This is a genomic window from Rhodococcus sp. S3, from assembly GCF_058211795.1.
In genome coordinates, this window is sequence record NZ_CM177074.1 from 4,016,810 (window position 1) to 4,131,117 (window position 114,308).

The 114,308-nt window shown below is 68.1% G+C and carries 104 protein-coding genes, 2 pseudogenes and 3 riboswitches (2 of these 109 running past the window's edge); of the genes and pseudogenes, 45 read left to right on the forward strand and 61 right to left on the reverse strand.

The features are described from left to right. Window positions 1–526, reverse strand: partial view of a wax ester/triacylglycerol synthase domain-containing protein gene (locus tag AC0LPE_RS18640; protein WP_088897010.1) — the 5' end (the start) only. 809 nt of this gene lie to the left of the window's left edge; only the first 526 of its 1,335 coding nucleotides appear in the window; its start codon is at window positions 524–526; its stop codon lies off the left edge, out of view. Here AC0LPE_RS18640 and AC0LPE_RS18645 point away from each other — a divergent pair. Beyond that, a complete protein-coding gene (locus AC0LPE_RS18645; protein ID WP_088897009.1) occupies window positions 525–2,543 on the forward strand; it encodes a prolyl oligopeptidase family serine peptidase in 2,019 nt (672 codons plus the stop codon). The genes AC0LPE_RS18640 and AC0LPE_RS18645 overlap by 2 nt on opposite strands. A 52-nt stretch (window positions 2,544–2,595) precedes the next feature. On the opposite strand, the gene AC0LPE_RS18650 is transcribed toward AC0LPE_RS18645, so the two are convergent. After that, on the reverse strand, window positions 2,596–3,600 hold the full coding sequence (locus tag AC0LPE_RS18650) for a LacI family DNA-binding transcriptional regulator (RefSeq protein WP_490604949.1): 1,005 nt from the start codon (window positions 3,598–3,600) through the stop codon (window positions 2,596–2,598). A gap of 100 nt (window positions 3,601–3,700) precedes the next feature. Between AC0LPE_RS18650 and AC0LPE_RS18655 the strand changes: the two genes are divergently transcribed. Genes AC0LPE_RS18655 through AC0LPE_RS18670 form a run of 4 tightly spaced genes read left to right on the forward strand, consistent with a single transcriptional unit; the run spans window position 3,701 to window position 8,242 of the window. Continuing rightward, a complete protein-coding gene (locus AC0LPE_RS18655) occupies window positions 3,701–5,059 on the forward strand; it encodes an MFS transporter (RefSeq protein WP_490604950.1) in 1,359 nt (452 codons plus the stop codon). Next, window positions 5,056–5,550 (forward strand): type II 3-dehydroquinate dehydratase, encoded by a 495-nt coding sequence (gene aroQ, locus AC0LPE_RS18660; RefSeq protein WP_490604951.1) that lies wholly within the window; start codon window positions 5,056–5,058, stop codon window positions 5,548–5,550. Before AC0LPE_RS18655 ends, aroQ begins: the two co-directional genes overlap by 4 nt. After that, window positions 5,547–6,413, forward strand: coding sequence for a shikimate dehydrogenase (locus AC0LPE_RS18665; protein WP_088897005.1), 867 nt, complete (start codon window positions 5,547–5,549; stop codon window positions 6,411–6,413). Before aroQ ends, AC0LPE_RS18665 begins: the two co-directional genes overlap by 4 nt. Beyond that, complete coding sequence (locus AC0LPE_RS18670; RefSeq protein WP_490604952.1) at window positions 6,413–8,242, forward strand: bifunctional sugar phosphate isomerase/epimerase/4-hydroxyphenylpyruvate dioxygenase family protein; 1,830 nt, start codon at window positions 6,413–6,415, stop codon at window positions 8,240–8,242. The genes AC0LPE_RS18665 and AC0LPE_RS18670 overlap by 1 nt, the downstream gene beginning before the upstream one ends. Here AC0LPE_RS18670 and AC0LPE_RS18675 read toward each other — a convergent pair. Then, window positions 8,228–9,085, reverse strand: a complete 858-nt coding sequence (locus tag AC0LPE_RS18675) for an alpha/beta hydrolase family protein (RefSeq protein WP_490604953.1) — start codon at window positions 9,083–9,085, stop codon at window positions 8,228–8,230. The genes AC0LPE_RS18670 and AC0LPE_RS18675 overlap by 15 nt on opposite strands. A 171-nt stretch (window positions 9,086–9,256) precedes the next feature. Between AC0LPE_RS18675 and AC0LPE_RS18680 the strand changes: the two genes are divergently transcribed. Continuing rightward, window positions 9,257–9,598 carry a hypothetical protein gene (locus AC0LPE_RS18680; RefSeq protein WP_088897003.1) on the forward strand — a complete coding sequence of 114 codons (342 nt, stop codon included), beginning with the start codon at window positions 9,257–9,259 and terminating at the stop codon, window positions 9,596–9,598. Window positions 9,599–9,611: 13 nt separating this feature from the next. On the opposite strand, the gene AC0LPE_RS18685 is transcribed toward AC0LPE_RS18680, so the two are convergent. Beyond that, window positions 9,612–10,460, reverse strand: a complete 849-nt coding sequence (locus AC0LPE_RS18685; protein WP_490604954.1) for an NADPH-dependent oxidoreductase — start codon at window positions 10,458–10,460, stop codon at window positions 9,612–9,614. A 197-nt stretch (window positions 10,461–10,657) separates the two neighbouring features. Between AC0LPE_RS18685 and AC0LPE_RS18690 the strand changes: the two genes are divergently transcribed. Continuing rightward, a complete protein-coding gene (locus AC0LPE_RS18690) occupies window positions 10,658–10,861 on the forward strand; it encodes a PspC domain-containing protein (protein WP_088897002.1) in 204 nt (67 codons plus the stop codon). Window positions 10,862–11,462: 601 nt separating this feature from the next. Here AC0LPE_RS18690 and AC0LPE_RS18695 read toward each other — a convergent pair. The 5 genes from AC0LPE_RS18695 to htpG form a co-directional block, all read right to left on the reverse strand. After that, window positions 11,463–12,482 carry an alpha/beta hydrolase gene (locus AC0LPE_RS18695; protein ID WP_490604955.1) on the reverse strand — a complete coding sequence of 340 codons (1,020 nt, stop codon included), beginning with the start codon at window positions 12,480–12,482 and terminating at the stop codon, window positions 11,463–11,465. A gap of 232 nt (window positions 12,483–12,714) precedes the next feature. After that, on the reverse strand, window positions 12,715–14,340 hold the full coding sequence (groL, locus tag AC0LPE_RS18700) for a chaperonin GroEL (RefSeq protein WP_016932760.1): 1,626 nt from the start codon (window positions 14,338–14,340) through the stop codon (window positions 12,715–12,717). Between the two features lie 280 nt (window positions 14,341–14,620). Next, the gene (locus tag AC0LPE_RS18705; RefSeq protein WP_490604956.1) at window positions 14,621–15,145 is read right to left on the reverse strand and encodes a DUF6764 family protein; all 525 of its coding nucleotides are present in this window, start codon (window positions 15,143–15,145) and stop codon (window positions 14,621–14,623) included. 141 nt (window positions 15,146–15,286) lie between these two features. Beyond that, window positions 15,287–16,063, reverse strand: a complete 777-nt coding sequence (locus tag AC0LPE_RS18710; RefSeq protein WP_088897001.1) for an HAD-IIA family hydrolase — start codon at window positions 16,061–16,063, stop codon at window positions 15,287–15,289. Between the two features lie 44 nt (window positions 16,064–16,107). After that, window positions 16,108–18,033, reverse strand: coding sequence for a molecular chaperone HtpG (gene htpG / locus AC0LPE_RS18715; protein WP_490604957.1), 1,926 nt, complete (start codon window positions 18,031–18,033; stop codon window positions 16,108–16,110). Between the two features lie 122 nt (window positions 18,034–18,155). Between htpG and AC0LPE_RS18720 the strand changes: the two genes are divergently transcribed. Further along, window positions 18,156–19,406 carry an NAD(P)/FAD-dependent oxidoreductase gene (locus tag AC0LPE_RS18720; RefSeq protein WP_145693232.1) on the forward strand — a complete coding sequence of 417 codons (1,251 nt, stop codon included), beginning with the start codon at window positions 18,156–18,158 and terminating at the stop codon, window positions 19,404–19,406. On the opposite strand, the gene AC0LPE_RS18725 is transcribed toward AC0LPE_RS18720, so the two are convergent. Next, window positions 19,381–19,929, reverse strand: a complete 549-nt coding sequence (locus AC0LPE_RS18725; RefSeq protein ID WP_016691621.1) for a PadR family transcriptional regulator — start codon at window positions 19,927–19,929, stop codon at window positions 19,381–19,383. The two genes, AC0LPE_RS18720 and AC0LPE_RS18725, sit on opposite strands and share 26 nt — an antisense overlap. A gap of 108 nt (window positions 19,930–20,037) precedes the next feature. Here AC0LPE_RS18725 and AC0LPE_RS18730 point away from each other — a divergent pair, with 108 nt between their 5' ends. Then, the gene (locus tag AC0LPE_RS18730) at window positions 20,038–20,631 is read left to right on the forward strand and encodes a DUF1707 SHOCT-like domain-containing protein (RefSeq protein WP_145693231.1); all 594 of its coding nucleotides are present in this window, start codon (window positions 20,038–20,040) and stop codon (window positions 20,629–20,631) included. Here the strand turns inward: AC0LPE_RS18730 and AC0LPE_RS18735 are convergent. Continuing rightward, a complete protein-coding gene (locus AC0LPE_RS18735; RefSeq protein WP_120283604.1) occupies window positions 20,573–21,373 on the reverse strand; it encodes an SDR family NAD(P)-dependent oxidoreductase in 801 nt (266 codons plus the stop codon). The genes AC0LPE_RS18730 and AC0LPE_RS18735 overlap by 59 nt on opposite strands. Before the next feature lie 71 nt (window positions 21,374–21,444). Continuing rightward, the gene (locus AC0LPE_RS18740) at window positions 21,445–21,948 is read right to left on the reverse strand and encodes a pyridoxamine 5'-phosphate oxidase family protein (protein WP_490604958.1); all 504 of its coding nucleotides are present in this window, start codon (window positions 21,946–21,948) and stop codon (window positions 21,445–21,447) included. A 172-nt stretch (window positions 21,949–22,120) separates the two neighbouring features. Between AC0LPE_RS18740 and AC0LPE_RS18745 the strand changes: the two genes are divergently transcribed. The 12 genes and pseudogenes from AC0LPE_RS18745 (at window position 22,121) to mnhG (ending at window position 37,887) form a co-directional block, all read left to right on the forward strand. Continuing rightward, window positions 22,121–25,615, forward strand: a complete 3,495-nt coding sequence (locus AC0LPE_RS18745) for a TM0106 family RecB-like putative nuclease (protein ID WP_490604959.1) — start codon at window positions 22,121–22,123, stop codon at window positions 25,613–25,615. 109 nt (window positions 25,616–25,724) lie between these two features. Next, complete coding sequence (locus AC0LPE_RS18750) at window positions 25,725–26,189, forward strand: SRPBCC family protein (protein ID WP_085469694.1); 465 nt, start codon at window positions 25,725–25,727, stop codon at window positions 26,187–26,189. A 116-nt stretch (window positions 26,190–26,305) separates the two neighbouring features. Next, on the forward strand, window positions 26,306–27,028 hold the full coding sequence (locus tag AC0LPE_RS18755; protein WP_024101805.1) for a phosphatidylserine decarboxylase: 723 nt from the start codon (window positions 26,306–26,308) through the stop codon (window positions 27,026–27,028). Further along, a complete protein-coding gene (locus tag AC0LPE_RS18760; protein ID WP_490604960.1) occupies window positions 27,025–27,939 on the forward strand; it encodes a CDP-alcohol phosphatidyltransferase family protein in 915 nt (304 codons plus the stop codon). Before AC0LPE_RS18755 ends, AC0LPE_RS18760 begins: the two co-directional genes overlap by 4 nt. A gap of 46 nt (window positions 27,940–27,985) precedes the next feature. Continuing rightward, complete coding sequence (locus AC0LPE_RS18765) at window positions 27,986–30,202, forward strand: AAA family ATPase (RefSeq protein ID WP_230790986.1); 2,217 nt, start codon at window positions 27,986–27,988, stop codon at window positions 30,200–30,202. 1 nt (window position 30,203) lies between these two features. Further along, a complete protein-coding gene (locus AC0LPE_RS18770; protein ID WP_490604961.1) occupies window positions 30,204–31,397 on the forward strand; it encodes a hypothetical protein in 1,194 nt (397 codons plus the stop codon). Between the two features lie 201 nt (window positions 31,398–31,598). Beyond that, the gene (locus AC0LPE_RS18775; protein ID WP_490604962.1) at window positions 31,599–34,436 is read left to right on the forward strand and encodes a Na+/H+ antiporter subunit A; all 2,838 of its coding nucleotides are present in this window, start codon (window positions 31,599–31,601) and stop codon (window positions 34,434–34,436) included. After that, a pseudogene (locus tag AC0LPE_RS18780) lies at window positions 34,433–34,975 on the forward strand (Na(+)/H(+) antiporter subunit C); the annotation flags it as partial. The gene AC0LPE_RS18775 and the pseudogene AC0LPE_RS18780, both read left to right, overlap by 4 nt. A 191-nt stretch (window positions 34,976–35,166) precedes the next feature. Continuing rightward, complete coding sequence (locus AC0LPE_RS18785; protein WP_490604963.1) at window positions 35,167–36,756, forward strand: Na+/H+ antiporter subunit D; 1,590 nt, start codon at window positions 35,167–35,169, stop codon at window positions 36,754–36,756. Further along, complete coding sequence (locus tag AC0LPE_RS18790) at window positions 36,756–37,304, forward strand: Na+/H+ antiporter subunit E (protein ID WP_120280152.1); 549 nt, start codon at window positions 36,756–36,758, stop codon at window positions 37,302–37,304. The genes AC0LPE_RS18785 and AC0LPE_RS18790 overlap by 1 nt, the downstream gene beginning before the upstream one ends. Continuing rightward, window positions 37,301–37,561 carry a monovalent cation/H+ antiporter complex subunit F gene (locus AC0LPE_RS18795; protein WP_060650582.1) on the forward strand — a complete coding sequence of 87 codons (261 nt, stop codon included), beginning with the start codon at window positions 37,301–37,303 and terminating at the stop codon, window positions 37,559–37,561. The genes AC0LPE_RS18790 and AC0LPE_RS18795 overlap by 4 nt, the downstream gene beginning before the upstream one ends. Next, window positions 37,558–37,887 carry a monovalent cation/H(+) antiporter subunit G gene (gene mnhG, locus AC0LPE_RS18800; RefSeq protein WP_160876683.1) on the forward strand — a complete coding sequence of 110 codons (330 nt, stop codon included), beginning with the start codon at window positions 37,558–37,560 and terminating at the stop codon, window positions 37,885–37,887. The genes AC0LPE_RS18795 and mnhG overlap by 4 nt, the downstream gene beginning before the upstream one ends. Before the next feature lie 40 nt (window positions 37,888–37,927). On the opposite strand, the gene AC0LPE_RS18805 is transcribed toward mnhG, so the two are convergent. The 4 genes from AC0LPE_RS18805 to napA form a co-directional block, all read right to left on the reverse strand. Next, on the reverse strand, window positions 37,928–39,049 hold the full coding sequence (locus AC0LPE_RS18805) for a glutamate--cysteine ligase (protein WP_490604964.1): 1,122 nt from the start codon (window positions 39,047–39,049) through the stop codon (window positions 37,928–37,930). 118 nt (window positions 39,050–39,167) lie between these two features. Continuing rightward, window positions 39,168–39,818: a superoxide dismutase family protein gene (locus AC0LPE_RS18810; RefSeq protein WP_490604965.1), complete on the reverse strand. Its 651-nt coding sequence runs from the start codon at window positions 39,816–39,818 to the stop codon at window positions 39,168–39,170. A gap of 91 nt (window positions 39,819–39,909) precedes the next feature. Further along, window positions 39,910–40,539 carry a LytR C-terminal domain-containing protein gene (locus AC0LPE_RS18815; protein WP_241387617.1) on the reverse strand — a complete coding sequence of 210 codons (630 nt, stop codon included), beginning with the start codon at window positions 40,537–40,539 and terminating at the stop codon, window positions 39,910–39,912. A 78-nt stretch (window positions 40,540–40,617) separates the two neighbouring features. Further along, a complete protein-coding gene (gene napA, locus AC0LPE_RS18820) occupies window positions 40,618–40,968 on the reverse strand; it encodes a nucleoid-associated protein NapA (RefSeq protein ID WP_016691601.1) in 351 nt (116 codons plus the stop codon). 132 nt (window positions 40,969–41,100) lie between these two features. Here napA and AC0LPE_RS18825 point away from each other — a divergent pair, with 132 nt between their 5' ends. From AC0LPE_RS18825 to AC0LPE_RS18835, 3 genes are read left to right on the forward strand one after another with little or no spacing between them, the layout of a single operon-like run. Continuing rightward, on the forward strand, window positions 41,101–41,700 hold the full coding sequence (locus AC0LPE_RS18825) for a peptide deformylase (RefSeq protein ID WP_120280157.1): 600 nt from the start codon (window positions 41,101–41,103) through the stop codon (window positions 41,698–41,700). A 22-nt stretch (window positions 41,701–41,722) separates the two neighbouring features. Further along, complete coding sequence (locus tag AC0LPE_RS18830) at window positions 41,723–42,688, forward strand: N-acetylglutamate synthase, CG3035 family (protein ID WP_490604966.1); 966 nt, start codon at window positions 41,723–41,725, stop codon at window positions 42,686–42,688. 18 nt (window positions 42,689–42,706) lie between these two features. Beyond that, window positions 42,707–43,510 carry an exodeoxyribonuclease III gene (locus AC0LPE_RS18835; protein ID WP_490604967.1) on the forward strand — a complete coding sequence of 268 codons (804 nt, stop codon included), beginning with the start codon at window positions 42,707–42,709 and terminating at the stop codon, window positions 43,508–43,510. 36 nt (window positions 43,511–43,546) lie between these two features. Here AC0LPE_RS18835 and AC0LPE_RS18840 read toward each other — a convergent pair whose 3' ends face one another. Beyond that, window positions 43,547–43,945 carry a GNAT family N-acetyltransferase gene (locus AC0LPE_RS18840; RefSeq protein ID WP_490604968.1) on the reverse strand — a complete coding sequence of 133 codons (399 nt, stop codon included), beginning with the start codon at window positions 43,943–43,945 and terminating at the stop codon, window positions 43,547–43,549. A 158-nt stretch (window positions 43,946–44,103) separates the two neighbouring features. Here AC0LPE_RS18840 and thiD point away from each other — a divergent pair, with 158 nt between their 5' ends. Continuing rightward, the gene (thiD, locus tag AC0LPE_RS18845; protein WP_120280161.1) at window positions 44,104–44,949 is read left to right on the forward strand and encodes a bifunctional hydroxymethylpyrimidine kinase/phosphomethylpyrimidine kinase; all 846 of its coding nucleotides are present in this window, start codon (window positions 44,104–44,106) and stop codon (window positions 44,947–44,949) included. 12 nt (window positions 44,950–44,961) lie between these two features. Here thiD and AC0LPE_RS18850 read toward each other — a convergent pair whose 3' ends face one another. The 7 genes from AC0LPE_RS18850 to thiO all read right to left on the reverse strand — a co-directional run bounded on the left by AC0LPE_RS18850 (window position 44,962) and on the right by thiO (window position 50,989). Next, a complete protein-coding gene (locus AC0LPE_RS18850; protein WP_237451318.1) occupies window positions 44,962–46,434 on the reverse strand; it encodes a M20/M25/M40 family metallo-hydrolase in 1,473 nt (490 codons plus the stop codon). Between the two features lie 92 nt (window positions 46,435–46,526). Beyond that, window positions 46,527–47,306, reverse strand: a complete 780-nt coding sequence (locus AC0LPE_RS18855; protein WP_490604969.1) for an ABC transporter permease — start codon at window positions 47,304–47,306, stop codon at window positions 46,527–46,529. Continuing rightward, window positions 47,306–48,235, reverse strand: coding sequence for an ABC transporter ATP-binding protein (locus tag AC0LPE_RS18860; protein WP_159417677.1), 930 nt, complete (start codon window positions 48,233–48,235; stop codon window positions 47,306–47,308). Before AC0LPE_RS18860 ends, AC0LPE_RS18855 begins: the two co-directional genes overlap by 1 nt. A gap of 68 nt (window positions 48,236–48,303) precedes the next feature. Continuing rightward, the gene (locus AC0LPE_RS18865) at window positions 48,304–48,846 is read right to left on the reverse strand and encodes a hypothetical protein (protein WP_237451317.1); all 543 of its coding nucleotides are present in this window, start codon (window positions 48,844–48,846) and stop codon (window positions 48,304–48,306) included. A 91-nt stretch (window positions 48,847–48,937) separates the two neighbouring features. After that, entirely contained in the window at window positions 48,938–49,723 is a 786-nt protein-coding gene (locus tag AC0LPE_RS18870) for a thiazole synthase (RefSeq protein ID WP_006553655.1), read from the reverse strand. After that, window positions 49,716–49,928, reverse strand: a complete 213-nt coding sequence (gene thiS, locus AC0LPE_RS18875; RefSeq protein ID WP_006553656.1) for a sulfur carrier protein ThiS — start codon at window positions 49,926–49,928, stop codon at window positions 49,716–49,718. The genes AC0LPE_RS18870 and thiS overlap by 8 nt, the downstream gene beginning before the upstream one ends. Next, window positions 49,925–50,989 (reverse strand): glycine oxidase ThiO, encoded by a 1,065-nt coding sequence (gene thiO / locus AC0LPE_RS18880; RefSeq protein WP_202400209.1) that lies wholly within the window; start codon window positions 50,987–50,989, stop codon window positions 49,925–49,927. Before thiO ends, thiS begins: the two co-directional genes overlap by 4 nt. After that, a riboswitch (TPP riboswitch) is annotated at window positions 50,986–51,098 on the reverse strand. It overlaps the preceding gene by 4 nt. 26 nt (window positions 51,099–51,124) lie before the next feature. Between thiO and thiE the strand changes: the two genes are divergently transcribed. From thiE to AC0LPE_RS18895, 3 genes are all read left to right on the forward strand, one after another. Continuing rightward, window positions 51,125–51,814: a thiamine phosphate synthase gene (gene thiE / locus AC0LPE_RS18885; protein WP_016691589.1), complete on the forward strand. Its 690-nt coding sequence runs from the start codon at window positions 51,125–51,127 to the stop codon at window positions 51,812–51,814. Between the two features lie 82 nt (window positions 51,815–51,896). Next, complete coding sequence (locus AC0LPE_RS18890; RefSeq protein ID WP_490604970.1) at window positions 51,897–52,412, forward strand: HEPN domain-containing protein; 516 nt, start codon at window positions 51,897–51,899, stop codon at window positions 52,410–52,412. A gap of 2 nt (window positions 52,413–52,414) precedes the next feature. After that, window positions 52,415–54,034: an ATP-binding protein gene (locus AC0LPE_RS18895; protein ID WP_490604971.1), complete on the forward strand. Its 1,620-nt coding sequence runs from the start codon at window positions 52,415–52,417 to the stop codon at window positions 54,032–54,034. 30 nt (window positions 54,035–54,064) lie between these two features. Here AC0LPE_RS18895 and AC0LPE_RS18900 read toward each other — a convergent pair whose 3' ends face one another. Beyond that, window positions 54,065–54,952, reverse strand: a complete 888-nt coding sequence (locus tag AC0LPE_RS18900) for an NUDIX hydrolase (RefSeq protein WP_490604972.1) — start codon at window positions 54,950–54,952, stop codon at window positions 54,065–54,067. Between the two features lie 137 nt (window positions 54,953–55,089). Here AC0LPE_RS18900 and AC0LPE_RS18905 point away from each other — a divergent pair, with 137 nt between their 5' ends. From AC0LPE_RS18905 to AC0LPE_RS18915, 3 genes are read left to right on the forward strand one after another with little or no spacing between them, the layout of a single operon-like run. After that, the gene (locus AC0LPE_RS18905; RefSeq protein ID WP_120280165.1) at window positions 55,090–56,442 is read left to right on the forward strand and encodes a GlnX family signal transduction membrane protein; all 1,353 of its coding nucleotides are present in this window, start codon (window positions 55,090–55,092) and stop codon (window positions 56,440–56,442) included. After that, window positions 56,439–57,401 (forward strand): glutamate ABC transporter substrate-binding protein, encoded by a 963-nt coding sequence (locus AC0LPE_RS18910; protein WP_490604973.1) that lies wholly within the window; start codon window positions 56,439–56,441, stop codon window positions 57,399–57,401. The genes AC0LPE_RS18905 and AC0LPE_RS18910 overlap by 4 nt, the downstream gene beginning before the upstream one ends. A gap of 5 nt (window positions 57,402–57,406) precedes the next feature. Beyond that, window positions 57,407–59,842, forward strand: a complete 2,436-nt coding sequence (locus AC0LPE_RS18915) for a serine/threonine-protein kinase (protein WP_490604974.1) — start codon at window positions 57,407–57,409, stop codon at window positions 59,840–59,842. A gap of 35 nt (window positions 59,843–59,877) precedes the next feature. On the opposite strand, the gene AC0LPE_RS18920 is transcribed toward AC0LPE_RS18915, so the two are convergent. The 4 genes from AC0LPE_RS18920 to fgd form a co-directional block, all read right to left on the reverse strand. Beyond that, window positions 59,878–61,092 (reverse strand): acetate kinase, encoded by a 1,215-nt coding sequence (locus AC0LPE_RS18920; protein ID WP_490604975.1) that lies wholly within the window; start codon window positions 61,090–61,092, stop codon window positions 59,878–59,880. Continuing rightward, window positions 61,089–63,173, reverse strand: coding sequence for a phosphate acetyltransferase (gene pta, locus AC0LPE_RS18925; protein ID WP_490604976.1), 2,085 nt, complete (start codon window positions 63,171–63,173; stop codon window positions 61,089–61,091). The genes AC0LPE_RS18920 and pta overlap by 4 nt, the downstream gene beginning before the upstream one ends. Before the next feature lie 96 nt (window positions 63,174–63,269). Then, entirely contained in the window at window positions 63,270–64,424 is a 1,155-nt protein-coding gene (locus tag AC0LPE_RS18930) for an MFS transporter (RefSeq protein WP_490604977.1), read from the reverse strand. A gap of 256 nt (window positions 64,425–64,680) precedes the next feature. Continuing rightward, window positions 64,681–65,694, reverse strand: a complete 1,014-nt coding sequence (gene fgd, locus AC0LPE_RS18935; protein WP_490604978.1) for a glucose-6-phosphate dehydrogenase (coenzyme-F420) — start codon at window positions 65,692–65,694, stop codon at window positions 64,681–64,683. A gap of 197 nt (window positions 65,695–65,891) precedes the next feature. Between fgd and AC0LPE_RS18940 the strand changes: the two genes are divergently transcribed. Then, window positions 65,892–66,746, forward strand: coding sequence for an endonuclease domain-containing protein (locus tag AC0LPE_RS18940; protein WP_490606369.1), 855 nt, complete (start codon window positions 65,892–65,894; stop codon window positions 66,744–66,746). Between the two features lie 68 nt (window positions 66,747–66,814). Here the strand turns inward: AC0LPE_RS18940 and AC0LPE_RS18945 are convergent, their stop codons facing one another. The 14 genes from AC0LPE_RS18945 to AC0LPE_RS19010 all read right to left on the reverse strand — a co-directional run bounded on the left by AC0LPE_RS18945 (window position 66,815) and on the right by AC0LPE_RS19010 (window position 81,978). Further along, window positions 66,815–67,954, reverse strand: coding sequence for an LLM class flavin-dependent oxidoreductase (locus AC0LPE_RS18945; RefSeq protein ID WP_490604979.1), 1,140 nt, complete (start codon window positions 67,952–67,954; stop codon window positions 66,815–66,817). After that, window positions 67,951–68,721 carry a DUF1684 domain-containing protein gene (locus AC0LPE_RS18950; RefSeq protein WP_490604980.1) on the reverse strand — a complete coding sequence of 257 codons (771 nt, stop codon included), beginning with the start codon at window positions 68,719–68,721 and terminating at the stop codon, window positions 67,951–67,953. Before AC0LPE_RS18950 ends, AC0LPE_RS18945 begins: the two co-directional genes overlap by 4 nt. Further along, complete coding sequence (locus tag AC0LPE_RS18955; RefSeq protein WP_490604981.1) at window positions 68,718–70,088, reverse strand: NtaA/DmoA family FMN-dependent monooxygenase; 1,371 nt, start codon at window positions 70,086–70,088, stop codon at window positions 68,718–68,720. The genes AC0LPE_RS18950 and AC0LPE_RS18955 overlap by 4 nt, the downstream gene beginning before the upstream one ends. Before the next feature lie 13 nt (window positions 70,089–70,101). Beyond that, window positions 70,102–71,193: an LLM class flavin-dependent oxidoreductase gene (locus AC0LPE_RS18960; RefSeq protein ID WP_490604982.1), complete on the reverse strand. Its 1,092-nt coding sequence runs from the start codon at window positions 71,191–71,193 to the stop codon at window positions 70,102–70,104. After that, window positions 71,183–72,778: a dipeptide ABC transporter ATP-binding protein gene (locus tag AC0LPE_RS18965; protein WP_490604983.1), complete on the reverse strand. Its 1,596-nt coding sequence runs from the start codon at window positions 72,776–72,778 to the stop codon at window positions 71,183–71,185. The genes AC0LPE_RS18960 and AC0LPE_RS18965 overlap by 11 nt, the downstream gene beginning before the upstream one ends. Then, on the reverse strand, window positions 72,775–73,668 hold the full coding sequence (locus AC0LPE_RS18970; protein ID WP_490604984.1) for an ABC transporter permease: 894 nt from the start codon (window positions 73,666–73,668) through the stop codon (window positions 72,775–72,777). The genes AC0LPE_RS18965 and AC0LPE_RS18970 overlap by 4 nt, the downstream gene beginning before the upstream one ends. Then, on the reverse strand, window positions 73,661–74,674 hold the full coding sequence (locus tag AC0LPE_RS18975; protein WP_160876757.1) for an ABC transporter permease subunit: 1,014 nt from the start codon (window positions 74,672–74,674) through the stop codon (window positions 73,661–73,663). The genes AC0LPE_RS18970 and AC0LPE_RS18975 overlap by 8 nt, the downstream gene beginning before the upstream one ends. Window positions 74,675–74,677: 3 nt before the next feature. Then, window positions 74,678–76,306, reverse strand: a complete 1,629-nt coding sequence (locus tag AC0LPE_RS18980; protein ID WP_160876759.1) for an ABC transporter substrate-binding protein — start codon at window positions 76,304–76,306, stop codon at window positions 74,678–74,680. A 210-nt stretch (window positions 76,307–76,516) separates the two neighbouring features. Next, window positions 76,517–77,563 (reverse strand): LLM class flavin-dependent oxidoreductase, encoded by a 1,047-nt coding sequence (locus AC0LPE_RS18985; protein ID WP_490604985.1) that lies wholly within the window; start codon window positions 77,561–77,563, stop codon window positions 76,517–76,519. Next, a complete protein-coding gene (locus AC0LPE_RS18990) occupies window positions 77,560–78,066 on the reverse strand; it encodes a GNAT family N-acetyltransferase (RefSeq protein ID WP_490604986.1) in 507 nt (168 codons plus the stop codon). Before AC0LPE_RS18990 ends, AC0LPE_RS18985 begins: the two co-directional genes overlap by 4 nt. After that, complete coding sequence (locus tag AC0LPE_RS18995; RefSeq protein WP_423658589.1) at window positions 78,063–79,196, reverse strand: FAD-dependent oxidoreductase; 1,134 nt, start codon at window positions 79,194–79,196, stop codon at window positions 78,063–78,065. The genes AC0LPE_RS18990 and AC0LPE_RS18995 overlap by 4 nt, the downstream gene beginning before the upstream one ends. A 23-nt stretch (window positions 79,197–79,219) precedes the next feature. Then, window positions 79,220–80,191, reverse strand: a complete 972-nt coding sequence (locus AC0LPE_RS19000) for a transporter substrate-binding domain-containing protein (protein ID WP_160876767.1) — start codon at window positions 80,189–80,191, stop codon at window positions 79,220–79,222. Between the two features lie 36 nt (window positions 80,192–80,227). Continuing rightward, on the reverse strand, window positions 80,228–81,010 hold the full coding sequence (locus tag AC0LPE_RS19005; RefSeq protein WP_160876769.1) for an ATP-binding cassette domain-containing protein: 783 nt from the start codon (window positions 81,008–81,010) through the stop codon (window positions 80,228–80,230). After that, the gene (locus AC0LPE_RS19010; protein WP_419957102.1) at window positions 81,007–81,978 is read right to left on the reverse strand and encodes an amino acid ABC transporter permease; all 972 of its coding nucleotides are present in this window, start codon (window positions 81,976–81,978) and stop codon (window positions 81,007–81,009) included. Before AC0LPE_RS19010 ends, AC0LPE_RS19005 begins: the two co-directional genes overlap by 4 nt. A 229-nt stretch (window positions 81,979–82,207) precedes the next feature. After that, a riboswitch (SAM riboswitch) is annotated at window positions 82,208–82,300 on the reverse strand. 150 nt (window positions 82,301–82,450) lie between these two features. Between AC0LPE_RS19010 and AC0LPE_RS19015 the strand changes: the two genes are divergently transcribed. Further along, the gene (locus AC0LPE_RS19015; protein ID WP_272269070.1) at window positions 82,451–83,224 is read left to right on the forward strand and encodes a sulfite exporter TauE/SafE family protein; all 774 of its coding nucleotides are present in this window, start codon (window positions 82,451–82,453) and stop codon (window positions 83,222–83,224) included. An 874-nt stretch (window positions 83,225–84,098) separates the two neighbouring features. Here the strand turns inward: AC0LPE_RS19015 and AC0LPE_RS19020 are convergent. The 10 genes from AC0LPE_RS19020 to AC0LPE_RS19065 all read right to left on the reverse strand — a co-directional run bounded on the left by AC0LPE_RS19020 (window position 84,099) and on the right by AC0LPE_RS19065 (window position 94,534). Continuing rightward, window positions 84,099–86,294 (reverse strand): hypothetical protein, encoded by a 2,196-nt coding sequence (locus tag AC0LPE_RS19020; protein WP_490604987.1) that lies wholly within the window; start codon window positions 86,292–86,294, stop codon window positions 84,099–84,101. Beyond that, on the reverse strand, window positions 86,291–86,857 hold the full coding sequence (locus AC0LPE_RS19025) for a signal peptidase I (RefSeq protein ID WP_253250163.1): 567 nt from the start codon (window positions 86,855–86,857) through the stop codon (window positions 86,291–86,293). Before AC0LPE_RS19025 ends, AC0LPE_RS19020 begins: the two co-directional genes overlap by 4 nt. An 87-nt stretch (window positions 86,858–86,944) precedes the next feature. Continuing rightward, complete coding sequence (locus tag AC0LPE_RS19030) at window positions 86,945–87,598, reverse strand: SipW-dependent-type signal peptide-containing protein (protein ID WP_088899384.1); 654 nt, start codon at window positions 87,596–87,598, stop codon at window positions 86,945–86,947. Between the two features lie 420 nt (window positions 87,599–88,018). Further along, on the reverse strand, window positions 88,019–89,365 hold the full coding sequence (gene cobU, locus AC0LPE_RS19035; RefSeq protein WP_490604988.1) for a bifunctional adenosylcobinamide kinase/adenosylcobinamide-phosphate guanylyltransferase: 1,347 nt from the start codon (window positions 89,363–89,365) through the stop codon (window positions 88,019–88,021). Next, complete coding sequence (locus AC0LPE_RS19040) at window positions 89,365–90,177, reverse strand: ABC transporter ATP-binding protein (RefSeq protein WP_145692382.1); 813 nt, start codon at window positions 90,175–90,177, stop codon at window positions 89,365–89,367. Before AC0LPE_RS19040 ends, cobU begins: the two co-directional genes overlap by 1 nt. Next, on the reverse strand, window positions 90,174–91,136 hold the full coding sequence (locus AC0LPE_RS19045) for a FecCD family ABC transporter permease (RefSeq protein WP_230823337.1): 963 nt from the start codon (window positions 91,134–91,136) through the stop codon (window positions 90,174–90,176). Before AC0LPE_RS19045 ends, AC0LPE_RS19040 begins: the two co-directional genes overlap by 4 nt. Before the next feature lie 107 nt (window positions 91,137–91,243). Continuing rightward, window positions 91,244–92,149, reverse strand: a complete 906-nt coding sequence (locus tag AC0LPE_RS19050; protein ID WP_490604989.1) for an ABC transporter substrate-binding protein — start codon at window positions 92,147–92,149, stop codon at window positions 91,244–91,246. 85 nt (window positions 92,150–92,234) lie between these two features. After that, window positions 92,235–92,378: riboswitch (cobalamin riboswitch) on the reverse strand. Window positions 92,379–92,386: 8 nt separating this feature from the next. Continuing rightward, window positions 92,387–93,610 carry an O-succinylhomoserine sulfhydrylase gene (locus AC0LPE_RS19055; protein WP_088899401.1) on the reverse strand — a complete coding sequence of 408 codons (1,224 nt, stop codon included), beginning with the start codon at window positions 93,608–93,610 and terminating at the stop codon, window positions 92,387–92,389. Next, window positions 93,607–94,017 (reverse strand): rhodanese-like domain-containing protein, encoded by a 411-nt coding sequence (locus tag AC0LPE_RS19060; protein ID WP_172415055.1) that lies wholly within the window; start codon window positions 94,015–94,017, stop codon window positions 93,607–93,609. Before AC0LPE_RS19060 ends, AC0LPE_RS19055 begins: the two co-directional genes overlap by 4 nt. Before the next feature lie 70 nt (window positions 94,018–94,087). Continuing rightward, window positions 94,088–94,534 (reverse strand): Rv0361 family membrane protein, encoded by a 447-nt coding sequence (locus tag AC0LPE_RS19065; RefSeq protein WP_006552930.1) that lies wholly within the window; start codon window positions 94,532–94,534, stop codon window positions 94,088–94,090. Between the two features lie 292 nt (window positions 94,535–94,826). Here AC0LPE_RS19065 and AC0LPE_RS19070 point away from each other — a divergent pair, with 292 nt between their 5' ends. Next, complete coding sequence (locus tag AC0LPE_RS19070) at window positions 94,827–96,224, forward strand: FAD-dependent oxidoreductase (RefSeq protein ID WP_230823263.1); 1,398 nt, start codon at window positions 94,827–94,829, stop codon at window positions 96,222–96,224. Window positions 96,225–96,331: 107 nt separating this feature from the next. Here the strand turns inward: AC0LPE_RS19070 and AC0LPE_RS19075 are convergent, their stop codons facing one another. After that, window positions 96,332–96,814 (reverse strand): DUF456 domain-containing protein, encoded by a 483-nt coding sequence (locus AC0LPE_RS19075; RefSeq protein ID WP_230823265.1) that lies wholly within the window; start codon window positions 96,812–96,814, stop codon window positions 96,332–96,334. A 107-nt stretch (window positions 96,815–96,921) separates the two neighbouring features. Here AC0LPE_RS19075 and AC0LPE_RS19080 point away from each other — a divergent pair, with 107 nt between their 5' ends. Continuing rightward, on the forward strand, window positions 96,922–99,708 hold the full coding sequence (locus tag AC0LPE_RS19080; RefSeq protein WP_490604990.1) for a vitamin B12-dependent ribonucleotide reductase: 2,787 nt from the start codon (window positions 96,922–96,924) through the stop codon (window positions 99,706–99,708). Window positions 99,709–99,731: 23 nt separating this feature from the next. Continuing rightward, on the forward strand, window positions 99,732–100,160 hold the full coding sequence (locus AC0LPE_RS19085; RefSeq protein ID WP_145692380.1) for a hypothetical protein: 429 nt from the start codon (window positions 99,732–99,734) through the stop codon (window positions 100,158–100,160). A 7-nt stretch (window positions 100,161–100,167) separates the two neighbouring features. Here AC0LPE_RS19085 and AC0LPE_RS19090 read toward each other — a convergent pair whose 3' ends face one another. Then, window positions 100,168–100,548 (reverse strand): VOC family protein, encoded by a 381-nt coding sequence (locus tag AC0LPE_RS19090; protein ID WP_088899375.1) that lies wholly within the window; start codon window positions 100,546–100,548, stop codon window positions 100,168–100,170. A gap of 92 nt (window positions 100,549–100,640) precedes the next feature. Between AC0LPE_RS19090 and AC0LPE_RS19095 the strand changes: the two genes are divergently transcribed. The 3 genes from AC0LPE_RS19095 (at window position 100,641) to AC0LPE_RS19105 (ending at window position 103,269) form a co-directional block, all read left to right on the forward strand. Then, entirely contained in the window at window positions 100,641–101,018 is a 378-nt protein-coding gene (locus AC0LPE_RS19095; RefSeq protein ID WP_016691542.1) for a nuclear transport factor 2 family protein, read from the forward strand. Between the two features lie 91 nt (window positions 101,019–101,109). Further along, window positions 101,110–102,207 (forward strand): CoA transferase, encoded by a 1,098-nt coding sequence (locus AC0LPE_RS19100; protein ID WP_160876781.1) that lies wholly within the window; start codon window positions 101,110–101,112, stop codon window positions 102,205–102,207. A gap of 114 nt (window positions 102,208–102,321) precedes the next feature. Beyond that, window positions 102,322–103,269, forward strand: coding sequence for an alpha/beta fold hydrolase (locus tag AC0LPE_RS19105; RefSeq protein WP_423658571.1), 948 nt, complete (start codon window positions 102,322–102,324; stop codon window positions 103,267–103,269). A 9-nt stretch (window positions 103,270–103,278) separates the two neighbouring features. Here AC0LPE_RS19105 and yczR read toward each other — a convergent pair whose 3' ends face one another. Further along, window positions 103,279–104,730: a MocR-like transcription factor YczR gene (gene yczR, locus AC0LPE_RS19110; RefSeq protein WP_490604991.1), complete on the reverse strand. Its 1,452-nt coding sequence runs from the start codon at window positions 104,728–104,730 to the stop codon at window positions 103,279–103,281. A 48-nt stretch (window positions 104,731–104,778) separates the two neighbouring features. Then, window positions 104,779–106,068 (reverse strand): adenylosuccinate synthase, encoded by a 1,290-nt coding sequence (locus tag AC0LPE_RS19115; protein WP_006552940.1) that lies wholly within the window; start codon window positions 106,066–106,068, stop codon window positions 104,779–104,781. A 253-nt stretch (window positions 106,069–106,321) separates the two neighbouring features. On the opposite strand from AC0LPE_RS19115, the gene AC0LPE_RS19120 reads away from it, so the two are divergent. Further along, the gene (locus AC0LPE_RS19120; RefSeq protein ID WP_490606370.1) at window positions 106,322–106,975 is read left to right on the forward strand and encodes a hypothetical protein; all 654 of its coding nucleotides are present in this window, start codon (window positions 106,322–106,324) and stop codon (window positions 106,973–106,975) included. Between the two features lie 9 nt (window positions 106,976–106,984). Here AC0LPE_RS19120 and AC0LPE_RS19125 read toward each other — a convergent pair whose 3' ends face one another. After that, window positions 106,985–107,563 (reverse strand): TerD family protein, encoded by a 579-nt coding sequence (locus AC0LPE_RS19125; RefSeq protein WP_016691538.1) that lies wholly within the window; start codon window positions 107,561–107,563, stop codon window positions 106,985–106,987. Between the two features lie 189 nt (window positions 107,564–107,752). Between AC0LPE_RS19125 and AC0LPE_RS19130 the strand changes: the two genes are divergently transcribed. From AC0LPE_RS19130 to AC0LPE_RS19150, 5 genes and pseudogenes are all read left to right on the forward strand, one after another. Then, window positions 107,753–108,823: a glycosyltransferase family protein gene (locus AC0LPE_RS19130; protein WP_490606371.1), complete on the forward strand. Its 1,071-nt coding sequence runs from the start codon at window positions 107,753–107,755 to the stop codon at window positions 108,821–108,823. Beyond that, window positions 108,820–109,672, forward strand: a pseudogene (locus AC0LPE_RS19135) (glycosyltransferase). Before AC0LPE_RS19130 ends, AC0LPE_RS19135 begins: the two are co-directional and overlap by 4 nt. Then, on the forward strand, window positions 109,669–110,661 hold the full coding sequence (locus AC0LPE_RS19140) for a glycosyltransferase (protein ID WP_490604992.1): 993 nt from the start codon (window positions 109,669–109,671) through the stop codon (window positions 110,659–110,661). The pseudogene AC0LPE_RS19135 and the gene AC0LPE_RS19140 overlap by 4 nt, the downstream one beginning before the upstream one ends. Beyond that, the gene (locus tag AC0LPE_RS19145) at window positions 110,658–111,485 is read left to right on the forward strand and encodes a glycosyltransferase family 2 protein (protein WP_490604993.1); all 828 of its coding nucleotides are present in this window, start codon (window positions 110,658–110,660) and stop codon (window positions 111,483–111,485) included. The genes AC0LPE_RS19140 and AC0LPE_RS19145 overlap by 4 nt, the downstream gene beginning before the upstream one ends. Before the next feature lie 9 nt (window positions 111,486–111,494). After that, window positions 111,495–112,124: a (2Fe-2S)-binding protein gene (locus tag AC0LPE_RS19150; protein ID WP_490604994.1), complete on the forward strand. Its 630-nt coding sequence runs from the start codon at window positions 111,495–111,497 to the stop codon at window positions 112,122–112,124. Between the two features lie 72 nt (window positions 112,125–112,196). On the opposite strand, the gene AC0LPE_RS19155 is transcribed toward AC0LPE_RS19150, so the two are convergent. The 3 genes in view from AC0LPE_RS19155 to AC0LPE_RS19165 are tightly spaced (each overlapping or abutting the next) and all read right to left on the reverse strand, a layout consistent with a single transcriptional unit that may run on beyond the window. Then, the gene (locus AC0LPE_RS19155; protein WP_490604995.1) at window positions 112,197–112,967 is read right to left on the reverse strand and encodes an ABC transporter ATP-binding protein; all 771 of its coding nucleotides are present in this window, start codon (window positions 112,965–112,967) and stop codon (window positions 112,197–112,199) included. Next, complete coding sequence (locus AC0LPE_RS19160) at window positions 112,964–114,016, reverse strand: FecCD family ABC transporter permease (protein ID WP_490604996.1); 1,053 nt, start codon at window positions 114,014–114,016, stop codon at window positions 112,964–112,966. Before AC0LPE_RS19160 ends, AC0LPE_RS19155 begins: the two co-directional genes overlap by 4 nt. Further along, on the reverse strand, window positions 114,016–114,308 hold the 3' end of the coding sequence (locus AC0LPE_RS19165) for an ABC transporter substrate-binding protein (protein WP_051032963.1). The gene runs 715 nt beyond the window's last position; only the last 293 of its 1,008 coding nucleotides appear in the window; its start codon lies beyond the right edge, outside the window — the gene reads right to left on this strand; the stop codon is at window positions 114,016–114,018. Before AC0LPE_RS19165 ends, AC0LPE_RS19160 begins: the two co-directional genes overlap by 1 nt.

Genomic DNA, 114,308 nt, shown 5'->3' on the forward strand with positions numbered 1-114,308 from the left:
TGGGTGTCGCGGTGCCCGCCAGCAGGTCGCGGGCGAGCGCGGAGGTGCGCACCCCGTCGGCGAAGGCGTGCGACATCTGCAGGACGACGACGAGCGCGGGACCGTCCCCGCGCGGAGCACCGGTGACCTGTGGGAAGACGTGCAGTCGCCACGGCGAGACGGTGACGTCGACGCGAGTCGCGACGAGCCCGGACAGTGTGTCGAGCAGGTCGTCGTAGCTATCGGATACGTGGACGACGAACGGATCCTCGGTAGGGGCGTGTGCCGACCAGTAGGGATAGTCGAGACCCGCGGGGACCTCGACCATCCGCACCTGCAACTCCCCCATCACCGCCGCCCGCGACCGCAGCTCGTCGAGCACATCGGCGACGGGAGCCACGGGGGCGTCGAAACAGTAGAGGGCGAACAGGTCGCCCGGGATGCGGTCGCCGAGCCATTCCCGGCGCGCGTCCGACGGATGCATCTGCACGAGGTCACAGTCTGCCTGCCGCCCCCGGCACGTGCGGGGCGGGTATGAATGGATCATGAGCGACGACACGACCGATCCGTACCTGTGGCTCGAGGACGTCACCGGCGAGGAACAACTCGGCTGGGTGCGTGCCCGGAACGACCGAACGGTCGAGGAGTACACCCGCACCGAGAGCTTCACCGACCTCGAGTCCCGCATCCGCGAGATCCTCGACACCGACGCCCGCATCCCCTATGCGCGTCGGCGCGGCGAGTACCTCTACAACTACTGGCGGGACGCCGAGCACGTACGCGGCCTGTGGCGTCGCACGACGATGGAGCAGTACCTGCGCGACGAACCCGAATGGGACGTCCTCGTCGACCTCGACGCCGTCGCCGAGGAGGAGGGCGAGAACTGGGTGTGGTCGGGTGCCCAGGTGTTGCGGCCCGATCAGACGCGCGCGCTCATCAGCCTGTCGCGCGGTGGTGCCGACGCGAGCGTGATCCGCGAGTTCGATCTCGTCGAGCGACGGTTCGTCTCGGGCCCGGACAGTTTCGAACTGCCCGAGGCGAAGACGGACATCGGGTGGATCGACGCCGACACCGTCTACGTGGGAAGCGATTTCGGCGACGGATCGCTCACCGACTCGGGTTATCCGCGACTCGCGAAGAAATGGCGGCGCGGCACCCCGATCGAGGAGGCCGAGACGGTCTTCGAAGGTGAGCGCACCGATGTCGCCGTCTCCGCCTGGTACGACAACACCCCCGGCTACGAACGCAGCTTCGTCGACCGCGCGATCGACTTCTACCGGGCGCAGCGTTTCGAACTCACCGCGGACGGCGAACTCGTCGAACTGGATGTTCCCGACGACGCACGGGTGAGCGTCTACCGCGACCATCTGCTCGTGCGCACCCGCTCCGAATGGCTCGGCCATCCCGCCGGCACCCTGCTGGCCGCGAACTATCCGGCCTTCCTCGCCGGGTCGCGCGAGGTGACGGTGCTGTTCGGCCCCGACGAGCACACCTCGCTCGAACAGTACGCGTGGACGCAGAACCACCTGCTCGTCGTCACGTTGCAGGACGTGCAGACACGCGTGCGGGTGCTCACGCCGGGTGAGGACGGCTGGTCGGACGAGGAGCTGCCCGGCGTCCCCGATGCCACGTCGACCTCGATCATCGACGTCGATCCGCTCAACAGCGACGACTTCTTCCTCAACTCCAGCGGTTTCACCATCCCAGCGACCCTGCTGTCGGGGACGGTCGGCGGCCCGGTGGAGGCGATCAAGCAGGCCCCGTCGTTCTTCGACGCCGAGGGCATCACCGTCGAACAGTTCTTCGCGACCTCCGACGACGGCACGCAGGTGCCCTATTTCGTGGTCGGCCGCAACACCGAAACCCCTTCGCCCACACTGCTGTACGGATACGGCGGGTTCGAGAACTCGATGGTGCCCGCCTACAGCGGCGGAGTCGGGCGGGCGTGGCTCGAGAAGGGCTACACCTACGTCATCGCCAACATCCGCGGCGGCGGCGAGTACGGACCCACCTGGCACACGCAGGCGCTGAAGGAGAACCGGCACAAGGTCTTCGAGGACTTCGCCGCGGTCGCGAAGGATCTCGTCGCGCGCGGGATCACGACGGCCGAGCAGCTCGGCACCCAGGGCGGCAGCAACGGCGGTCTGCTCATGGGCGTGATGCTCACCCGCTATCCCGAACTGTTCGGGGCGATCGTGTGCCAGGTGCCGCTGCTCGACATGAAGCGCTACCACCTGCTGCTCGCCGGCGCGTCGTGGATGGCCGAGTACGGCGACCCCGACAACCCCGCGGAGTGGGAGTTCCTGTCGAAGTACTCGCCCTACCAGAACACCGACCCGGACGCCGACTACCCGCCGATCCTCGTCACCACGTCGACGCGCGACGACCGGGTGCATCCCGGCCATGCACGGAAGATGGTGGCGCGGCTCGAGGAGCAGGGTCACGAAGTCCGGTACTACGAGAACATCGAGGGCGGCCACGGCGGCGCGGCCGACAACGCCCAGGCGGCGTTCAAGTCGGCGCTGACGTTCACCTTCCTGGCCGACAAGCTCGCGAACCGGTGAACTTCGGGGAGGCTGTGTGCGTTCTCGTCGAGAAAGACGCACACAACCTCCCTCATCTCGCCGGTCCGGTGGACTCGCGGACGACGAGCTGCGTCGGGAGCACGAGTTCGTCGGCCACCGCGACCCGCTCGTAGGCCTGCCGGGCGAGCATCTCGATGGCGCGCGCCCCGGCGTCCTCGGTGCGTTCGGCGAGCGTCGTGAGCGAAGGCTGGCACAGGTCGGAGCCGAAGATGTTGTCGAATCCGACCACGCTCACGTGTTCCGGCACGGACACCCCGCGTTCCCGCATCCGGCGCAGCACCCCGATGGCGAGCATGTCGTTGTGGCACACCACCGCGGTGGCACCGGCGGCCACGGCGGCGTCGGCCGCGGCGGCACCGCCACCGAGTGTCGGCGAGTAGGGACCGAAGCGACGTACCGCGATGTCGTGGGCCTGCGCCGCGACCTGCAGACCGGCCCAGCGCCGCGCTCCCGACCACGACTCGGGCGGACCGCCGAGGAACAGCAAGGAGCGGTGTCCGAGCGACGCGAGGTGGTCGACGATCTGCCGCGTGCCCGTCTCGTAATCGGCGACGACGCAGGATATTCCGCGGATCGCGCGATTCACGAGGGTTACGGCGTCGAGTTCCGCGACGCGGCGGAGCTCGTCGTCGGGCATGCGCGCGGCCGCCAGGACGAAGCCGTCGACGGCCGGCCCCAACCGCCGGATGATGTGCGCTTCGGTGGCCGCGCTCTCCTGCGTGTCGGCGAGGACGAGGGTCCGCCCGGAGGCGACGGCGGCGCGCTCGGCTCCTTTGATCACGCCGGAGAAGAAGGGGTTCGTGATGTCGGGGACGAGCAGCGCCAGGGTGTTGGTGCGTCCCGATTCGAGGGCGCGGGCCGCGGGGTTGGGGGCGTAGCCGAGCCGGTCGGCGACCTCGAGGATGTGGTCGCGGGTGGCGGCATTGACCCGGCCCGGGTTGGTGAAGGCGCGAGACACCGTGGACGCTGCGACCCCCGCCTCGCGGGCCACAACGGTGATGGTGGCGCGTTTCCGTGAACGCGGAGCAGCCGACATGCGGACAGTATGGCAAAAGATGGCAAACGATTGCCGTGTGCTGCGCCACACCCCTACCGTCCCTGTATCCGATACTGAAGACCCACCCCCGAGGCATCCGATGACTGAAAACACCACCGTGCAGCGCACGCCCCGCAAGGCGGCACTCGCCGCGTGGAGCGGCAGCGCACTGGAGTACTACGACCTGGCGATCTACGGCACCGCCGCCGCGCTCGTCTTCCCGAAGATCTTCTTCCCCGAGGGCAACCAGGCGGTTGCGACCGTCGCGTCGCTCGCCACCTTCGGCGTCGCCTACGTCGCGCGCCCGTTCGGGTCCATCCTGATGGGCCACATCGGCGACCGCTTCGGCCGCAAGCTGATCCTCGTCGGCACGCTGCTGCTGATGGGTGTCTCGACATTCCTCATCGGTTGCCTGCCGACCTACGGACAGATCGGCATGCTCGCGCCGATCCTGCTGGTCACCTTGAGACTCCTCCAGGGCCTGTCGGCCGCGGGTGAACAGGCCGGCGCGAACTCGATGTCGTTCGAACACGCCCCCGACGACAAGCGCGGTTTCTTCACCAGCTGGACGCTGAGCGGCACACAGGGCGGGCAGGTGCTCGCACCGCTGATGTTCCTGCCGGTGATCGCCCTGCTCTCCGAGGAGCAGTTGCAGTCGTGGGGCTGGCGCGTGCCGTTCTGGATCAGCGCCGTGATCGTGCTGATCGGCTTCCTCATCCGCCGCAGCCTCGACGAGACCCCCGAGTTCCACGCCGAGAAGGCGCACGACGAAGCACCCAAGGCACCGCTGGCCGTGCTCTTCCGCCACCACTGGACCGGCGTCCTGCGCGTCTTCTTCGCGGCCTTCATCGCCATGGTCAACACCGCATTCCAGGTGTTCGCCCTCAACTTCGCCACCGCCGACGAGTACGGCATCGGCATCAGCGACACCACGATGCTGTGGCTGGCGATCGTCGCCAACGTCATCGCCGTAGGCACCATCCCCATGTGGGCCCTGCTGTCCGACCGCATCGGCCGCAAGCCGGTCTTCGTCACCGGCCTGATCGGCAGCGCCGTCATGGTGACGGCCTTCCTGTGGTCGATCTCCCGGGGCGACGTGCCGCTCGTGCTCGTCACCGGCATCCTGCTCGCCGGCGTGGTCTACAGCATGCCGAACGCGGTGTGGCCCGCCACCTATGCCGAGTACTTCCCCACCAGCGTCCGCCTGTCGGGCATGGCGATCGGCACCCAGTTCGGCTTCGCGCTCGCCGGCTTCACCCCGGCCATCGCAGGTTCGCTCATGGACGGCAACGCCGACAACTGGTACCGCGTGGCCCTGTTCTGTGTCGGCGCCGTCGTCATCTCGTTGATCGCGGTGGCCACCGGACCGTCCGGAACCCACAAGGTCCCCACCCGTGAGATCGGCCTGCTCCCCCACGACCGCAACACCACGCCGGTCCCCGCCGGGGCCGCATCGTGAGTGCGCGTCCCATCATCGCCGTGCTCAACGGGCCCAATCTGAACCTGCTCGGCACGCGCGAACCCCGTCTCTACGGCACCGCAACACTGGCGGACATCGAGAAGTCGTGCCGCCGCACCGCCGGCGACCTGGGATTCGACGTCGACTTCCGGCAGACCAACCACGAGGGCGCCCTGATCGATTCGATCCACGACCTGCGCGAATCGGCGGCCGGCTTCGTCGTCAACGCCGCGGCCTACACGCACACCTCGGTGGCGCTGCACGACGCGCTGGCCACCGTCACGGCACCGATCGTGGAAGTGCACCTGACCAACGTCCACGCCCGCGAAGAGTTCCGGCACCGCTCCTACGTCGCTCCCGTCGCGAAGGCCGTCATCGCCGGCTGCGGCCCCGACGGATACGAGTTCGCCATCCGCCACCTGGCCGCGCTCGCGACCGACGCCGGCACCGGCACGGCAATCGACACCGATACGAAGGACAGTTCCCGATGACCTCCGCAGCGCCCGCACGTACGTCCTTCCTGCTGGGCCTGTTCGGCGCCGGGATCGGCGGATCGCTCACCCCGGCCATGCAGGAACGGGAGGGCTTCGCGTCGGGACTGAACCTGACCTACCGCCTCGTCGACGCCGAGCGTCTCGGCTACGGCGCCGAGAATCTGGCCGAGATGCTCGACTGGGCACAGCGTTTCGGTTTCGACGGGCTCAACATCACGCACCCCTTCAAGCAGGTCGTCATCCCCCTGCTCGACGAGTTGTCCGACGACGCCCACGATCTCGGCGCGGTCAATACGGTGGTGTTCCGGGACGGTCGTGCGATCGGCCGCAACACCGACTGGTCCGGCTGGGGACGCGCGTTCCGCCGCCGGCTGCCCGAGGCCGTCTCCGACCGCGCCGTGCTGGTCGGGGCCGGTGGTGCCGGTTCGGCCGTCGGGTACGCACTGCTCGAACAGGGCTCCGCGCACGTGTCCATCGTCGACGTCGATACCGAGAAGGCGCAGGCCTGCGCGACCCGCCTGGCCAAGCGGTTCGGCGACGACCGGGTCCGCGCGACCACCGATCTCGCCGGGGCGCTGGCCTCGGCGCAGGGTCTGGTCAACGCGACCCCCACGGGCATGACCGGCCACCCCGGGCTGCCCGTCCCCGCCGAACTCGTCCGCGAGGACCTGTGGGTCTCCGACGTCGTGTACTTCCCGCTCGAGACCGAGCTGATCCACCTCGCCCGCTCCCGCGGATGCCGCGTGGTGCCCGGTGGGGGCATGGCCGTCTTCCAGGCCGTGGGTGCCTTCGAGTACTTCACGGGCGTCGAACCCGACGCCGAACGAATGGTCCGACACTTCGAGGAGCTGACCAGCTGATGCGCCGCGGAATCGCCACCGTCTCGCTCTCCGGTGTTCTCGCCGACAAACTCGACGCGATCGCCGCTGCAGGATTCGACGGGATCGAGATCTTCGACAACGACCTGATCGCGTCGCCGCTCTCACCCGCCGAGGTGGCCCGGCGCTGCGCCGATCTCGGTCTGTCGATCGACCTGTTCCAGCCGATCCGCGACATCGAGGGCGTCGACCCACGGCGGTTCCCCGACGTCCTGCACCGCGTCCGCCGCAAGCTCGAGGTGATGAACGAGCTCGGCGCAACGACCTTTCTGGCGTGCTCGAACGCGCTGCCGACCGCGATCGACGACCCGGAGCTGTCCGCCGAACAGCTGCGCGCCGTCGGCGATCTCGCCGCCTCGCACGGGGTCACCTTCGCCTACGAGGCCCTCGCCTGGGGACGTCACGTCAACCGGGTCGGGCAGGCGTGGAATCTCGTCGAACGCGCCGACCACCCGGCCGTGACGCTGGCCGTGGACACCTTCCACATGCTCGCGCGCGGTGACGACGGACGCGCCCTGGCCGGCATCCCCGGCGAGCGCATCGGCTTCCTGCAGGTCGCCGACGCCCCGGTGCTCGACATGAACGTCCTCGAATGGAGCCGCCACTTCCGGTGCTTCCCGGGGCAGGGCATGCTCGACGTCTCCGGGGTGGTCGCGGCCGTGCTCGACGCCGGCTACGACGGTCCGCTCTCGCTCGAGGTCTTCAGCGACGTGGTGCGCGAAGCGGATCCGCATGTGACCGCGCGCGACGCGATGCGGTCGCTGCTGTTCCTCGAGGACCGGCTCGGTGCGCGGGTCACCGGCCCCGCACGCGAGAAGGTGACGGTCGCACCGCCGCTTCCGGCGCGGACCGACGCGGCGTTCGTCGAACTCGCCGACCCCGACCGCACCGACTACCCGGCGCTGCTCACCGGACTCGGATTCCACATCGCCGGCCGGCACCGCAGCAAGCCCGTCGTGTGGTGGCGCAACGGCGGTGCGAACGTCGTCCTCAACGAAGAGCCCGCGCCGGGCCCCGCCGCGACCGCGCTGGGTCTCGTCGCCCCCGACGTCGCCGCGGTAGCCGAGCGGGCCGCGAGTCTGCTGTGGCCTGCGGTCGACCGCACCCGCGGCGAGGGTGAAGCGGGTCTGCCGGGCATCACCTCCCCCTCCGGATTGCACGTCTTCGTCAGTGCCGAGCCCGGGGAGACCGACGACTGGCACAACGACTTCGTGGCGGGTGACGCCCCGGACACTCCCGCGGCGGACGAGGGATGGCTCGGTCTCGACCACGTCGATGTGACGGTCGCGGCGGACGACCTGAACCAGGAATTGTCGTTCTTCCGCACCTTGTTCGGACTGCGGCCGGAGGACCCGGAGGAGTACATCCAGCCGCAGGGCCGCCTGCGTATTCGCGCACTGCGCGCGGAGAAGGGTGACCTGCGGGTCGCGCTGAACGTCTCCGACACCGGTGCTGCGCCCCAACCGCACGGCGTGACCCAGTTGGCCTTCGCCACGGCCGATGTCGTCGACTCGGTACGGCATGCGCGTGCGCGCGGTGTGGAGTTCCTCCGACCGCCCACGAACTACTACGCCGATCTCGATGCGCGGTTCGCGCTCGACCCCGAGCTGCTCGCCGTCCTGCAGAGCAACGGCCTGCTCTACGACCGAAACGACGACGGAGGTGAATTCCTGCACGCCTACACGCTCCCGGTGCAGGGCGGATTCCAGGTCGAACTCCTCGAACGGCGTGGAGGCTACACCGGACACGGCTCCCCCAACGCCCACGTCCGGCTCGCGGCGGCCGCCCGCGCGGGCTCAGCGGTCACGTAACCACGCCACGATCGTCGCGACGGTGTCGTCGTTGTCGCGGATCCAGCCGTTGTGGCCCAGTGCCCGCGGATTGTGCCATCGGGTGATCTCGGTGGACGGCAGCTTCTCGAGCAGATGCTGCGCGGACGCGACGGGAGTGAGTTCGTCGCCTTCGATCGTGATCGACAGGACGGGGAGCGTGAGCCGCCCGATCCGTTCCTCGTAGTCGATGTCCGCACCGGTCGGTTCGAATCGGCCGGTGCGGGCCAGTCGCGCCCAGTCGGAGATCAGCGCGCGCGACTGCCGGCCGAACCCGGCGACGTCGATCCGGTCGCCGGGCCAGAATCCGGCGACCGCGGCGGTCAGCGACATCGCCGTCGATCCGAGCCACAGTCCCGGGCCGCGGACGCCCCCGTGATGCCGGTAGTAGGGCGTGCCCGACGCGACGAGGATCAGGCCGCCGAGCCGCCCGCGGATGCGCGCGGCGTAGAGCGCGCCGAGCTGCCCACCCATGGAGTGACCGAGCAGGTAGGGCGTCGAGTCGGGGAAGCGCTCCCGCACCACCTCGAAGACGGCGGGGAAATGCGTCGCGACGATCTCGTGATAGCCGTAGGTGCTGTCGGGTCCGGGCCTCGGACGGCTGTCGCCCTGGCCGGCCAGTTCACAGATCGCCGCGTCGAATCCGTGCTCGGTGATCGCCTGCGCGAACGGCTCGTAGTAACCGGCCGGGATACCGAGCCCCGGCACGATCACCACGACGGCGCGGGAAGCATCGCGGCGGGTCTCGTGTTCGTGGTCGGGTCCCGCGAAGAGGCGCACCGGGGTCGTGGTGCCCCCGGGAAGCTGGATCGGTACGGTCTCCACCGGCCCAGACTAGGCCGATCCGGACGCGGCGGGTGCCGGTTTGCCTGTGAGTCTCCCTGCCACCCCGAGCCCGGAATTCAGGGTCGGGATGGGGGTCGTGCCCGGATGTGCTCGGGCCCGGTCGCGGCGGACGATCGAAATGTCCGGTCCAGCATCCTTTCGGAGGAACCCATGCGTACCCTTGCCATCCGCTCCCGTCTCGCGACCGCCACCGTCCTGTCGCTCGGCACCGCCGCAGTACTTCTCGGAACAGGAACTGCCGCAGCACAACCCGCGCCCGGTGTCGTGGGCATGAGCGAGCAGGCCGCGGTCGGCGTGCTCACCGCGGAGGGTGTGCCGTTCTCGATCGTCAACCGGTCCGGTTCCGCCGGCGGCGACTGCACCGTGACCGCTCAGCGCGACCGGGGGTACCGGACCGAGGTCGAGTACGAATACGACAGCGACGACAACGAGTTCGACCGTGTCGAACGCCAGGTGTGGCGCGGGGTCGGCCTGACGGTCGTGTGCCGCTGACGCGTCCCTGCGGTCAGTCCAGACCGAAACCGCGCTCCCGCAGAGCTTCTCGCATCTGTTCCCTGCTCCCGAGCGCACCGGGCGACGCGAAGCGCCCGAGTACACGTTCGACCCAGCTCTCCGCCAGACCCTGATCGCGGTAGAAGCCGGCGATCTCCTCCTCGTACGCGGCGAGGCCGGCATCCCGCTCCTCGGTCGAGTACTGCTCGCGATGCAGCACCACATCCTGACCCAACCGCGGCTTGACCTCCGACTCCACCTCGGGATCGGGACGGCCCACCACCAGCCCGACCACAGCGAAACTGTGGTCGGGCAGAGCCAGTTCTGCGGCCACGTCACGCGGATGGTTGCGGATGGCCCCGATGTAGACGGTGCCGAGGCCGAGCGATTCCGCGGCGAGCACCGCGTTCTGTGCGGCGAGGGCGGCATCGACCACCCCGAGCAGCGCCGACTCCACGTAGTCGACGTTGACAAGGTCCTTGTCGTGCTGCTCGGCGACTCGCGCCGCACGGGCGAGGTCGGCCACCCATACGAGCAGCAGCGGAGCGTCACACACCGCCGGCTGGTTGCCGGCGAGCGTCGCGATCCGGGCGAGCCGGTCGCGGTCGGTGACGGCCACGACGCTCCACAACTGCAGGTTGCTCGAGCTCGCGGCGGACGAGGCCGCGGCCACGATCGCGCGCAGATCGTCCTCGGAGACGGCTTCGGGAAGGAACTTCCGCACGGAGCGATGCGCCAGCTGGAGATCGATGACGTCGTTCCACGCGCCGGAACCACCGTGTCCGGCCACCTGCTCGGCGGCCCGGGTGCCGTACCTGCGGCGCAATGCGGCGAGCTGTTCGTCGAGGACGACGTCGGTCATGACGGGAGATCTCCTTCTGATCGGCAGTACCGACGGTCGAGTCTGCCTCCTCGCACCCCGGTCGCCGAGCATTGTCCTCAGCATGATTCCAGCGGCGCCCGGGCCGGTTCACTCGACCGACCCCGAGACGAAGATCAGGGTGAAGATCCGGGCCGTTCCCCGATGTGCCGGGATCGTCTCGGCGACAGGATGAATGCATGAACTTCGAGAACCAGGCTCCCCGCCCCTTCACTCGCTCCTCATCCCAGCGCATGCTCGGTGGTGTGTGCGCCGGACTGGCCGAGTACTTCAACGTCGACCTCAACCTCGTGCGTGCAGGCGCAGTCCTCACAGCCTTCGTCACGGGTGGCACCGCCGTGTTGCTCTACCTCGCACTGTGGATGATCATCCCCGAGCACTGATCGGCCCCCGGCTGCAGAGAACACGCAACCCTCGGTGGACATCCACCGAGGGTTGCGTGCTTCGCTGCGGGTGGCAGCGGCGATTGCGAACTACTGCTGGACGCTGCCCAGCAGAGCACTGCCGGTATCGAGCAGAGTCTTCAGGAGCTCCGTGCCGCCGAGCAGGTCGAGGGCCGAGCCGATGAGTTCGATGACGTCCATGTGTATCTCCTTCGTCCGATCACATACCGGACGGGTCTCGTCCGATTGCTGTTCGCCTACCCGGAATTCCGATCGGAATTCCGTCGGGCTCGCATCAATTTTCAACACATTCGACGCGCCCGCGCGAGCCGAGAATACGCAAATCGGATGTGATGACATTCACACTCGCGGCGAAGGCTGTACGGGCTCACAAATGCCCAGTTCACGGCGTCAAGGAAAGAAAACGGAACGTCCGTACCCATTTATTTTCGTTTGAATTCGATATTTTCGTTCGACCCGATTCATCCTGTTCGGTGACCGTTTACGGCGAATCGACCGATCCGGCGAAGAAATATCGACCGAAAGAAGATGCCCGATTCGACCGCAATCGAATCGGGCATTTCCGGTGGATCCGGGACCGCTACAGTCCGACCGCCTGCGACAGAAGCTGCCACGAGTTGCGCAGATCGTCCTCCCAATAGTCCCAGGAGTGCGTACCCGCCGGCCGCAGGTCGATCTGGGCGGGGATGTCCAGTTCCTCGAGCCGCTGGGCCATCCGCTGCGTGCAGTGGTGGACCGCCGCCTCGATGCTGCCGCCGACGACCACCTGACCGACGAGCCCGATCGGGTCGTTGTTCACCGACCGCGACCCGAGCCGCTCGTACTGCCCGGGCAGACCCGAACCCGACGAGATGTACAGGTCGATACCGCGGAGCTTCTCGGCCTGGAGATAGGGATCGTTCTCGATCCAGGCCGGATCACCGACCGGGCCCCACATGTTCTCGGGGTCGCCGCCCTTGACGCGTACGACGGCCTGCACATAGGACTGCCCCAGCGGCGTGCTCGTCTCGGCGCATCCGCTGTAGGCCCCCACCGCCTCGTACAGCTCGGGAGCCGCGGTGGCGAGGCCGAGCACCGATGTCCCCGACATCGACAGGCCCGCAATGGCGTTGCGCCCCGAGGTCCCGAACTCGGTGTCGATGACCGGCGGGAGTTCGTGCGTCAGGAAGGTCGTCCACATGTTGCGGCCGAGCGCGGGATCGTCGTTGCGCCAGTCGGTGTAGTAGCTGTAGCCGCCGAGGAGAGGCGTGACGACGTTGACGTTCTTGTCCGAGAAGAAGTTCTCGACGTCGGTCTGCTTCTCCCAGGTGGCGATTCCCTGCCCGCCTCCCGAACCGTTGAGCAGGTAGAGGGTGGGGCGCGGTTCGCTCGTGTCGGCGGGCGTCCGGACCCGGAGGGGGATCACCTTGTCCATCGACGGCGAGTAGACGTTCGCGATGACGGTGCGGTCGCTCTCGCGCTCGACGGAGGTCAGCTCCCCCACCGGTCGCTGGTCGTCCGCCTCTGTCGGCTGCGCGAGAGCGCCCCCGGGGGCTGCGAGGACCATCGACGTTCCCACCGCCACCGTGAGCAGTACCCGCCGTAACCAGGACGACCGCATATTCTTCCATCCCCTCGTCGATCCGTCTGTGTGCGCACCTCGGACCGGTTGCGGATCGGTACGAACCTCCGGAACCGGATGAAGTGACACTTTCGTGACATTCATCGTCCGCACGGCCCGTTTCGTAACGAATATGTGATCGTTCCGTACCGGAGGTCGGAATCATCGGGGAACAGCACGAGGCCCGACCCCACCGGAGTGGGATCGGGCCTCGCGTGACTCTAAGGGCGGATCAGAAGTCCATGCCGCCCATGCCGCCGGTCGGGTCGCCCGCGGGAGCGGCGGCCTTCTCCGGCTTGTCGGCGACGACGGCCTCGGTCGTCAGGAACAGAGCCGCGATCGACGCAGCGTTCTGCAGCGCCGAGCGGGTGACCTTGACCGGGTCGTTGATGCCCGCTTCGAGCAGGTCCTCGTAGTCGCCGGTCGCAGCGTTGAGGCCGTGGCCGGCCTCGAGGTTGCGGACCTTCTCGGCGACGACGCCGGGCTCGAGGCCGGCGTTGAAGGCGATCTGCTTCAGCGGCGCCTCGAGAGCGACCTTGACGATGTTGGCACCCGTGGCCTCGTCGCCCTCGAGCTTGAGGTCGTCGAGAACCGGAGCGGCCTGCAGCAGGGCCACGCCACCACCGGCGACGATGCCCTCTTCGACGGCAGCCTTCGCGTTGCGGACGGCGTCCTCGATGCGGTGCTTGCGCTCCTTGAGCTCGACCTCGGTCGCGGCACCGGCCTTGATGACGGCGACGCCGCCGGCCAGCTTCGCGAGGCGCTCCTGCAGCTTCTCACGGTCGTAGTCCGAATCCGACGCCTCGATCTCGGCGCGGATCTGGTTGACGCGACCGGCGATGGCGTCGGGATCGCCCGCGCCCTCGACGATGGTGGTCTCGTCCTTGGTGACGACGACCTTGCGGGCCTGGCCGAGCAGCTCGATGCCGGCGGTCTCGAGGGAGAGGCCGACCTCTTCGCTGACGACCTCGCCACCGGTGAGGATGGCGATGTCGGCGAGCTGGGCCTTGCGGCGGTCGCCGAAGCCCGGAGCCTTGACGGCAACCGACTTGAAGGTGCCGCGGATCTTGTTGAGGACCAGGGTGGACAGAGCCTCACCCTCGACGTCCTCGGCGATGATCAGCAGCGGCTTGCCCGACTGGATGACCTTCTCGAGCAGCGGCAGCAGGTCCTTGACCGTGGAGATCTTGGAGCTGACGAGCAGGATGTAGGGATCCTCGAGCACGGCCTCCTGACGCTCTGCGTCGGTGGCGAAGTAGAGGGAGATGTAGCCCTTGTCGAAGCGCATGCCCTCGGTCAGCTCGAGCTGGAGGCCGAAGGTGTTGGACTCCTCGACGGTGATGACGCCTTCCTTGCCCACCTTGTCGATGGCCTCGGCGATGAGCTCACCGATCGCGGGGTCGCCGGCGGAGATGCCTGCGGTGGCGGCGATCTGCTCCTTGGTCTCGACCTCCTTGGCGGTGTCGAGCAGCTTGGCGGTGACGGCCTCGACGGCCTTCTCGATGCCGCGCTTCAGGCCGAGGGGGTTGGCGCCCGCAGCAACGTTGCGCAGACCCTCGCGGACGAGCGCCTGGGCGAGCACGGTAGCGGTGGTGGTGCCGTCACCCGCGACGTCGTCGGTCTTCTTGGCAACTTCCTTGACCAGCTCGGCGCCGATCTTCTCGTACGGATCCTCGAGCTCGATCTCCTTGGCGATGGACACACCATCGTTGGTGATCGTGGGGGCGCCCCACTTCTTCTCGAGAACGACGTTGCGACCCTTGGGGCCCAACGTCACCTTGACTGCGTCGGCGAGGCTGTTGAGGCCCCGCTCGAGGCCGCGACGGGCCTCTTCGTCGAACGCGATGATCTTGGCCATTGCGAAGTGATCCTCCGGGTATGGGGGTGACACCGGAGCGATCGCTCGTCGGATCGCTCCATGTACGCCTTCGGCCGGAAGCAGTGCCCGCGACGGACGACCAGGGGTGTCGAAAACCCGGTCTCACCCTACCGACCTGGCACTCACGTGTTGCGAGTGCTAAGTGCATTCTTAGCACTCGGGGGTGGCGAGTGCAAGATTACCGGCACCCGCCACCCCCGTCACGAAATCCGCGAAAGACCGACTACCCGGTCGTCCGGATCATCGATGCGGCGCTCACTCAGCGCGGCGTCGAACCGACCCCCACGGCGCACCACTGCCCCGTCGCGGTGTTGACCGCGAACGACTGGGCTCCGACGCACGTGACGCCGGTGGTGTCGGCCGTGGCGCCCGACCCGTAGCCGGCCACCGACAGGGTCGTCGCCGGACCCTGCGCCCACGAGTGGCTCAGTCCGCCGCCGAGCGCGTAGGCGAACGAACGGCCGCCGTCACGGGCTGCACTGAGCGCCGTGCCGAAGCCCGTCGCGTGGGCTTCGGCGGCACCGGCCGACTCGGCGACCGACACCGCGGTGCCGCTGTCGGCCGCATACGCGCGAGCGAAGGCGTCCTCGGCGGTGGCACCGCAGCTGGCGGTATCGGACACCAGGATGTCGTTGACAGAAGGAGGCGACACACAGGTCACCGGCGCCGCTGCGGCGGTACCCCCACCGAACAGCGCAGCCGAGGCCACACCGACGGCGACGAGCACACCGGCCCGGAACGAACGGCGCGCGGTGAGAACGGATCGGAAGGAACGAATGGACAAGAACGGGCTCCTCTGCACTGGAGTGCCTCTTCGCGAAAGGCTGCGTCTGCGCGAACTGGGGAACGAGCGCCCCGCGCGAACGGGGGGCCGGCGCCCCGGCGGTAGGGTACCGATCACATGCGTCTCACGCGAGACCACGTGTCACAGACTGTCGAGGAGCCCCGGGAGATCGGCGACGGAGTCGATGACGTGGTCGGGACGATCGACCGCCAGGTCCAGGACGGATTGCCGAAACTTTCCGGTACGCACCAGGATTCCCGTCATACCGAGGCGTTGCCCCGGGACGACCTCGCCAGCGATGTCGTCGCCGACGACCACCATCCGATCCGGTTCGACACCCATCCGCTCCGACGCGACGAGGAAGCCGCGCAGCGACGGCTTGCCCACCGCCACCACCGACCGGCCGGTGAGCTCCTCGAGTCCGGCCAGGTAGACCCCGGTGTCGATGCGCAACCCGTCGGCGGCCTGCCACGCGAGAGCCCGGTGCATCGCGACCACCGGGACGTCCTCGAGCATCAACTCGGCGACGCGGCTCATCGCCCGGTGCGTGAAGGCATCCCCCGCGCCGCCGAGGATCACCACTTCCGGGTCGTCCTCGTCCAGCACGAGACCGTCGAGATCCGCTGCGATGTCGCCCTCGTTGAGGACCCAGCAACGCAGGCCCGGATAGGTCTGCCGAACGTGGTCGACGGTGAGGGACACCGCGGTGACGATCTCGTCCGGCGAGACCTCCATCCCGAGATCGGTGAGCCGCTGCGCGATCTCGGCGCACGTCCGGGAGGTGGTGTTGGTGAGGAAGGCGCGACGGACGCCGTCGGCACGCAGTCGTGCCAGGACGTCCGCCGCGCCCGGGACGGGCTGCCACTCGGTGACGAGCACGCCCTCGATATCGAACAACACCCCGTCCACACGCGTCATGCATCGAGCCTATCCGCGTGCGTGCCCACGGCGACAGGCTCGGCTCACACGCTTCCGGCGAGACGTTCGGCGAGCAGGCGGGTGAACCGCGCCGGATCCTCCACCTCGCCACCCTCGGCGATCAGCGCCATGCCGTGGAGCAGCTCGGCGACGTCGGCGAGCGAGGCGTCGTCCGGACGCTGTTCCCGGGCCGTGCGCAGACCCGACACGAGCGGGTGATCGGGGTTGAGTTCGAGGATCCTCTTGACCCGCGGCACCGGCTGACCGGACGCCTTGTACATCCGCTCGAGCGCGGGCGACATGCTGAAGGTGTCGCCGACGATGCACGCCGGGGAGGACGTCAGGCGCGACGAGAGCCGCACGTCCTTGACCTGCTCGTCGAGGGTCTCCTTCATCCACGACAGCAGGTCGCCGAACTCCTTCTCCTTCTCCTCGCGTTCGGCTTCGGCGGCCTTCTTCTCGTCCTCGGTACCGAGGTCGACGTCGCCCTTGGCGATCGACTGGAAGCGCTTGCCCTCGAACTCCGGAACGGAGGTCACCCACATCTCGTCGACGGGGTCGGTCAGGAGCAGCACCTCGATGCCCTTGTCGCGGAACGCCTCCATGTGCGGGGAGCTCTCGAGCAGCTGGCGCGACTCGCCGGTCAGATAGTAGATCGCGTCCTGGCCGTCCTTCATACGCTCGACGTAACCGGCGAGCGTGGTCTGCTCCTCCTCGCTCGCCGTCGAGTCGAACGACGAGATCGCCAGCAGCGTGTCGCGGTTGTCGGTGTCGGAGATCAGGCCTTCCTTGACGACCCGGCCGAACTCGCGCCAGAACTTCGTGTACTTCTCGGGTTCCTTCGCGGCCATGTCCTTGACGGTCGCGAGGACCTTCTTCGTCAGGCGGCGACGGATGGCCCGGATCTGCCGGTCCTGCTGCAGAATCTCACGAGAGACGTTGAGCGACAGGTCCTGTGCGTCGACCACACCCTTGACGAAACGCAGGTACTCGGGAACGAGATCCTCGCAGTCGTCCATGATGAACACGCGCTTGACGTACAGCTGCACGCCGGTGCGCCGTTCGCGGGCGAACAGGTCGAACGGCGCGTGCTCCGGGATGAACAGCAGCGCCTGGTATTCGAAGGTGCCCTCGGCCTTGAGCGGGATGATCTCGAGCGGCTCGTCCCAGGCATGCGCGATGTGCTTGTAGAAGTCCTTGTACTCCTCCTCGGAGACCTCGTCCTTCGAGCGCGCCCACAACGCCTTCTGCGAGTTGAGGGTCTTGGTCTCGAAGGTCACCTCGTCGGCGCCGTCCTCCGACTTCGTGGTGCGCGAGACCTCCATGCGGATCGGCCACGCGATGAAATCCGAGTACTTCTTGACGATCTCCTCGAGCTTCCACTGCGAGGTGTAGTCGAACAGGTGGTCCTCGGCGTCCTCGGGCTTGAGGTGCAGGATCACCGAGGTGCCCTGGGGCGCGTCGTCCACCTCGGCGATCGTGTAGGTGGATTCGCCGCTGGACTCCCAGCGCGTACCGGTCTTCTCCCCGGCCTTGCGGGTGACCAGGGTGACCTTGTCGGCGACCATGAACGACGAGTAGAAGCCGATGCCGAACTGGCCGATCAACTCCTCGGATGCGGCGGCATCCTTGGCCTCGCGCAGCTTCTGGCGGAGTTCGCCCGTACCGGACTTCGCGAGGGTGCCGATGAGGTCGACGACCTCGTCGCGGTTCATGCCGATGCCGTTGTCGCGCACGGTCAGGGTGCGCGCGTCCTTGTCCACCTCGAGCTCGATGTGCAGGTCGGAGGTGTCGACGTCGAGATCCTTGTTTCGGAACGACTCCAGCCGGAGTTTGTCCAGGGCGTCCGACGCGTTGGAGATCAACTCGCGCAGGAAGGTGTCCTTGTTCGAGTAGATCGAGTGGATCATCAGATCCAGCAACTGCCGCGTCTCGGCCTGGAATTCACGCTGTTCGACGTTCGTACTCATTCCGGGTTCCCTTTCCACAAGCAGAACTTCCCCGGAAATAGTAAGCCGCCCGCGAACCCGGCCCGTTCGCGCTTCCGGGTCCATGATGGAGGTGCAGGCTTCGTCGTTCACAGGAGGTTGCGATGACGGTTCGTCGGACGGTGGTCGTCGGTGCGGGCATCGTGGGTCTGTCCACCGCGTGGTTCCTGCAGGAACGCGGTATCGAGGTCACGGTGCTCGATCGGGTCGGCGTGGCGGGCGACGCGTCGTGGGGCAACGCCGGATGGCTCGCGCCGGCTCTGACCCTGCCGCTGCCCGAGCCGGGGGTGCTGCGTTACGGCGTGCGCTCGATGTTCCGGCCGTCCTCGCCGGTGTACGTGCCGCCCACGACGGATGTGCGGTTGCTGCGTTTCCTCGCCGACTTCGCCCGGCACTGCACGAGGCGGAAGTGGACGTCGTCGATGGAGGTCTTCGCGCGCGCCAACCGCGTCGCTCTCGACGCCTACGACGACCTCGCCCGCGGGTCGGGCGACACGACCGTCACCGAGCCGACGCGGGTCGCCGATCCGTTCCTCGCGGCCTTCACCTCGGACGACGACCGGCGACTGCTGGTCGAGGAGTTCGAGCACGCACGTGCCGCCGGCAGCGAGATCGACTTCGACCTGCTCGACACCGACACACTGCATTCGCTCGAACCGCTGCTCGGGGACTCGGTGCGAGTGGGGCTCCGGATCCGGGGGCAGCGGTTCATCGACCCGCCGCGGTTCGTCGCCTCGCTGGCGCACGCCGTGCGCGCCCGGGGGGCGGAGATCGTCACCGGCGTCGACGTCGAGGAGGTGCGCGACACCGGTCGCGGGGTGGACGTCGTCGTGGCCGGTGGGGACTCGCGTTCGGCGGATGCGGTGGTGCTTGCGAACGGAGCGTGGCTCGGATCGCTCGCCCGGCCGTTCGGGGTGCGCACGCAGGTCCAGGCCGGTCGCGGCTACAGCTTCAGCGTGCGGCCGCCGAGCCTGCCGAAGAACCCGGTCTACTTCCCCGCCCAGCGGGTGGCGTGCACACCCCTCCAGGACCGCTTCCGGGTCGCGGGAATGATGGAGTTCCGCAGCCCCGACGCCCCGCTCGACCCGCGGCGCATCGAAGCGATCGTCGACGCGACCCGTCCGCTGCTGCGCGATGTCGACTGGGACGGGCGCAGCGAGGAGTGGGTGGGCTCGCGGCCGTGCACGGCGGACGGGCTTCCGCTGATCGGCCGCACCCGTTCGGAGCGGGTGTACGTCGCCGGCGGGCACGGGATGTGGGGTGTGGCGCTCGGTCCCCTCACCGGACGGCTGCTCGCCGGGGCGATGACCGGCGAGCCGGATCCGTTGCTCAGGTCGTTCGATCCGCTGCGCTGACCGGCCCGGGTTCGAGCCGGTCGCGCACGCGGTCGAACCAGTCGAGGACCGCTCGCTCGTAGAGGATGCCGAAGTCGAGGGTCGCCGCGGCGTGCGGCGGGAGGATGTCGGCCGCCGCCTGCTGTTCGTAGGCGGCGAGCTGCTCCTCGTGTCTGCGGCGATGGTCGGCGAGCATCTCGGCGAGGCGCTCGGGCGGGAGGTGATCGCCGAAGGCGACGGTCAGCAGCAGTGGGTGACGGATGTTCTCGTCGCCCGGTTCGCGGTCGATCCATTCGGCGAAGGCGGTGCGTCCGGCCTCGGTCAGCAGGTAGGGCTTGCGATCGCGCGGGCCCTTCTCCCCTGCCTCGATCAGTCCCTGCCGTTCCATCGCGGCCAGTTCCCGGTACACCTGGCTCGTCGTCAGCGACCAGAACTTGCCGATGCGCGTCTGCGCGGTGGACACCAGGTCCCAGCCCGTCTTGGGGCCTTCGTGGAGGAATCCGAGCAGCGACGCGGCGGTGGCGTTGAGCGGTCGTCCGGTCATTGCCGGTTCCTTTCTCGATTCGGGTACGGAAAACACTTGACATTCCACTGTGGCATATTCACCCTGGACTCAGGTGACATTCCATTGTGGAAGATCCCGGAGGGCACCATGGAACACACGTCCACTACCGGCCCCGGTACTGCGACACCCCCGCTGCGCATCTCCGATGCCGAGCGCGAAACGATCGTCGACGAGCTGGGGCGGCATCTCACCGCCGGACGGTTGACGATCGCCGAGTTCGACGAGCGTGTCGCCCGGGTCTACCGCGCCGCGACGCAGGACGACGCCGGCGCCGTCCTCGCCGACCTGCCGTCGACACCCGATCCCACCCCGCCCTCGCCGGCCCAGAACCCGCTTTCCCGTCTGCGCCTGCCGCTCCACCAACGCATCGAGTGGGGAGCCTGGGCCGCCGTGGGCTCGATCAATCTCGCGGTGTGGGCACTGGTCTCGATCGGAACGGCCTCACTGATCTACTTCTGGCCGATCTGGGTCATCGTTCCCTGGGGTCTCGTCCTGGTGGGACGCACCGCACTCGGACTCGAGGGCGGTCCGGCCCGCCGCAGGGCCGACGACCACATCCGCAACGCCCGGCGACTGCACCGCGAGCACATGCGCCACGCCGCCGTCGTCCACCGGCGTGCCGTCATGCACCGGCGTGGACCGAATCCGCACTGCGGGCGATCGAGTCGTACCTGGTACTGATGTTCCCGAGATAGTGCGGGTGCGTGAGGATGTAGGGGGCGTCGATCGAGATGCCGCGGACGACGATCTCCCCCGCCGTCTCCGGTGCCATACCGGCGTTCCCGCCCTTGATGTGGTCCACGCGCCGGACCTCGCCGCCGAGCCGGGCGGTGCTGTCGTCGAGTCCCGAACGCACCAGCCCCGGGCACAGGACCGACACCCCGACACCGTGCGGGGCGAGTTCGGCGCGTAGCGCTTCGGACATCGCGACGACGGCGGCCTTCGCTGCGCTGTACACACCGCGGCCCGGCACACCCGCGGTCAGTCCCATGACCGAGGCGGTGTTGACGATGTGCCCACGCCCGCGTGTCCGCAGGTCACCCGCGAAGGTCGAGACGCCGTTGAACACCCCGGTGACGTCGATGTCGATGACCGTGTCGAAGACCTGAGGATCGAGGTCGGCGAAATCCGTTCCGTTGAAACCGATCCCGGCGTTGTTGACGAGGATGTCGACCGGGCCGAAGGCGTCCTCCGCCTCCTGCTTGACGCTGCGCCAGCCCTCCCGGTCGCGTACGTCGAGGACGGCTCCGCGGACGAGCCGGAAGACTCCCGTCCGGTCGGCGAGCGTGGATTCGATTGCCGCATCGTCGATGTCCGCGATCGTCACGGCCACTCCGCGGCGGGCCAGGGCGTCGGCGATACCGCGGCCGATGCCGCTCGCACCTCCGGTGACGAGCGCGTGGCGCGCCGAGGCGATGTTCATGGGGGCTCCGTTCGTCGAGATCGGTGGTTCGTCGGGATCGGTGGTTCGTCGGGATCGGTGGTTCGTCGAAATCAGCGCGACCGGCGGATCTTCCCGAAGTCCCAGCTGCGCACGCTGCGCGGAGTGACCCGCAGCCACGCGTGACGGCCGTCCGTCGTGAACTCGTCGCGACCGGCGTACTTGCGGGCGAAGGACAGTTCGACGCCGCGCAGCAGTTCGTCCTCGACGGTGCGCGCCACGACCTCGGGACGGGAACCGCGCGGCACGTCACCGACGCTCACCGCGGTTCCGCGCACTTCGACGCCGCGCAGATCCGTGAACTGTTCCCCACCGTCGACGACGACCGCGATGCGCGGATCCTTCTGCAGGTCGGTCCACCGGCGGCTGCGGACGAGGGAGTTGAGCCACAGGAAGGCGCCGTCCCAGACGAACCACAACGGAGCGACGTGCGGGCTTCCGTCGCCGCCGATCGTGGCGACGCGGCACGTCCGCTCGGTGGAGAGGAAGAGATCGATCTCCTCCTTCGTCATCGAGATCCCGGCGCCGCGCGTGCGCAGCGTGCCGTTTCCAGTCATCAGGCCTCCTACCTGCACGAATCCTCGTCAAGAATTTTATTCTCTTTGATGAGAGAGATGTTCTCACCCGCCGAGTGCGAACACAACAGTCCGATGGGTCCGACCGGTCTGCGATAGTCGGGACCAGCCGTGCCCAGCCCGGGCATCCCGCACGTCGGAGACGGAGCTGCCGATGTTTCTTCTCGACGACAGGCTGGTCTTCGGCGCCGGAGATCTCACCCGCGCCGCCTCGTGCGAGTTCGCACTGCTCCGCAACCTCGACTCGACGCTCGGTCGCCTCCCGCGCCCCGACACCGAACCCGATGCGATGCTCGACCGCGTCGCGGCGCTCGGCGGCCGTCACGAGCAGCGCGTCCTCGACCGGTTCCGCGCGCAGGTGGGTGCCGAGAGGGTCGTCGAGATCGCCCGGCCCGAGTACACCGCGCAGGCGCTCACCGAGGCGGCGCAGGCCACCCTCGACGCCGTCCGGGCCGGCGCGCCCGTCGTCTATCAGGGCGCTTTCTTCGACACCGGCTCCTCGGACGCCGCCCCCGATCCGCTCGGCATGATCGGCTTCTCCGATTTCCTCGTCCTCGAAGATGACGGCTACGCCGTCTACGACAGCAAACTCTCCCGGCACGCGAAGGTCGAGGCCCTGCTGCAGCTCGCCGCCTACGCGGACGCACTCGCGCGCACCGGGACGGCAGTCTCGTCGCACGCGCATCTCGTCCTCGGGGACGGCTCGATCGCCTCCTACCCACTGGCGGAGATCCTGCCGGTCTACCGGCACCGACGCGCCTGTCTCGAAACCCTTCTGGCGTCGCACCGCGCTGCCCCCGAGCCGGTGCGGTGGGGAGCGGGTGGGCACACCGCCTGCGGTCGCTGCGACGACTGCACCCCGGAACTGGAACGTCACCGCGACCTGCTGCTGGTCGCGGGGATGCGCAGTACCCAGCGGCTGCGGCTGATCGAGGCGGGTGTGTCGACCATCGACGACCTCGCCGCATGCGCGGCACCCGTCGACGGGATGGCCCGCCGCACCTTCGAGGCCCTGCGCGCGCAGGCACGAGCGCAGCTCGAGGAGGAGAGACGGGGCAGTCCCTACGCGGAGGTCTACGACGCCACCCCGCTCGGCATCCTGCCCGCGCCCGACGAGGGCGACATCTTCTTCGACTTCGAGGGCGACCCGCTGTGGTCCGAGGGCGGCAGTTCCGAGTGGGGACTCGAGTACCTGTTCGGCGTCGTGGAGGGACCGGCCGACGCACCGGTCTTCCGGCCCTTCTGGGCACACGACCGCGAACAGGAACGGCAGGCGCTGCTGGACTTCCTCGACTACGTCACCGACCGCCGTCGTCGCCACCCGAGGATGCACGTCTACCACTACGCCCCGTACGAGAAGACGGCGCTGCTGCGGTTGGCCGGCCGCTACGGCGTCGGCGAGGAGATCGTCGACGACCTGCTGCGCGAGGGTGTGCTCGTCGACCTGTATCCCGTGGTGCGCAACTCGATCCGGGTGGGCGCCCGGGCGTACGGGCTGAAGAAGCTCGAACCGCTCTACACCGACGTCGACGAGGCGCGCGACGGCGATGTCGTGGACGCGGGCGCCTCGATCGTCGCGTACGCCGACTACTGCGCACTGTGCGACGCCGGGCACCTCGAGGAGGCGGACCGCGAACTCGCGTCGATCGCCTCCTACAACGAGGCCGACTGCATCTCCACTCTGCGTCTGCGCGACTGGCTGCTCACCCACGCCCGCGATCACGGCATCTCCCCCACCGAGACGACCCACGACGAGGCCGCTCCCGACGCGGAGGCGCACCCCGTCGAGACGAAACTCCTCGACTACGTCGGCGGTGCGCTGGCGGGCGACCGCACCCCGGAACAGCAGGCGGCCGCACTCGTCGCCGCGGCCATGGGCTATCACCGGCGCGAGCGGAAACCATTCTGGTGGGGGCACTTCGACCGTCTGTCCACGCCGCCGGACGAGTGGGCGGACGCCCGCGACACGCTGGTCGCGGCGACGTGCACGCTCGAGACCGACTGGCACAAGGCCACGCCCCGCCAGCGACTGCTCCGGCGCCGGCTGCGCCTCGCGGGCGAGTTCGAGCCGGGCAATACGTTGCGCGACGGCCAGGACGTCTTCCTGTTGTACGACGCTCCGGGACCGGACGGACTGCCCGACGGCGGCACCGGGACGCGCGCGTGGTCGCGCGGCGTGGTCGTCGAACGCACCACGGGGACGGACCATCCCGACGTGCTCGTCGTGGACGAATCGCTGCGGACGGACGAGGAGTACTCCGTGCTGCCGATCGCCGTCACACCCGGCGCGCCGATCTCGTCGAAGAACATCGAAGCGGCCATCGCCTCCGCCGCCGAGGCGATGTGCGACGAGTTGCCGGCTCTGCCGTCGACCGCGGCCGTGGACGTGCTGCGCCGCGTCCCGCCCCGACTACGCTCCGGTGCCGCGCTGCCGGCGCTCGGCGACGACGCGGCCGGCACGATCGTCACGGCCGTTCTCACCCTGGAGAATTCGTACCTGGCGGTGCAGGGACCACCCGGCACCGGCAAGACGTACACCGGGGCCCGGGTGGTGGCGGCGCTCGTGAACGAGCACGGTTGGCGGGTCGGCGTGGTCGCGCAGTCGCATTCGGTGGTCGAGAACATGTTGGCAGGCACCGTCGCCGCGGGAGTGTCGCCGGAACGGGTCGCCAAGGCGAAATGCCAGAGCCCCGAACCGACGTGGACCGCCTTCCCGGACGCGAAGACCCTTGCGGCCCATATCGGTACCTCCACCACCGGTTACGTGGTGGGTGGAACGGCCTGGGACTTCACGAATCCGAACTGCATCGAGCCCGGCAGCCTCGACCTGCTGGTGGTCGACGAGGCCGGTCAGTTCTGCCTCGCCAACACCATCGCCGTGGCCACGGCGGCGTCGAATCTGCTGCTGCTCGGCGATCCCCGCCAACTGCCGCAGGTCTCGCAGGGCACCCACCCCGAGCCCGTGGACGAGTCCGCCCTCGGATGGCTCGCCGAAGGGCACGGGGCGTTGCCCGCCGATCGTGGCTACTTCCTTCCGGTGACCTGGCGGATGCACCCGGATCTGTGCGCGCGGGTGTCCGAGCTGTCCTACGAGGGACGCCTGCGGTCGAAGTCCGAGATCACTACGCGTCGCGCGCTCGACGGCGTCCCGCCCGGCGTCCGGCTCGTGGAGGTCGCGCACGAGGGCAACGCGACCTGCTCGCCCGAGGAGAGCGCCGAGATCGTGCGCGCCGTCGCGGCCGTGCTCGGCTCGGCGTGGACGGACGACGCCGGCTCCCCGTCGCGGCCCCTCGGCGAGGAGGACGTCCTGGTGGTCGCGCCGTACAACGCTCAGGTCACCCGCCTGCGGCAGGATCTCGCCGCCGCAGGTCTGCACCGTGTCCAGGTGGGCACCGTCGATAAGTTCCAGGGCCGCCAGGCGGCGATGGTGTTCGTGTCGATGACGGCCTCCGCCGTCGAGGACGTGCCGCGGGGCATGTCGTTCCTGTTGTCCCGCAACCGGTCGAACGTGGCCCTCTCACGCGGCAAGTGGTCGGCGGTGATCGTCCGGTCCGGCGCCCTGACCGATCACCTCCCGTCGACCCCGGACGGCCTGATCGAACTCGGGGCGTTCATGCGGCTGACCGGAGCCGACCCGACCAGGACGTGACCGCACTCACAGCGTCCGTTAGGATCGACGACGATCCTGTTACCTCAGGTATCAGATACACGGGACCCGGCCCCCGAGAAGACCCGGTCCCCCGAGCACAGGAGTACACGTGTCGAAGACCCTCGAGGCCACGATCGAGATCACCGCCTCCCCCGAGCAGGTGTGGCGCGTGGTGTCCGATCTGAAGCGGATGGGCGAGTGGAGCCCGCAGTGCCGTCGGATGATCGTGCGCGGTGGGCCGGTGTCTGCCGGCACCACCACGATCAACATCAACAAGAAGGGCCTGCTGGTGTGGCCCACGACGTCGAAGGTGATCGACTTCGAACCCGGCCGTCGCCTGAGCTTCCGGATCAACGAGAACCGGTCCATCTGGTCGTTCACCCTCGAACCCACCGCCACCGGCACGCGGGTCACCCAGCGGCGCGAGGCGCCCACCGGGACGAGCAAGGTATCGCAGACCCTGGTCAAGTATGTTCTCGGCGGCACCGAGGCGTTCGACGACGAACTGACGATGGGGATGAACGCGACTCTCGCCCGTCTCAAGAACGAGATCGAGGCGGGCGCGCGGGTCTGACCTTCCCTCCTCCGCTCACGTACGCTGGAGTGCCTGTGGACCGACAGGACCCGCCCGCGCGACGGGCGGGTCCACTGCGGTCCCGGATCACCGATCGCCAGCGATAAGAGGAGCCCGTGGCACGTAAGCCGACGCCCGCCGGAACACCCCCCACCAGCGGGGTAGCCCACATGGTCGACCTGGTCAGGCATGTCGTACCGCCCATGCATCCGGGCGGCATCCCCTTCGTCGCAGCTCCGCTCGCCGTGGCCACCCTCGGCCGCCGCAAGCCCTGGCTGCGCCGCGCCGGTCTCGCATCGGCACTGGCGTGCGCCACCTTCTTCCGGCACCCGCACCGCGTGCCGCCGAACCGCGCCGGGGTGGTCGTCGCTCCCGCCGACGGTGAGATCGCTCTCGTCGACCACGCCGTGCCACCCGCCGAACTCGGGCTCGGCAGCGAGGAGCGCCCTCGGGTCAGCATCTTCCTGTCCGTCCTCGACGTGCACGTGCAGCGCAGCCCCGTCGGCGGCACCGTCCGCTCGGTGGTCCACACCCCGGGCAAGTTCCTCTCCGCCGATCTCGCCGACGCGAGCGAGGTCAACGAGCGCACCAGCATGCTGATCGAGACGCGCGACGGCGCCGAGGTCGCCGTCGTCCAGATCGCCGGGCTGCTGGCACGGCGCATCGTCAACGACGCGCAGATCGGCGACACCCTGCCGATCGGCGACACCTACGGCCTGATCCGCTTCGGATCCCGGGTCGACACCTACCTGCCGGTCGGGAGCACCCTGCTGGTCGAACGCGGTCAGCGCACTATCGGTGCCGAGACCGTCCTCGCTCAGCTGCCCACGGTGTCGTGAGTCCGCACACGCAGGGTTCGCGTGCGGTCGCGACCGGGCGGTCCCGCAATCGGCCCAACGTCGTCCGCCTGCTGCCGAGCGTCATCACGATCCTGGCGTTCTCCGCCGGACTGTCGGCGGTGAAGTTCGCGCTCGACGGACAACTCGGCACCGCGCTCGGCATGATCGGCGCCGCGGCCGTCCTCGACTCGCTCGACGGCCGCATCGCCCGCATGCTCGACGCGACCAGCAAGATCGGCGCCGAACTCGACTCGCTGTCGGACGCCGTCGCGTTCGGTGTCGCCCCCGCGCTCGTGCTGTACGTGACGTTGCTCGACGGCAGCCCCTTCGGCTGGATCGTCGCCCTGCTCTACGCGGTGAGCCTCGTGCTGCGACTCGCGCGCTTCAACACCCTGCTCGAGGACGACAGCGTTCCCGCCTACGCACGCGAGTACTTCGTCGGTGTGCCCGCACCGGCGGCCGCCCTCATCGCGCTCGCACCCGTCGCCGCCCACATCCAGTGGGGCGACGGTTGGTGGACCGCCTACGGGCTGGTCGCGGTGTGGATCCTCGGGACGGCCGGGCTCGCGATCAGCCGCATCCCGACCTTCGCGATGAAGTCGGCGTCCGTGCCCGCGCGACTCGCCGTGGTGCTGCTCGTGCTGGTCGCGGTGGCGGCGGCCGCGCTGGTCACCTATCCGTTCATCCTCATGCTCGTGCTGGTCGCGGTCTACCTCGCGCACATCCCCTTCGCGGTGCGTTCGCGGCGCTGGGTCGCGGCCCGACCCGAGACCTGGGACATCAAGCCCTCGGAGCGACGCGCCCTGCGCGCCCGCAACCGCGCGCAGCGTCCGCGTCGTGTCGCGGCCCGGCGTGTCGCCACGTCGGCGAGATCTCAGGCGCGACTCGGGCTGCGCCGTCCGCGACGATGACGTGCACGACCCGCGAGGACGCTAGTCACGTTCTAGGCTCGGCGGGGTGACGACCCCACAACTCTCACTCACCGTCCGGCTCAACACCTCCGCCGCCGACTCGCGGCGCGGTGTCGTGCGTCTGCACCCCGAGGCGCTGGCCGCGCTGGGCCTACGGGAATGGGACGCGATCGCGCTGGTGGGAGCGCGTCGCACGGCGGTCGTGGCGGGTCTCGCCCCGGCCGGCACCCCGACCGGCACGATCCTGCTCGACGACGTGGTGCTGTCGAACACGGGCCTGAAGGAGGACGCGACGGTCGTCGTCGCGCCCGTGACGGTCTACGGCGCGCGCACGGTAACGGTCACCGGGTCCACGCTCGCGCGGCAGTCGATCCCGGAGACCACTCTGCGTCAGGCGCTGCTCGGGAAGGTCCTCACCGTCGGCGACGCGGTGTCGCTGCTCCCCCGCGATCTCGGACCGGGCACGAGCAACGCCGAGACGACGCGGGCGCTGTCGCGGACGTTCGCGATCGCGTGGACCACCGAACTGCTCACCGTCTCGTCGGTCGATCCGGCCGGACCGGTGAGCGTGCAGCCGAACACCGCCGTCGTGTGGGGTGGTGGCCCGGGTGCGCTGCCGTCTTCCGTGCCGTCCGCGTCCGGATTCGTCTCGTCGGGCTTCGTCGCCTCCTCCCCCGCGACCGCCCGGCCCGAATCGGCCCCCGCCATGCCTCCGGTACCACCGCTCGAGGATCTCGTGGGTGTGCAGCCCCAGGTCGCGAAGCTCTCCGAATGGCTCACCCTCTCGCTCGACGAACCCGAACTGCTGCGCACCCTCGGCGCGTCGCCGCATCTCGGGGTGCTCGTCACCGGCCCCGCGGGCGTCGGTAAGGCGACCTTCGTGCGCTCGGTGGTTGCGGACCGGCGTCTGGTGGAGGTCGACGGGCCGGGCGTGGGTGCACTCGCCGCCGACGAGCGGTTGCGCCGGATCTCCGCGGCGGCCGAAGCGGTGCGCGGCGGTGGCGTTCTGCTGCTCACCGACGTCGATGCCGTGCTGCCCGCCGACACCGAACCCGTCGCGACGTTGATCCTCGACGAGCTGCGACGGGTGGTCGACACCGAGGGCGCGGTGCTGATCGCGACCACCGCGCATCCCGACGACGTCGACTCCCGGTTGCGCGCCCCGGAGATCTGCGACCGCGAACTGTCCCTGCCGCTGCCCGACGGCGCGACCCGCCGGGCCCTGCTCGACGTGCTGCTGCGCTCGGTGCCGTCCACCGGTCTCGACCTCGCCGCCGTCGCGGGTCGCACCCCCGGTTTCGTCGTCGCCGACCTCGCGGCGCTGTGTCGCGAAGCGGCACTGCGCGCGGCGTCGCGGGCGAACCGCGACGACGACGAACCCTCGCTCGTCCAGGACGACCTGGTCGGCGCGCTCGAGGTGATCCGTCCGCTGTCGCGGTCGGGCTCCGAGGAGCTGGCGATCGGCAGCGTGAGCCTCGACGACGTCGGCGACATGGTCGAGACGAAGCAGGCCCTCACCGAAGCCGTCCTGTGGCCGCTGCAGCATCCCGATTCGTTCGAGCGTCTCGGCGTCGACCCGCCGCGCGGGGTGCTGCTGTACGGCCCGCCCGGTTGCGGCAAGACCTATCTCGTCCGCGCTCTCGCCGGCACGGGGCGCCTGAGCGTCCACGCCGTCAAGGGCGCCGAGCTGATGGACAAGTGGGTCGGTGCGTCGGAGAAGGCGGTGCGCGAGTTGTTCGAGCGTGCCCGCAACTCGGCACCGGCGCTGGTGTTCCTCGACGAGATCGATGCGCTCGCACCGCGCCGCGGGCAGAGCTCCGATTCCGGGGTGTCCGACCGGGTGGTCGCGTCGCTGCTCACCGAACTCGACGGTGTCGAGCCGCTGCGCGACGTCGTGGTGGTGGGAGCGACGAACCGGCCCGACCTCATCGATCCGGCACTGCTGCGTCCCGGGCGGCTCGAACGTCTCGTGTTCGTGCCGCCGCCGGACGCCGAGGCCCGGGCCGCGATCCTGAAGACCGCGGGTCGATCGGTACCGCTCGACGACGACGTCGACCTCGACGAGCTGGCCGCCGGACTCGACGGCTACTCGGCCGCGGACTGCTCGGCGCTGCTGCGCGAGGCCGCGCTCGCGGCGATGCGGCGCAACGTCGACGCCGCCGTGGTGACCGCGGAGGACGTCGCGGTGGCCCGGGAGAAGGTGCGGCCCTCGCTCGATCCCGCGCAGGTCGCTCATCTGCAGGCCTACGCGGAGGGCCGTTGAGATGGCCGTGACCACCGCGGTCCGCGTCGCCGGACCGGCAGCCGTCCTCGCGGCCTTCCTCGCCGCCGGGGTCGCGATCCTCGTCCCGGCCGCGGGCGAATCCGTCCTTCCTGAGGGTGCGCGCAGCGAATGGGCGCCTGTGGTCACCGCCGCGCTCGCCGTTCTCTCGGCGGCCGGACTGCAGCGGACCGGCTCCCGACGTACCGCCTGGATGCTGGCCGCCGCCTCTATCGTGGTCCTCGGTTCGATCCGCTATCTCGTTCCCGCCGGCATCTCGGCCGACAGCCTGACGGTCGTCGGATGGATGATCGCCGCGATCACCGGTGTGCTGCTCGGGGCGGCGACCGCGGGCTCGTGGGGTTCGGCGACCGGCCAGTGGGCCCTGATCGCCGGTGGCTGGGCGGTCTTCCTCACCGCCGCGGCCGTCGGTTCCGAGGTCCCCGTCGCGGCCGTGCGCTGGACGGTTCCCCAGTGGGTGCTGGCCTTCGCACTCGTGGCAACGGTCGCCGCCGCGCTGACGGTGCCCGCCGGGATGCGCGTGCAGCGGGCCGATCCGCGGTTGCTCGCGATCATGGTGACCGCCGCGGTGGTGCTCTCGGTGGGCTACCGACTGCTGGGCGAGTTCGTGGGTTCCCGCGCGAGCGACACGGGTGTGCTCCTGTGGCTGGTCGCCGGTGGGGCACTCGCGGTCGCGGTCGTCGGCGCCGAGATCGTCGCGCGCCTCGTCCCACCCGGCGACGACCGGTTCGTCCTCGCGGTCACCGGAGCCGTGGCCGCGGCGTACCCGGTCCTCGTCGAGTTGTGGTCGGGTATGCAGTCGGCGACCGTGCCGTGGTGGGTGCTGCTCGTGGCGGTGACCGCCGTGGTCGCCGGGGTGCGGCTCTCTCCCTACATGCCGTACGCGCTTCCCGGGTTGGTGCTCGCCGCGTCGATCTCGGCGGCGACGGTGTGGTGGCCGGCGGAGATCGGCGAGGGCATCCCTCTCGCGGTGCGGGTCGCGCTCGTCGCACTGGGCACCGGTCTCGCGCTCGGGGCATCGTTGCCGGGCTCCGCGTCGGTCGCAGCTCTCGGCCTGGCGCTGCCGGTGCCGGCGACGGCCGTCGTCGGGGCGGTGTGGATGCTCCCGGCGGACGCGCAGTGGTCGGCACTCGCACTGTTCGCCGTCGCCGTGATCTGTGCGTGGCAGGTGCGCTAGCGCTCTCACCTCCCCGATTCGCAAGCGTGCGAAGACAACCGTTAGGATAGGCACAATCCGTTTTGCCCGATGACGGCGAGCGGCGTGCATGTCGGGGCGATCCCCGTTTCGGCGGTGTGCCGTCCGCTGTGACGACAGCGAGTCCCACGGCCCGCAGTCAGTTTCACCCCGCCGACAGGCCCGACCCCGACGGAGTGCCTTTTGATCGCCATACTCGTTGCCCATGCGGTCGCTGCTCTTCTGGCGCCGTTTCTGGTCAGAGTCATGGGGAGAAATGCATTCCTGCCGCTCGCGCTGGTGCCCCTCACAAGTCTCGGCTGGGTCGTCACCAACTGGGGAACCGATCAGAAACTACAGATCGCGTGGGCCTCGACGCTGTCGATGAATGTCGACCTGCGTTTCGACACGCTTGCGGCGATCATGTGCGTGCTCGTCCTGGGCATCGGCTCGTTGATCCTGCTCTACTGCTCGCGCTATTTCGAGGACGACGAGCCCCGCCTGGGCGTGTTCGCCGCCGAGATGGTCGCCTTCGCGGGCGCCATGTTCGGTCTGGTGGTCAGCGACAACATGTTGCTGCTCTACATCTTCTGGGAACTGACGACCGTCCTGTCGTTCCTGCTCGTCGGGCATTACGCCGAACGCGCCTCGAGTCGGCGTGCCGCCACCCAGGCCCTGCTCGTCACCACGGCCGGTGGTCTGGCGATGCTGGTCGGCATCATCATCCTCGGCGAGATGGTCGGCAGCTACAACCTGTCCGACGTCGTCGCGGCGGCACCCCACGGCTGGCTCGCCGGTGTCGCCGTGGTGCTCGTACTCGTCGGCGCACTGTCGAAGTCCGCCGTGGTCCCGCTGCACTTCTGGCTGCCCGGTGCGATGGCCGCCCCCACCCCGGTGTCCGGATATCTCCACGCCGCGGCGATGGTCAAGGCCGGCATCTACCTCGTGGCCCGGCTCGCCCCCGGCTTCGCGGACAGCGCCGCGTGGCGGCCGATCGTCATCGGTCTCGGTCTCGCGTCGATGATCCTCGCCGGCTGGCGAGCGTTCCGCGCCTTCGACCTCAAACTCATCCTGGCCTTCGGCACCGTCAGTCAGCTCGGTTTCCTCACAGCGCTGGTGGGCACGGGCAGCCGGGAAGCAGCCCTGGCGGGCCTGGCGATGGTGATCGCCCACGCCCTGTTCAAGGCATGCCTGTTCATGGTGGTCGGCATCATCGACCACTCCACGGGCACCCGCGACATTCGCAAGCTCGCGCACCTCGGCTCCGCCGCGCCCTATCTGATGGTGATCGCGATACTCGCGGCGGCGAGCATGGCCGGTCTGCCGCCGTTCATCGGGTTCGTCGCGAAGGAAGCAGCACTCGAGTCGTCGCTGGTGGCCGAGGTGCTGCCCGAGTGGGCGCGGATCGCCATGACCGCGGGCATCGTGGTGGGGTCGATCCTCACCCTCGCGTACAGCATCCGGTTCATCTGGGGTGCGTTCGGTCGCAAGCAGCTCAAACGTCCGAGCCCCGCGGTGCAGAACCTGCACGCGCCCGGCCCGCTGCTGCTCACCGCCCCGAGCGTTCTCGCGTTCGCCGGTCTCGCCGCGGGCTTCGCGAGCTCGTGGATCGATCACCTGATCGCCCCCTACGCCGACGAGCTGCCCACCGAACTCGACAAGCCCTACCACCTGGCGTTGTGGCACGGATTCACTCTGCCGCTCGCTCTGACCGGCGTGGTGATCGTGGGCGGCACGGCCCTGTTCCTCGCGCACCGCACCATCGCGCGCCTGCGCTTCGAGCACCCGCCGCTCGGCAACGCCGACCGGATGTACGACGCGACCCTCCAGGGCATGGACACCCTGTCCCTGCGCCTGACCGGTTTTCTGCAGCGCGGTTCGCTCCCCCTGACCCAGGCGACGATCCTCATCACCCTGGTGGCGCTCCCGACGGTGCTGATGTTCTTCTTCGGGCTGAGCACGATGCCGTCGACGCGCGCATGGGACTCGATCTGGCAGCTCGGGGTGGGGCTGATCATGATGGCCGCCGCGGTCACCGCGACGGTCCTGCGCAATCGCCTCGGCGGTGTGCTGGTCGTGGGCGTGACGGGTTACGGGCTCGGTGTGCTGTTCGCCCTCCAGGGAGCTCCCGACCTCGCGCTCACCCAGTTCCTCGTCGAGACCGTCACCCTCGTGATGTTCGTGCTGGTCCTGCGCAAGCTGCCCGCCGAGACCGACCCGGCCGCGGTGATGGGCAGCAAGTTCGCCCGCGCGATGCTCGGCATCGCCGTGGGCGCGGTGGTCGTCGGGATCGGCGCCTACGCCGTCGCGGCACGCACCACCGATCCGATCTCGCTGCTACTGCCCGACGCCGCCTACTACGGCGGTGACGGCAAGAACATCGTCAACGTCCTGCTCGTCGACATCCGCGCCTGGGACACGATGGGCGAGATCTCGGTACTGCTGGTCGCTGCGACCGGCGTGGCCAGCCTGGTCTTCCGCACCCGCCGCTTCGGCACCGCCCCACGTGTGGCGGACGCACCCGCGGCGCAGCTCGACGCGGTCTCCGCCAGCAACGAGACGACCTGGCTGCTCGGCGGCGATCTCATCGATCCGCGCTACCGCTCGCTGGTCCTCGAGGTCACCACCCGGCTGGTCTTCCCCACCCTGATGATCCTGTCGGTGTACTTCTTCTTCTCCGGGCACAACGCGCCCGGTGGCGGCTTCGCGGGCGGTCTCGTCGCCGGTCTCGCGCTGGTGTTGAGGTACCTGGCCGGCGGACGCTACGAGCTCGGAGAGGCGGTTCCCATCGACGCCGGCAAGATCCTCGGCCTCGGACTCACCTTCGCCGCGGGCACCGCACTGGTGTCGATGTTCCTCGGCGCCCCGGCCCTGTCGTCGGCGACCCTCGAGCTCACGCTGCCGCTGCTCGGCGACATCAAGCTCGTGACCGCACTGTTCTTCGACCTCGGTGTGTACCTCATCGTGGTCGGCCTGATCCTGGACGTGCTGCGTAGCCTCGGTGCTCGCCTCGACGCCGAGACCGTGGGTGAGGGCCGATGACCGCGAACATCACGCTCCTCGCCGTCGTCGGCGTGCTCGTCGCGGCCGGTGTGTACCTGTTGCTCGAACGCAGCATCATCAAGATGCTGCTGGGGCTGTTGCTGGCCGGCAACGGCATCAACCTGTTGCTGCTGACCCTCGGCGGTCCCGCAGGTCATGCACCCATCGTCGGTGTGGAGAGCGACGTCGAGCCGGACATGGCCGATCCCCTCGCGCAGGCGATGATCCTCACCGCGATCGTCATCACGATGGGTGTGGCGGCGTTCGTGCTGGCACTGACCTACCGCTCCTACACCTACCGCGCACGGGACGAGATCGAGAACGACCCCGAGGACACCCTCGTGTCGCAGCGGCGCAGTCTCGCCGACCTGCCGTCGCGAGACCGCTCCGATGACCCGCTCACCGGTATCCCGAGCAAGAGCGGCGATGCCTTCGACGCCGCGGGCAACCCGATCCCGCTCGACCAGCTCAAGAACATCGAGGACCTCGAGGCGTACGAGGATCTGCACGACGGCGACTTCGACGATCCGACCGATTCGGCCTACACGCAGAACCAGGGCGGGACGGACGAGCCCGGTAGCGCCGACGCTGCCGAGGACGCCGACGAAGCCGTCCGTGCCGGTGAGGTCGACGAGGCCGTCCGTGCGGACGATCCCGACCCCGAGGCCCCCGACCCTGCCGAGGGCGAGCGGACCGGAGACGACGAGAAGAACGGGAAGGAGGATCGCCGATGAACCTGAGCGTCGCGAACCTCGTTCCCCTCCCCGTCCTCATCCCGTTGCTCGCCGCAGCCGCGACCCTGATCGTCGGCCGCCGTCCGCGCATTCAGCGGTGGATCACCGTCTTCGCGCTGGTCGCCTCGCTCGTCGTGTGTGGGGCGCTGCTGTACTACGCAGACGCCGACGGCATCGCGGTACTGCAGATCGGTGGGTGGGAGGCGCCGATCGGCATCTCGCTGGTCGTCGACCGATTGTCGGCGTTGATGCTGGTCGTCTCGGCGATCGTGCTCCTGTCGGTGATGCTGTACGCGGTCGGTCAGGGTATCCACGACGGCAACGAGCAGCAGCCCGTCTCGATCTTCCTGCCGACCTATCTCGCGCTCACCGCGGGCGTCAACATCGCCTTCCTCGCGGGCGACCTGTTCAACCTCTTCGTCGGCTTCGAGGTGCTCCTCGCCGCCTCGTTCGTCCTGCTGACCCTGGGCGCGAGCGCCGACCGCGTCCGCGCGGGCGTCTCGTACGTCATGGTCTCGATGGTGTCCTCGCTGGTCTTCCTCGTGGGCATCGCCTTCGCCTACGCCGCCACGGGCACCTTGAACCTCGCCCAGATGGCACTGCGGATGGACGAGATCTCACCGGGCACCCGGGCCGCGATCTTCGGTGTGCTGCTCGTGGCCTTCGGTATCAAGGCCGCGGTCTTCCCGCTGTCGTCGTGGCTTCCCGACTCCTACCCCACCGCGCCCGCGCCGGTCACGGCCGTCTTCGCCGGCCTGCTGACCAAGGTCGGTGTGTACGCGATCATCCGGGCGCACACCCTGCTGTTCCCGGGCGGCGAACTCGACGACGTCCTTCTCGTCGCAGGTCTGCTCACGATGATCATCGGCATCCTCGGCGCGATCGCGCAGAACGACATCAAGCGTCTGCTGTCGTTCACGCTCGTCAGCCACATCGGCTACATGATCTTCGGCGTCGCGTTGTCGTCGCAGACCGGTCTCGCGGGCGCCGTCTACTACGTCGGCCACCACATCCTCGTGCAGACCACCCTGTTCCTCGTGGTGGGTCTCATCGAACGCCAGGCCGGGTCGGCCTCGCTGCGACGCCTCGGCAGCCTCGCGCTCATGTCCCCGCTGCTGGCGGTCCTGTTCCTCATCCCGGCGCTCAACCTGGGCGGTATCCCGCCGTTCTCCGGGTTCATCGGCAAGGTCGCCCTGCTGCAGGCCGGCGCGGAGGACGGTTCGGTCCTCGCCTGGGTCCTCGTCGCCGGTGGTGTCCTGACCAGCCTCCTGACGCTGTACGTCGTGGCGCGTATCTGGACGAAGGCATTCTGGCGGGCACGCGCCGACGCCCCCGAAGGCGACCTCGCCGACATCGGTCCCTCGGCGCTGATCGACGAATCCGCCACCGACATCTCCTTCGAGGAACGCCCGGACGTCGGCCGGATGCCGGCGGCGATGCTCGTCCCCACGGTCTGGCTCGTGGCGATCGGTGTGTCGTTGACGGTCTTCGCCGGTCCCCTGCTCGACATCAGCAACCGTGCCGCGGAGAACCTGCGCGACCGCACGGTGTACATCGAGGCCGTGCTGGGGGGTGAGCAGGAATGATGAAACGTGCCAATGTCCTGCGATTGTTCGTTCTGGGATGGACGACCCTGGTGTGGGTGCTGCTGTGGGGCACCTTCAGCATCGCCAACATTCTCGGCGGCATGGCCGTCTCGCTCGTCGTCATGTTCGTGCTGCCGCTGCCGCGTGTGCCCGTCGAAGGTCGCCTGCACGTGTGGTCTGCGATGCGACTCGGTGCGGTGATCTTCGGCGAGACCATCCGCTCGACGATCAACGTGGCGTGGCTCGCGATCCGGCCTTCCCCGCCGCCGGTCACCGGCGTGCTGCGCTGCCGGCTCACCATCAAGTCCGACCTGGTGCTGACACTGTGGACGGACATCATGAACAACATCCCGGGCACCATGGTGCTCGAGATCGACCAGGTGCGGCGGATCATGTACGTGCACGTCCTCGACGTGAGTACCGACAAGGCCGTGGCCGACTTCTACCGTTCCGCCCGCCTCATCGAGCGCCTCCTCATCCGGACGTTCGAACGCGAGTCGGAATGGCAGGCCAGCCCCTGGCGCAGCGGAACGGAGGAACTGACGTGACCGTGACACTGGCGATCGCGGGGGCACTGTTGTTCGTCTCCGCGGTCCTGATCACCTACCGCGTGATCGCGGGTCCCAACTCCCTCGACCGGCTCGTCGGCGTGGATGCCCTGCTCGCGCTCGGCATCTGCGGCATCGCGATCTGGGCGGTGTACACACGCGACACATCGGTGCTGCCCGCCACCGTGGCGCTGGCCCTGGTCGGCTTCATCGGATCGGTGTCCGTGGCTCGATTCCGGGTGCGTGACGAAGGATGACGACGATCATCGACACCTTCGCCCACATCCTGATCCTCATCGGGGCGGTCATCTCGCTGACCGCCGCGATCGGCGTGGTGCGTTTCCGCGACACCCTGTCGCGCATGCACCCTGCCACGAAGCCCCAGGTGGTGGGTCTGTTGTTCGTGCTGGGCGGTTCCATGATCATCCTGCGTAGTTCGGTCGACATCTGGATGATGGCCCTGGCGGGCATGTTCATGGTGCTCACCGCCCCCGTGATCGCCCACCGGGTCGGCCGCGTCGCCTACCGGGAGCAGCTCGGTCGCGACGGTCTGCTCGACGAGGACGCTCCCGGCAGTGCCTGACAACCGATGAGGGCCTGACGGCCGGGACGTCCTCGGCCGATCACTCCTTCAGTTCCTGCACGAGCGAGTCCACCACCGCGACGAGATCGCCGTCCGTCCGTTCCGCGAGCCGCCGCTGACGCTGATAGGACGCTCCCCGCACCGGGATGTCCGCGACCCGCGCGAGTTCGTCGGCGCAGCCGAGCCGCACCGCGGTGGGCATGATCTGCTCGAGCAGATCGTTCAGGTCGTCGGTGACCAGCCGCTCGGTGCACACAGGATCGAGAATGACCTCCGCGTCGAGTCCGTAACGCGCCGCACGCCACTTGTTCTCCTTGACGTGCCACGGCTGCAGCACGGGCAGTTCCTCGCCCCGTTCGAGACATTCGTCGAAGTAGACGACGAGCGAATGCACGAACGCGACGAGGGCGGCCAGTTCCGCGCGGTTGGTGATGCCGTCGAAGACCCGGACCTCGAGGGTGCCCCATTTCGGCGCCGGCCGGATGTCCCAGTGCATGCCCCCGGGGTGGCTGATGACTCCGGACTCGAGCTGGTCGGCGATGAACTCCGCGTACTGCGGCCAGTCGGCGAAGTGGTAGGGCAGACCGGCGGTCGGCAACTGCTGGAACATCAGCGCGCGGTTGCTCGCGTAGCCCGTGTCGTAGCCCGCCCAGATCGGCGACGAGGCCGACAACGCGAGCATGTGGGGATACTTCACGAGCATGGCGTTGAGGATCGGGATGACCTTCTCCGCCGAAGAGATCCCCACATGGACGTGCACTCCCCAGATGAGCATCTGCCGTCCCCACCAGCGGGTACGGTTGATCATCTCGTCGTAGTCCGGGGAAGGCGTGACGGTCTGGTCGGTCCACTGCGCGAACGGGTGGGTACCGGCGCACATCAGGTCCACGCCGTTCGGGTCGGCGGCACGTCGCAGCAGCGACAGCGACTCGGACAGGTCGTCGACCGCCTCGGCGACCGTGTCGTGGACGCCGGTGACGAGTTCGACGGTGTTGCGCAGGAACTCCTTGGTCAACCGCGGGGTCTCCCCCGCGATCTCCTTCACCCTGTCGAAGACGACCGCCGCGCTGTTCGAGAGATCGCGGGTGGTCTTGTCCACCAGAGCGATCTCCCACTCCACGCCGAGGGTGGGGCGGGGTGAACCCGGAAACGCGACTGCCACGACCCCGATCCAACCACAGGGCCCCGCGGACGGAGATCCGTCTGCGGGGCCCTGTGTCGGGAATTACGGACGTGCTCGCCCGCTCGTGAGCCGACGAGGACTCACCGGATGGGCTGGGTCACTCGACCACGCCGCAGGCGAGTCGCGCACCGAGGTTGTCCTCGTGCACGATCACCGAGGTGCCATCCTCGCCCTGCAGGTCCTCGAGCGTGAACTGGGAGGTGGTGACCGTCGCGGTGGCAGTGCCGTCCTCGTGGACGACGAGCGAGACCAGGTCGCCGCTCTCGGGGACCGAGGTGTTGCCGGCGACCTGCAGGTGTGCGCCCGCGGAGAGGAATGCACCGGGCTCGCCGCCGGCGGGCGCGGTGGACTGTGCCTCGCACCGGCCGAATTCGTGGACGTGGACACCGTGGTATCCGGGCTCGAGTCCCTCGACCTCGACGGTCACGTCGACCTCGCCGTCGTTCTCCGCGAACGAGACCGTGCCGGCGGGCCGGCCGTCGGCCGTGGTCAGCTCCGCGGTGAGCGCAGCGGCGGAAGCGGCGGGGGAAGCACCACCGGTCGTCGCCGCGGTTCCGGTCTCGGTGCTGTGGTCGTCGCCGTGATCCTCGGAGGCCGGCGCGGGTGATCCCGTCCACACCGGCGGAGTGGTGCCCGGCACGTCGGTCGGCTCCTCGCCGTTCGAGCACGCAGTCAGGCCCACCGCGGCGATCGCGACGATCGGGGCCAGAGCACGCCAGGACATGCGACGGGTGGAACTGGAGACCATCAAACCGCTCCTTCGAAGTGCCGAAAAGTCACCCGATCATAACCGGGTCACTCGGCCGGCTCCCCGGTGGCGGACCGAAGACCGTCCCGCGTCAGCCGGAGGTGACGATGACGATCACACCGGGAGGCGCGTCGCGGATGCCCTCGAAGCGAGGCTGGGCGGAGACACCGAGAGCTTCGGCGACGGCCGTCGCGGTCTGCTGTTCGCCCGGCGACGTCCCGTAGAACACCGAGGTCCGGGTGAGCAGACCTTCGCTGTAGTTCCCGGTCTCGCTGACCGTGAAGCCCTCGTCCTCGAGGAAACTCGCGGTCTGCGCGGCGAGACCGGAGACCTCGGAGTTGTTGAACACCCGGACGGGTGCCGAGGCGACGGCGGAGGTGCCGGCGGACGCGGCGAGCGATGTTCCGGTCTCCGTAGGGAGTGCAGGAGCCGGCGTCGCCGGTCCGGAGGTGGTGGTAGCCGCCGCGGCCGGCGGTGAGGCGGTAGCCCCACCTGCCCGGGGGGCGGGCGATGCGACGGACGGCACGGACGTCGCCGTGGTGGTCGTCGCGGGCGCGGCCGCGGGAGCCGAGTCGTCGGAGCCACCGAGCGAGGCGAAACCCAGTCCGGCGAACAGGATGCCCAGAGAGATCAGGACCATTGCGAACGCACGCAGAGGCGGTCCCGAGGATGCAGGTGCGCGATTGGGGCTCTCGGGGGTTCTGCTCACGACCTCGACCATAGTTGCCCGGATGCACGCGGCGCTGCCGACCGGCCTCGCGTGTCGACTTCGCGGCCGGCCGGGCCCCCACGCGCCGGATCAGCGCGTGTCGAAACCGAGCCGGCGGGCGGCGCGCGCCTTCTGACGGCTCGCGCGCAACCGGCGAAGCCGCTTGACCAGCATCGGATCGGCTGCGAGCGCCTCGGGTCGATCCACCAGGGCGTTGAGCACCTGGTAGTAGCGGGTGGCGGAGAGACCGAAGAGTTCCTTGATGGCGTCCTCCTTGGCCCCGGCGTACTTCCACCACTGCCGTTCGAACGCCAGGATGTCGAGATCGCGACGGCTCAGGCCGTTCGCCTCGTCGCCGGTGGGCTCCTGCGCGGATGCGCCGTCGCCCTGCGGGGACACGAGATCGGACCGGTCGTTGCCGTGCGCTGCTGCGCCGTCCATTTCCCTCCTCGACTGGCTGGATCACACCGTGACGAAGAGTCCTTGCGTCTCGGCGGAAGTCATTCAATCACGGGGTGGGGACACATACCGGTTCGAGAACGCCGCGAGTCGATCCCATTATCCTGTGTCACCATGGCCATTCTTCCCATCGTCATCGTCGGCGACCCCGTCCTGCACAACCCGACCCGGCCGGTGACCGAGTCACCCGCCGAACTCGCTCAGCTGATCGCCGACATGTTCGAGACGATGGACGCGGCCAACGGCGTCGGCCTCGCCGCCAACCAGGTCGGTGTCGACAAGCGACTGTTCGTCTACGACTGCCCCGACCGCGACGAGTCCGGCAAGGTCGCGCGCCGGCGTGGCGTCGTCGTCAACCCGATCCTCGAGACCTCGGAGATCCCCGAGACGATGCCCGACCCCGAGGACGATCTCGAGGGCTGCCTGTCCGTGCCCGGCGAGAACTTCCCCACCGGTCGCGCCGACTGGGCGAAGGTCACCGGTACCGACGAGAACGGTGAGCCCGTCGAGATCGAGGGCCACGGATTCTTCGCTCGCATGCTGCAGCACGAGGTCGGGCACCTCGACGGCTTCCTGTACGTCGACGTCCTGATCGGGCGCAACGCCCGCGCCGCGAAGAAGACCATCAAGCGTGCCGGCTGGGGTGTCCCGGGTCTGACCTGGCTCCCCGGTTCGGTGGAGGACCCGTTCGGCCACGACGACGAGGACGACTGACGAGGCGACCGGCGAACCGTCGATGACGACCGACCGTCCGGCCCCCTCCGTACCCCTCGGCACCCGGGTGGTGCTGCGGTACCGCCTGCCCGCCGGCTACAGCCACCCGATGACCGACGTCATCGGTGAACTCGTCTCCGTCGAACCGGTGGTCTCGGTGCGCACCGCCGACGGTCGTGTCGTCCAGGTGTCCCCCACCTCGGTCGTCGCGCTCAAGCCGATCGCGGCGCGGCCGATCCGCGTCTCGGAGATCCGCGCGCTCGAGCACGCCGCCGCCGCGGGGTGGCCCGGTCTCGAATCGGCCTGGGTGGACGGCTGGCTCGTGCGCGCCGGGCACGGTTTCACCCGGCGCGCCAATTCGGCGACGCCGCTGGGTGAACGCGGCACCGTGGCCGACCCCGCCGATCCGGCCGTCCGCGCCCGGCTCCGCGAATGGTTCGCGGCGCGCGGACTGCCGCTGCGACTGCTGGTACCCGATCGCCTCGCCCGGGTCCCCGAGGGGTGGCCGACCTCGGAGCCGGTACTCGTGATGGGCGCCGACCTCGCGAACGTCCCCTTGCCGCCGGAGCCCTCCCCCGTCACGATCACCGACCGGCCGGACGCCGACTGGATGTCGCTCCACCGCGCCGACGCCGACCCGCTGCTCGCGCAGGACGTGCTCGGCTCGGTGGCCGCGGGGATCCTCGGGTTCGGCCGCATCGGAGCACCCGGGCAGCCGCCCCTCGCGATCTGCCGCGCGGCGATCACCGACGCGCCGGACCGACGCCGCTGGGTGGGTCTGTCGACCGTCGAGGTCGCTCCCGAACACCGGCGTCGCGGACTCGGCACACTCGTGTGCGGCGCCCTGCTGCGCTGGGCACGCGAGCAAGGCGCGACCCACGCATATCTGCAGGTCGAGGAGTCGAACACCGCGGCGCGCGCCCTGTATCGCGAACTCGGCTTCGTCGACCACCACCGCTACCGGTACGCCTCCGAACCCGTCGGATAGGTCGCCTACAGTGGGCGTGTGCGCCTTGCTACCTGGAATGTGAACTCCGTCCGTGCCCGTACCGACCGCATCCTCGACTGGTTGCAGCGAACCGACACGGATGTGCTCGCGATGCAGGAAACCAAGTGCAAGGACGAGCAGTTCCCGTACGAACGCTTCGAGGAACTCGGCTACCGCGTCGCGCACGTCGGACTGAGCCAGTGGAACGGTGTGGCGATCGCGTCGCGCGTGGGCCTCGACGAGGTGCAGATCGGCTTCGAGGACCAGCCCGGTTTCTCCAAGGACCCGGAGGTCGATCCGGCGCTCGAAGCGCGGGCGATCGGCGCGACGTGCGCGGGTGTGCGCGTGTGGAGCCTGTACGTCCCCAACGGCCGCGATCTGAACGACCCGCACTACACCTACAAGCTCGACTGGCTCGCCAAGTTGCGCGCCGACGCGCACGCCTGGGCCACCGCAGCGCCCGAGCAGCCCATCGCGCTGGTCGGCGACTGGAACGTCGCCCCCACCGACGACGACGTGTGGGATCCGGCGTTCTTCGAGGGCAAGACGCACACCTCGCAGCCCGAGCGCGACGCCTTCCACGCGTTCGCCGAGGTCGGCTACACCGACGTGGTCCGTCCGTACGCGCCCGGCCCCGGGGTCTACACCTACTGGGACTACACCCAGCTGCGCTTCCCCAAGAAGCAGGGCATGCGGATCGACTTCGCCCTCGGATCGCCGGCCTTCGCGGCACGGGTGACGGGCGCCGAGATCGACCGCAACGAACGCAAGGGCAAGGGCGCGAGCGACCACGCACCGGTCATCGTCGACCTCGACCTCTGAGCAGGTCCCGCATCGGGTGAACCGCCCGCGCAGGCATCAGGCCTTGCGGGCGGGCACCTTGCGCTGCGGCTGTTTGCGCCGGGTCTCCTTGCGGTGGGGTTCCGTGCGCGGCGGCTCGAGAGCCACGACGACGTCGCGGTAGTTCTCGTGCGACGACAGGAACCGCTGCACATAGGTGCACACCGGTCGCACCCGCCAACCTCGGCTGCGCGCGAGATCGAGCGAACCACCGACGAGGACGGCCGCGAGACCCCGATGGCCGAAATCCTCGACGATCACGGTGTGCATGAAGTCGACGACCGGCGGGTTCGGCGCCGGAGCGCGTTCGAAGTCGTAGTACCCCAGGATGCCGACGAGATCGCCGTTGAGGCGCAGTTCGAACCGGTTCTGGTCGGCGTTGTCCGACACGGCGAGGTCCGGCGAACTCGTGTTCATGAGCGCCTCCAATGGGGGTGTTGCGTGATCGAACTGTGACCTATGCCACTATAGAGCACCGAGGCGGCCACCGGCGGCAACGCTGTCGTGTTTCGCAAAGTGCACCCGCCTCAGCGCCGCCCGGCCGTGATCGAACACACCCTCGGTAGGGTGTCCGCGTGGACCTTCTGCCCCTGTCGCCTCGAGGCGAGACCCCGGTTCGAGCCCTCACCATCGCCGGCACCGACTCCGGAGGCGGAGCCGGCATCCAGGCCGACTCCCGCACGATGGCGATGTGCGGTGTGCACGCATGCGTCGCGGTGGCCGCCGTGACCGTCCAGAACTCCGTCGGCGTCCGCGGATTCCATGAGATCCCCGCCGAGACCGTGGCCGACCAGGTGCGGTGCGTGGTCGAGGACATCGGGGTGTCCGCAGCGAAGACGGGCATGCTCGCCTCCACGCAGATCATCGAGGCCGTCGCGCAGGTGTGCTCCGAGGTGGGCATCGGCCGCGACATGGAGGTGCCGCTCGTCGTCGACCCGGTCTGCGCCTCGATGCACGGCGACCCGCTGCTGCACTCCGACGCGCTCGACGCGATCCGCGGGGTGCTCATCCCCCTCGCCACCGTCGTCACCCCGAATCTCGACGAGGTACGGCTGATCACGAGCATCGACGTCGTCGACGACGCGTCGGCACGGCGCGCCGCCGAAGCGCTCCATGCGCTCGGCGCCCAGTGGGTGATCGTCAAGGGCGGTCACCTGCGCAGCTCGGAGAAGAGCACCGACCTGCTGTTCGACGGCGACCGTTTCCTCGAGTTCAGCACGCCGCGCATCGAGACCGGTAACGACCACGGCGGCGGCGACACGCTCGCGGCCGCGATCGCGTCGGCCCTCGCGCACGGCCGGTCGGTGCCCGAGGCCGTCGAGTTCGCGAAGGAATGGATCACGAAGTGTCTCGAGTGGTCCTACGACCTCGGTCACGGCCACGGCCCGGTCAACCCGTTGTGGCGCCTGCACGAGCGCTGACCGCGCCCGCTCTCACTCGGTGAACTCGGCGCGCACCTCGGCCCGCTGGTCACCGGTGGGCACCCCGTCGGGTCCGTCGATCGAATTCGCGTAGACGGCCGTGCCGTAGGCGACGGCGGCGGCCGCCGCGGCGAACGCGTCTCGGTCGATGCCGGCCAGGGTGTCCTCGGGGGTGTGGTAGTTGGGGTCGAAGGGCCGGTCGGCGGTGCCACCCCACAGGTCGGCCTGTTCGGGGGTCTTGACGTCGTCGGCGCCGGTGAACACTCCGCCCGCGGGGATGCCGAAGGCGACGAACGGACCGTAATCGGAGCGGCCGTCGAAATCCGTTCCGCCGACCTCGATTCCGCGTTCGTCGAAGAACTGCGCGAAGGTCCGTTCGATACCCGCCGAGCCCTCCGGTCCGGGTCCTTCACCGACCGCGTCGGAGTCGTCGCCGTCGAACACCAGATATCCGGCGTTGGGCGAGCCGAGCATGTCGAAGTTCAGGTACAGGGCGATGTCGAGTCGTTCCTCGTCGGACAGCGACTCGACGTACCTCGTGGAGCCGACCAGTCCGACCTCCTCGGCGCCCCAGAACGCGAACCGCACGGCGTTGGTCACGCCCGGCTCGCTGCCGAGTTGCAGCGCGGTCTCGAGGACGGCGGCGACGCCGGTTCCGTTGTCGTTGATCCCCGGTCCTTCGGGGACGCTGTCGAGGTGCGCGCCGACGACGACCACGTCGTCGGTCGAACCGGTGCGCGTCTGCGCGATCACGTTGCGCGACTTCCGGTCCTCGGTGCGAGTCTGGAGTGTCACCGTCACGGTGGTCGCGGCGGACAGACGCTCGGCGTCGGCCCCGGCCACCCCACCGACCGGGATGCGGGGGTTCGATTCCGCCCCGAGACCGGCGGCCGCGAGCGGGCCGTCCTCGTTGTTGGCGACGAGCAGCGCGGCCGCTCCCCGTTCGGCGGCGACCTGCTCCTTGACGGCGAAGGTGCACACGCCGCGATCGACGATCACCACCGCGCCGGTCGCGTCGATGCCGTCGTAGTCGGTGGCCTCGCAACCGGGGGTGTCGTCGGGGGCGATGCGCACGACACGCGCGGTGAGCCCCTCCGGTCCCGTCGACGGCGACATGCCGAGTGCGCTCACGCCCATCGACTCCCCGTCGACGGTGAGCTGCTCGTTCTCGACGGTGAACAGGGTCGTGTCGAACTCCGGTGTCTGCACGTCGAATCCGGCGTCGCGCAGGGCTCCGGCGACGTAGTCGACGCTCGCGTCGTAGCCGGGGGTCCCGAGCGAACGGTTTCCGTCGTTCTCACCGGCGATCCGTTCGAGTTCCGTCAGGTGCGTCATGACGGCATCGAGCTGCACGGCGTCGGCGAGCGCCGTCGGGTCGACGGGCGGCGCCTCCACCTCCGCCTCCGAGCATCCCGCCGCCAGCAGTACACCGGCGGCGATCAGCGCCGCTCCCCGCATGCCGTATCTCGTCTGCGCCCGCGCCATCGACCGAGCGTACAAAAAAGCACTGCGCCGCACGGGGAAACCGTGCGGCACAGTGCGTCGAAGCAGTACCTCGGGCGTGCCGAGGCGGAACCTCAGGCGTCGCGGCGGTTGACCACCACGAGCGAGGCCGCGAACACCAGGAACGAGAAGGCCGCGAAGTACACGAGCGAACCCCATGGACCCCAATGGAATTCGATGCCCTGCCCGATGCCCAGGAAATTGTTCGCGTTCGCGAACGGCAGGAACGGCTGGATCTCGCGCCCCACCGAACCGAACAACGCGAACAACGACTCGAGGAGCAGCGGCCACAGCATCAGCAGCGCGATCGTGCCGGCCGACTGCCGCAACAGCGTGCCCACACCGACCGCGAGGAAGACGCACAGGAACGCGTAGATCGCGGTGCCGTAGACCGCGCGCCACGCCGTGCCGCCGCTGAGGACGAGTTCGCGACCTGCGTCGGGCCCGGCCAGTGCCTTCGCGAGGTAGAAGGCACCGAACGAGACCGCGAGTGTCAGCACCGCGCCCAGCACACCGATGAGCAGGGCCTTCATCGTCAAGAGCAGGGTGCGGTTCGGGGTGGCCTGGAAGGTCGTGCGGATGACCCCGAAACGGTATTCGCTGGTGACCGACAGTGCCGCGAGGATCATGAGCACCAGCACACCGAAGCCGGTGACGCCGCTGACCGCGACGTCCACGGTCGGATAGAACCGTCCCAGTTCGTCGTCCATCCCGGCCGACGCGCGGGAGACCGACCCGAGGATCGCGGCCAGACCCAGACCGAGGGCGACGATGACGAGGGTGCACCACAGCGGTGACTGCACCGACGTGAGCTTGATCCGTTCGGCCCGCAGTGTGTCGAGCGCCGTACTCATCACAGTCCACCCTTCATGACGTCGTCGACTCCGGATCCGTGGTATTCGACCTCGCCACCGGTGAGTTTCATGAACGCTTCCTCGAGCGACGCGTTGCGTCCCGCGAGTTCGTGCAGCACGATCGACCGGGTCGCAGCGAGTTCGCCGATCTCCGCCGCCGGAGCGCCCGAGACGTGCAGGGCACCGTCGTCCTCCCGCACGGTGTGCCCGCGTTCGGTGAGCGCGATGCGCAGCTCGTCGAGTTGCGGGCTGCGCACGACGACGAACGAGTCGGACGCGCGGTCGACGAACGCCTTCACCGAGGTGTCGGCGATGAGCCGTCCACGGCCGATGACGATGAGATGTTCGGCGGTCTGCGCCATCTCCGAGAGCAGGTGGCTGGACACGAGCACCGTGCGGCCTTCCGCGGCGAGCGCCTGCATGAACCTCCGGATCCACACGATGCCCTCGGGGTCGAGGCCGTTGACCGGTTCGTCGAACAGCAGCACGCGCGGGTTGCCGAGCAGTGCGGCGGCGAGACCGAGTCGCTGCGACATGCCGAGCGAGAAGCCGCCGGCGCGCTTGCCCGCGACCTCCGTCAGTCCCACCTGGCGCAGAACCTCGTCGACACGCGAGGCGGGCAGACCGTTCGACGCGGCCAGCCAGGCGAGATGCGACCGCGCCGACCGGTTGGGATGCACCCACTTCGCGTCGAGCAACGCCCCGACGGTGGTGAGCGGCCGTGTCAGCTCGCTGTACGGCTTCCCTTCGATCAGTGCGGTTCCCGAGGTCGGCCGGTCCAGCCCCAGGATCATGCGCATCGTGGTGGACTTCCCCGCGCCGTTGGGGCCGAGGAAGCCGGTGACGATGCCGGGACGGACCGTGAACGTCAGGTCGTCGACCGCGGTCGTGGACCCGAAGGTCTTGGTCAAGCCGGTCACTTCGATCATGCGCACCACCCTACGTGCGGCTCCGGCGAGCGCATCCGATCACACTCCCCGGAGCCGCACGCGGTGCGTCAGGGGACGAAGACCTCGGTGGTGACCGGGATGCTCGGTCGCTCGGTACGCATCGTCAGGACGACGCGGCCCGGCCCGGGGAACACGTGCATGAACAACGGCCGGGTGCTCGTGTGGAAGGCCGGCACGAAGCGGGTCTCCGTACCGCGGGCACCGGTGTCGAGGTTGTGCCAGTCGAAAGCGACGGTGACGTCGCAGTTCAGGATGCTCGGCGTCCACTCGCCGAGAAGCGAGTAGCCCTGCGTGATCCGCAGTTCGATCCCGTGGGTGGCACCCGCCACCGAGTAGATCGCGTAGGACTCGTCGAGCGGGCCGTCGAAGGCGGTTCCACCCGCGCGCACGATGCCGGCGCAGATGCCGTCGCCCAGTGTCAGCACGGGAGGCGTGGCCAGCTGCGTCATCTCGCACGTCCTCGGTCCGGTGTTCGACCGGCTCAGCTGGCACGGCTCCTGGGCGCCTGCCACGCCCGGTGCCGTGACGGCGACGGCGACACCCATGAGCCCGGCAGCCGCGGCGGAAAGGATTCGGTGTGCAATTGTCATGCCCGGGGATCGTACCGACCGCACGGTATCCCGTCACGCGATAATCGGAAAACCCCTGAACACGAAGATTCTCAAGGGTTTTCCGTAACGGTCACGGCTCCATCGGCGAAGATGCCTGAGCCCAGAAGCGTTTCGGGATCCGACCGGCGTGCCGGGCACGGAATCCCGCCTCGACGGCGTGGCGCATCGCCGACGCCATCAGCGCCGGATCCTTCGCGCGGGTGACGGCGGTCGCGAGCAGCACGGCGTCGCAACCGAGTTCCATCGCGAGCGCCGCGTCGGAGGCGGTTCCGATTCCCGCGTCGAGGATCACCGGCACACCCGCCGCCTCGACGATCATCTCGATGTGGTGCGGATTCGAGATGCCGAGGCCGGTCCCGATCGGCGAGCCGAGCGGCATCACCGCGGCACAACCGACATCCTCGAGCCGTCGCGCGAGGACGGGATCGTCGGTCGTGTACGGCAGGACGACGAAGCCGTCGTCGACGAGTTGTTCGGCCGCGGAGACGAGTTCGATGGCGTCGGGCAGCAGCGTCCGTTCGTCGGCGATGACCTCGAGTTTCACCCAGTCGGTCTCCAGCGCCTCCCGCCCGAGCTGGGCGGTCAGCACGGCCTCCTTCGCGCCGCGGCACCCGGCGGTGTTCGGCAGCGGTTCGATGCCGAGACGGCGCAGCAGGTCGAGGACACCGGTTCCGGAGGCCGCGTCGACGCGGCGCATCGCGACGGTGGTCAGCTCGGTACCCGACGCGACGAGTGCCTCCTCGAGCACGGCCAGGTTCGCCGCGCCACCGGTTCCGGTGATCAGCCGCGACCCGAAGGTGCGGCCGGCGATGGTCAGCTGCGGCAGGTCGGCGCCGGGATCGTGTGTGTCAGCCACCTTGGACCGCCGTGAGGATCTCGATGCTCGCTCCGCGCGTGACCGGCTCCGACCAGCGGCCGCGCGGGCACACGACACCGTCGACGGCGACCGCGATTCCCTTCTCGGGCAGACCGAGCTCGTTCAACAGCTGCGACACGGTCGGGGCCGCGTCGTAGTACTTGTCCTCACCGTTGACGGTGATGCCCACGGACACGTTCGTCATCCCACACTCGCTTCCGTAATTCGTCCAGGACAGGCGTATTGCGCGTCGGCCAGCGACCGCCCACCGAGTTCGGCGAGCACCGCGTCGACGGTGAGCGGCGTGAGCAGCACACCGTTGCGGCCGTGGCCGGTCGCGGCGACGACACGATCGGAGAGCCGGCCGATCAGCGGCAGATTGTCGGGGGTCATCGGGCGCAGGCCCGCACTCGCCTCGAACAGTTCGTACTCGCCGAGCGCCGGGAAGATCCGCTCGGCGTCGGCGATCAGATCGCGCACCCCGGCCACCGTGACCTGCGTGTCGGACGCCTCGTACTGTGTCGCGCCCACGACGAGACCGTCGTGGCGGGGCACCAGATAGGCGGGGCGACCGTGGACACTCGCGCGCACGGTGCGCTGCGGCGGCGGGGTCGCGGCGGGCCGCACCCGCAGGCGCAGGATCTCGCCCTTGACCGGACGGACCGGAAGTCCCGGCCACAGTCGCGCCGACGCCGAGCCGGCGGCGAGCACCACCTGGTCGTCCGAGAGATCGGCGAGGTCGTGCACGGCGGAGTCGGAGAAACGCACCCCGGCCCCGGTGGCCGCGACGCGCAGGGCGTCGACGAGCGCGCGGTTGTCGACCGACGACTCGGTGGGTGCGAGCAGTCCGAGACGCACCTTCGGGCCGAGCGACGGTTCGAACTCCCGGATCTCGGCACGGGAGAGCAGACGCATCTCGTGCCCCCGCTCCCCGACCCATTCGGCGACGGTCCGCAGGTCGGCCGCGTCCGCCGCATCGAGCGCGACGGTCAGCGACGCCTCGGCGGTGAACACGTCGACGCCGGTCTCCGCGCGCAGTGCCTCCGCGAATCCCGGCCAGCGGTCGAGCGAGGCCGCACCCAGGGACAGCACGTGGTCCTCGCCGGGCCAGCCCTCGGACAGCGGGGCCAGCATTCCCCCGGCCACCCACGAGGCGCCGCTACCGGGATTCGGGTCGTGCACGGTCACGATGTGCCCCGAGCGGGCCGCGCGCCATGCGATCGACAGCCCGATCACTCCGCCACCCACGACGGCCACAGTTGCCATTGGTCCACCTCACTCCCTGCGCCGGCATGATCCGGGTCAGGTCATAACGGTCGGGGCCGGCAGGCCCCCTCTCAGCCCCGCGAACCTCGGGACTCCCGTGTCGTCACTTTCTGCCTAGAGGCTACCGTCTTGGTCGTGACCACCTATCGCGGCAACCATCCCGACCCGCGCGGCCGCCTCGCGACCGCCCGGTTGTACCTGTGCACCGACGCTCGCCGGGACACCGGCGACCTCGCACGGTTCGTCGAGGAGGCCCTCGCCGGTGGGGTCGACATCGTCCAGTTGCGCGACAAGGACTCGGCCGGTGAGAAGAAGTTCGGACGCCTCGAGGCACGCGAGGAACTCGCCGCCCTCGAGATCATCGGCGAGGCGTGTGCACGCCACGGTGCGCTCCTCGCCGTGAACGACCGCGCCGACATCGCGCTCGCGGCGGGCGCCGACATCCTGCATCTCGGTCAGGGCGACCTGCCGGTGCGGCACGCACGGCAGATCCTCGGCGACGAGATCGTCATCGGCCGCTCGACGTCGAGTCGGGCGCAGGCCGCGCTCGCCGACATCGAGGAGGGCGTCGACTACTTCGCGTCCGGGCCGGTGTGGGACACCCCGACCAAGCCGGGACGCACCGCGGCGGGGCTGGAGGTGACGCGCGAGGTCGCGCAGTCGCAGCCGGCACGGCCGTGGTTCGCGATCGGCGGCATCGATCTCGAGCGGCTCCCCGAGGTGCTCGACGCCGGTGCCACGCGGGTCGCGGTGGTCCGGGCGATCACGAAGGCCTCCGATCCGCGGGCAGCCGCGGCAGCACTGAAGGCTGCGCTGCCGGCCTGAAGTCCTTCGGCCTAACCGGCGCTATCACTAAGGGGTTTGTAGCCTCATCTAGGTACATGAAAGGTGGGAATTCCTTTTAGCAATGCCCACATTGACGACTACTGAGCAACTTCTGCTTAGCATTGCCTTAAGCAATGCCGCGAAGATCCAAGCGCTACCTGCGCAATTGGGAAAAAATTTCGACTCTTCTAGATTGATATCCCAAGTTGTGTCAGATCGACTCGAGCTCGCTGGATATCACCTTAGGATCGGGGATAGATTCTTCCAGGACGGAGAATATCGAACATCCATAAGCCGCCACTATTATTCGATGTACCACGCCGCTCGAGCAGTAGTGTTCGCCACCCATAAAGGTGACGATTTTCAGCAGCACTCGATCCTGCCAAAGAATTTACCGGAAAAACTACCGCCATCGAGCTCGTCAGGACCGTGGCAAACCGAATTGACTCAAGCGCGGCTTATTCGGAACCAGGCAGACTATGATTTGTATCCAATATCAACAAAAGACTGGGAGGGGGACGCTCGCGACATGGCAGCCATTGCACCCCTGTTTGTGGCAACTTGCTCTGATTTCGCGTTGAACGAAGGACTCATATAACTATGACAATGGACGCAGCCTCCGCGATTGAACCCACACTCGAACAAGCCGGCATTGAAGCGCTTGATATACAGCAGCGGGAATTCCCTGGAGAATTCTGGGTCATCGTAACCGTAGATCCCGATTTGGTTGCAGTCGGCCAGAGCCTGGCCGGAGAATTAGAGACGCGCGTAAAGGCGCCTGAGGGTTCAACCGTCACAGTCCTATTCCGGGGATCTCCTCCTACGACTGCCGAAGAACCAGTCTCGACGGCAAGCGGTCGCCTTCATGAATCTTCGGTTGATCGACTCATTCAACTACTTGAGGCTCGATCCAGAACGTCCGACGCGGTGCCCAGCTTGAGCTACATGGAAGATCCACGCGCGAGCTTGAACGCTATTGCGTCACCAAGACACCACTTGATCTATGGCCGTCGCGGAGTCGGAAAGACCGCCCTCCTTCTAGAAGTCAAACGAATCGCGGAGCTAGAAGGACATGTTGCGGTATGGATAAACACCCACACTCTTCGGAGACTCAGCGCAGAAGCCGCCTTCTCTGTCATTATTGACAGCGTACTTGAAAACCTAGTTCTTAGAATCGGATCCAGCTCGTCAGGCATCGTATCCACACTCGATGACCTACGCAATAAACTCGTCGAAGACACGTCGGAAAACGCAGCGGTCAAGCTAATTCCAGAGTTAAACCGTACGCTTCGGCGCGTTCTTCGACCCGACCTTGTGAGGCTATATGTATTCCTCGATGACTTCTATCTCCTAGATTCTCAACACCAACCTCGGCTACTTGATCATCTCGCAGGAGTACTGCGGGACTGTGATGGCTGGATCAAGGTAGCAAGCATCGAACGGTTGACCCGCCCATTCGAGGTCTCTACACGGGTGGGTATAGAGCCTCCCCATGATGCCCTCATTGTAAACCTGGACGTCACGCTGGAGGATCCCGAATCGACTCAGAAGTTCCTGGAGTCGGTCCTGGAATCCTACCTTTCCACAGCGGGAATCAGGTCCGCTCGGAGAATTGCAAAGGTCCCTGCGCTTGGACGTCTCGTTTTGGCTTCAGGTGGAGTTCCCCGAGATTACTTGAACCTATTTTCTGCGTCGATTTTAGCGGCCCGCAAGCGGAGCTCCAAAGCGGCCGAAATTGGAAAAGAAGACGTTGCTGCAGCAGCCGGATTGTACTCCCAAAGTAAGAAACGCGATCTTGAGCAAGATGTCGCAGGAAGAAACTCGGCGGAACTTCTTTCCGCACTTGAAACGCTTAAGCATCAGATTAAAGATAACGGCTCAACCTATTTTAAAGTGGATCTATCAATGGAGGGTCACCCCGGTTACGAGGTCCTCGCAGATCTCGTCGATATGAGATTTGCCCACCTGGTTCAATCGTCAATATCAGACCCGCATCGGCCAGGAGTTAAGCACGAAGCTTATGTACTTGCCCTGAGTGAGTACACCGATGTTCGGCTTCACCGCGGCCTCGACATTCTTGACATCGAGAATGGTAGCTGGCTATGGCAGAAAACAGGAAAAGCTGGAACAGCAAAAAATCTCACGCGAACCGAATTTCGCGGCAAGCTAAGGCAAGCGCCAATATTAAACCTAGATAGGCTTGCGCTGCACTCCGAGTAGCCCTGCTCAGTCAGCGATGGTTTATTTCCATCAAGAAAGTGTTGACTCATTCCGCTTTCGGTTGGGTAACCAACCGAGCACCGTCGAAGGGGACATCGCGATCGTGTCCTCGGGCAACCGCGCGCGCAGGCCGCGATCCGCGGTGACCACGACCGTCACCCCGGGGTCGACCACGGCCGTCGCGGTGCAGGCCAGCCGGGCCAGTTCGTCGTCGCCGCTGCCGTCCGCGCTGTGCACCGGGATCCGGACGTCGTCGATCGTCGCGTCGCGGGCATGCCCTTCGAGGACCGCTTCGACGCGGGGGACCCAACCGAACGTCCCGTCGGGAAATTCGACGGTGCGGGGCAGGACCGCGGCGAGGTCGGCGAGCAGGGCGCTCGTGGCGCCGGGGCGGTCGCGCCACCATCCGGTGGGGCCGCTCGCACCGAGCACGTTCGCGGTGTCGAGCAGCATGCGTACCGGTGAGGTGCGCAGCGACGGCCACGCCTCGGCGAAGCCGCTGTGCAGCGGCATTGCCTCGACCTCCGGTTCGGGCACCCAGCGCAGTTCGGTGCTCTCCTGGTTGAGGCTGGTCACGAGCGTTTCGGTGGCGTCGGCGACGACGGTGGTGTAGGTCCATCCGCCCGCGAGACCGGAGGTGACACGTTCGGCGCGCACCGTCACGGCCGCGACATCGATGCCGGCCTCCTCGTGGGCCTCCCGCACGGCGGCGTCGACGGTGCTCTCGTGCGAGTCGCGGGCTCCGCCGGGAAGTGCCCAGGTGCCACCCTGGTGCGACCATGCCGCCCGATGCTGCAGGAGAACCGCGGGGCGACCGTCCGCGAGCGGAGCGCGCAGCAGCAGACCTGCGGCACCGTGTCGTCCCCAGCGCTTCTCACCGTCCGGTCCGACCGCCCAGCCGTCACCGTCTCCACGCATTGCGTCCGCCTCTCCGACCCGCCCTCGTCCGGGCCTGTGCCCGGTACCGGATCCCCGCCGTCCGTGGACGGCAACAATACCGCCGGGCTGCTTATATGCTCCCCTCAGACCGCTCGACACGAGGAAGGGAGTGCCCGGTGGACGTACGGATCACCCCTCCCTTCGCTCCTGTCGAGAGCCACATCCGCGACGACGCCGATACGGACACTCCGGACGCCCGGTTCGACGACGCCCGTGCCCTGCTGCGATCCACGCCGGTCCGGTTGGTGGTCCTGGGGGTGGTGCTCACCGTGCTGCTCGTCGCCTCGGCAGCGGTCTCCGCAACGATGGTGTCCGGCAGGCAGGCCACCCACGATCGTCTCCTCGCGTCCATCGAGCCGCTGGCCAGCGCGGCCCAGAATCTCTACAGCGCGCTGTCGGTGGCCGACGCCGCCGCCGTGACGGGCTTCATCTCGGGCGGACTCGAACCGGAGGCGGTGCGCAGTCGCTACATCCAGGCAACCGACGAAGCCGCGGAGTATCTCGTCATCGCGGCGACCGGACTGACCGACGCCGACCGCGAGACCGCACACAATCTGACGGAGATCGGGCGGCTGCTGCCCGTCTACACGGGCCTCATCGAGACGGCCCGCACCAACAATCGCACCGGGCATCCGGTGGGCGCCGCATATCTCGGCGAGGCGTCGCACCTGATGCAGACCGAACTGCTCCCCGCCGCGCAGGAACTGCACACGCGCGGCGTCGCCGCCGTCGAGGACACCCAGCGCGACGCGGTGCGACCACCCTGGCTCGCGATCGGGCTGCTCCTCGTCACGGTCGCTGCCCTGTGCGTGGCGCACGTCGTCGTGAGCCGCCGCTCTCGTCGCACCCTCAATCCCGGAATCCTCGTCGCGATCGGCGCGACCGGCGCGCTGCTGTGCTGGTTGCTCGTCGCCGGCCTGGCCTCGTCGAGTGCCACCGAACGCGCCATCGAGCGCGGTGCGGCACCGCTCGCCGATCTCACCGAGGGACGGATCCTCGCCCAGCAGTCGCGTACCGCCGAGACCCTGCTGATCGCCCGGCGCGACACGACCGGCGCGTACGACGACACCTTCGGGACCAACATGTCGCGACTCGGCGACATTCTCGACGAGTACGCTCGCGATTCCGCCCTCGAGGCCGGCGCCGAGGCGGTGGAGACCGCCCGGTCGGCGCACGAGGCCTGGATCAACTCGCATGCACGCATGGTCGACGCCCTCGTCCGCGGCGACTACGCGGCGGCCTCGGTCCTCGCGGTCGGCGCAGGTCCCGGCGAGTCCACCGCGCGGTTCGTCGCTCTCGATGCCGCTCTGACGGAAGGAATCGACGACACCCGCACCGAACTGCGCGACAACGAGTTCCGCGCCTCCCGCACCCTCGCCGGCCTCGCACCGATGTCGGTGGTGCTGCTGACGGTGGCGCTGGTCGGCGTGTGGGTCGGTCTCCGGCCCCGGTTGAAGGAGTACCAGTGAGAAAGCGCGTTCTCGTTGCGAGCCTGTGCGTCGTCGCCGCACTCGCCGGCGGGTGCGCGACCGATCCCCCACCGCGCGCCCCCGGCCTCCAGGGGACGACGACCTCCCTCCCGCTCCCCGAGAACGCGCGGATGCTCGAGTCGTCGGTGGCCACACCTCCCGCCCCCGACTGCGGCGATCCCACCGCCTCGCTTCCCCCGGACCCGAATGCCACCGGACCTGCGATCGATCGGATCCGCACGCGCGGACGGCTGATCGTCGGTCTCGACACCGGCAGCAACCTCATGAGCTACCGCGACACCGCGACCGGGCGCATCACCGGTTTCGACGTCGACATCGCGCGCGAGATCGCCCGCGACCTCCTGGGCGACCCCGCTCTCGTCGACTACCGCATCCTGTCGTCGGCCGAGCGCGAGAAGGCGCTGCAGGACTCCACCGTCGACATCGTCGCGAAGACCATGAGCATCACGTGCGCCCGTCGCGAGAAGGTCGACTTCTCCACCGAGTACTTCCGGGCCCAGCAGCGTGTGCTCGTCGTCCGGGGATCCGACATCCGCTCCGCCGCTGATCTCGTCGGCCGGCGCGTGTGCATCGTCGAGGGCACGACCTCGCTGCTCCGGATGCGGGAGGTACAGCCGTCGGCGTCGATCCTCACCGTGCCGTCGTGGGCCGACTGCCTCGTCGTCCTCCAGCAACAGCAGGTCGACGCCGTGAGCACCGACGACACGATCCTCGCCGGACTCGCCTCGCAGGACCCCTATCTCGAACTCGTCGGCCCATCCCTGGGATCGGAGCCGTACGGAATCGGAATCCGGCTGGGCAGCGACGAGCTCGTACGTTTCGTCAACGCCACCCTCGAAAGGATCCGTTCCGACGGGACGTGGACGGCGCTGTACGAGAAGTACCTTCGGGTGCTCGGTCCCACTCCGTCACCCCCGACACCGAACTACCGGGAGTGACGGCCATGTCCGACGAACCCGAACCGGCCGAGACCCCGTCGGTCGATTCCGGCCCCGCCACGGAACGGGCAGTGGACTCCGGGCCCGCCACGGAACGGGCAGTGGACTCCGGGCCCGCCACCAGGCGTGCGGCGGATTCCGGGCCCGCGACCGAGCCGTCGACGAGCGACTCGGGACCGGCCACCGCCCGGGCCACCGGGGATGCCGGACCTGCCACCGAACGCGGCCCCGTCCCCACCACGCGGCCCGAATCCACCCAGCGCTCGTCGATCTGGTCCGGCTCGTCCTCCCAGCGCTCGTCGAGCCGCCGCGTCCGGCCGCGCGGCACCCAGCGTCGCCGCATCGCCGGCCTCGTCGACGTGCCGGTCCCCACCACGAAGGATCCGGTCGACGCCGTCCTCCGCGATCCCCACGTCTCCGAGGGCAAGAGGTTCTGCTCGAAGTGCGGACAACCGGTGGGACGCAGCACTCCGTCGGGGCCGGGCCCCACCGAAGGCGATTGTCCCCAGTGCGGAACACATTTCCAGTTCACTCCGGCTCTGCACCGCGGGGATCTCGTCGCCGGGCAGTACGCGGTGCAGGGTTGTCTCGCACACGGCGGACTCGGGTGGATCTATCTCGCGATCGACCGCAATGTGAGCGACCGCTGGGTGGTGTTGAAGGGCCTGCTGCAGGGTGGCGACGCCGAGGCGCAGGCGGTCGCGGTGGCCGAACGCCAGTTCCTGGCCGAGGTCAGCCATCCGAGCATCGTGCAGATCTACAACTTCGTCGAGCACCCCTCGCCCGACGGCACCCCGATGGGGTACATCGTCATGGAGTACCTGGGTGGTCACACCCTGCGTACCGTGCTCGACAACTATCCCCCGCCGAACCGCATCCCGGTCGAGCAGGCCATCGGGTACATGCTCGAAGTGCTTCCGGCACTGCAGTATCTGCACGACATCGGACTGGTCTACAACGATCTCAAGCCCGAGAACATCATGGTCACCGACGAGCAGATCGAACTCATCGACCTCGGTGCCGTCTCCGCGATCGAGGGATACGGCTATCTGTACGGGACGCCGGGATATCAGGCACCCGAGATCGTCCGGACCGGGCCGACGGTCGCGAGCGACATCTACACGGTCGGACGCACCCTCGCGGTCCTCACCCTCGACATGCCGTCGGACAAGGGCCGGTACCGCGACGGTCTGCCCACCCCCGAGCAGGCTCCCCTGCTCGACGAGTTCGACTCCTTCCACCGCCTGCTCCTGCGGGCCACGAATCCCGATCCGCAGCAGCGCTTCTCGTCCGCCGACGAACTGCAGGGACAGCTCACCGGTGTGCTGCGCGAGATCCTGTCGAAGAAACTCGGCACCGAACATCCCGGACTGTCCCGGCTGTTCAGCCCGCCCCGCACGACCTTCGGCACCGACGAGGCGCTCGTCCCCACCGACGTGTACGCCGACGGGATCGAGCGCGACCCCAAATTGCGGGGGCAGGATGTTGCGACGGCTCTGCCCGTCCCGCTGCTCGACCCCAACGATCCGAGTGCCGCGCTCCTCGCCGCAGCGGTGCACAGCGAACCGCAGCAGACCCTCGACTCGCTCCGGCACGCGCGCGAGAACGGGGTCGGCCGGGTCGTCGGGGCATCCGATGTGTCGTTCTCCAAGGAGATCACCCTCGCCGAGGTCCGCGCCCATCTCGATCTCGGGCAGGTCGACAGCGCGGTGGAGATCCTCGCCCGCCTCGAACGCGAGTTCGGCGACGACTGGCGCATGGACTGGTACGCCGGTATCGCCGAACTGCTGCAGGACGATTACGAGGCAGCGTTCGCCCGGTTCGACAAGGTACTGCAGGCTCTTCCGGGTGAGATCGCCCCGAAGATCGCACTCGGTGCCACCGCCGAACTGACGCTGCAGCACTGGGAGAGCGACGACCCCGACGCGTGGCGACGCTTCTGTGAGCAGTCCTACCGGGTCGTGTGGCGCACCGATCACGCCGTCGTCAGCGCGGCCTTCGGGTTGGCACGCCAGCTCACCGCCCGCGACGAGATCCGTGCCGCCGTCGACGTGCTCGACGAGGTCCCCACGACCTCCCGGCACCACAGTGCAGCGACCATGACCGCCGCCCTGGTCCTGCTACGAGGTGGTCGCGTCGAGGAGATCTCCGAGGCGGACCTTCGGGAGGCCGCGCACCGGATCGCGTCGCTGCCTCCCGACGAGGGTCGCGCCCTGCAGATGCGCGCACTGGTCCTCGGGACCGCGCTGGAATGGGTGCGCAGCGGCCGGGCGTCGAGTCGCGAGTACGACCGCATCCTCGACGTACCGTTCACCGAGAAGGGACTACGTCTGGGCACCGAGGCAGCGCTGCGGCAATTGGCGCGCAACGCCCCCTCCCGCACCCACCGTTACACCCTCGTCGACCTCGCGAACGCGATCCGGCCGCGCAGTTTGACCTGATCGAAGATCAGGCACGTGCAGCCTGACCTGACGGCTCAGCGCCGGGCGAACTGCACGGCCGCGCGGGCGATGGCGAGTTCCTCGTTCGTGGGGATCACGAGCACCTCCACCTGCGACGAGTCGGCCGAGATCCGGCGTTCCCCGTCGTCGTCGGCGGTGTTGCGCGCATCGTCGACGACGATGCCGAGCCGGTCGAGGCCGGAGAGGCTGTCGCGCCGGACGTCGACGTTGTTCTCCCCCACCCCACCGGTGAACACGATCGCGTCGACGCCGCCGAGTTCGAAGGTGTAGGCGCCCACGTACTTCCGGATGCGATGCACGTAGACCTCGTACGCGAGTCGCGCGTCCTCGTCGCCCTCGCCGACGAGCTTCAGCAGGGCCCGGAAGTCGTTGACACCCGACAACCCCTTCAGGCCCGAATGCCGGTTGAGCAGGTCGTCGATGGCGTCGACCTTCAACCCGGCCGCCCGGCTGAGGTGCATGACGACACCCGGATCGATGTCGCCGCTGCGCGTGCCCATGACGAGACCCTCGAGCGGAGTCAGTCCCATCGAGGTGTCGATCGGGATCCCGCCTGCGACCGCCGACGCCGACGCACCGTTACCCAGATGGAGCACAATCAGATTCAGGTCCGCGATGTCGCGTCCGAGGAACTCCGCGGCACGCCCCGACACGTATTCGTGTGAAGTACCGTGGAATCCGTACCGCCGGATGTCGTGCTTGTGCGCGATGTCGCGGTCGATCGCATAGGTCGCCGCGTGCGGCGGAAGACCGTGGAAGAAGGCGGTGTCGAAGACACCCACGTGGGGGATGTCGGGAAGTTCCTCCCGCGCGACCTCCATTCCCACGACGTTCGCCGGATTGTGGAGGGGCGCAAGGATCGACAGTTCGTCGACGGCGCGGACCACATCGTCGTCGATCAGGGTGGGTTCGTAGAAGACCTTGCCGCCGTGCACGAGTCGGTGTCCGACGGCAACGATGCCCACCTCGTGCAGCGGACGGCCCAGTCCTTCGAGCATCTCGAGCACCGCACGCAGACCCGTCCGGTGGTCGGCGATGGCGTCGTTGCGTTCGTCCACACCCGTCGTGTGGTGGAAGGCGATCCGACCCTCCGGCTCCCCGATCCGCTCGATCAGTCCGTGCGCCAGCGACTTTCCGCTCTCCGGCTCGATCAGCTGGAACTTGATCGACGACGATCCGGAGTTGAGGACCAGTACGGTGCCTGCGGTGGCCGGGTTCGGGCTGCTCACGCGTCTTCCTCCTGCGCCTGGATCGCGGTGATGGCGATGGTGTTGACGATGTCCTGGATCAGGGCGCCTCGCGAGAGGTCGTTGACCGGCTTGTTCAGGCCTTGCAGGACCGGTCCGACGGCGACGGCACCGGCGCTGCGCTGCACGGCCTTGTAGGTGTTGTTGCCAGTGTTCAGGTCCGGGAAGATGAACACCGTGGCGCGACCGGCGACGTCGGAGTCGGGCAGCTTCGCGCTCGCGACCGTCGGTTCGATCGCCGCGTCGTACTGGATCGGCCCCTCCACGAGCAGGTCGGATCGTCGCTCCCGCACGAACGTCGTGGCCGAGCGCACCTTGTCGACGTCGGCGCCCGAACCGGATTCGCCGGTGGAGTACGACAGCATCGCGACCCGGGGATCGATACCGAACCGGGCGGCGGTCGCGGCGGACGAGATCGCGATGTCGGCGAGCTGATCTGCGGTCGGGTCGGGGACGACGGCGCAGTCACCGTACGCGAGCACGCGGTCGGCGAGACACATGAGGAAGATGCTCGACACCGTGGAGACACCCGGTTCGGTCTTGATGATCTCGAGTGCGGGACGGATCGTGTGGGCGGTGGTGTGTGCCGCGCCCGACACCATGCCGTCGGCCAGCCCCAGATGCACCATCATCGTGCCGAAATACGAGATGTCGCGCATGATCTCGCGTGCACGATCGACGGTCATGCCCTTGTGGGCACGCAGCCGCGCGTACTCCTCCGCGAAACGGTCGGCGTGCTCGGAGGTGCGCGGGTCGAGGATCTGCGCTTCCGACAGGTCCACCCCGAGTTCCGACGCCCGTTGACGGACGGCTGCCTCGTCGCCGAGGATCGTGAGCTTCGCGATGCCGCGCTGGAGCACACGCCCGGCAGCTCTGAGGACGCGATCGTCCTCACCCTCGGGCAGCACGATGTGGCGCTGCTGGGCCCGCGCCCGGTCGATGAGCTGGTATTCGAACATCTGCGGGGTGGTCACGGACGGTCGCGGCAGTCGCAGCCGGTCGAGCAGGGAGTGCGCATCGACGTGCCGTTCCATGAGCGCGAGTGCCGTGTCGATCTTGCGCTGCGCACCGAGGGCCATGCGGCCGCGGGTGCGGTCGGCGGCCGAGGCGGTATCGAAGGTGCCGAGGTCGGTGGTGAGGATCGGCAGCGACGGTTTCAGAGCCGCAACAAGCTCCGCGATCATCGGATGCGGCAGCAGACCGCCGTTCATGATGATGCCGGCGAGCGTCGGGAACCCTTCGGCGGCATTGGCGTTGACCAGTGCGAGGATGACGTCGGAGCGGTCGGCGGGAGCGATCACGACGATGCCGTCGGTGAGGCGCTCCAGAATCCGTTCGGCGGTCATGCCACCGACCATGATCCGCAGCGCTTCCCGCTGCAGCAGGTCGGGGTCGCCGCTGTAGAGCTCGCCTCCGATCGCGGTCTGCAGCTCGGCCATCGTCGGCGCGACCAGCGCGGGTACCTCCGGGAGGGTCCACACCGGTTCGGTGCGGTCGCCGAGTGCCTGTGCGATCTCGTCGAGTGCGTCGGGGTCGCAGCGGTTCACCACGACCGCACCGAGATGCGCGTGCTGACCCGCGAGCTCGTTCGCACACACCCCGGCGAGCTGGGCGATCTCGGCGGGCGTGCGGCGGGAACCGCGCAGGACGAGCAGCACCGGAGCGTCGAGGTTCGCTGCGATGCGGGCGTTGTACGACAGTTCGCTGGGGTTGGCGATCTCGGTGTAGTCGCTGCCGACGATGACGACGGCGTCGCAGCGGTCGGCCACCGCGTGGTACTTGCCGACGATGTCGCTGAGCGCGGCGTCCGGATCGTCGTGGACGTCGTCGTAGGTGACACCGATGCAGTCCTCGTAGGAGAGGTCGACGGTGGTGTGTTCGAGCAACAGTTCGAGGATGTAGTCGATGTCGCTGTCGGAGCGCGCGATGGGCCGGAAGACACCGACGCGGGCGGTGGACGCGCACAGCGTCTGCAGCACCCCCAGGGCGACGGTCGATTTCCCGGTGTCCCCTTCCGGAGCTGCGATGTAGATGCTCGAGACGGACCCTGCAGCAGCACTCATGGATTCCACCCTAACTGCAAACTTTGCTCCGTCCGGTGTACCCGCGCACATGCCCGGCCGGAGGTGTCCGGCCGGGCATGTGGGAGTCGCGGGAACTCAGGACAGGGTCTGCAGCACGCGCGGGGTGTCGGGGTGCTCGGCGTCCGCCACGACCTCCACCGGTTCGGCGTCGGACGACAGTCCGAGCAGGTCGGTCGGGGTCTTCGCCGTCTCACGCAGTCCGAGGACCGCGACACCGGCGATGCCGCATGCGACCGCACCGAAGATCGCGACCGGGAGCCAGCCCGTCGCGCCGGGGAGCAGGATCAGCGCGCAGCCGACGGAGGCGATCAGCATAGTCGGCTTGCGACCGATGATGTCGGAGAGGTAGCCGGCCGCGGGGATGGTGAACATCGACAGCGCGATGGAGACGGAGATGACGGTGAGCATCACGCTGTGCTCGACACCCATCGAGGTGGCGTACGACAGGCTGAACACGGCGAAGAGGGTCTGCACCGACGCCATCAGGGACGCGCCGGCCACCCGGATCACCGAGCGCCAGTGGAACTTGAACACGTCGCCGAGCGGGAGCTTGCGGACGGCGCTCTCCTCCTTCGCCTCGGTGAAGGTCGGCGTCTCGTCCAGATGGTTGCGGACGTAGTAGGTCACGACGACGACAACTGCACTGAGCCAGAACGGGATCCGCCAGCCCCAGCTGTAGAGCGCGTCGTCGGGCAGGAGCGAGACGGGCACGAAGACGACGGTCGCGAGCGAGCAGCCCACTGCGTAGCCGACCATCACGAAACTGGTGAAGAAACCACGGCGGCCCACCGGCGAATGCTCGACGGTCAACGTCGACGCCCCGGCCGATTCGGCACCCGCCGAGAAGCCCTGCAGGACACGCATCGCCACGAGCAGGATCGGTGCGAGGATGCCCACCTGCTCGTAGGTGGGAAGACATCCGATGACGAAGGACGCGACGCCCATCAGGACGACGGTCGCGAGCATGACGCGTTTGCGGCCGAGCCGGTCGCCGAAGTGCCCCATGACGACAGCGCCCACGGGTCGTGCCACATAGCCCACGGCGAAGGTGGCGAAGGATGCGATGAGGGCGACGGTGGGGTTGCCGCCCGGGAAGAACAGCACGTTGAAGACGAGCGCGGCGGCAGCGCCGTAGACGAAGAAGTCGTAGTACTCCAGTGCCCCTCCGAGGAGCGCGGCGATCGATGCGCGGCGGGGGTTCATCTCCGGTTTCGCTTCTGACTGCGGCATGGTCGATGCAGATTTGTCGGTGATCACGGTGCCTCGTTGGGGTCGATTCGGATCGGGGTCGGCGTGTGCCTCGTCCGAGCTGTGATGTCCGGCGGTGGCGGGCAGAGTGTGTGACGGTTGCCACCGCGTCGGAACAAACGTAGGAGGGCACCGAGCCCCGTGGCTGTTCCGTTGTGAAACAACATCGACATCGCTCGTCGACCAGAAAAGGTGCCGCTCCTCCGTCGCGGAGAAGCGGCACCTTGTAGGTCGGATGTCAGGCGAGTGCGCGGAGCCTCGGCGCGAGGTCGCGCTCGAACAACTCCAGGAACCGCTTCTGATCATGACCCGGCGCGTGGAACACCAGATGATTCAACCCCGCGTCGACATACGCCCTGACCTTCTCGACCGCCTCGTCCGGATCCGACGCCACGATCCACCGCTTGGCGACCTGCTCGATCGGCAACGCATCCGCCGCCGCCTCCATCTCCATCGGATCATCGATGGAATGCTTCTGCTCCGGCGTGAGCGACAGCGGTGCCCAGAAGCGGGTGTTCTCCAACGCCTTGTCCGGATCGGTGTCGTACGAGATCTTGATCTCGATCATTCTGTCGATCCCCGCCGCATCCCGCTCCGCCTTCCCCGCCCCCTCGGCGACGGCCGGCAACAGCTTGTCGGTGTAGAGCTCCATGCCCTTACCCGAGGTGCAGATGAACCCGTCCCCCGCGCGTCCGGCATAGCGAGCCACGACCGGGCCGCCGGCGGCGACGTAGACCGGGATGCCGCCTTCGGGCACGTCGTAGATCGACGCCCCCTTGGTGGTGTAGTACTCGCCCTCGAAATCGACCCGGTCTCCGCGCCACAGCTCGCGCATCAACCGCACCGATTCGCGCAGCCGGGCGAAGCGTTCCTTGAACTCCGGCCACTGACCGGCGTAGCCGGTGGCGATCTCGTTGAGCGCCTCGCCGGTGCCGACACCGAGGAAGATCCGCCCCGGATACAGACAGCCCATCGTCGCGAAGGCCTGCGCGATCACCGCCGGGTTGTACCGGAACGTCGGCGTGAGCACACTCGTGCCCAGCTGCAACCGTTCGGTGCGCTCGCCCACGGCGGTCATCCACGCCAACGAGAACGGCGCATGCCCACCGTTGTGCCGCCACGGCTGGAAATGATCCGACACCGTCGCCGAATCCATCCCGTGCGCCTCGGCCAGCACACCCAACTCGACCAACTCGCGCGGACCGAACTGCTCCGCCGACGCCTTGTATCCCAACTTCACACTCTGAGCCACAGATTCCTCCGACCGTTCACGTTTCCGATGTCCCCGAGTATGCCCACCGCCCATGCGATCGAAGGGGAGGTTGTGTGCGTCATTCGGGGTTTCGACGCACACAACCGCCCCTTCGATTGACCTCCGGAGCCCTCGGTCCTGTGGATAATCAGGCGTGCGGGGGCGTTCGAGGACGCGGGACGATGCACCCTGACATCGTGATCGACTTCGAGCAGCCGTTCGTCGGCACGCAGGCCGTCGCTGTGGGACTCGTGACCAGACACGCGCTGCGGCACAAGTTCGTCCGCCTCCACCGAGACGTCTACGTCGATCCGGCGGTACGTCCCACCGCTCTCCTGCGTGCGAAAGCGGCGTGGCTGTGGTCGGGTTCGCGCGGCGCACTCGTCGGGATGTCCGCGGCGGCCGTGCACGGCACGCGATGGTTGGACTCCTCTGCCCCAGCCGAACTCGCGCGCTCCGACCACGTCCGCTCGGTGCCCGGGATCGTCGTGCGGAAGGCGGCCGATCTCGAGACGTGCGTGGTCGACGGGATGGTGGTCACCCCCCCGGCCCGGACGGGATTCGACCTCGCGCGACGCAACGATAGACGGGTCGAGGTCCTCGACGCCCTGTGCAATGCCACCGGCCTGAAGGTCGCCGAGATCGAAGCCGTCGCGGCTCGCAACAAGGGTGCACGAGGACTCGCGTCCGTCCCCCGTCTCCTCGAGCTCGTCGACGGTGGCGCCGCGTCGCCGCCGGAAACCCATACGCGGTTGCTGCTGCTCCGATCCGGGCTGCCGCGACCCGAGACCCAGGTCGAGGTGTTCGACGGACTCGACTTCGTGGCGCGGGCTGATATGGGCTGGAAGGAATGGCGTGTGCTGGTGGAGTACGACGGCGTCCACCACTGGGCCGACGCCGACCAGCGCACTCGCGACATCGATCGCTACACGATCCTGGCCGAGTTGGGCTGGACGGTCATCCGTGTCGGCGCCGACCTGCTCTATCGACGACCGGACGTCCTCGTCGAACGGGTTCGACGCGCTCTCCGTCGCGCGGGAGCCCCTGTCTGACGATCGAAGGGGAGGTTGTGTGCGTCTCCGGCCAGGAAAACGCACACCACCTCCCCCTCGATGGACGATCACGCGGCGCGGACCCGCGCCAATCCCCATTCGCGGGCCAGGAGTTCGTAGGAACGCAGGCGGTCCTCGTGGCCGTGGGTGACCGAGGTGACGACGAGTTCGTCGGCGTCCGTCACTCGGCGGAGGGTGTCGAGGCGCTCCGCCACCGTGCTCGGCGACCCCACGAACTGGGTGACGATGGGGTCGTCGACGAGAGCGCGCTCCTCATCGGTCAGCGGCGGGGTGGTGTCCGGGTTCGGGTACGGGATCGCGCCGTGGCCCGAGCGGATGCTGTGCGTCCAGTGCCCGTAGGTCGACGCCAGTTCGCGTGCGGTGGCGTCGTCGTCGGCGACCACCGCGTCGGCCGAGACCACCACGTACGGCTTCCTCAGGATCGACGACGGACGGAACGCCGCCCGGTACGCCTCGACCGCCTCGACCGTCGTGCCCGGACTGACGTGGTAGTTCGCACCGAACGGCAACCCCAGGCGACCCGCGAGTTCCGCCGACGGTCCGGCACTCGAACCGAACACCCACAGTTCGAAGTCGGCGCCCTCCCCCGGGCTGGCGTGCAGATCCGTTCCGTCCGGCGCCGTGTAGGTGCCGTCCAGGAAGGCGAGGATGTCCTCGACCTGCTGCGCGAAGTCGGGCGACTGCGCGCCGGGTTGCTGCAGGATCCCGAAGCTCGCCGCCAACCGGGACGACGACAACAGCTTCGCCGGCGACAAGGGCGGCGGGATGATCAGTCCGTCGCGGATCTCCGTCGCCCGCGGAGCGGGTTCGGGAGCCGCACCCGCCAACGTCTCCGCTCGCCGCTGCCCCGACCTGCCGAGACCGAGATCGATGCGTCCCGGGTACAGGGCGTCGAGGGTGCCGAAGGATTCGACGACGCCGATCGCGGTGTTGTGGCCGAGCTGAACCGCGGCGGCACCGACGCGGATGGTGCGGGTCGCGGCGGCGATCGCGCCGATGAGCACGTCGGGTGCCGACGAGGCGACGGCGACGAAGTGGTGCTCGGCGACCCAGTACCTCTTGTACCCCCACGCTTCGACGTGGCGCGCCAGGTCGACGGTGTTGCGCAGCGCCTCCGGCACCGAGGACCCCTCGCTGACGGGCGAGAGGTCCAGCACGGACAGCGGGACCGGATTCACCGCGTTCACGACGACTCCCCGACACGCGGAGTACGTTCACCGGCTTCGACGGCGAACGGAAGACGGTTCTGCGGCGGCGCGATCGGGCACGTCGCCGCGTCGGTGAACGCGCACGGCAGGTTCGCGGCGCGGGTGAAGTCGAGCGTGACCGTCCCGTCCTCGGCCGGCGCCTCGACCTGCAGGATCCGCGCCGCCGGATAGGTCGTCACCCCGGAGGTCGCGTCGGTGAACAGGATCCGCAACGGACCGCCGGCTTCACCGAAGGCGACGAGTTCGTGGTCGCCACCGTCGTATCCGAACCGGACCACACCCGCCGCCGGGTGGTGGTGTTCGAGTCCGTCGACGACGGCACCGGTCGTCACGACCTGCTGTTCGTCGAATGCCTCGAACCGGCCGGTCAGCACCCAGGACGCGTCGGGTTCGTAGACCGGGACGCCGGTGAACGACGCGAGCGCCGGTGCCGTCCGGTCGTGGATGCGGATCCCGAATCGTCCGGTGCGCCGGATGATCTCGACGAAGCCGCGATCGAACTCCGCTTCGAGACCGGGCGCCCCCTCGACCGGCTCGTAGGTGGTTGTCGCCCCGTCGAATTCGTGGATCACCGATTCGCCGTCGACGTGCCATTGGCCCGGCGCTTCGTCGAAGGAGGTGGGGGTCTCGTCGAGCCAGTGCAGGGCGGTCAGGCTCAGCCAGCCGAGCGGCTGCCGCAGACCGTCGTTGCGCTCGGCATGCCACCGCTGCCAATCGTCGACGAACTGATCGAGTGTTGCGGTCATGACGCGCGGACTCCTTCGGTGACGGTGTGCGGGTCGCGCAGGCCGAGGTGGCCGCGCAGGGTGGTGCTGTCGTATTCGGTGCGGAAGCTGCCGCGTTCCTGCAGCAGCGGGACGACCGTGTCGACGAAGTCGTCGAGGCCGCCGGGGGTGAGGTGCGGAACGAGGATGAACCCGTCGCTGGCGTCGGTCTGCACGTAGAGGTCGATCTCGTCGGCGACCTGCTGCGGCGTTCCGATGAACTGCTGGCGTGCGGTGACCTCGATGATGAGTTCGCGGATGCTGAGGTTCTCGGCGTCCGCCTTCCCCTTCCACTGCCGGGCGACGGCGAGCGGATCCTTGGCGTGGCGCACGCGTCCGCGCGTGATGGTGACGTTGTCCTCAGGGTCGACGTCCGGCAGCGGGCCGTCCGGGTCGTACGACGACAGGTCCTTGCCCCACACCTGTTCGAGGAAGGCAATGGCCGTCTGCGGGCCGACCTGCTGCAGACGGATGTGCCGGGCCCGCTCGTGCGCTTCGGCTTCGGTGTCGCCGAGAACGAAGGTCGCGGCGGGCAGGATCTTCAGCTCGTCCCAGCTGCGCCCGTACTTCGCAAGGCGGTTCTTGACGTCGGTGTAGAACGCGCGACCCTCCTCGAGCGTGCCGTGCCGGCTGAAGATGGCGTCGGCCTTGGCGGCACCGAACTCACGGCCCTCGTCGGAGTCGCCGGCCTGCAGGAGGACGGGATGCCCCTGGGGACTGCGCGGCACTTCGAAGTGACCCGCGATGGCGAACTGGGTGGTGTGGATGTCGAACGAGGCGATGTCGCCGTCGGGAGCGAAGATACCGGCCTCGCGGTCGATCACGGGACCGCGGGCGGACCAGCCGTTCCACAGTTCCCGCACCACGTCGACCACCTCGGCGGCACGGACGTACCGCTGCGAGTGCTCGAGGAAACCGCCGCGACGGAAGTTCTCGCCGGTGAACGCATCCGACGAGGTGACGAGGTTCCATGCGGCGCGACCGTCCGAGAGGTGGTCGAGGGTCGCGAACTGCTTCGCGAGTTCGTACGGCTCGTTGAAGGTCGTGTTGATGGTGCCGGCCAGGCCGAGGTGGGTGGTGGCACCGGCGAGGGCCTCGAGCACGGTGAGAGTGTCGGGGCGTCCCACGACGTCGAGGTCGTGGATACGGCCGCGGTGCTCACGCAGCCGGAGTCCTTCGGCGAGGAAGAAGAAGTCGAATTTGCCGCGTTCGGCGGTGCGGGCGAGGTGCAGGAACGACGAGAAGTCGATCTGGCTCTTCGACTCGGGGTCGGCCCACACCGTGGTGTTGTTGACGCCGGGGAAGTGCGCTGCGAGATGGACCTGCTTGCGAACAATGTTGAGGGACACGATGATCGTTCCTTCAGTGAGCAGCCGCGAAGCGGTTGGCGGGACGGGGAAGACCGAGCCGGGCGCGCAGAGTTCCGGTGGCGGGCGCGACCTCGGGGCGGACGATGGGCAGCACGTTCTCGACGAGCCGGTGGAGGGTGGACGGCAGAGCGAGCGGCCGCAGGGTCACCCCGTCCACACCCGTTGCGTCGCCGAGCAGTTCGATCAGACTCTCGGATGTGCCGACGTGGACGAGCGTGTCGGAGCGGTAGGACTGCCCCGCCCACCCCTCGAGCTGCACGAGATCCACGGCAGCGTGGTCGCCGAGCAGGACGTCGACGTCGAGCAGCACGAAGATCCGCCGGTCGCCCACCGCGGCCCGGATGCGGCCCGCCAGTTCGGATGCTGCAGACAGGTCGGTGGCGCGGATACGCACGAGATCCGCTCGCTGCGCGGCGAATTCGAAGGATTCGTCACCGGTCACCGTCACCGCGACCAGCGGTTGCCCCTGCGGGGACCGCGGCACGATCGACGAGCCCTTGACGGAGAAGTACTCGCCGGCGAAGTCGATGTAGTGGACCTTGTCGCGATCGATGAAGCGGCCGGTGGCGACGTCGCGGATCTCGGCGTCGTCCTCCCAGCTGTCCCACAGCCGCGCCGCGACCTCGGCGGACTCGTGCGCCTCGGCCCACAGCGACGCGGTGTCCTGCTCGTCCTTGCGGCCGAACAACTCCGCGGCGCCCGGCGTCACCGCGACCTCCCACCCGGCGCGACCGAGCGTGGTGTGGTCGATCGTCTGGATCGCCTTGGCGACGTGGAACGGTTCGGTGCGTGTGACGGTGGCCGTGGGGATCAGGCCGATGCGCGTGGTGGCGGTGGTCAGGCGCGCCGCGAGACCGACGGCTTCGAGACGACCGCACACGGTGGTTGCGTCCGAGACGACGCCGAAGGTGTCGGGGAGGAAAGCGAAGTCGACGCCGGCACGGTCGGCGGCACCGACGAGGTCTGCCCAGTAGCGGGGGGTGAACAGTTCCTCGGCGCGCGAGTCGTCGCGTCGCCAGGACGAGGGATGGATGCCGGTGCCGGCGAAGTCGACGGCCAGCAACAATTCTGAACTATCGGACATAGTGGACCTTCCCGGGGATGGCCTCGAGCAACGTCTGCGTGTACTCGTGTTGGGGGTTGTCGAATATTTCTGTGGTGGAGCCGTATTCGACGACCCGGCCGGCGCGCATCACGGCGACGGTGTCGCTGATCTGCCGGACGACGGCGAGGTCGTGCGAGATGAACAGGTAACCGAGTCCGAGTTCGGTCTGCAGTGAGGTGAGCAGGTCGAGGATCTGTGCCTGGACCGACACGTCGAGCGCCGAGACGGGTTCGTCGAGGACGAGCAGCTCGGGGTTCAGGGCGATGGCCCGTGCGATGGCCACGCGTTGCCGTTGTCCACCGGACAGTTCGGCCGGTTTGCGGTCCAGATGTGCCGTCGACAGCGCCACCTGATCGAGGAGACGGGCGACGTGCGCGGCACGTTCGACTCTCGTGCCGATGCCGAACGCTTCGAGGGGTTCGGCGACGATGTCGCGGATCCTCAGCTTCGGGTCGAGCGAGGCGTGGGGATTCTGGTGCACGATCTGCACCCTGCGGCGCAGTGCCCGCAGGGCACGGCCACCGAGCGCGGTGATGTCGTCACCATCGAACCGAACCGTTCCAGCGGTCGGGGTCTCGAGCCGGATCGCGATGCGTGAGACCGTGGACTTGCCGGAACCCGACTCCCCCACCAGCGAGAGAGTGCCGCCGCGGGGAACATCGAAGGACACATCGCGCACGGCGTGCAGCGAGGACTTCCGGTCGATGCGGAAGGTCTTCGACACCTTCGACACCGACAGGATCGGAGCGGCATCTCGCAGCGCAGGTCGCACGGCCGGTTCCGCGAGGCTCGGCGCTGCCGCGATGAGCGAGCGCGTGTACTCGTGTTGCGGGTCGGTGAGGACCTGCGCCGCCGGTCCGGTCTCGACGACCCGGCCGCTCTGCATGACGACGATGCGGTCCGCGCGATCCGCCGCGACGCCCAGGTCGTGGGTGATGAGCAGTACTGCGGTGCCGGTCTCGGCGATCCGCGCGTCGAGGTGGTCGAGGATGCGGCGCTGCACCGTCACGTCGAGTGCGCTCGTCGGTTCGTCGGCGATGACGAGGTCGGGCCCGCAGGCGAGGGCGATACCGATGAGCACCCGTTGCCGCTGACCGCCGGACAGTTCCTGCGGGTACTGCTTCGCGCGCAGCTGCGGGTCGTCGAGTCCGGCCTCTTCGAGGATGCGCAGCGCCTCGATCCGCGCGGTGCGCCGGTCGGCGAGACCGTGGATGCGCAGCACCTCGCCGATCTGGTCGCCGATACGGATGACCGGGTTGAGGGAGGTCGTCGGGTCCTGCGGAACGAATCCGATGCGGGCGCCGCGGAGGCGTTCGAACGCGCGCTCGGACAGGTCGTTCAACGATGTGCCGTCGAAGGTCACCGATCCGGCCGTGACGCGTCCGGTACCTGCGAGCAATCCGATGATCGCGTGCGCGGTGGTGGACTTGCCCGATCCCGACTCGCCGACCACCGCGACGACCTCGCCGCGACCGACGGTGAGATCGACACCGTTCACCGCGACGACCGGTTCGCGCGGCGATCCGTACGCGACCTGCAGGTCGCGCACTTCGAGGAGGCTCATCGTGCGCTCCTGTCCTCGAGGGCGTGGCCGATGCGGTGGGCCGAGAGCACGACGGCGACGATGACGAGGCCCGGAAGGGTCGTCATCCACCAGGCCGCGGCGAGATAGTTGCGGCCTTCCGAGATCAGCGACCCCCCTTCGGGTGTCGGTGGCACGGCACCGAATCCGAGGAAGCTCAGCGACGACACGGCCAGCACGGCCATACCGAATTCGACGGCGGCGAGGGCCGCGACGGGCGCGTACGAGTTGCGCAGCACGTGCCGGCGCAGCACGGTGTGCCACCGGACGCCGCACGCGAACGCTGCTTCGACGTAGAGTGCCTTGCGTACCCGCAGCACTTCGGAGCGCATGACGCGCGCGAAGTTCGCCACGAGGCTCACACCGACGGCGATCGCGACGTTCATCGTGCCGAAGCCGAGGGCCGTGACCAGGGCGAGGGACAGGAGCAGCGCGGGGATGGAGAGCAGGACGTCGACGAGGCGCATGAGTGTCGCGTCGAGGGCACCGCCGACCGCGCCGGACAGCAACCCGATCAGCGAGCCGACCACGAGGGCGATGCCGACCGCGACGAGCGTCGCGGTGAGCGACAGGCCGGCTCCGTGCACGACCCGCGTGTACACGTCGCGGCCGAGATTGTCGGTGCCGAACCAGTGTGCGGCGCTCGGTCCCTGCAGCTTCTCGGCGGGCACCCCCTGCAGCGGGTCGCCCGACGCGAGAAGCGACGGGAACAGCGCGAAGCCCACCGCGAGGAGCAGCACGATCGACGACACGACGAGCACGGCGTTGCGTCGCACCCCTGTCGCTACGGACGCGATCCGGTTTCTTCTGCGCGAGCGTGATTCCGGCAACGACGTCGCCGGCAGCGCTTCGCGGACGAGGGTGTCAGACACGTGCCTCGGCCTCCAGGAGAGTGTCGTCGTGGGTCGGGTCGTCCTCGATCGACGCGGCGGCACCACCCCGGTCGATGCCGTGGGTGATCCGCGGGTCGATGAGGGGATAGAGCAGGTCGACGGCGAGGTTGACGAGCACGAAGACGGTGGACGAGAACACGACGATGCCGAGCACCACCGGAATGTCCTGCGCCATCACCGACATCTGGGTCAGACGTCCGATACCGGCCCGGGAGAAGACCGTCTCGACCACCACGGATCCCGCGAGCAGATTGCCGACGATGACACCGGCGATCGTGAAGGCGGGGATGCTCGACAGCTTCAGCGCGTGACGCGTCTGGATGCGCAGGCGGGACGCGCCTTTCGCGCGTGCCGCTTCGATGAACGGCTGCCGCCAGGTCGTCTGCAGGCTGGTCGCGAGGACCTGGGCGATCACCGCACCGGTCGGCAGTGCCAGGGTGATCGCGGGCAGGATCACGTGTTCGATGCCCTGATCCCCGAAGGCCGGGAACCACCGCAGCCGGAACGAAAACAGCTGCAACAGGATCAGTCCCACCCAGAAGGTCGGCACGGCCACCCCCAGCGGGGGCAGCGAGAACAGCAGGCTGCGGAACCAGTGGACCCGCGTGTAGGTCGCGAGGACGGCGACCGCCGTGCCGAACACCAGGGCGAACACCAGTGCGGTGCCCGCCAGGACGAGGGTGCTCGGCAGGGCCGCGGCGATCGCGTCGGTCACCTGCTGCCCGGTCGAGATGGACATGCCGAAATCACCTCGGACCGCGTTGCTCAGCGCGTTCCAGTACTGCACCGCGACCGGCTGGTCGAGTCCGTACCGCGCCTGGAGCTGTTCGATCGCGGCGGCGTCGACCGGTGTTCCGGCGTCGGCGCCGGCGGCGATGGAGACCGGATCGGAAGGCAACAGGAACAGGACCGCGAACGACACCGTGAACGCCGCCCACAGCACCCCGACGGCCTGGAGCACACGGAAACCGAGATAGCGCAGCATGGTCTACTCGCTCAGCCAGGTGTCGAAGAACTGCAGTCGCGCCGACGCCTCGAACTTCAGGTCGGCGACGTTCGGTCCGGCGCCGATCGCCTGCGACAGTTCGACCGTGGGGATCCACAGGCCGTTGTCGAGGACGAGCTGCTGTGCGCGACCGATGAGCTCGGCGCGTGCGGCGGGGTCGGTCGTGGACAGCTGCCGGTTCAGCACCTCGTCCAATTCGGGGAGAGGACCGCGCTGGTTGATGTTGCGGCCGTCCAGACCGAAAGCGGTGCGCAGGATGTCACCGTCGGCGCGGGTGCTGTTGTAGTAGGACGCCTCGTAGTCGCCGGCGTTCTGGCGTGCGGTGTTCTCCGGGGTGGAGACGAGGTCGAGCTGCAGGTCGATGCCCACCGCGCGTAGCTGCTGCTGCACCAGTTCGAGGATGGCCTGGTTGCCGGCGAACACCGAGCTGAACAGCACCGGGAAGCTCAGGCGCTGCCCGTCCTTGACGCGGATGCCGTCGGGTCCGGGCACCCAGCCGGCCTCGTCGAGGATCTGCTCGGCCTTCGCCGGGTCGTAGGTGACGTCGGCGAGTTCGACGTAACCGGGGGTCGCGGACGCGAGGGTGCTGGTCGCGGGGCGGAAGTCCGGTCCGAGGACCGTGTCGACCAGTTCCTGCCGGTTGATCGCCGGGACGATCGCGCTGCGCACGGCCGGGTCGATGAGGACGCCGCGGCTCACGTTGGGTTGGAAGCCGAACGGGATACCCGGGTTCGGGGTGGTCAGGATGCGGCCCCCGGCCCCTTCGATCTGCGGGGCGTCCTGCGGCAACGCGTCGGAGATGGCGTCGAGCTGACCGGAGGCGAGCGATCCGGTGCGGACACCGGATTCGGGGACGATCGTGAACTCGATCCGGTCGAGGTAGGCCTCACCGTCGTGGTCGAAGGCCTCCGATCCCCACGAGTAACCCGCGCGTTTGACGAGGGTGGCGGACCTGTCCTGCTGGTAGTCCTCGTAGACGAACGGGCCGGTGCCCGACAGATCACCGGCGCAGCGCTCCTCCGCGCTCTTCTCCGTGTCGGCTTCCGAGAGCAGGCCGAGCTGATGACTTGCGGTGGCCTGCAGGAACGGCGCGTTCGGCACGGAGAAGTTCACCTGTGCAGTGCGGTCGTCGACGACCGTGGTACCGGCATATCCCGCGAGATATCCGACGGCCTGCGGCGCCTTCACCCCGCCGAGGGTGTTCACGATCGCGTCGAAGTTCTTCCTCACGGACTCGGCGGTCAGCGAGGTGCCGTCGCTGAAGGTCACACCCTCCTTCAACCGGAAGGTGAACTGCGTGCCGTCGGCGTTCGATTCCCAGCTCTCCGCGAGCCAGGGCACGATCTCGCCGGTGGCAGGGTCCTGGTCGGTGAGCGAGTCGACGACCTGCCGGGCGACGTAGATGGTCTGGTTGCTGGCGGCCTGCGCGGGATCGGCGCAGGTCGGTGGGACCGACAACCCGTACCGCAGGGTGCCGCCGGGCTGCGGGTCGCCGGTGGGCTCCGAGTTCGTCGCGGCACCGGTTCCGCAGGCGGTCAGCGCTGCGCCCAGTACGGCGGTGGCGGCGGCCGTGACGACGAACCGGGACGCGGAGGAGGACGAGATGGACAACGACGGGCTCCGTGATCTGGACAGGGCGCCGGCAGCATCACCGTGCGGATGCCGCCGGGCAGGCGGGGGGTGGAATGTCGTCCCTGATGGGACGGGATGTCAGCGCGAATCTCGGCAGCTCTGGATGGTTCGTTTCCCGAGGTTACGGAGCCTCGAGGATCGGGCACACCGTTTTTCACTGCGATCGAAACGGTTCCCGGGGCAGTGGTCTCAGACGGTGACTGCATCGCGGTGCGGGATCGCCGCGCGCAATTCAGGCGCGACCTCCGCCTGGAACAGTTCGAGACTCGCACGTTGCTCGGCCACGGAGAACCCGCCGCGGTCGGCGGTCACGTGCATGACCTCGTGGCCTAAACGCTCGCGGTAGCGGAGCACCTTGTCGATCACCTGCTGCGGGCTGCCGACGAGTGCGGAACTGCGCTCGACGAAGTCCTCGATGGTCTCGAAGACGACGGGAAGTCCGTTCTCGCGAGCGAATTCGAGCCGTTGCTCGAACTGGGGACGGTAGGCGTCGATCGCTTCCTGCGAGGTGCGGGCGACGTACAGTCCCGCCGTCCCCGCTCCCACCCGCGCCTCGGCGGGATCGTGACCGTAGGCGGCCCACCGTTCCCGGTAGTGGTCGATGAGCTCGGCGTACGGCTCGATCGGGTTGGTGACGTTGGCAGAGAAGATCGGATCACCGTATCGGGCTGCGAGATCGACGGATTCGCGGCTGGTGGCGCTGCCGTGCCAGATGGTCAGGCTCTGCTGCAGCGGCCGGGGCACGGTGACGGCATCGGTGAGCGACGGCCGGAATCGCCCCTCCCAGGTGACCGTCTCGTTCTCCCACAGAGCCCGGAACAGTTCGTACCCTTCCCGGTTGCGGTCCCACTGGTCTTCGGGGGTGACGTGGAACAGGTCGGCCTGAGCAGTGCCGTTGCCCTTGCCGATCATGAGCTGCAGGCGCCCACCCGACAGATTGTCGAGCGTGGAGTAGTCCTCGAACGCGCGGACGGGGTCGAGCAGGCTCAGCGTCGTGACACCGGTCCACAATTCGAGCGCGCTGGTCCGCGCCGCGATGTTGGCCAGGACGACCGGAGGTGACGACGCGAGGAACGGCTTCTCGTGCCGCTCCCCCACCGCGAATCCTTCGAATCCGAGTTGTTCGGCGAGCACGGCGGTGTCGACGACTTCCCGGATGCGTTCGGACGGCGAGAGCCATTCTCCCGTCACGGGATCGGGATGGTGGGTGATGAGACTGAGCAGCAGGAACTTCATGCGGAGACCGCCTTTCCGACAAGGAACTTCTCGAAGGGATGCGGACCGATCTCCTCGGCGGGTCGCCGGGAGTCGAACAGGGCGGTGTATCCGGCCGCGAGATACAGCGCGACGGCCTCGGGTTGCCGCCACCCCGTGGTCAGGTAGATGCGGGTGTATCCGCGACGCAGCGCCTCGGCTTCGAGTTCGGCGACCACGATGCGGCCGAGACCGCGACGTCGATGGTCCTTCGACGTCCAGATCCGTTCGAGTTCGGCGGTGTTCTCGTCGTAGCGCTGGAAGGCACCACCCGCGACGGGTACTCCGTCCTCGACGAGGACGAGCAGGGCACCGTCGGGCGGCGCGAACCGATCCTCCGGGTAGCCGAGGAGACTCTCGTACTGTTCCTCGAAGGAATGCTCGTAGCGGGTGCTGTACTCGACCGCGAGTTCCTCGAGCAGCGGTGCTGCGAGAGGATCGTCCTGACGCACCGCCCTGACCTCGAGCCTTCGGGTCCCGCTCACGAGACCACCGCCGGTTGTCGCGCGCCGAATCGGAACGGTTCCGGGCTCGTGGCGGTGCCGTCGGCGAGATCGGCGACGAGTTCCCCGATGGTGGGCGCGAATTTGAATCCGTGACCGGAGAATCCGGCGGCGACGGTGACGGCGCCTGCTCGGTCGACGACGAAGTTCGAGTCCGGCGTCGTCGTGTACAGGCAGGTGTCCACCCGTACGCTCCCGGCGTCGACGCCCGGCAGCCACGTGCGCGCGTAGCCGACGAGCCGGCGCACACCGTCCGGATCCGCCACGAAACTGCGACTGTCCGGTTCGACCTGCGGACCGGTGCCGTGTTCGCCGATCTTGATGCCGTCGACGGAACCGAGACCGTAGATGCCCTCCCCGTCGAGTTCGGCGCCGCGATGGTGGACGAAGCTCGGCCACTGTGCGTCGGTGAGCGGGACGAAGTGCGCCGGTTGCTCCTGTGTCGTGCGCAGGGCAGGGAGGTGGGGTGCCGTACCTCCGGTCAACCCGTCGAGGACGGTGCGCGTCCACGCTCCCGCCGCAACGACGACGTGCCTCGCGGTGATCACCTCGGTGTCGAGCACGATCTCGACGCCGCGATCGGTCTCGCGGACGGTGCGGGCCGGGGTGGTGTGCCGGACGTCCGCGCCGGCCTGCGCGGCGGCCTGCTGCAGCGCCGCCACCGAACGGTCGGCATGCAACCGACCGGCGTCGGGGTGGTGCAGCACCGTGGTGTCGAATCTGATGCCGGGCCAACGGCGCTGCGCCTCGGCCGGTGTGAGGACACTGTGCGCGATACCGAGCTGATACAGCGCCGTCGCCTTGGCGTGGACGGCCGCGGGCAGCCCGTGGTCGACGGCGCCGGTGAGCTCGAGGACCCGGCTGCCCGTGGTCTCCTCGAGCCGCCGCCAGAGCGGTAGGGCACGAGCGGCGAGCGCGGTGTAGAACTGCCCGTCGTAGGCCTGCCGGTAGATGCGGGAGCTGCCGTGGGAGGCACCGCGGTGGTGCCCCTGCTCGAACTGTTCGAGCAGGACCACCGTGCGGCCACGTGCGGCGAGTCGCCACGCCGCTGCGGAACCGATGACACCGCCACCGACCACCACGACGTCGACGAGTCTGCTGACACGAGTCATGCTGTCTTCCTGTCGTTTCGGGCCTAGGAGGTCTTGGGCAGGCCGGGCGGGTTGATCCGCGAGACCTCGATCGCTTCGCTGCTGATGCCCCACCGATCGAGAACCTGTGCGTACGTGCCGTTCTCGATGACGTGGTTGATCGCCTCGTTGATCGCCTGGATCAGGCCGTTGTCCTTCTTCGTCAGTACCGCGATCTCACCCTGCAGGTCGAGACCGGCTCCCGAGAACGTGCCGGCCACCTCGGTCTCACCGGACTGCAGCGCGTGGAAGGCAGACGTCGGATTCGGGCCGACGTACGCGTCGATACGGCCGGAACCGAGCGCGAGGTAGTAGTCGACGGCGTTCTGGTAGTACAGGATCTCGGCAGGTTCGAGTCCGGCGGCGACGTTCTGTTCGTTCCACTCGACGAGCAGTGCCTCCTGGTTCGTTCCGGAGCCGACGCCGATCGTCAGGCCTGCGATGTCCTCGGGTCCGTCGAAGGTGATGCCGCTGTCCTTGCCGACCTCGACGGCGAGGCTGTCGAGGCGGTAGGTGGCGAAGTCGTACTTCTCCTTGCGTTCCTCGGTGACGGTGACGTTGGAGATGAACACGTCGGCCTCACCCGAGTCGACGCGGACGAAGTTCTGGGCCCAGTCCGCGGCGGTGAGTTCGATGTCGAGGTCGAGAACATCGCCGATGAGATGGGCGAAGTCGGTCTCGGATCCGATGATCGTGGTGTCGTCGTCGGCGTAGAAGCGCAACGGCGGCACCGTACCGGCGTTGCCGGTGACGACGAGCGTGCCGCGGTCGCGGATCTCCTGGGGAACCTTCGCGGCGATCTCCTCCACCGGGTCGGTGGTGATGCGGTTCTGGTCCGCGGTGAGGTTGTAGCCGGCCGCCGTGGCGTCGGTGTCGGTACCGGCCTCTGCGTCGGAACTGCAGGCCGCGGCGCCCAGGAGAGCGACGGCGGTCAGGGCCGAGGTCAGCAGGCGGACCCGGGGGGAGGAAGCGAACATCGTTACCTTCTCGAATGCTGTGGTGGGGAGGGGGAATCAGAGAACGCGAGACAGGAACGACGCGGTGCGTTCCTGCTGCGGGTTGTCGAGGACCACGTGGGGTGGTCCCTGTTCGACGATGACGCCGCCGTCCATGAAGACGACGGTGTCGGCGACCTCACGGGCGAAACCGATCTCGTGCGTGACGATCACGAGGGTCGCGCCGTCGCCGGCGAGGTCGCGGATGACGGCGAGAACCTCGCCGACGAGTTCGGGGTCGAGAGCCGAGGTGGGTTCGTCGAAGAGGATCACGGCGGGTCGCAGGGCCAGGGCCCGCGCGATCGCGACGCGCTGCTGTTGGCCGCCGGACAACTGTTTCGGATAGTCGTGCAGTTTGTCGCCCACACCGACACGGTCGAGCAGGGCGCGAGCCTCGGCCTCGACCTCCGCCCGGTCGCGCCCCTGCGCCGATACCGGCGCCTCGACGACGTTCTCGAGTGCGGTCAGGTGCGGGAACAGGTTGAAGTTCTGGAAGACGAAGCCGATGCGGGAGCGCTGGCGGAGGATGTCGCGGGCACGCAACTCGTGCAGCTTGTTTCCGCGCCGTTTGTAGCCGATGAGTTCACCGTCGATGCGGACGGTGCCGCGGTCGACCTTCTCGAGGTGGTTGAGGGTGCGCAGGAGGGTGGATTTCCCGGAGCCGGACGGTCCGAGGATCACGGTGACCGTGCCCTTGCGCAGCTGCAGGTCGATGCCTTTGAGAACTTCGAGTGCGCCGAACGACTTGTGGACTCCGCGCACGTCGACGACGTGGTCGACGTCGTCCCGGGTGGCGGTCACTTCGTCGCTCCTCGGGGTGCACCGATGCCGCTGTCGCGGATCTCGCGGTATTTCGCGACCACGCGCTGCCACGGGGTGAGCGGCAGTGCGCGTGCCGAACCGCGGGCGTAGTGCCGTTCGACGTAGTACTGCCCGATCGACAGGATCGTGGTGAGGATGATGTACCAGACGGTCGCGACCATGAGCATCGGAACGACGCGTCCGGTGCGACCGAAGATCACCTGTACCTGGTAGAAGAGTTCGGCGATGGCCATGGTGGAGACGATCGAGGTGCCCTTGAACAGGCTGATCACCTCGTTTGCGGCGTTCGGAAGGATCGCCCGCATGGCCTGCGGGAGAACGATCTTCATGAACTGCCGGTAACGCGGGATGCCGAGCGCGTTGGCGGCCTCGATCTGACCGTGGTCGACGGAGATGATGCCGGCGCGGATGATCTCGGCGGAGTAGGCCGCCTGGTGGAGCGCCAGACCGATGACGGCGGCTGTGAATCCCGAGATCACCCCGGCCACACCGAACTCGAAGAAGGCCGGCCCGAAGGGGATGCCGATCGACAGCGTCTTGTACAGGTACGCGATGTTGAACCAGAACAGTAGCTGGACGATGAGCGGGATCGATCGGAACGCCCAGATGTACGTCCACGAGACCACTTGCAGAACAGGATTGTTCGACAACCGGCCGACCGCGAGGAGCACACCGAGAGCGAAGCCGAGGACCGTGCCCCACAGTGTCAGTTCGATCGTCATCCACAGTGCGGACAGCACGGACGACGCGGTGAAGTACTGCGCGAAGGTCGCCCAGTCCCAGCCGGGGTTGGTGACCAGGCCGTGCACGAACTGGGCGACGAGGATCAGCACGGCAGCGCTGATCACCCAGCGCCACGGATGCCGTTTCCGGGCGACGGCCAGGTCCTCGTCGTCGGTGTGGTCGGCCGGGGCGTCGGGGATGCGGAGATCGGTGGACGTGCTCACGGCGACGTCCTGGGGGCGGGAGCCATCGGGATGGGCCTTTCGGGAATGCGGGGGTGCGGGGGTGCAGACGTGAGTCCCGGCCCGTCCCCCTGCGGACGGGCCGGGACTCACGCGGCGAAGGACGACGGGCGGTCTACGTCAGCGACGACACCGGTGCGAAGTACCGCGGCACAGGTCGATGTGCAGGCGGCACCACGAGGCGCGCTCGGTCCAGCGGGTCATGCTCGTTCCTCCATCGATCCCGGCGGTAGCACCCGCACCCGCGCACGGGGGGTTGCTGCGACGTCGTGGAGCCAGGTCTCTCGGTCGCTCTGGATGGTCGCTGCTCAACCTACGGAGTGCGGCGCGTCGTGGACAGGCTTTCTCTCACCGTGGCGGAAATACCGTCCCTCGTCGAGACCGATGTAGATGTCGACGTGGTGCCCCGACATCGACAACAAGGCCGGTTTCGGCACGCCGTAGACTCGCCTCGGTGACCCCGCTCGAACTTTTCCTCGTCGCATTGGCCGGGCTCGGCGCCGGAGCGATCAACTCCCTCGTCGGATCCGGCACCCTCATCACCTTCCCGACGCTCGTCGCGTTCGGTGTACCCCCGGTGACCGCGACGATGTCCAACGCGATCGGCCTGGTCGCGGGAGGCGTATCGGGCACCTGGGGGTATCGGCGCGAACTGCGCGGGCAATGGGAACGGTTGCAATGGCAGATCCCGGCGTCGTTCTGCGGGGCGTTGGTCGGAGCGTGGCTCCTGCTCCACCTGCCGGAGACCGTCTTCGAGACGGTCGTGCCGATCCTGCTTCTCCTGGCACTCACACTCGTCGTGTTCCAGCCGAAGATCCAGGCGTGGGTGGCTCGCCGGACAGGTGGCGACGCCGACGGCCGTCTCGGGCCGGTGCGGATGACGTTGCTCGTCGTCGGCACCTTCGCCGTCGGCATCTACGGCGGCTACTTCACGGCGGCACAGGGCATTCTGCTGATGGGCCTGTTCGGAGCATTGCTGCACGACCACATCCAGCGACAGAACGCAGCGAAGAACCTTCTGTCGCTGGTCGTGAACATCGTGGCCGCATCCGCATACATCCTGGTGGCGTTCGACCGGATCAACTGGACCGTGGCCGCGCTGATCGCCGTGGGCTCCTTGATCGGTGGTTATCTCGGCTCCCATTACGGCCGACGCCTGTCGCCGGTGGCGCTGCGTGCGGTGATCGTCGTGGTCGGGTTGATCGGCCTGTACCGACTGCTCGCCTGACCCGTCTCCGCGAAGACGGTGAGAACACCCCGCTCCGGCATCAGACTGTAGCCGCGCCGATCCCTACACGCTTCGGACGGGAGAGCGCAGTCATCTGAGAGACGCGAACGTGGTGACCTGCGGTCGACCTCAGCGCGCTCCCACCCACAGGTGCCCCCCAATGCCGTCGCAGGAACCAGCAATGCACGAAGTACCATCCGCCTCCGAATACGAAGGGCCCGGAGTGCGAATGACACCGGTCGGGGGCAGGCTTCGGTGGGCGTGGAGGGTCCTCGCCCTCGGCTCGGAACTCCCACAACGCCACGGTGTCGGCGAGCCCGGCGAAGTCGTGCGGTGGCGTGCCGGCGGGAATCTCTACACGGAAGCACAGAGTCCGCACAACCTTCGGTTCGAGCATGAGGCTGCCGCCCGTCGCCGTGAGCGGTTGACCGTCGACCACAGTCGGAGATCCGAAACCTCCCGCGTTGCAGGACGATGCGGGAGCCTCCGATACGGAGTACCGCAGAACCCCCGCAACCGAGTTCGGTGTCGTCAACGGTGGTCTCAACATGATCGTTACCGGCGTCGTCACCGTCGGAAGCGTTCGTAACGCAACCGGCGCATAGACCGGCTCACCTGGTTGGAGAGAGAGCGGGTCGATGGAGAACTCGAATCGTCCGGCGCCTTCTCGGGTCCCGTACTCTCCCCAGGAGCCTGACTCGCTCTGGTCGATGCCGAAGTTTCCCTGAATCCCGGCTCGGTCCGGCGGCGGATGTAGATGCGATCCGAATCCGCACGCCGAAACCAGGCCGACGATGCAAGAGATCACCAGCAGACGCGCGCCCCTACCGGCAGGTTCGGCCGCACGCACTGTGATCACCTCCTGCCTGGCGTGCTATTCGTCCACGTTGTCGTCTGCTGCGGGTGCAGCGGTTGGGCGCGCGGCTTCCTCTGCCGGTTCGGTAGACGCTTCTTCGTCCGGCACGTCCGCTCCGGTCGTCGCAGGAGTCGCCGTCACCGAAGTCGGTACAGAGACCGCGGGCGCCGACGGAAGAGTGAAGATCCAACCGGCCGTGCCGGACGGACGCAGCATCACCGCGTTTCCACCGTTGAGGACATCGAACGTCACCCATCCCGTATAGGTGGAGTTCGGAGAGAAAGAGGCCGGCATCGAGGCACCACCGCCACACGACGCGGTCGGTGAGCCGACCGGAGCCGTACCTCCGTCCGGAAGTACCTCACGGAAGTCCCGGGCGCGTACTCCGTTCAGCTGCGTGCTCCCCGAACCATCGGACGTCTCGACCTCCAGGAGAACCGCGACGCATCCGCTGCTGCGTGAGACGTCACGAACGGTCGCAGTGCCGAGAACACTTCCATCCGAAGCGACCATCGAGAACGGAACTCGAGCACTCACGCGACTCGGAGTCGAGGGTCCGTTGGGAGCCGGCGTCTGGACAGGTGCCGGTGTAGGTGCGGGCTCGCCAGGCGGCGTGGCGGATATGGTCGTCGGCGCTGTCGAGGTCGCGTCTTCGACTGAACCAATATCCTTGCCATCGACCTCAGATTCCCGGGCTTCGTCGACCGCACTGTCGGACGTTTCGGAGTTGTCGTCGCCCTCCGCGGCCTTCGTCTCGTCTGCAGTCTTGCCGCCTGGTGATTTGCCGTCCTCTCCCTTGCCATTCTCGTTGTCCTCGCGAGTCGGATCCGAGGCTCCGGTCGATCCTTCGGTACTGCCATCGAATTCACGAGGGTCTCCCCCGACGCGTCCATCGTCAGCACCGAATCGGACGTCTTCGCCTTCCTCTCGAGAATCGGTAGGCTCTGGCAGAGTTTCGGCTTCCTCTATGAGATTCTCGTCTATCAGATAATCAATGGGCGAAGTAGCGCTCGGTCCTGACGCATCGAGCTCACATGACATTGATTCGTCAGCGCGATCGTCAGTTTCTCCAGTTACTTCCAGCTCGTCTGCGCCAATCTCGAGACCAGCAGGTTCAGTTCCGAACGATGTTCCAGAGACAGATTCGACGAGGTGAGAGTCGACGGATTCAGTTGGAGTCGCTTCCACCGTGCCGACATCGTCATCACCTTCATCGACGAGCGAGCTATCTCTCGGCTGCGTTCCCTTGCTTGTGACGGAACAAAGAGACGTTTTGTGGGGGCCCAACATCAAGGACGCCAAGGAGCTCACTGCCGCGCCTTGAACACTCGATCCGTCGACGACGGGCCATTCCGGTGTCGGCACCGACATCCCTACACCGCACTCGGCGTACGCCAAGACGAGGTCGAGGGACCACTTCTGCTCGTCGGTCACCTTACCGATGCTCATCATCTGCAGTCGGAGTTCAGACCGTGCCCCCTTCGATGTCTCCTGCTTCGTGCGGATCAATGTCGCTGTGTATTCGTACCCGACCAACGGCGAATTTCGGCTAGCCGATCGCGTAGTCACGGCCGGGTCGGCACCTTGAACGATTGGTTCGGGGGGCAACTGCATCTGCACCCCGGAGATCCACGGTCCCAGCCTGAGCGATGCATTCGATGGTTTGATCGGGCCAGCAATCATCGTCCCGTCAGCGAGACAGGTTGCCGATGTCGAGATCTCATCCTGAGAAGTAAGGAGATCGATGCCGGCTACGGTAGCCGTCTCAACTTCGATATCTCTTGCAGCCCCATACGCATACCCGATCGCCGGCTTTGCAGGACTGTCGGTACATGTACTCGTACCGCCGCCGCGATAGTAGGACGCACACGAAGAGCCCTTCATCGAGGCTGCGAGAATGCCGGCCGTTCCGGATCCGGATTGGGACACCCAACTCTTCTTGACAGTATCTTCTTTGGGCAACTTCACCTGCGCTCGAGCGCCCCCAAGATTCGAATCCGACAGTCGTCTATGGAAGTGGTAGCGAGCACCGACTGCTTGCGCAAACCCTTCGAACGCCGCCGACTTTGTTCCGAATGTCGACGACCCGAAGACGCGATCGTTCCAGCTCGCGAGAGTCTGCCCGACGAAGCCGGCATTGAAGATCGCGGCGCCCGCCACGGTCAGCACACCGAGTAGCGCGACGAGGAGTCGCGACGATCTGGGGTTGTTCATTGCTGATCCTTGAGGTCAATAGGCGCAGTTGACGCCGACTCGAACTCTCCCTTGCGGGGCCAGAACGCCCACAGAACGAGGAGTGCGGCACCGAGAGTAAGGCCGGCAAGGATCAGGGGATCCGAAAACCAAACGATGACGGAGGCTGCACCAGGCACGGACCACAGCACCTTGCGAACCTCGGTGACCCGGTACGGACCGGGGTCGGGATTGGGGTTGGCGTCGCCCTGCATCTCGATGAGTGCCTCACCCGGACGTTGAGGGTGCACAGCGATCACACGGTGTGTGACAGGCAGTTCACCGGCTTCGCGATCGACAGTGACGACGTCACCGACCTCGATGTCGTCGGCCGAGATGCGCTGTACTACAGACATCGAACCCTGGGGAATGGTCGGAGCCATAGATCCCGTTTTGAACAGGATCAACGAGATGTTGAAGAAGAACGCGGCAATCACCAGAGCAATGCACGCCAACCCGCCCACCGCAAGGAGATTGAGCAGACCGTTCTCGAGACGGGACCATATGGACTTCTGCTGCCGTGTCGGCTCAATGAGTGCGTGCATTCGGACCGGACCGTTCTTCGGAAAGTAGGAATCGAGGACGGGGTGCGCTGCCCGACTTCGGACCGCTCGGGCAGCGCACGAGGGCGGCTAGGCCTCCGGGCTCACTGCCTGGAATTCCCACTGGAGCGAGGCGTTGTAACCCCCCTGAGCGTTCGGGGTACCGAGCTGGGTCGGGGTTGTGCCGTTCGGAAGCGTCACAGCAAAGCAGAGCCACTGTTGGCCGTTCGCCGGGATCGTGACCCCCTTGGCCGGGATGGAAGCAGTCCGAACGGAGCCGTTTGCGACGAGATCCGAAGCATTCTTCACGGCGTCTGCATTACAGTTCGCGCTGGGCCCGATCGGCGCAACCTTCAACTGGAGCACGTCCGCGAACTTCGACGTAGCCGACAGATTCTGCGCAGCCGGCATGCCGATCTCGGCGCCGAGCTTCTCGGACACCACCCGCAGACCGACCTTGGCATAAACCGAATCGCCGGCCGCCATCTCGGTCGGATTCATCGCGAACGCGAACGTTCCAGCCTCGTCGCTGGTCACGAACTCGTCCCAGTCTTCAGTTCCGCCGAAGCTTCCTTGGACGTTCCAGGTATTTCCACCCGTGCCGAACTCTGCGTTGCCCCACACCGAGTCGTTCCACGCAGCGAGGGTCACTGCCGCACCCACGCCGAGAACGAGGCCGGAGGCCAGGATCGCGCGGACCTTACGACGCTTCTGTGCCTTGTTGTCAGCGTTGTCGATCGTCATGACTCACTCCTCTGGGCAGTCTGCGTGCCCGCTCGTGTCGCTTGTCGCCCCGCCCCTCCGCCTTCCCCGAATCAGGCATGGGGCTACCGCACGACCGAATACGGAATTTCGATCGAGTGGGGTTCTGCGAGTTATCTATGGCTTGTTTTCTGTCCGTTGCATCGGACTTACTCGGAAGTATGTTACCGACAAGTAGGCAAACTCAAGACCTGTGATGTAGATCATCCTGGACGGTCTTCTTTAACGTTTCCCCAGTTCACGCCTAGTAATTGAAGGTTCACCCATGATTTCACCCCACGAGAGCTGGACGATCGTCCACTCGAGGGCGATCGACCACGCACTCGCAACGGAAGGCCCTATTCGGGCATTCGAGACAATAATTCCATCACTAGAATTACGTGTTACAGGAAAGAACAGAAATCAATCCGACTTCAGAGAAACGGGAATTCCTGCCACCACGAGAGTCGCCGACTCACTCGCCTCGGCGACCCGCGCATTGAGCCGACCCAGCATGTCGCGGAACAACCGCCCCGACGCACTCGCCGGCACCACACCACTGCCCACCTCGTTGCTGACTGCGACCACGGGAACCCGGGCCTGCCGCCACGCATCGAGGAGATCGTCGATGTCGGCGTCGACGACAGCGGAATTCCCTGTGTTCCACACGTCGTGGAGGTCGAGTCGCGCCGTGAGCCACGTTCCGAGGCAGTCGACGAGCAGAGGTTCGTCGGCATCCCGGAGCACCTTGGCCACATCCGAGGTCTCGATCGTCGACCACGATGCCGGTCGCCTCTCCCTGTGCAGCGCAACACGTTCCGCCCATTCTGCGTCGCCTTCACGCGTCCCGCCGGTGGCGACGTAGGTGACGGACGGATACGACGCGAGTAGTTCCTCGGCGTGCCGCGACTTACCCGACCGCACTCCTCCGAGCACCAACGTCCGATGCGGCACGAGCGGAGCCTCTTCACCCACGTGGATCACCTCACCGTCACGACCCGGACGAGCATTCAACTGCTGCAGTCGGTTCCGTAGATCGTCGATGGGCGGATTGTGGTGGCCCAGATGTACCGCGACCACGTCGGTGTTCTCGGTGACGGCACCGGCTCCGCGCAGACCGTCCACCATCGCGCCGAACTCGGGCAGACCGAGGTGGCCCTCGGACAGTTCCGAACGGTCCCCGAAGGTCTCCTCGAGGAAGACCGCGTCGAACCGGGCGTCGCGCACGGCCTCGAACCACTCGGCGGGCCACATCCCGGTGTCGCAGGCCCACAGCAACCGCGACCCGCCGGGGCCCGACAGGTCGTACAGCACCGCATCGCCGTCGCGGAACACCTTGTGCCGTGCGGGAAGAACGCGCACCGAGTAGTCGCCGACGGTGAACGAGTCCCCCGCCTCGACCGGCACGAAGCGCACCGGGTCGTCGGGAGCCACCCAGGGCCTGCAGGTGTCGAGCGCGTCGGCGGGACCGATCACGTCGAGCTCGACACCGGCAGCGACCCACGATCGGAACAACAGCGCCTGCGGGCCCAGATGGTCGGCATGGGCGTGCGTCAGGAGAATGTGCCGCACCTTCGCCAGCGACCTGCCGTGCCGCACGGCCGCGTGGGGCGCCTCGGGACCGCAGTCGAGCATCAGTACGTCGTCGACGAGTGCCGCGGTCTGCCCGCGGACCTCACCACGACGCACGGCGTCTGCGCAGGATGCACACGTGCAGAACGGATTCGGCCACCCGTCCGCCGCGCCGGTTCCCAGGAGCACGACCTCCATCAGCAGTCCTTCGTGCTGTCGCGGAGCGGGAGGACGGCGCGACCCGCCGGGCGGTCGAGGATCTCGACGCGGGCGCCGTAGACCTGCGCGATGCGGTCGGCGGTGAGGACGTCGTCGGGCGCTCCGTCGGCGACGACGTGTCCGTGATCGAGGAGCACGAGTCGTTCCCCGTACTGCGCGGCGGAGGTCAGATCGTGCATCGCGGCGATGACGGTGAGGTCGCCTTCGGTCCGCATCGAGTCGACGAGCTCGAGTACCTGCTGCTGGTGCCCGATGTCGAGTGCGCTGGTGGGTTCGTCGAGGAGCAGCACCCGCGGTTGCTGGGCGAGAGCGCGCGCGAGCACGACGCGCTGCAGCTCACCGCCGGACAGTTCGGTCGCGAGGCGTGGGGCGAACGCTTCGAGTTCGAGTCGTTCGACGACGCGGTCCACCACCTCGCGGTCGTGCGCGGTCTCGGAGCCGAAGCGCGGGATGTGCGGGGTGCGGCCGAGATGGATCAGTTCGCGGACGGTGACGCCTTCCGGCACCACCGGTCGCTGCGGCATCAGTGCGACCGCGCGTGCCATGTCCCGACGTCCGGCGCGCCCGGGCGCCACGTCGGCGACCTGCAGATGACCGGTGGCCGGCACGAGACCGGCGAGGACGTGGAGAAGAGTGGTCTTGCCCGAACCGTTGGGTCCGACCAGCGACACCCACGATCCCGCGGTGACGTTCAGGTCGACCCCGTGCAGCACCTCGACACCACCGCGTTCGGCACTGAGCTGCCGGCACGAGACCGTCATGGTCGGGGTGGTGAGAACATCGCTTTTCATCGGACACCTCGGCTCCGTCTGAGCACGACGAGGAAGAAGGGCGCCCCGATCGCCGCGGTGACGACACCGATCGGCAGTTCGGCGGGCGACATGACGGTGCGGGCCAGGACGTCCGCGAGGACCAGGAAGGACGCACCCACCAGCAGCGACAGCGGCAACAGGAGGCGGTGACCCGGTCCGACGAGCAGCCGGACCGCGTGGGGAACGACGATGCCGACGAACCCGATGAGTCCGCTGGCCGAGACCACCGCGGCCGTCCCGAGGGTCGCGACGCACACGAGCAGCAGCCGCACGCGCGCCGGGTTGATTCCGAGGCTCGCGGCTTCGACGTCGCCGACCGCCATGACATCGAGTGTGCGCCGATGCAGCGCGATGATCGCGACGGTGACGACGACGTACGGCAGGACCACGACGACGTCGGACCAGCCGTCGGTGGACAGGCGGCCGAGCATCCACGAGTACACCTGCCGCAGCGTGTCGTCGTGCAACTGCATGAAGAAGGTCTGGATCGCGTTGGCGAAGGCCGCGACGGCGACACCGGCGAGGATGATGACGACTTCCGAGCGGCTGCCGCCGACGGTACGGCCGAGCGAGTACGTCGCGCCGACGGCGAGCAGTCCCCCGGCGAAAGCCGCAATCGGGACACCGGCGAACCCGGCGGCGCCGCCCACGACGATGGCGAGGGTGGCACCGAGACCGGCGCCGCTGGAGACCCCGAGCAGATAGGGGTCGGCGAGCGGATTGCGGAAGACCCCCTGGTAGGCGGCACCGGCGATGGCCAGCATCGCCCCCACCAGCACCCCGAGCACGACGCGCGGCATCCGGATGTTCCACAGGATCGCCTGCTGACGCGTGCTCAGCCCGGAGTCCACGTCGACGAACGGCAGGCGGTCGGCGATGTCGAGCAGCACCCCGCCCGGGGTGAGGCCGGCGGGCCCGACGAGGATCCCGACCAGCATCGCGGCGAACAGGACGAGCACCGCGCCGGTCAGTACGAGCACGTTGCGCGGCACCACCCGCGCACCACCGGGTGGCAGTGCGCGGGTGTTGCCTCGCGACAGGGAGATCAAGGCGTGGGCTGGACCGCGGGGATGGCACCGACGATCCGGGCGACCTCACGCATCAGGTCCACGACGCGCGGCCCCCAGCGACTGGCGATGTCCTCGTCGAGGACGTAGACACGGCCGTCCCGGACGGCGGTGAGCTCGCCCCACCCGGCACGCTCCGCGACGACCTCGGGCGTGACGCCGCAGCACTGCCCGTCGGCCAGGAAGATCACGTCGGGGTTCTGTTCGAGGACGTACTCGGCGGACAGTTGCGGGTAGCCGTTGCCGCCGGTCGCGATCGAGGTCAGACCCAGCATCGAGAAGATCTCGCCGATGTAGGTGTCGTCGGTGACGGAGTAGAAGGTGTTGTCGAGCTCGTGGTAGTAGGTCAGCGGGGTCTCCCGTTCGGGGAGGCCGGCGAGGATCTCGTCGATGTCCGTCTTCATCTGCGCGACGAGCTCGGCAGCGTCGCCGACGTGTCCGGTGACGGCTCCCAGCTGCTCGATCTGGGCGTAGGTGTCGTCCAGGTTCTCGGCAGCGGGAAGGATCAGCGTTTCGACACCTGCCTGTTCGAGCCCCGCGACGAGGTCGGCGGTGTCGGCGTTGGCGACGACGAGGTCGGGTTCGTAACCGAGGATCGCCTCGACGTTGGGGGTGTACCCCGACAGGTCGGTGACGGGCGCGTCGGCCGGGTAGTCGGACCGGTCGTCGACCGCGACGACCTGGTCGCCGGCACCGACGGCGTAGAGCATCTCCGTGCTGGTGGGGCTCAGCGACACGATGGCCTGCGGGGCGTCCGCGGAGGTGGTGTCGGTGTCACCGGACGGTGACGAATCGTCGCTGCTCGAGCACCCTGCGGCGAGGAGCGCGAAAGCGGTCAGTCCGGCGGCGAGCAGCCGTCGGTGATTGTCGAGGGGCACAGCCATCCTCCGTTGTTCGGAGGACGAAAACAGTACGGCTGCAACGGTGCGGTTGCGGCACGTCACCGTCCTTCGTCCGAGGACCAGTACGTACGGACCCTCCACGCCGGCTGACCTGGCTCACCCGGGAATCGGGCTCACAGTTGCGGGACAGCGCCGGATTCTCACCGGCTTCACCGAAAACGCAGCGGGTGCCCTACCGGATCGGCAGGACACCCGCAGCGTAGCTCACGGCGTCCCAGGTCAGGACAGCGCCTGCTGGAGATCTTCGAGCAGATCCTCGGGATCCTCGAGGCCGACGGACAGTCGCACCACACCGTCGGACAGACCGATCGCGGCCCGGCCCTCCGGTCCCATCGCCCGGTGGGTGGTGGTCGCCGGGTGGGTGATGAGCGACTTGGAGTCGCCGAGATTGTTCGAGATATCGACGATGCGCAGCTTGTTCAGCAGCTCGAAGGCACGCTTCTTGCCCTCGCCCTCGGGGGCGTCGAGCTCGAACGTGATGATCGTGCCGCCGCCGCTCATCTGCGACTTCGCGAGTTCGTACTGGGGGTGCGATTCGAGGTACGGGTACTTGACCCAGCGCACGGCATCCTGCGTTTCGAGGAACTGCGCGATGCGCAGCGCCGAATCGACGGAGGCGCGCAGCCGCACCGGCATGGTCTCGAGGCCCTTGAGCAGCGTCCACGCGTTGAACGGGCTCAGCGACGGCCCGGTGTGGCGGATGAGCTGCTGCACGGGCCCGTCGATGTAGTCCTTGGGACCGAGGATCGCTCCGCCGAGCACGCGGCCTTGGCCGTCGATGTGCTTGGTGCCCGAGTAGACGACGATGTCGGCACCGAGATCGATGCTGCGCTGCAGCAGCGGGGTGGCGAAGACGTTGTCCAGCACCACCTTCGCGCCTGCCGCGTGCGCCATCTCCGAGACGCGTCGCACGTCGACGAGGGTCTGCATCGGGTTCGACGGGGTCTCGAAGAAGACCGCCGTGGTGGGCACCGACAGCGCCTTCTCCCACTGGTCGAGGTCCTCACCGTCGACGAACACCGTCTCGACGCCCCAGCGGGGCAGGATCTCGTTGCACACGACGAAGCACGAACCGAAGAGGCTGCGTGCCGCGACGAGACGGTCGCCCTTGCCGAGCAGCGCCGCGAGCGCGGTGAACACCGCGGACATGCCGGACGCGGTGGCGTAGGCACCCTCGGCACCGTCGAGCAGGCGCAGGCGCTCCTCGAACATCTTCACCGTGGGGTTGCCGTAGCGGGAGTAGACGAAGTGGTCGACGTCGCCGGTGAAGGCGGCTTCGGCGGCCTCGGCCGACTCGTAGACGAACCCGGAGTTGAGGTAGAGCGCCTCGGAGGTCTCCTCGAAGCCGGATCGGAGCAGGCCGCCGCGCACGCCGAGCGTGGCGGGGCGAACGGTGTCGGGCAGCGCCTTGTCGAACGCGCCGCCCTGGGGGATGGAACTCACGACTGCCTCCACGGCAGGCCCGCGGCCCGCCAGCCCTCGGCACCGCGATGGCCTTCGCCGTCGAGAGCGCCTTCGAATCCTTCGAGAACGTTGTAGGCGGGGGTCAGGCCCGCAGCGGTGGCGGCCGTGGCCGCTCCGATGGAGCGCTGCCCCGAGCGACACAGGAAGATCACCGGTCCGCCGCCGATACCCGCTGCCCTCAGGTCCTCGACGAAGCTCGGGTTGGGGGCGCCGTCGGGGTAACGAACCCACTCGACGAACACGGTCCGGCGACCGAGCGACGAGGTCTCGGGGACCCCGACGTATTTCCACTCGGCTTCGGTACGCACATCGACGAGCACGGCATCCGGATCACCTTGCAGCAGGTCCCATGCCTGCTGCGGCGTTATATCACCTGCGTAGCTCACCCGGACATGTTTTCACAGGTCGGGCTGTGACGTACACGCGGGCACCGCGTCGTATACGCACGGCGACGCGTCAGAACCGGCAGATCCGCCACACGTCGTCGATGCGGACGACCTGCCACGTCTCGGTTTGCGTCTCCCCGTCGAGGCCGGTCCGGACGTCGACGGTGGCCCGATCGCCGTCCACGGCAATGTTCTGCGTGGCCTGCAGCTCCACCCGTCCCTCGACGTCCGCGAGCGGCGCTTCTTCGGCGGGCAGATCGCTGCAGCGCAGCCGGTCGAGGATCGGTCCGTCGTTCTCGTTGTGCGCGGAGACGTAGTCGGTGACGGCACGACGGACCATCTCGTCCTCGGTGAGGTCGTCGCCCGCCGGGGAGAAGAGCTGTGCACCGAAGACGACGAGGACGAGAACCACCAGGACGGCGAGGGCTCCGAGGAAAGGCCCTATGCTGCTACTGGTGGGACCGTCGGGATCCGGGCCGGGATCGGGTTCGGGTTCGGGGGCTCCGCGCTTGGCCATGCGCCCGATCCTAATGGGCGCGAGGTCGCGGCTCGTCACGGCCGCATTTGCCCTAAAAACCCTCTCGAGGTAGGAATTGTGGCATGGCCACCACGCAGCTCGTTCGACGCCTCGCCGTCGACCTGTGTCGTATGGGTGCCCACATGTGTTGTCGCTGAAGCGATTCGCTCGACGGCTCGATTCATCCTCCTTCGCCGTCATCCCCGCGCGACCTGCGCCGAGCCCACTGAGGGCAGCCTTAATTTAAGCTGGATATGTCCGTCCGCACACCGAAGAGGTAGTTGATCCCCTGATGACCGATCAGACTCGTCCCCTTCGCGTCGCGATCGTCGGTGCCGGCCCTGCCGGTATCTACGCCGCCGACGCACTCATGAAGTCCGACACTGCGCAGGATCCCGGGGTCAGCATCGACCTGTTCGAGCGCATGCCGGCGCCGTTCGGTCTGATCCGCTACGGTGTCGCGCCCGACCATCCGCGCATCAAGGGCATCATCACCGCCCTGCACAAGGTGCTCGACAAGCCGCAGATCCGCCTGCTCGGCAATCTCGACTACGGCAGCGACTTCACCCTCGACGACCTGCAGCGTTTCTACGATGCGGTGATCTTCTCGACCGGCGCGAACGCGGACCGCGCGCTGAACATCCCTGGCATCGACCTCGACGGCAGCTACGGCGCCGCCGACTTCGTGTCCTGGTACGACGGGCACCCCGACGTGCCGCGCACCTGGCCGCTCGAGGCGGAGAAGGTCGCCGTCCTCGGTGTCGGCAACGTCGCGCTCGACGTCGCCCGCGTGCTCGCCAAGACCGGCGACGAGCTGCTGCCGACGGAGATCCCGCCGAACGTCTACGAGGGCCTGAAGAACAACAAGGCCGTCGAGGTGCACGTCTTCGGTCGCCGTGGTCCGGCGCAGGCCAAGTTCACGCCGCTCGAGCTGCGCGAACTCGACCACTCCCCGACCATCGAGGTCATTGTCGACCCGGAGGACATCGACTACGACGAGGGCTCCGAGCAGGCGCGTCGTAACTCGAAGCAGGTCGACATGGTCGCCAACACCCTGCAGGACTGGGCGATCCGCGATGTGGGCAACCGTCCGCACAAGCTGTTCCTGCACTTCTTCGAGTCTCCGCACGAGATCCTCGGTGAGGACGGCAAGGTCGTCGGTCTGCGCACCGAGCGCACCGAGCTCGACGGCACCGGCAACGTGCGCGGCACCGGCAAGTTCCGTGACTGGGAGGTCCAGGCGGTCTACCGCGCGGTCGGTTACCTGTCGCAGAACATCGCGAAGCTGCCCTTCGACGAGCAGGCCGGCACCGTGCCGAACGAGGCCGGACGGGTTCTCGCCGACGAGAGCGCCGAGGGTCACGACCGGTTCATGCCGCACACCTACGTCACCGGCTGGATCAAGCGCGGCCCCGTGGGCCTGATCGGTCACACCAAGGGCGATGCGAACGAGACCGTCGCGAACCTGCTCGAGGACCGGGCCGCCGGTCGTCTGAACACCCCCGAGGATCCGTCCGAGGACGCGATCGTGAAGTTCCTCGAGGACAAGCAGCTGCCGTACACCACCTGGCAGGGCTGGTACCGCCTCGACGCGCACGAGCGCAGCCTCGGTGAGGCCGAGGGCCGCGAGCGCGTGAAGGTCGTCGAGCGCGAGGACATGTTCCGCGCCAGCGAGCCGCACAAGGCCTGATCTGCGTCTGAGGTGATCAGCTCCTGACCTGTACGAACGAGGAGGGATCCATCCGCACGGATGGGTCCCTCCTCGCATTCCGGGTCTGCTCGGCTTTCCGGGTGCGCTCAGGTGAACAGGACGGCGCCCAGCCATACCGACGCCGCGACGAGCCCACCGAACAGTTCGACGAGGATCGACAACGCGACCGCTTTGGTCGCCGCGACCGTCGAGACCCACGCATCGCGGTGGGTGCGGTGCCGTTGCACCTCCGACAGGTACATGCCGAGCAGGAAGCCCAGGAACAGACCGACGACGGGGATCACGAAGAACCCGACGATGCCGAGCAGACCGGCAAGGATCAGCGACCGGTTCGGCACCCCGGCCTGCTGAAGCCGCTTGCCGGGCCAGGTGTACTTCACGATGCCGGTGACCAGCAGCGCCACCGTCGCCACGCCCAGCACGATCCATGCGGTGGTGCCTCCCGTGAGGAACGCCCACACGGCGATCGCACCGAAGATCAGCAGGACGCCGGGCAGGATCGGCAGCACGATCCCGAGCAGGCCGACGAGGATCGCCAGCCCGACGAGCAGTTCGCCGCCGGCACTCACGGCGCCACCGGGCGGGTCGAGCGGGCGGAAGACAGCGGAGTACCGGGACGCGGTGGCAGCATGGTGGGACTATATGTGCCACCGGTCCACGCACCCGGGAGGACGCGATGAGCAGTACCAGGCCTCACAGCAGCCCGAAGAGTGCATCGGACGCCGCTTCCGCCGCGGTGCGCGGCGACGTCCGGTACTTCACGACGCCCGGTGTCGATCCCGCCGAGGCGGTGGAGTGGCAGCGACGCGACGCGCGGATCGTCCATCACGGCACCGGACGTGTCGTCTTCGAGCAGACGGACGTGGAGTTTCCTGCCTTCTGGTCGCAGAACGCCACCGACATCGTCACGCAGAAGTACTTCCGCGGGCAGCTCGGGCATCCCGATCGTGAGCACTCGCTGCGCGACGTGATCGCCCGCATCGTCGACACGATCACGGCGTGGGGGCACACCGACGGCCATCTCGACGATCCGGAGGCGTTCGCCGCCGAGTTGACTTATCTGCTGATCCACCAGCGGGCCTCGTTCAACAGTCCCGTCTGGTTCAACATCGGGGTGCCGAACACTCCGCAGCAGGCCAGCGCGTGCTTCATCCTGTCGGTCGACGACAGCATCGACTCGATCCTCGAGTGGTACCGGCAGGAAGCGGTGATCTTCAAGGGCGGGTCGGGTGCCGGGGTGAACCTCTCCCGGATCCGCTCGTCGGCCGAACCGCTGACCGGTGGCGGAAGCGCATCGGGTCCGGTCAGCTTCATGCGCGGCGCCGACGCCTCGGCCGGCACCATCAAGTCCGGCGGCAAGACCCGGCGGGCCGCGAAGATGGTGATCCTCGACGTCGACCATCCCGACATCGAGGAGTTCGTCGACTGCAAGGCGATCGAGGAACGCAAGGCGCGGGTGCTCGCCGAGGCCGGTTTCGACATGGGTCTCGACGGCACCGACATCCATTCGGTGCAGTACCAGAACGCGAACAACTCGGTGCGCGTGACCGACGAGTTCATGCACGCGGTGGTGGCCGACGCCGAGTGGCCGCTGCGTACCGTGACGACCGGCGAGACGGTCCGGACGGTCCGCGCACGAGAGTTGTTGCAGCGCATCGCCGCCGCCACCTGGGAGTGCGCCGACCCGGGCATCCAGTACGACACGACGATCAATGCCTGGCACACCGCCTCGGCGACCGGCCGGATCAACGCGTCGAATCCCTGCTCGGAGTACATGCATCTCGACGATTCGGCGTGCAACCTCGCGAGCCTGAATCTGCTCACCTTCCTGCGCGAGGACGGCACCTTCGACGTCGACGGTTTCCGTCACGCCGTGGCGGTGATGCTCACCGCGCAGGAGATCCTCGTCGGCCGCGCCGACTACCCCACCGAGCGGATCGGTGAGACGTCGCGGCGGTTCCGGCAGCTCGGGATCGGTTACGCCAATCTCGGTGCGCTGCTCATGGCTTCGGGTCTGCCCTACGACAGCGAGGCCGGACGCGCGACGGCTGCGGCGATCACCGCCCTGATGACCGGGCACGCCTACGCCGTGTCGGCGGACATGGCACGGCGCCTCGGCCCCTTCGAAGGGTTCGACGGGAACCGCGCGCCGATGCTCGACGTGTTGGGCAAGCACCGTGGTGCGCTCGACGACATCGACTCCGACCTCGCGCCGGCCGACGTGCTCGATGCGGCGCGACAGGCATGGGATCGCGCAGTGGCCGACGGCACCGCCCACGGTGTGCGCAACAGCCAGGTCAGTGTGCTCGCACCGACCGGCACGATCGGGCTCGCGATGGACTGCGACACCACCGGGATCGAACCGGATCTGGCGTTGGTGAAGACCAAGAAGCTCGTCGGCGGCGGTAGCCTCACGATCGTCAATCGCAGTGTGCCGCGTGCACTGTCGCGTCTGGGTTACGGCCCGTCGGAGGTCGCCGACATCGTGGCGCACCTCGATCTGCACCACGACCTCGCCGGTGCGCCGCACGTGCGCGACGAACACGCGCCGGTGTTCGCGACCTCGATGGGCGACAACGTCATCTCGCCGCGTGGCCACGTCGCGATGATGGCGGCAGTGCAGCCCTTCCTGTCGGGTGCGATCTCCAAGACGGTGAACCTGCCCGAGTCCGCGACCGTCGACGACATCGCCGACATGTACGTCGACGCGTGGCGCCTGGGAGTGAAGGCGCTCGCGATCTACCGTGACAACTGCAAACTGGGACAACCGTTGTCGACGTCGTCGCGTCCTGCCGTCGCAGACGCGGCGACCCCCTCCGCGGCGCCTCGTCGTGAGCGACTCCCGCGCACCCGCAACTCGCGGACGTTCGAGTTCCGGGTGGCCGACTGCAAGGGCTTCTTCACGATCGGCGAGTACGACGACGGGCGTCCCGGCGAGATGTTCCTGCGCGTGTCCAAGCAGGGCTCGACATTGGCCGGCATCATGGATGCCTTCTCGATGTCGGTCAGTTACGGTCTGCAGTACGGGGTTCCGCTGCGCACCTTCGTCCGGGCCTTCACGAGTACGCGTTTCGAACCGGCCGGGATCACCGACGATCCGGATCTGCGGATCGCCACGTCGATCCTCGACTACATCTTCCGGCGACTGGCGGTCGACTATCTCGAACCCGACGAACGAGCGGAGCTGGGCATCCTCACCGTCGCCGAGCGTTCGGTGCCCGACACCCCGACGCTCACGCCGTACACGAGCACGCCGCCGGTGCGCGAGCCCGATCCGCCGGCGACAACGCCTCACAGCACACTCGGCACGAGCAGCGCGAGCACGTCCTCCCCGGGTGGGCTCGCCGCGCCGTCACCGTCGAATCCGGACGCGCCGTACTGCATGCAGTGCGGGGTGAAGATGCAGCGGGCCGGGTCGTGCCACGCGTGTCCGTCCTGTGGGAACACCAGCGGCTGCAGCTGAGGTGATGCGTCCATACTGGCGCGATGGTCCTGGGAGTCGACACCGAACTGACACTGACGGCCGCGGGTGCGGTCTTCCTCCTCGCGCTCGGTCTCGGCGTGTGGAAGTACCGGCAGATGGCCACGTCCGACGACCATCTCGCGCACCCGTACGTCGACATCGCCCACCGGTCGGCGCTGATGTACTCCTTCGCGACGCTGCTGGTCGCGGTGTTCGTCGAGCTCAGCGCGTGGCCCACCGCCGTGAACCTCGCGGCGGCCGCGGTGATCGTGGTGTTCTTCGTCGGTGCGATCGCGAGCTATGTCGTGCACGGCGCGCTGCGCGACACCACGAACCAGTTCGCGCATCCGGTGCGCGGGACGGGTCCGGCGATGGCCGCGCTGATCGTCGGTGAGATGGGTGGCTTCGCGGTGCTGTTCGCCGGCTTCCTGTGGGGTGCCTTCGCGAGCTGAGGCCGCGTCAGGTGCGGTGTTCGAGCAACGACAGGACGTTGCCGTGCGGGTCGCGGAACCACGCGACCCGCATGCCGTCGGGCGCGGTCCACGCGTCGTGGTCGTCCTGGTCCATGCCGTTGTAGCGGATGAACTCCACGCCGTGCTCGCGCAGTCGTTCGACGGTGCCGTCCAGATCGGATACCCGCCAGCCCAGCACGGTGTAGCCGGTCTCCTCGCGCGACTGCACGAGGGTCACCCGGACCGGTGCTCCGTCGCCTCCGTCGAGGACGAGCGCGAACGGGTCGCGGGAGAGCTTCCGGAAGCGCAGGGTGTCGACGTAGAACATCTCCGAGACGTCGAGGTCGGTGCTCGGGATGAAGCTCACGAGTTGGCCGGTGATCGTCATACATCCACTGTGCGCCGGAGCGCCCGAGCGCGACAGTGGATTCGGCGGATTCACGCCCCCACCTCCGCGATCCGGCGACTAGGCTCTCGATCATGAGCACCTCGGAGATCGCCACGGTCCTGGCCTGGCACGACGCCGTGAACAGCAACGACATCGACACGCTCGTGCAGTTGTCGAGCGACGACATCGTGCTGCCCACCCCCGACGACGATCCCGACCAAGGACTCGACGAGCTGCGCGAGTGGGCGACGACGGCGGGCGTCACATTGCAGCCGGGCCGCCTGTTCGTCCACCGGGGCATCGTGGTGGTCGAGGAGACGGCGACCTGGGCGTCCGATCCGGGTCCTCGCGAGGAGGCGATCGCCTTCCGGGTGGTCGACGACCAGGTGGTCACCGTCGTGCGGCACACCGATCTCGCGGAGGCCTTCGAGGCGACCGGGCTGAGCGAGGCGGACCTGTACGAGGAGTGATCCGCTCCGCGTGACCGGAACCATATTCTGAACGCTCGCTAAGGTACTCTCCGTTGCGACAGTCCCTACGTATCGGAGTGAGGTTCGTCGAGTGTCCGCTGAAGCTGTTGCGAAGAAGGGTCCGCTCGCGGGTGTCCGCGTCGTCGAGTTCAAGGGTCTCGGTCCCGGCCCGCACGCCGCGACCCTGCTCGCCGATCTCGGCGCCGATGTCGTCATCGTGCAGCGCCCCGGCGAGATCCCGCAGGAGGGACAGCGCGATCCGATTCAGCGCAACCGTCGCATCGTCGAGGCAAACCTCAAGGATCCCGCCGACATCGAGAAGGTCCTGACCCTGCTCGAGCGCGCCGACGTCCTCATCGAGGGCTTCCGTCCCGGCGTCACCGAACGGCTCGGCCTCGGACCGGACGTGGTCCTCGAGCGCAACCCGCGCATCGTCTACGGCCGCATGACCGGTTGGGGCCAGGAGGGCCCGCTCGCCAACGCCGCCGGTCACGACATCAACTACATCTCCCTCACCGGCGTCCTGCACGCCATCGGCCGCCAGGGCGAGCGTCCGGTGCCGCCGCTGAACATGGTCGGCGACTTCGGTGGCGGTTCGATGTTCCTCGTGTTCGGCATCCTCTCCGCCCTCGTCGAGCGTCAGACCTCCGGCAAGGGCCAGGTCGTGGACGCGGCGATGGTCGACGGCGCCCTCGCGCTGTCGCACATGATGTGGGCGTTCCGCGGTCGCGGCGCGTGGTCGGACGAGCGCGGCGTCAACATGCTCGACACCGGCGCACCGTTCTACGAGGTCTACGAGACCAAGGACGGCAAGTACATGGCCGTCGGTTCCATCGAGCCGCAGTTCTACGCGCTGCTGCTGCAGGGACTCGAGCTCGATCCGGCCGACCTGCCGCACCAGCTCGACACCTCCCGCTGGGCGGAGATGAAGAAGATCTTCACCGACAAGTTCCTGTCGAAGACCCGCGACGAGTGGACCGAGATCTTCCTCGGCACCGACGCCTGCGTCTCCCCGGTCCTCACCTGGGCCGAGGCGGAGAAGAACGAGCATCTCGTCGCACGCGGGTCGCTGATCGAGATCGACGGGGTCGTGCAGCACGCACCGGCGCCGCGCTTCTCCCGCACCCCCGCCGGCGAGCCGGTCGGTCCGGCGGCCGAGGCCACCGACATCGACACCCTCTGGGTCTGATCGTCCCGTTCGGGCCCGGGATCGTAACGGTGTTCTACCGATACGGTTCCGGGCCCGTCCCATCCGCGGGAAAGGCACCGATCGCGCCGGGATCGGTGTGCTATCAACACCGTCATGAGTGATGGGGTGGGAGCCGCGATCCATCGATCGACGGCCACGGCACGAGCACGAGTACGCACCGCGGTCCCGGGCCACGTCCCGGAGGTGCTCGGCGTCCGCAGCAAGGACGGCACCCGCATCCACACCGAGGCCTACGGGCCCGCCGACGCCCCGACGATCGTCCTCGCGCACGGCATCCTGTGCGAACTCGGCTTCTGGCGCAACCAGATTCGCGATCTGAGCGACGACTACCGGGTGGTCGCCTTCGATCACCGCGGTCACGGACGCAGCCAGGCCGCCCCCGCCCGGGCGTACACGATGGACCATCTCGCCGACGATCTCCACGCCGTGCTGGGCACGGCCGCACCCGACGGCCGACCCGTCGTGGTCGCCGGGCACTCCATGGGCGGCATCGCCGTGATGGCCTGGGCCGAGCGGTATCCGCGCGACATCGACGCACGGGTCTCGGCCGTCGGTCTGGTCAACACCACACCGGGCGAGATCTTCGACAACGTACAGTTCCTACGCGGACCGCAGAGTCTGACGAAGGTGCGACGCCGTGTCGCGCAGACCGTCGTTCCGCTGGCACGGATGCCGCTCCCCCAGCGGATGCCCTTGCGCAAGCACCTGCTCTCCCGCGTCGCCGTCGGGACGGGAGCGGCCGCGACGATCACCGCCGACGTCGACCGCATGCTCGGCCGCACCTCGGCACGCGGTCGCGGTGGCTACGGCCGGCTGCTGGTGAACATGATCGACACCGTCGATCCCTCCGCGATCACCGCACCCACGCTGGTGATCGCGGGCAGCCACGACCGGATCTCACCGCCGGGCCGGTCCGAGTGGATCGCCGAGCGCCTGCCGAACCTGCTCGAACTGCGCACCTTCGACAGCGGGCACTGCGGTCCTCTGGAACGACCCCGCGAGGTGTCGGCGGCGCTGCGCGAGCTGATCGAGATGCCCTGAGAGGCAGGGTCAGACGACGAGCCGCGCCTCGTCGGGCGTGCGCCCGGAGGCGACCTGATCGTAGGCGGCGGCCATCGCCTCGACGGCGTCGGCGAGGACCTCGACGTCCTGTGTGTACGGCAGGCGCACGAAGTGCTCGAACGCGCCCTGCACACCGAAACGCGGGCCGGCGGAGAGCAGCACACCGTGGGACGGCGCGGCCGCGGCCAGCGAGGTGGACACCGGCTCGGGCATGCGCGCCCACAGCGACATCCCGCCCTGACCCGGCGTGTACTCCCACTCGGGCAACCGCCGGTCCAGGGCGTCGCACAGCGCACCACGTCGTTCCCTCAACGCGGCGCGCCGCCGTTCGAGCAGTTCGTCGACGTCCGAGAGCAGATGCGCCGCCGCGAGCTGTTCCATGACGGGCGTGCCCAGGTCGACCGCGGTCCGTGCCCCGGCCAGCCGGACGATCGTGTCGCGGTCGGCGCGGATCCATCCCACCCGCAGGCCACCCCACAGCGACTTCGCCGTCGAGCCCACCGTCACCACCGACGCACCGGCGGGCACGGCTGCGACGGGAGGCGGCGGCGGTGCGTCGAGCCACAGATCGACCATCGACTCGTCGACGACGAGCGTCGTCCGCGTGTCGCGCATGATGCGGGCCAGTTCGACGCGGCCGTCCTCGTCGAGGCACAGGCCCGTGGGGTTGTGGAAGTCGGGGACGAGAAAGGCGGTGCGGGCTGCGGTCTGCCGGACGGCACTGGCGACACCGTCGAGATCCCAGCCGCCGTGCGGGCCGTTCTCCGGACGCACCGGAACCGGCACCGGGCGCGCGCCGTACCGGCGGATCGCTTCGAGCGCATTGGGATAGGTGGGGTGGTCGACGACCACCCGGTCGCCGGGATCGTCGAGCACACCGAGCAGCAGGCGCATCGCATGCTGCGCCCCGGAGGTCACCATGATCTGGTCCGGCGAGGTGGGCAGTCCACGCTCGCGGTAGCGACGGGCGATGACCTCGCGCAGCACCGACACCCCGATCGGTTCCATGCCGTGCGAGTCGAGATAGGTCGACATCGACCGCAGCGCCGCCGCATACGCCGCCTCGATCTCCGCGGCCGGCGCGGGCAGTGAGGCGTTGCTCAGATCGGTCGCCGGGCCGATCGGCATCCGGGAGCCGGTGTTCTCGGAGCCCCGGCGAGCGGGCACGGCGACCGTGCTGCGGGCGCCCTGGCGGCTGCGCAGATAACCCTCTTCCCGCAGCGCTGCATAGGCGGACGCGACGGTGGTGCGGCTCACCGACAGCGCGGCGGCGAGTTCCCGCTCGCTGGGCAGGGCGACACCGAGCGGGACGCGACCGTCGTGCACGAGCAGACGGATGCTGTCCGCGAGCGCCCGGTAGGCAGATCTGGAACCACCCGAGTCCTGCCAGTTGCCGAGATCGCGGACGAGCGAGGCCGCCCCTATCGCGCGTGTGATCACCGGTCCAGTATCACGCAACCGGCCCGGGCCCCGATCGGGCCGGTGGGATCAGCGGATGACGTCGCGGCGGACGATCGTCTCGTCGCGGCCCGGTCCGACACCGATGCAGGAGATGTAGGCGCCGGAGAGCTCCTCGAGACGCAGCACGTAGTTCTGCGCGTTCTTCGGCAGCTCCTCGAAGGTGCGGGCGTGAGTGATGTCCTCCCACCAGCCCGGCATCTCCTCGTAGATCGGCTTGGCGTGGTGCACGTCGGTCTGCGTCATCGGCATCTCGTCGATCCGCACACCGTCGACCTCGTAGCCGACGCAGATCGGTACGGTGTCGAGGCCCGACAGCACGTCGAGCTTGGTGAGGAAGTAGTCGGTGATGCCGTTGACGCGGGTGGCGTAGCGGGCGATGACGGCGTCGAACCAGCCCGTGCGGCGGGCGCGGCCGGTGGTGACACCGACCTCTCCACCCTGCTTTGCCAGGTAGGCGCCGTGGTCGTCGAACAGCTCGGTCGGGAACGGGCCGGAGCCGACGCGGGTGGTGTAGGCCTTGAGGATGCCCAGCACCGTCGAGATCTTCGCGGGGCCGATACCCGAACCGACAGCGGCGCCGCCGGCGGTGGGGTTGGACGACGTCACGTACGGATAGGTGCCGTGGTCGACGTCGAGCAGCGTGCCCTGCGAACCCTCGAGGAGGATCGTGTCGCCGCGCTCGAGCGCCTTGTTCAGTTCGAGGCGCGTATCGGTGATGCGGTGCTTGAAACCCTCGGCCTGGGTGAGGACCTCGTCGACCACCTGCTGCGGGTCGAGCGCCTTGCGGTTGTAGATCTTGACGAGCACCTGGTTCTTGAATTCCAGTGCGGCCTCGACCTTCTGGGTGAGGATCTTCTCGTCGAGCACGTCGGCGACCCGCACGCCCACGCGGGCGATCTTGTCCTGGTAGCAGGGGCCGATACCGCGTCCGGTGGTGCCGATCTTCTTCTTGCCGAGGAAGCGCTCGGTGACCTTGTCGATGGCCACGTGGTACGGCATGATCAGGTGCGCATCGGCCGAGAGCAGCAGACGGGACGTGTCGACGTCGCGCTTCTCGAGGCCTTCGAGCTCGGTGAGCAGCACACCCGGATCCACCACGACACCGTTGCCGATGACGTTGTTGACGCCGGGCGTCAGGATGCCCGACGGGATCAGGTGCAGGGCGAACTTGTCGCCGTTGGGCAGCACGACCGTGTGACCGGCGTTGTTGCCGCCCTGGTAGCGCACGACCCACTGCAGACGTCCGCCGAGTAGATCGGTAGCTTTGCCCTTGCCCTCGTCGCCCCACTGGGCTCCGATCAGGACGATTGCCGGCATGTCGCGCTCTCCTCAGGCAGGTGTCTACGTGCGGGCGGTCTCGCCTGCAGGGTCCTGCCCAACCGGGCAGCAGCCGGGACCACAGTGTAGTCCACCCTCCGACGAGCGCGAATGACGGGACTGCCCAAGCGCCCGGAGCTGCGGCGCGCGGTGGCGGGTCGCCGCCGCCCTCCCCCACCGGCTTCCCATTACAGTGGACGCAGCCGAGAGCCCGACGAACCCGACCCCTCGAGGAGACCCGTTGACCCCGGTAGTGCTCAGATGCGGTGACGTGCCATTGCCGTTGGCGCTGACCCCCGTGACCGCACTGTCTGCGCCTGCCCTCCCCGAGAAGGACGACTTCGAGGACGTCTTCGCGCATCTCGAGTCGGTGGAGGACCCTCGTCTGGTCCTCGTCGGCAACGACGCCGCCTTCGCCGCGACCGTCACCCGGCTGATGCGCACCGAACGTCTGGACCTGGAGGTCGCGTACGTCCCGGAGACACGAACCCCGACCACGGAGGCGTACGGGCTGCGGACGGGGTCGAAGGCCGCCACCGTCGCCCTCCAGGGGGTCGCGAAGCCGTTGCCGCTCATCCGCGACGACGCCGGTATCGCCCTCGTCGGCCGTGCGCTGCTGTGCGGTGAGAACGGCGATGCGCTCGTCGGGGAGGCCTACGTCGACGACACCCGCCTGTTCTCCGGCACGGTGCCCGGCATCCGTGTCGAACCCACGCCGGCGATGCCCGGTCTGCGGGCCGCGATCGACCGGCCGCGCTGGTTCGGGGGCTACAAGTGGCTGACGGGCCGGGCCATGCAGTTGGGTTCCCCCGCCGCGGTCGTCACCCGCGACGGGGTCGCGAACCCCAGGGCTCTCAAGCGGTCGACCTTCTACCGGCACGACAAGAAGTGGAAGCTCGTCCGCTGAGACCCATTTTCAGCCGACGTTGACCCCGTAGTCCCGTGCGATGCCCGCCAGGCCCGAGGCGTAGCCCTGGCCGATGGCGCGGAACTTCCACTCGCCACCGTGGCGGTACAGCTCGCCGAAGACCATCGCGGTCTCGGTGGACGCATCCTCGGTGAGGTCGTAGCGGGCGAGTTCCCGGCCGTCGGCGCGGTCGACGACGCGGATGAACGCGTTGCGCACCTGGCCGAACGACTGGCCGCGCGCGTCGGCGTCGTGGATCGACACCGGAAAGACGATCGACTTGACCTCCGCGGGAACGGCGACGAGGTCGACGTTCACGCTCTCGTCGTCGCCCTCGCCCTCACCCGTGAGGTTGTCGCCGGTGTGCTCGACGGAGCCGTCCGGCGAGCGCAGGTTGTTGTAGAAGACGAAATGCTGGTCGGACAGGACCTTGCCGTTCTCGCCCGTCAGCAGTGCGCTGGCGTCGAGATCGAAGTCCGCGCCGGTCGTCGCGCGCACGTCCCAGCCGAGACCCACCGTCACCGCCGTCAGGTTCGGAGCCTCCTTCGACAGCGAAACGTTGCCGCCCTTGGCCAAGCTCACACCCATACCGAATCCTCTCGCTCGATGATCGTTACCTACCGCCACCCTAGTGAAGACCGGACGAGTCGGGCAGGGACGTGTGAAGGCCGTCCCGCAGGGGTAGTCGCAGTGCACCGGACGATGGCCGGGGACGGCGTTCCCGGCCATTCGGTATGTACGCCGGATGTCGCGTGAGTGAGAAGAGGGTCGGCTGTGGTGATTCGAGTCGCGTCGGTTCCTGCGTCGCACGTCTACGTGAGGCACCTCGCGTGCCCGGAGGGCGACGACGTGATCCGGTTGACGGATCCGGTTCCCGCCGACGGCCGCAAGGTGCCCGGCGGCTGGTGGCCACCGTTGATGCTCGAACCGGGCTGGGTGAGCGACCACCACGAGGAATTCGACGTCTTCCACATCCATTTCGGTTTCGACGCGATCGGTGCGGAGCAACTGCAGGACGTCGTCGCCGAACTCGCCGAGCACGACAAGCCTCTCGTGTACACGGTGCACGACCTGCGGAACCCGCACCATCCCACGCCCGGTGAACACCACAAGCAACTCGACGTGCTGATTCCGGCCGCGGACGAACTGATCACCCTCACGCCGGGCGCTGCCGAGCGGATCCGTCTGCGCTGGGGACGGGAGGCGACGGTCCTGCCGCACCCACACGTCGTCGAACAGCACTGGCTCGAACGACCGCGTCGCGACGAGAACCCGTTCGTCGTGGGTGTCCACGCGAAGAGCTTGCGAGCGAACATGGATCTGTTCCCGGTGCTCGACACGCTGGCCGAGACCGTGCAGTCCCTTCCGGAGGCGGTGTTGCAGATCAACGTGCACGACGAGATCTTCGATCCCGACAATGCGTACTGGTACAACCCGGACGCCGGTTCCCGCATCCTGCAGTACGGGGAGCACCCACGGGTGGACGTGCGGGTGCATCCGTACTTCTCCGACGACGAACTGTGGCAGTACCTCTCGGATCTGTCGGTGTCGGTGCTGCCCTACCGTTTCGGAACCCATTCGGGTTGGCTCGAGGCGTGTTTCGACCTCGGCACCGCGGTGGTCGCGCCGAGTTGCGGTTTCTACGGTGAGCAGCGCCGGTGCGGTGTGTACACCTACGACGAGGACACCTTCGACGCCGACTCGCTCGACCGGTGCGTGCGAGAACTGTACGAGAGCAGGGATCTTCCGCGAGCCGACTGGTCGCAACGTATGGACGAACGTCGCGCGCTGGCCCGCGCACACCGTGACATCTACCTGCGGGCGATGAGCGGTCGGAGCGGATCATGACGCCGTTGCGCATCGCGCTCATCGCGTCGAACAGGTATCCGATCCGCCAGCCCTTCGCCGGCGGACTCGAAGCGCACGTGTGGCATCTCGCCCACGCGCTCGGCAAGGACGGCCACGAGGTGACGCTCTTCGCCGCACCGGGATTCGATCCGGAACTTCCGGCCTCGTTCCTCGAGGTGCCGTCCTTCGAGGTCAGCGAACTCGCACGCAGCGACGTGTCGATGCCCCCGGCGAACGGCTTCCTCGGCGACCACCACGCCTACCTGTCGCTGATGCTCGATCTCGCCGGCCCGTCCGCCGATGCCTTCGACGTCGTGCACAACCACAGCCTGCACTACCTGCCGATCGCGATGGCCCGCATGTTGCGCACCCCGTTGCTCTGCACGCTGCACGCTGCACACGCCGACGCCGTGGCTCGAGTCGGCGATGGCGACCCCGGGGGGATGCCCGGGCACGTTCGTCGCGGTCAGCCGGCACACTGCGTCGGCCTGGGAACACGCCACGCCCGGTCCGTGGCGGTCGTGCCCAACGGTGTGGACCTCGGAGCGTGGCCGGTCGGTTCGGGTGGTGAGGACCTGATCTGGTTCGGTCGCCTCGTACCGGAGAAGGGTGCACATCTCGCGATCGAGGCCGCGCGCCGGGCCGGTTACCGGCATCCCGGAGGTGGTCGACGAAAGCAGCGGATGCCTGGTCGCGCCGGACGACATCGACGGCCTGGCCGCGGCGATACCCCGCGCGGCCGGCCTGTCCCGCGCCTCCGCTCGAGCCCGCGCGGAGCAGCGCTGCTCGGAACGCACGATGGTCGACGCCTACGTCTCGCTGTACCGGGAACTCGCGGGAGCGGCATGATCGGCTACTACATCCATCACCACGGGCACGGACACCGCACCCGCGCGAGCAGCATCTGCGCGCATCTGCGGACGCCGGTGACGGCACTGTCGTCGGCGCCGCTCGGCACCGCCGCCGATGCCTTCGACGACGTGGTGCTGCTCCCCCGCGACGACCTCGCCGTCGACACCGCCCAGGATCCGACGGCCCACGACGTCCTCCATTGGGTACCCACCCACGACGACGGTCTCCGCGAGCGCATGCACGCACTGGGATCGTGGATCGCCGCGACGCGCCCGAGCCTGCTGGTGGTGGACGTGTCGGTGGAGGTGACGCTCCTCGCCCGGTTGTACGGCATCCCTGTGGTGGTGCTCGCGATGCCGGGTGACCGCACCGACACCGCGCACACGTTGGCCTACAGCGTCGCCGACCATCTCGTCGCACCGTGGTCGCAGGACGTCTACGACCCGCACTGGCTGCGCCGGTATCCAACCTCGTACGTCGGCGGCATCAGCCGTTTCGACGGTCGCCCGTCCCCCACACCTGTGGCCGGTGAGAAGCCGAAGGTCCTCGTCATGAGCGGCAGCGGCGGGTCGTCGATCACTGTCGACGCCCTGCACCGGTTCTCGTCGTGCTTCCCCCAGTACGAATGGGAGGGTCTCGGTGTCGCGGGCGGCCCGTGGATCGACGACCCGTGGCCCGTCCTCACCGGCGCCGACGTCGTGATCGGGCACGCGGGCCAGAACACCGTCGCCGACATCGCGGCCGCCGCGCGACCGGCAGTCGTCATCGCCGAGCCCCGACCGTTCGACGAACAGCACTCCACTGCAACGGCTCTGGACAAGGCCGGACTCGCGGTGGGTCTCGACGGGTGGCCCGACCCGGACCGCTGGCCCGAACTGATCGAGCGAGCACGCGGCCTCGACCCCGTCGAATGGAAACGCTGGCAGGTGGACGGTGCCGCGGGGCGCGCGGCGGCGATTGTGGACGAACTTGCGGAGAGGTCATGACGGTCTCGGTCGTCACCGTCGCCGCGGGTCGCGGCACGCATCTGCGACGGCAACTCGACGGCGTCGCACGCAGCACCCGGACACCCGACGAGCACATCGTCGTCGCAATGGGCGATCCGGAGGTCGCGGAGGTGGTCGCCGCTGCGGGATCGTCTGCGCGGGTGGTGGAGATGGACGTCGACTCCGCGAAACTGCCGGTCGGGGAGGCGCGGAATCTGGGTGCGCGGAGAGCGTCGTCGGATCTGCTCGTCTTCCTCGACGTCGACTGCATCCCCGCCCCCGACCTGATCGAACGGTATGCCGAGGCGGCCGGCCGGCATCCGGCCGCACTGCTCAACGGCCCCGTCACCTACCTGCCCGAACCGGGACCCGACGGCTACGACCTCGCCCGACTGGGTGACTCGATCGCTCCGCATCCGGCGCGGCCGTTCCCACCCGATCACGAGATCACGCTGGACGACAGGCACGAATTGTTCTGGTCGCTGTCCTTCGCAGCCCGGTCGCTCGTATGGGATCGCATCGGCGGGTTCTGCACCGCCTACAGCGGATACGGCGGCGAGGACACCGATTTCGGGCAGAAGGCCGCGCGCGCCGGAGTGCCGATGGCCTGGGTCGGCGGCGCCCACGCCTTCCACCAGTACCACCCGGTATCGAGCCCACCGGTCGAGCATCTCGACGACATCCTCACCAACGCCGCGCTGTTCCAACAACGTTGGGGCTGGTGGCCGATGCGGGGGTGGCTCGACGAGTTCGAGCGACTCGGTCTCGTCCACTACGATGCGGACGAGCGGCGATGGAGGAAGATGACCTCGCCTCGACCCTGAGGGGAATTCGTGTCCGAGGTCGTCGGGATGCTCGAACGCATCGGTGCGTGGAGCCCGTACTTCCGGGTGGGTACCGGTCCCGTCGACGACACGTGGCATCCGACCTCCGATCTGCGCGATCCCGCCGTCCGCGACGCACTGGTGGCCACGACTGCCGCGCGGATGGGTACCGACGAGATGCGGGTCGCGGCGTCGACGTTCTTCTTCGGCTACGTCGCCCGCCTGTGGTCGGTGGCCATCGGTTCCGTCGTGGACTCCGGCCGGTGCGTCCGACTCGATCCCGAGCGGTTGCTGTGGCGCGACGACGCAGGCCTGCAGTTGCACATCGTCGAACCCGAGTTCGGTGGCGAGGTGGCGGTCGAAGTGCTCGACGCGCAGGTCGAACCGCTCGTCGACGCGTGGAGCGAGGTGGCCGCGTCGGGGCTGTTGTGGGGCAACACGGCGTCGGCCCTGGTCGGCACGGCGCAGATGATCGGCTCGGACGCCCGGCCCCACATCGACGCCTTACTGAACGATCGGCGTCTCGCCGACACCGTCGACCCGACGACCGGTCGACGCCGTAGCTGCTGCCTCTACTACCGCACGCCCACTGGTGGGTTGTGCGGCGATTGTTTCTTCCTTACTCCACCGACCTCGTGAACTGCGGAGCGCGAAATGGTCATGAGTGCGCGTAATTGCGCGTTCCTACGACCATTTCGCGCGGCGCTCTTGCTATGCGTAGGACGCACGAAGACGGTGGTAACGGATGACGGGTGTCCCCCCTTCGTATGAGACCGCGGCACGCACGCCGTACACCTGCTCGATCATCTCCTCCGTCAGTGCCTCGGCAGGAGTTCCGTGGGCGACGACCCGACCCTTCTCGAGTATCACTACTCGATCACAGAACATTGCTGCAAGGTTGAGATCGTGCAGGGCGACGTAACTCGTCACCGGTAAGGCCACGACTCGTTCGAGGATGTCGAGTTGATGCTGGATGTCGAGGTGGTTGGTCGGTTCGTCGAGCAGCAGTTCTTCGGGTTCCTGCGCCAGAGCTCGGGCGATCTGTGCGCGCTGGCGTTCACCACCCGACATCGTGCGCCACAACCGGTCGGCGTGTTCGGTCATTCCGGTCACCTCGAGCGCATGTGCGATGGCGGCGTCTCCCCCGTCGTCGCGCCCGAGGACATCGGCGTGCGGAATTCTTCCCAGCCGCACGACATCCCGTACCCGGATATCCACCTCGGTGTGGGCGTGCTGCCCGACCATCGCGACGCGGCAAGCCAGTGTTCGACGGCCGAGGCTGTGGATATCGGTGCCATCGAGCGTCACCGCACCCGAGTCCGGACGATCGACTCCGGCCAGCAGGCGGAGCAACGACGACTTGCCCGAGCCGTTCGGTCCGAGAAGCCCGATCGTCTCTCCGGGTACAGGATCGATCGTCACGTCGTCGACGACGAGATGTCCGCCGCGGCTCCACCGCAGCGACTTTGCGGACAGTGTCACGGAGTACTCCTCGTACGGAAGAGGATCAGCGCGAAGGCCGGCACGCCGATCAGTGCGGTCACCACACCGACGGGAACCTCTTGCGGCGCGAAGACGGTGCGGGCGACCGCATCGACCCACACCATGAAGACCGCCCCGACGACGGCGGTGACCGGCACGAGACGACTGTGCCGCGGGCCTACCAGGAAACGGGCCGCATGGGGCAGCACCAGCCCGACGAACCCGATCGCCCCTGCTGCACTGACCAGGACGGCGGTGATCAACGCCGTCACCATGAGGAACAGCAGACGGGTACGTCCGACCGCGATCCCGAGGGTCGCGGCGGTCGACGAACCGAATGTGAAGGCGTCCAGCGACGACGCCTTCACCAGGCACACCACGATTCCGGCGGCGCAGACCGCTCCGCAGAGCACGACGTCGGTCCAGGTTGCTCCGCTCAGGGAACCGAGTAGCCAGAACAACACTCCCCGAGTGCGTTCCGCGTCGGCGGAGGAGATGACGATGAACGATGTCAGCGCCGAGAACAGTTGTGTTCCTGCCACTCCGGCCAGCACCACACGGGAGGTCCCGCCCCCTGCCCCGGTCGCCAGCAGCAGCACGAGTGCGAAGGAGACGAGTGCCCCGAGAAAGGCTCCGCCCGACAACGACACGGCACCCCCGCCGATGCCCAGCACTGCGATCATCACCGCGCCGGTCGAGGCGCCCGAGGAGATGCCGAGCACGAAGGGATCCGCCAACGGATTACGTAACAACGACTGCATGATCGCGCCACACACCGCGAGTCCGGCACCGCACACCGCCGCGAGCAAGGTGCGCGGGAGACGCAGTTCCCACACGATCCCTTCCCGGATCGCGGTGACGGAACTGTCGGCCAGGCCGAGACGGTCGAAGATCACCGCGTACACGTCGACGACGGACAACTCCGCCGGGCCGATCGTGACGGTCACCGCGATCGACAGTGCGAGAACGATCAGCCCCGCGACCACCACGACACCGGCCACCGGAGCCCGGCGCCCCTCCGAGGGTCGCCGGGCAGTGGACGTCACCATCAGCTGTCGAGATTCCACTCGCGCAGGGCGTCGGCGACCTTCTCGATCCCGTCGACCGTGCGGATGGACGGATTCATGTCGGCGCCGTTGACCACGATGTACCGCCGGTTCTGCACCGCACTCAGGCGCTGGGTGACCGGATTCGATTCCAGGAACTCGATTTTGCTGTCCAGAGCGTCGCCGGTGATACTGCGACGACTCAGATCGGCCATGACGAGCGCAGTCGGGTTGCGGTCGAGAATCGACTCCCAACTCACCTGGGGCCACTCGTTGGTCGTGTCGTCGAAGACGT

Coding starts and splice junctions, on each gene's coding strand:
- AC0LPE_RS18735 (WP_120283604.1), bottom strand. CDS start 21,373: ATGAACATCGCCTCGGCGCGCCACGCGCTCGTCACCGGAGGTGCGAGC.
- AC0LPE_RS19145 (WP_490604993.1), top strand. CDS start 110,658: ATGACGGTCTCGGTCGTCACCGTCGCCGCGGGTCGCGGCACGCATCTG.
- AC0LPE_RS19095 (WP_016691542.1), top strand. CDS start 100,641: ATGAGCACCTCGGAGATCGCCACGGTCCTGGCCTGGCACGACGCCGTG.
- pta (WP_490604976.1), bottom strand. CDS start 63,173: ATGAGTGCTGCTGCAGGGTCCGTCTCGAGCATCTACATCGCAGCTCCG.
- htpG (WP_490604957.1), bottom strand. CDS start 18,033: ATGAGTACGAACGTCGAACAGCGTGAATTCCAGGCCGAGACGCGGCAG.
- AC0LPE_RS18730 (WP_145693231.1), top strand. CDS start 20,038: ATGGAACACACGTCCACTACCGGCCCCGGTACTGCGACACCCCCGCTG.
- AC0LPE_RS18995 (WP_423658589.1), bottom strand. CDS start 79,196: ATGACTCGTGTCAGCAGACTCGTCGACGTCGTGGTGGTCGGTGGCGGT.
- AC0LPE_RS18650 (WP_490604949.1), bottom strand. CDS start 3,600: ATGTCGGCTGCTCCGCGTTCACGGAAACGCGCCACCATCACCGTTGTG.
- AC0LPE_RS18745 (WP_490604959.1), top strand. CDS start 22,121: ATGTTTCTTCTCGACGACAGGCTGGTCTTCGGCGCCGGAGATCTCACC.
- AC0LPE_RS19030 (WP_088899384.1), bottom strand. CDS start 87,598: ATGACGATCGACAACGCTGACAACAAGGCACAGAAGCGTCGTAAGGTC.
- napA (WP_016691601.1), bottom strand. CDS start 40,968: ATGGACGGCGCAGCAGCGCACGGCAACGACCGGTCCGATCTCGTGTCC.
- mnhG (WP_160876683.1), top strand. CDS start 37,558: ATGACGACGATCATCGACACCTTCGCCCACATCCTGATCCTCATCGGG.
- AC0LPE_RS19105 (WP_423658571.1), top strand. CDS start 102,322: ATGAGTGATGGGGTGGGAGCCGCGATCCATCGATCGACGGCCACGGCA.
- AC0LPE_RS19050 (WP_490604989.1), bottom strand. CDS start 92,149: ATGGCTGTGCCCCTCGACAATCACCGACGGCTGCTCGCCGCCGGACTG.
- AC0LPE_RS19090 (WP_088899375.1), bottom strand. CDS start 100,548: ATGACGATCACCGGCCAACTCGTGAGCTTCATCCCGAGCACCGACCTC.
- AC0LPE_RS18985 (WP_490604985.1), bottom strand. CDS start 77,563: ATGAAGTTCCTGCTGCTCAGTCTCATCACCCACCATCCCGATCCCGTG.
- AC0LPE_RS18655 (WP_490604950.1), top strand. CDS start 3,701: ATGACTGAAAACACCACCGTGCAGCGCACGCCCCGCAAGGCGGCACTC.
- AC0LPE_RS18690 (WP_088897002.1), top strand. CDS start 10,658: ATGAACTTCGAGAACCAGGCTCCCCGCCCCTTCACTCGCTCCTCATCC.
- AC0LPE_RS19070 (WP_230823263.1), top strand. CDS start 94,827: ATGACCGATCAGACTCGTCCCCTTCGCGTCGCGATCGTCGGTGCCGGC.
- cobU (WP_490604988.1), bottom strand. CDS start 89,365: ATGGAGGTCGTGCTCCTGGGAACCGGCGCGGCGGACGGGTGGCCGAAT.
- AC0LPE_RS19140 (WP_490604992.1), top strand. CDS start 109,669: ATGATCGGCTACTACATCCATCACCACGGGCACGGACACCGCACCCGC.
- AC0LPE_RS19115 (WP_006552940.1), bottom strand. CDS start 106,068: ATGCCGGCAATCGTCCTGATCGGAGCCCAGTGGGGCGACGAGGGCAAG.
- AC0LPE_RS18890 (WP_490604970.1), top strand. CDS start 51,897: ATGCCCACATTGACGACTACTGAGCAACTTCTGCTTAGCATTGCCTTA.
- AC0LPE_RS19045 (WP_230823337.1), bottom strand. CDS start 91,136: ATGCTGGTCGGGATCCTCGTCGGGCCCGCCGGCCTCACCCCGGGCGGG.
- AC0LPE_RS18665 (WP_088897005.1), top strand. CDS start 5,547: ATGACCTCCGCAGCGCCCGCACGTACGTCCTTCCTGCTGGGCCTGTTC.
- AC0LPE_RS18840 (WP_490604968.1), bottom strand. CDS start 43,945: ATGAACACGAGTTCGCCGGACCTCGCCGTGTCGGACAACGCCGACCAG.
- AC0LPE_RS18915 (WP_490604974.1), top strand. CDS start 57,407: ATGTCCGACGAACCCGAACCGGCCGAGACCCCGTCGGTCGATTCCGGC.
- AC0LPE_RS18725 (WP_016691621.1), bottom strand. CDS start 19,929: ATGACCGGACGACCGCTCAACGCCACCGCCGCGTCGCTGCTCGGATTC.
- AC0LPE_RS19085 (WP_145692380.1), top strand. CDS start 99,732: ATGGTCCTGGGAGTCGACACCGAACTGACACTGACGGCCGCGGGTGCG.
- AC0LPE_RS18720 (WP_145693232.1), top strand. CDS start 18,156: ATGACGGTTCGTCGGACGGTGGTCGTCGGTGCGGGCATCGTGGGTCTG.
- AC0LPE_RS18825 (WP_120280157.1), top strand. CDS start 41,101: ATGGCCATTCTTCCCATCGTCATCGTCGGCGACCCCGTCCTGCACAAC.
- AC0LPE_RS18770 (WP_490604961.1), top strand. CDS start 30,204: ATGGCCGTGACCACCGCGGTCCGCGTCGCCGGACCGGCAGCCGTCCTC.
- AC0LPE_RS18810 (WP_490604965.1), bottom strand. CDS start 39,818: ATGGTCTCCAGTTCCACCCGTCGCATGTCCTGGCGTGCTCTGGCCCCG.
- AC0LPE_RS19160 (WP_490604996.1), bottom strand. CDS start 114,016: ATGGTGACGTCCACTGCCCGGCGACCCTCGGAGGGGCGCCGGGCTCCG.
- AC0LPE_RS18960 (WP_490604982.1), bottom strand. CDS start 71,193: ATGTCCGATAGTTCAGAATTGTTGCTGGCCGTCGACTTCGCCGGCACC.
- thiS (WP_006553656.1), bottom strand. CDS start 49,928: ATGACGAACGTGTCCGTGGGCATCACCGTCAACGGTGAGGACAAGTAC.
- AC0LPE_RS18965 (WP_490604983.1), bottom strand. CDS start 72,778: ATGAGCCTCCTCGAAGTGCGCGACCTGCAGGTCGCGTACGGATCGCCG.
- AC0LPE_RS19065 (WP_006552930.1), bottom strand. CDS start 94,534: ATGGCCAAGCGCGGAGCCCCCGAACCCGAACCCGATCCCGGCCCGGAT.
- AC0LPE_RS18785 (WP_490604963.1), top strand. CDS start 35,167: ATGAACCTGAGCGTCGCGAACCTCGTTCCCCTCCCCGTCCTCATCCCG.
- AC0LPE_RS18860 (WP_159417677.1), bottom strand. CDS start 48,235: ATGATCGAAGTGACCGGCTTGACCAAGACCTTCGGGTCCACGACCGCG.
- AC0LPE_RS18645 (WP_088897009.1), top strand. CDS start 525: ATGAGCGACGACACGACCGATCCGTACCTGTGGCTCGAGGACGTCACC.
- AC0LPE_RS19025 (WP_253250163.1), bottom strand. CDS start 86,857: ATGCACGCACTCATTGAGCCGACACGGCAGCAGAAGTCCATATGGTCC.
- AC0LPE_RS18790 (WP_120280152.1), top strand. CDS start 36,756: ATGAAACGTGCCAATGTCCTGCGATTGTTCGTTCTGGGATGGACGACC.
- AC0LPE_RS19125 (WP_016691538.1), bottom strand. CDS start 107,563: ATGGGTGTGAGCTTGGCCAAGGGCGGCAACGTTTCGCTGTCGAAGGAG.
- groL (WP_016932760.1), bottom strand. CDS start 14,340: ATGGCCAAGATCATCGCGTTCGACGAAGAGGCCCGTCGCGGCCTCGAG.
- AC0LPE_RS18830 (WP_490604966.1), top strand. CDS start 41,723: ATGACGACCGACCGTCCGGCCCCCTCCGTACCCCTCGGCACCCGGGTG.
- AC0LPE_RS19000 (WP_160876767.1), bottom strand. CDS start 80,191: ATGTTCGCTTCCTCCCCCCGGGTCCGCCTGCTGACCTCGGCCCTGACC.
- AC0LPE_RS18680 (WP_088897003.1), top strand. CDS start 9,257: ATGCGTACCCTTGCCATCCGCTCCCGTCTCGCGACCGCCACCGTCCTG.
- thiO (WP_202400209.1), bottom strand. CDS start 50,989: ATGGCAACTGTGGCCGTCGTGGGTGGCGGAGTGATCGGGCTGTCGATC.
- AC0LPE_RS18695 (WP_490604955.1), bottom strand. CDS start 12,482: ATGCGGTCGTCCTGGTTACGGCGGGTACTGCTCACGGTGGCGGTGGGA.
- AC0LPE_RS18685 (WP_490604954.1), bottom strand. CDS start 10,460: ATGACCGACGTCGTCCTCGACGAACAGCTCGCCGCATTGCGCCGCAGG.
- AC0LPE_RS19080 (WP_490604990.1), top strand. CDS start 96,922: ATGAGCAGTACCAGGCCTCACAGCAGCCCGAAGAGTGCATCGGACGCC.
- AC0LPE_RS18895 (WP_490604971.1), top strand. CDS start 52,415: ATGACAATGGACGCAGCCTCCGCGATTGAACCCACACTCGAACAAGCC.
- AC0LPE_RS18740 (WP_490604958.1), bottom strand. CDS start 21,948: ATGACTGGAAACGGCACGCTGCGCACGCGCGGCGCCGGGATCTCGATG.
- AC0LPE_RS18815 (WP_241387617.1), bottom strand. CDS start 40,539: ATGGTCGAGGTCGTGAGCAGAACCCCCGAGAGCCCCAATCGCGCACCT.
- AC0LPE_RS18865 (WP_237451317.1), bottom strand. CDS start 48,846: ATGACAATTGCACACCGAATCCTTTCCGCCGCGGCTGCCGGGCTCATG.
- AC0LPE_RS18900 (WP_490604972.1), bottom strand. CDS start 54,952: ATGCGTGGAGACGGTGACGGCTGGGCGGTCGGACCGGACGGTGAGAAG.
- AC0LPE_RS18855 (WP_490604969.1), bottom strand. CDS start 47,306: ATGAGTACGGCGCTCGACACACTGCGGGCCGAACGGATCAAGCTCACG.
- AC0LPE_RS19040 (WP_145692382.1), bottom strand. CDS start 90,177: ATGAAAAGCGATGTTCTCACCACCCCGACCATGACGGTCTCGTGCCGG.
- AC0LPE_RS18710 (WP_088897001.1), bottom strand. CDS start 16,063: ATGACGCGTGTGGACGGGGTGTTGTTCGATATCGAGGGCGTGCTCGTC.
- AC0LPE_RS18670 (WP_490604952.1), top strand. CDS start 6,413: ATGCGCCGCGGAATCGCCACCGTCTCGCTCTCCGGTGTTCTCGCCGAC.
- AC0LPE_RS19020 (WP_490604987.1), bottom strand. CDS start 86,294: ATGAACAACCCCAGATCGTCGCGACTCCTCGTCGCGCTACTCGGTGTG.
- AC0LPE_RS18975 (WP_160876757.1), bottom strand. CDS start 74,674: ATGCTGCGCTATCTCGGTTTCCGTGTGCTCCAGGCCGTCGGGGTGCTG.
- AC0LPE_RS18950 (WP_490604980.1), bottom strand. CDS start 68,721: ATGACCGCAACACTCGATCAGTTCGTCGACGATTGGCAGCGGTGGCAT.
- AC0LPE_RS18930 (WP_490604977.1), bottom strand. CDS start 64,424: ATGCCGCAGTCAGAAGCGAAACCGGAGATGAACCCCCGCCGCGCATCG.
- AC0LPE_RS18850 (WP_237451318.1), bottom strand. CDS start 46,434: ATGGCGCGGGCGCAGACGAGATACGGCATGCGGGGAGCGGCGCTGATC.